Origin of the sequence: Sanguibacter suaedae, assembly GCF_016342785.1 — a bacterium.
Classification (GTDB): Bacteria; Actinomycetota; Actinomycetes; order Actinomycetales; family Cellulomonadaceae; genus Sanguibacter; species Sanguibacter suaedae.
The window spans coordinates 1-113976 of the sequence record NZ_JAEINH010000004.1; the positions used below are offsets into that span (position 1 = coordinate 1).

The window sequence follows — 113976 nt, forward strand, 5'->3', positions numbered from 1 at the left end:
CCCCACCGGGGACGGCCCTCCTGTGCGTCGCTGGTCTCGGCTCAGGGAGTCGTGACGCCGCGCTCCTCGGCGAAGTCGCCGGTGACGAGGTAGACGACGCGGCGGGCGATGGACACGCCGTGGTCCCCGAACCGCTCGTAGTAGCGGGCGACGAGCGTCACGTCGATGGTCTGCTGCGCGGTGCCGTCCCACGTCTCGTTGAGGAGCGCCGCGAAGGTGTCCTGGTGGAGCAGGTCGAGCGTGTCGTCCTCGCGCTCGATGGTGCTCGCGACCGCGAGGTCCCGGGTGGTGAGGAGGGTCGTGGTGCGTTGCGCCACACCCGTGGCGGCCTCGTGCATGCCGGCGAAGGTCGCCTCCGCCGCGGGCGCGATTGCGCGGTGGGGGTATCGGCCGCGCGCCACCTGGGCGATGTGCCGGGCGAGGTCGCCCATCCGCTCGAGGGTGGAGCTCATCCGCAGGGCGCTGACGACCACGCGGAGGTCCGTCGCGACGGGCTGCTGCTGGGCCAGGAGGAGGACGCACCGCTCGTCGAGCTCCCGCTCGAGCTGGTCGATCGCGTGGTCCGCGGCGATGACGGACTGTGCGAGCTGGAGGTCTGCGGTGAGCAGCGCCGTCCCCGCACGACTGATCGCGGACTCGACCAGGCGGCTCATCTCCGCCAGGTCGTCGCCGATCTGCTGGAGCTCGGCTTCGAAGATCTCGCGCATGTGTTCCCTCTCGTGGTGTGGAGCAGCGCTCACCCTCGCAACCCCAGGTGTGGCCCGGGGGGCCGGACGGTGAACACCGGACCGCCGCGAGGTGAACACTTCGTGCCCGGCGCCGCCGGATCGTGGCGCTGGCACCATCATGACGCGTCATGCTGCGCCGCACACGTCGCCACGACCGTAGGCTGACGGTCGTGGATGGTTTCTCGATGATGCTGGCCGGCGTGCTCGGCCTCGCGACGGGGGTGCTCGCGACGCTGGCGTTCCGCATCAGCGAGCGTGAGCAGAAGGGCGTGCCCGCCCGCCGTGTGCCCGACATCGACGCCGGTGTCGTGCGCGTCCTCGCAGTGCTGCGCTCCGCCGCGGTGGTCCTCGGTGCGGACGACACGGTGATCCGTGCGAGCGCGGCGGCGTACGCCCTCGGGGTGGTCCGGGGTGACGTCGTGGCGCACGCCGCCATCCAGGACATGGTCGACGCGGTCCGCCGTGACGGTGTCATCGCCGACGAGGAGCTCGAGCTCCCGAGAGGACCCGTGGGGCGCGGCCGGGTGATGCTCCAGGTGCGGGTCGCGCTCATCGACACCGAGCACGTGGTCGTGCTCGCGGAGGACCGGACCGAGGCGCGCAGGGTCGAGGCGATCCGCCGGGACTTCGCGGTCAACGTCTCCCACGAGCTGAAGACTCCCGTCGGGGCGATCGCGCTCCTCGCGGAGACCATGCAGGACGCGGCGGAGGACCCCGACGCCGTGCGGCACTTCGCGGGGCGGATGCAGCAGGAGTCGACCCGGCTGGCGGCTCTCGTCCACGAGATCATCGAGCTGTCCCGGCTGCAGGTGGCGGGGGCGCTCCAGGAGGTCGAGGTCATCGAGATCGACCGTGTGGTCGACGAGGCCGCCGACCGCGCCCGGGTCGTCGCTCAGGCCAAGGACATCACGCTCACGGTCGGGGGGGAGCGTGGTCTGCGGGTGTTCGGCGACCACTCGCTGCTCGTCACCGCGGTGCGCAACCTCCTCGACAACGCGGTCGCCTACTCGGGCCCGCACACGCGCGTGGGGCTCGGCGTGTCCACCGTCGACGACCTCGTCGAGATCGCCGTCGTCGACCAGGGCATCGGCATCGACGCGGCCCAGCAGGACCGTATCTTCGAGCGCTTCTACCGGGTGGACCCGGCACGCTCGCGCGACACCGGCGGCACGGGTCTCGGCCTGAGCATCGTCAAGCACGTCGCCGCCGACCACGGCGGGGACGTGCGCATCTGGTCGGAGCCCGGGCGCGGCTCCACCTTCACGCTCCGTATCCCTGCCGCCCGCGAGGACGGCGAACCGCAGATGGACCCGATGAAGGAGGTGGATGCGTGACCCGCATCCTGGTGGTCGAGGACGAGGAGTCCTACCGTGAGCCGTTGGCGTACCAGCTCACCCGGGAGGGGTACGAGGTGGTCGCCGTCGCGTCCGGCACCGAGGCGCTCGTCGCGTACGACGAGGCTGGTGCCGACCTCGTGCTCCTCGACCTGATGCTCCCCGGGCTCTCCGGCACCGAGGTGTGCCGCGAGCTGCGTCAGCGCGGGGACGTCCCGGTGATCATGCTCACCGCCAAGGACGGGGAGATCGACAAGGTCGTGGGCCTGGAGCTCGGCGCCGACGACTACGTCACGAAGCCGTACTCCTTCCGTGAGCTGCTCGCCCGGGTGCGGGCGGTGCTGCGGCGGCGGCAGCCTGCGGTGGACCCGGAGGAGGTCGGGACGGAGGACACCCTGGTCGCCGGTCCGGTGCGGATGGACGTCGAGCGGCACGTGGTGACGGTCCGCGACGAGGTGGTGTCGCTGCCGCTCAAGGAGTTCGACCTCCTCGAGCTCTTCCTGCGCAACGCGGGCCGGGTGCTCACCCGCGGCCAGCTCATCGACCGGGTGTGGGGGTCGGACTACGTGGGGGACACCAAGACCCTCGACGTCCACGTCAAGCGGATCCGCGCCAAGGTGGAGCAGGACCCGGGCAGCCCGGAGCTCCTCCTCACCGTCCGCGGCCTGGGGTACAAGTTCGTCGAGTCGGAGTGACGCAGATCTCCTCGACCGGCGGACGGCAGCACCAAATGTCCGTCTCTGCACCTCAGCGCGCGCACGACGGTGGAGAGTCTCCCCAGTGTTCACCTCCCGTTCACCCTCCGAGGGCCGGCAGGTCATCCGGGCTCCTTAGCGTCGTCCTTGTTCGCACCACGTCCCGTGCTGCGACCGAGCTACTTGAGGATGGGTAAGACAGTGAAGCGTGTGAACAACCGCAGCCTCGCCAGCATCGTTCTGGCCGGAGCGCTCGCCGTGTCCCTCGCCGCATGCGGCGAGGACGCCACCACGGACGCCGCGACCGCAGCGGGGGGCGACGAGATGTCGGACCTCTCCGGCAGCATCGCGGGTGCCGGCGCGTCCTCCCAGGAGAAGGCCATGGGCGGCTGGATGGCGACGTTCGCCTCCGTCGCACCCGACGTCACCGTCACGTACGAGTCCATCGGTTCCGGTGGTGGCCGTGAGCAGTTCCTCGCAGGCGGCGTGCAGTTCGCCGGGAGCGACGCTGCGCTCGACGAGGAGGAGCTCGAGGCGGCCGTGGAGCGTTGCTACGGTGGCGAGGCCATCGAGCTGCCGCTCTACATCAGCCCCATCGCCGTGGTCTACAACCTCCCGGGCGTCGACGCGGACAACATCAACATGTCGGCCGAGACGATCGCGAAGATCTTCAACGGCGACATCACCGTGTGGAACGACCCCGCGATCGCCGCCGAGAACGAGGGCGTCGAGCTGCCCGACACGGCGATCGTCCCCGTGAACCGGTCCGACGAGTCCGGCACCACCGAGAACTTCACCGAGTACCTCGAGGCCGCCGCCGGTGGCGCGTGGCCGCACGAGGCGAGCGGTGACTGGCCCATCTCGGGCACGCAGTCCGGGAACGGCACCTCCGGCCTCATCGACACCGTGACCGGCGCCGAGGGCTCCATCGGGTACGCCGACGCCTCGCGTGCCGGCGACCTCGGTACCGTCGCGCTCAAGGTCGGCGAGGAGTACGTCCCGTTCTCCGCCGAGGCCGCAGCCGCGGTCGTCGACGCCTCGCCGCGCGCCGAGGGTGCCACCGACAAGCGTCTCGTCGTCGAGCTCGACCGTGAGACCACGGCCGAGGGCGCCTACCCGCTCGTCCTCATCTCGTACTCCGTCGCGTGCTCGCAGTACGAGGACGAGGCGCAGACCGAGGCCGTCAAGGCGTTCCTCACCTACGTCGCCAGCGAAGAGGGCCAGGAGGTCGCCGAGGCGGCCGACGTGGCAGGCTCCGCACCGATCTCGGACGACCTCCGCACCGAGGTCCAGGCTGCGATCGACTCCATCACCACGGTCGGCTGACCCAGCCGATACGCTGACGACCGCGACGGCGGGTCGGGTCCCGGGTACGCTCCGGGACGCGGCCCGCCGCAGCGGTGTCACAGATGCACCACGCACCACCATCCAGCACCACCCACACACCCAGCTGACGGAGATCTCGTGGCCGTACTGAGCCCCCCCAAGGTCGGCGGACGACCGGACCAGCAAGAGCCTCGCGCCAGGCGCAGCAAGGGCGGCCTCGCGGGCCGGCTCTTCGAGTACCTCTCGGTCGGCGCCGGCCTCCTGATCCTCGTGACGCTCGCCGCAGTCGCCGGCTTCCTCGTGCTCCGCGCGTGGCCCGCGCTGACGGCGTCCCCGGAAGAGCTCCAGGAGATCTCCTGGTTCGGGTCCTCGACGTTCCTCGGGTACGTCGGCCCGCTGATCTTCGGGACCCTCCTGGCGTCGCTGCTCGCGCTGCTCATCGCGGTGCCGCTGGCCGTGGGCATCGCCCTCTTCATCTCGCACTACGCGCCGCGGCGGCTCGCCCAGAGCCTCGGGTACGTCATCGACCTCCTGGCGGCCATCCCCTCCGTGGTCTACGGCCTCTGGGGCGCTCTGTGGCTGGCCCCGACGCTCGACCCTGCGTTCCGGTGGATGACGGACTTCCTCGGGTGGATCCCGCTGTTCGAGGGCTACCAGCCTCCGGCGAAGAACGTCCTCACGGCATCGATCGTGCTCGCGGTGATGATCCTGCCGATCATCACGGCGGTGGCGCGCGAGGTGTTCCTCCAGGCGCCCCGCCTCCACGAGGAGGCGGCGCTCGCGCTCGGCGCGACCCGTTGGGAGATGGTGCGGATGGCCGTCCTGCCCTTCGGGCGCTCCGGCGTCATCAGCGCGTCGATGCTCGGCCTCGGCCGGGCGCTCGGCGAGACCATGGCCGTCCTCATGATCCTGTCGCCCGGGTTCCTCTACTCGTTCTTCCTCCTCAAGCCGGGGCAGCACCAGTCGATCGCCGCGAACATCGCGTCGAAGTTCCCCGAGGCCTCGGGCCTCTCGGTGAGCGCGCTCATCGCGACCGGTCTGGCGCTCTTCGTCATCACCCTCGCCGTCAACATGTTCGCGCGGTGGATCATCTCCCGTCGCAGCGAGTTCTCAGGAGCCAACTGATGACGACCACCACCCCTGAGCTCACGTCGGTCACCCCGGCGCGCACCCGGCTCCCCTCCTGGTCGCCCTGGGCGTTCGCCGCGGGCTCGCTCGTCCTCGCGTTCCTCGTCCTCCTCGTCCTGAGCAGCCCCACGCCCGCGGGGGTGGTCCTGCTCGGAGCCGTGGTCTACGCGGTCGCCCTCACCGTCACCTCCCGCGTCGTCGAGGGCGAGCGGCGGGCCAACGACCGGCTCGCCACGACCCTCGTGACGTTCGCCTTCGCGCTCGCCCTGGTCCCTCTGGTGTCCCTGCTGTGGACCGTGATCACCGAGGGTGCTGCGCGGTTCGGTCCCAGCTTCCTCAACACGAACATGGTCGGTGTCTTCGGCGAGATGACCGAGGGTGGCGTCTACCACGCCATCATGGGGACGCTGTACATCACGTTGGCCGCGGCCGCGATCTCGGTCCCCATCGGCATCCTCACCGCGATCTACCTCGTCGAGTACGGTCGCGGTCACCTCGCGCGCGGCGTGACGTTCCTCGTGGACGTCATGACCGGCATCCCGTCGATCGTCGCAGGTCTCTTCGCGTTCACCCTGTTCACGCTGGTCTTCGGGCCCGCGTACCGGGCCGGCATCATGGGCGCCGCGGCTCTCGCCGTCCTCATGACGCCCGTCGTCATCCGGTCGGTCGAGGAGATGCTCCGGCTGGTCCCCAACGAGCTCCGCGAGGCCGCGTACGCGCTGGGCGTCCCCAAGTGGCTGACGATCATCAAGGTGGTGCTCCGCACGGCCATCGCCGGGATCGTCACGGGGGTCATGCTCGCCGTCGCACGCGTCATCGGCGAGACGGCGCCCCTGCTCCTCACCGTCGGTATCGTTGCTGACGTCAACTGGGACCTCTTCGACGGCCGTATGGCCACCCTCCCCGTGTACGCCTACCGGCAGTACTCGCAAGGAGGCATCGGGGTCGAGCGGGCGTGGGCCGCGGCCCTGACGCTCATCCTCATCGTCATGCTCCTCAACATCGTCGCCCGTCTCGTGAGCAGGTACTTCTCCCCGAAGGCCTCTCGCTGAGCCCGTCCCGCACGACCGTGCCGCCCCGCCCCGGGCGGCGAGAAAAGGAATGGTTCCCGTGTCCAAGCGCATCGACGTCAGCGACCTGAACGTCTACTACAGCGACTTCCTGGCGGTGGCGGACGTCTCGATGACCATCGAGGAGCGCTCGGTGACTGCGCTCATCGGCCCGTCCGGCTGTGGGAAGTCCACCTTTCTGCGGACGCTCAACCGCATGCACGAGGTCATCCCCGGAGCGCGGGTCGAGGGCAAGGCCGTCATGGACGGCCAGGACCTCTACGCGAGCGACGTCGACCCGGTCGAGGTGCGACGCCAGGTGGGGATGGTCTTCCAGCGGCCCAACCCGTTCCCGACGATGTCGATCGCCGAGAACGTCCTCGCCGGAGTCAAGCTCAACAACCGTCGGATCTCCAAGGGCGACGCGAGCGACCTCGTGGAGTCCTCGCTCCAGGGTGCCAACCTCTGGACCGAGGTGAAGGACCGCCTCGACCGTCCCGGATCCTCGCTCTCCGGCGGCCAGCAGCAGCGCCTGTGCATCGCCCGCGCCATCGCGGTGAAGCCCGACGTCCTGCTCATGGACGAGCCCTGCTCGGCCCTCGACCCGATCTCGACCCTGGCCATCGAGGACCTCATGGCGGAGCTCAAGAGCGAGTACACGATCGTCATCGTTACGCACAACATGCAGCAGGCGGCACGCGTGAGCGACCGCACCGCGTTCTTCAACATCGCCGGCACGGGTAAGCCCGGCCGCCTCATCGAGATGGACGAGACGTCCACCATGTTCTCCTCACCGAACGTCCAGGCCACCGAGGACTACATCTCCGGCCGCTTCGGGTGAGACCCCGCTGACCACGACGACGAAGGGCTGGATCCGTGAGGATCCAGCCCTTCGTCGTCGCCGCTCGCCGGCGCGTGGGTCAGAGGGTGTCGTCCGTCGGGACGAGGTCCGTGTACTCGGGGAGCGTGCCGTCGAGGACGGGGACCTGGACGACCGACGTGCGGCCCTCGCCGTCCGTCAGCGTCACCTCGAGGTTGGCGCCCGGGGGGACCGGCACGGACTCGATACGCGTCAGGGACGCGTCCTCGAGCGCGAAGTTCACGGTCTCGCCCGCCTCGATGCTCAGCGGGATGCCGACGGCCCCGTCGGGGGTGCTGATGTCGAGGGTGGTGGCGGCCGACCGTGCCCCGGTCGCGGCGCCGAGCAGCTGACCGGCGGCACCCTCCTCGGAGGTGACCACCATGAGGTTGAGCACCTCGACGTCACCGACGGACGCGCGGATTCCGTCCGACGCCGCGTAGGGCGCGTCGGTGGTGATGGTGGTGCACGCGGACAGGCTCAGGGCGAGGCCCAGCGCCCCCAGCGCGACGACGGGGCGGGGGACGGACGGCTGTGGGATCACGCGAACTCCAGGTGTGGCCACTCGAGACGGTCGAGACAACTGGTGCACAGCCTACGTGGTGGGGCGCGGGCGCAGGAACTCGCGTCGGCGGAGCGCCCGGAATTGCAACGTTCCACCGTGGTAAGATGGCCGTCCGCGAAAGGGGACTTCCACCAATGACGTTCACAGTTGGGGAGACCGTTGTCTACCCGCACCACGGTGCAGCTCTTATCGAAGAGATCAAGACCCGAACAATCCGCGGTGAGGACAAGCTCTACCTCAAGCTCAAGGTCGCGCAGGGCGACCTGACGATCGAGGTCCCGGCGGACAACGTCGATCTCGTCGGCGTCCGCGACGTCGTGGGCCAGGAAGGCCTGGACCGTGTGTTCGAGGTCCTGCGGGCCCCGTACACGGAGGAGCCGACCAACTGGTCGCGCCGTTACAAGGCCAACGTCGAGAAGATCGCGTCGGGCGACGTGATCAAGGTCGCCGAGGTCGTCCGCGACCTGTCGCGTCGCGACGCCGACCGTGGCCTCTCCGCCGGCGAGAAGAGGATGCTCGCCCGCGCCCGCCAGATCCTCGTCTCCGAGCTCGCGCTCGCGGAGCACACCGAGGAGGAGAAGGCCGAGGCCATCCTCGACGAGGTGCTCGCGTCCTGAGCAGCGACAGCCCGTCGGACGGACGACCCGCGCCTCGGGCGCGGGTCGTCGCCGTCCTCACCGCAGCGGGTTCAGGGAGCAGACTCGGTCTCGGGTACCCCAAGGCGCTCGTGGCCGTCCTCGGGCGACCGCTCGTCGCCCACGCGGCACGGCAGCTCGCTCGCACGGAGCTCGTCGAGCGCATCGTCGTCACGGCCCCCGGGTCCCACCTCGACGAGGTCCGCTCGGCCGTCGCCGACGCGGCCATCAGCGTGCCCTGGGAGGTCGTCGCGGGCGGGCGCACCCGCCAGGAGTCCGTCGGCATCGGTCTGGCGGCGCTCGCGGCCGCGTGCCCGGGCGCAGCACCGGACGTGGTCCTCGTCCACGACGCCGCTCGGCCGTTCGCGCCGCCCGCGCTCGTCGCGCGGATCGTCGACGCCGTCCGGCAGGGGTACAGCGCCGTCATCCCGGGCTACGCCGTCACCGACACCATGAAGCTCGTGGCCCCGGCGCTCGACGCGGCAGGGACGGGCCCCGAGCTCGTGGCGGGCACGGCCGACCGCACGTCGCTGCGCGCCGTGCAGACACCCCAGGGGTTCACGTGGGACCTGCTCGTCCGTGCGCACGCCGCCGGCGAGGAGAGGGCCCGCTCCGAGGAGACCGCCGCGACCGACGACGCCAGCCTCGTCGAGGCCGTCGGGGAGACGGTCTGGGTCGTCGAGGGCGACGTCGCGGCCCTGAAGATCACGACGCCCCACGACCTCGCCGTCGCCGAGCTCCTCGCGGCACAGGTGCTCGCTGACGAGGACATCCTCGTCGGGCCCGGCCCGTCAGGGCTCACGGGGCCCGGCGGGCCGGACACTCCGTGACGGCGGTCCCGTCGGAGGGCGCAGGAACCTCCTCAGGTGCTCCGAGCACGCCGCCGCTGCCGCGCGTCGGGGTCGGCACGGACGTGCACGCGTTCGCCGGGCCGGACGAGTCCCGTGAGCTCTGGGTCGCCGGCCTCCTGTGGCCCGGCCAGCCGGGCCTCGCCGGGCACAGCGACGCCGACGTCGTGGCGCACGCCGCCGCCGACGCGATCTTCTCCGCCACCGGCCTCGGGGACCTCGGCTCGAACTTCGGGACGAGCGCCCCCGAGTGGGCCGGTGCGTCCGGTGCCTCCCTCCTCGCCGAGGCCGCGGTACGAGCGCGCGCCGCGGGCTTCGTCATCGGGAACGTCGCCGTCCAGCTCGTCGGCACCAGGCCTCGGCTCGGGCCGCGCCGTGAGGAGGCCCAGGAGGTCCTCTCGCGAGCAGCAGGGGCACCCGTGACGGTCACCGCCACCACCACGGACGGCCTGGGTCTCACGGGTCGTTCGGAGGGCCTGGCCGCGATCGCCACCGCGCTCGTCGTCCCCACGCACCATGCACCCGGGGGGCCGCACCTCCCCGCATGACCTGGACGGGCGACGTCCCCGCGCGACGGGCCGAGGGTCCCGCGCAGGCCGGCCCGGGGCATGATTGGCTGTGCTGGGGGAGCGGCCGAACACCTGAACGAGGAGAAGCACCATGGGATGGACGCTCGAGGAGCGTCGTGACCGCATCGTCGTCGCAGCGCTCCAGCTCGCGGCCGACCAGGGGACGGAGCACGTGAACCTCCGCGCCGCCGCCCACTCGGCCGGGATCTCCTGGGACGGGGCGCGGGAGATCTTCGAGGACCACGCCGACCTGCTCAGGGCGATGAGCCGCACGGTCACGGCGCAGAACATGGACGTCGCGTCGCTGCGGATCGACGGTGAGGGTCCTTTCCCCGAGATCCTCGAAGGGATCCTCCTCCAGCTCTGGGGGGCGCTGTCGGCACGCCGCGACCACCAGATCGTCAGCTACGAGCTCGCGCTCGTCGCGCTGCGCAGGACTTTCCTGAGATCGCTCGCCACCGAGCAGCACGAGCAGGCGCGGGGCACCGCGGGCGAGGTGCTCGTGGCCGTCGCCGAGGCGCACGGCGTCCGCTGGACCACCGGCACGGACGACCTCGCGCGCCTCGCCGCGACGTTCCTCGAGGGGCTGTCGATCACGTGGGTCGTCGACCACGACGACGCCGCTGCCGGCAGGCAGGTCCGCCTGCTCGCCCAGTTCCTCGCGGGCCACGCCCAACCGGACCGTTGACACGGCCCGGCGGGTCGACGCGTCGTCGCACCTGTCCCGCGATTCCCGGCCGGGCGCTCCACCCCGGTAGCCTGGGCCCGTGACCCTCCGACTGTTCGACACCGCGACCCGTGACGTCCGTGACTTCGTCCCCCTCGTCGAGGGACAGGTCGGGCTGTACGTGTGCGGTGCGACGGTCCAGGCGGCCCCGCACATCGGTCACATGCGCTTCGCTGTGGCCTTCGACGTGCTCGCCCGCTGGTTGCGGCGCTCCGGGCACACCGTCACGTACATCCGCAACGTCACCGACATCGACGACAAGATCCTCGCGAAGTCAGCCGCGGCAGGCGTGCCGTGGTGGGCGTGGGCGGCCACGCACGAGCGTGCGTTCAGCGAGGCGTACACGGCGCTGGGCAACGAGCCCGCGACGTACGAGCCGCGTGCCACGGGGCACGTCACCGACATGATCGACCTCATGGAGCGGCTCGTCGCCGCGGGCCACGCGTACCGGTCCGGTGACGGCGACGTGTACTTCGACGTCCGGTCCTGGGACGCCTACGGGTCCCTCACGAACCAGCGCCCCGACGACCTGGCGTCTCCGGCGGACGACTCGTCGGAGGGCGCCAAGAAGGACCCGAGGGACTTCGCCCTGTGGAAGTCCGTCAAGCCCGAAGAGCCGGCGACGGCGTCCTGGCCGACCCCGTTCGGCCGGGGGCGCCCCGGCTGGCACCTCGAGTGCTCCGCGATGGCCCACAGGTACCTCGGGGAGACGTTCGACATCCACGGCGGCGGACTCGACCTCCGGTTCCCGCACCACGAGAACGAGCAGGCCCAGTCCCGCGCTGCCGGGTACGGTTTCGCCCGCTACTGGATGCACTCCGCCTGGGTCACCCAGGGGGGCGCCAAGATGAGCAAGTCCCTCGGGAACGGCCTCCTCGTGAGCGAGGTGCTCACCCGCACCCGCCCGGCGGTCCTGCGCTTCGCCCTCGCGGGAGTCCACTACCGGTCGATGCTCGAGTGGACACCGGAGACGGTCGCCGACGCCGACGCGACCTGGGACCGCTTCGAGGGATTCGTGGTCCGGGCCACCGAGCGGGTCGGTGACGTCCCCCACGCAGAGGTCGACGGCTCGGACCTGCCGGCAGAGTTCGCGGCCGCCATGGACGACGACCTCAACGTCTCCGCCGCGCTCGCCGTCGTCCACGAGCACCTGCGGGCCGGGAACTCGGCGCTCGCCGCCAGGGACGACACCACGACGCGTCGCGAGCTCGTCTCGGTCCGTGCCATGCTGGCCGTGCTGGGTCTCGACCCGGCACGATGGGCGGCGGCCTCCGGGGACGACCGCCACGCCACGGCGCTCGACGCGCTCATCACCTGCGAGCTCGAGGCGCGCGCGGAAGCGCGGGCCGCACGGGACTTCGCCACCTCCGACGCCATCCGGGACCGCCTCGCGCGGGCCGGTGTCGTCGTGGAGGACTCAGCACACGGCGCGCGCTGGACGCTCGCCACCACGACCACGGAGGACCAGGACTGATGGCAGGCAACTCACAGCGCCGCGGAGCGGTGCGCAAGCCCGGTTCGAAGAAGGGCGCCAAGGTCGGATCCGGCGGTTGGGGCAAGCAGGCCCTCGAGGGCCGCGGTCCCACACCGAAGGCCGAGGAGCGTCCCTACCACCCGGCCGCCAAGCGGAAGGCCGAGTCGGACCGCAAGCCGTCGGCCGAGGGGCCGCGCGGAGCACGGCCGGCGTCCGGGTCGCGTCCCTCGGGGCGGGGCAAGCCGGCGAAGAAGTCGGGCTCCGCGACCCACGAGATGGTCTCGGGTCGCAACGCGGTCCTCGAGGGCCTGCGGGCGCGCATCCCGGTGACCACCGTGTACATCGCGACGCGCCTCGAGGCGGACGACCGCACCCGGGAGATCCTCCAGATCGCCTCCGGTCGTGGGTACAACCTCCTCGAGGTCACCAAGCCCGAGCTGGACCGCCTCACCGACGGGTCCGTCCACCAGGGGGTCGCGATCCAGGTCCCGCCCTACGAGTACTCCGACCCGGAGGAGCTCCTCGACGCGGCGGCCGCTGCCGGGACCCCGCCGCTCATCGTGGCGCTCGACGGGGTGACCGACCCCCGCAACCTCGGGGCCGTCCTGCGTTCCGCAGGCGCTTTCGGGGCGCACGGCGTGCTCGTCCCCGAGCGCAGGGCCGCAGGGGTGACCGCGTCCGCATGGAAGGTCTCCGCCGGTGCGGCGGCCCGCGTCCCCGTGGCACGGGCCACCAACCTCACCCGGACGCTGCTCGAGTACAAGGCGGCGGGCTGCTTCGTCGTCGGGCTCGACGGCGGGGGCACCACGACGGTCGGCGACCTGCCGTTCTCCACCGACCCGCTGGTCCTCGTCGTCGGTTCCGAGGGCAAGGGCCTCTCGCGCCTGGTGCGCGAGACGTGCGACGTCATCGCGTCCATCCCCATCGCGTCCGAGGTCGAGTCGCTCAACGCCGGTGTCGCGGCAGGGATCTCGCTCTACGAGGTGGCGCGCACGCGAGCCGCGGAGGGCGTCACCACCCAGGTCTGACCCGCGCCGGCGACGGCGCACCGACGGTGGCGGGGAGCGGGTCGCTCCCCGCCACCGTCATTCCTGCTGGTCTGCGTGCTCCGGAGGGAGGCCGAGAATGGCCATCTCGTCAGGCCGGTCGCGGAGCACGTTGTCCACGTAGCTCGCGACGGCCTCCGGGAGCGGGACGTCCCGCTTCTGCTGCTCCGAGATGTACCACCGGTGGTCGAGGACCTCGTGGAACAGCTGCGCGGGCTCGAGCTTGCGCCGCTGGTCCCGGGGGACGGCCCGCACGGTGGGCTCGAAGACGCCCGACAGCCAGTCGTGGGCGACGAACTCCTCCTCGTCGTTCTGCCGGTCCGTGGCGGCCCGGAACGAGTCGAGGTCGTTGAGGAGGCGCCGCGCCTGGTTCTCCTGGACGTCGAGGCCCGTGAGGCGCAGCAGACGTCGGGAGTGGTGCCCGGCGTCGACGACCTTCGGCTGGATCTGCACGCTCGTGCCGTCGATGTCCGTGGTGATCTCGAGCTCGCCCACGTCGAAGCCCAGGGTGTTGAGGCGGTCGATGCGCGCCGCGACGCGCCAGCGCTCGTCGGAACCGAACGACTCCTCGTCGGTGAGGGCGCTCCACAGCTCGTTGTACCGCTCGAGGAGGGCGTCGCCGATGGCGATCGTGTCGACGTCCTCGTCGAGCAGCTCGCCTGCGGCGAGGTCCATGAGCTCGCCGATGATGTTGGTCCGGGCGAGCTCGACGTCGTAGCTGCGCTGGCCGGGCGAGAGCTTGGCGTGCAGGTCCCCGGTCTCCGCGTCGACGAGGTACGCCGCGAACGTCTCGGCGTCGCGCCGGAAGAGCGTGTTCGACAGCGACACGTCGCCCCAGTAGAAGCCGATGAGGTGGAGGCGCACGAGCAGGACCGCGAGGGCGTCGATGAGCCGGGTCGCGGTGTCGGGCCGCAGCGTCTGGCTGAACAGCGACCGGTACGGCAGGGAGAACTGCAGGTGCTTGGTGATGAGGACCGCCTCGAGGCGTTCGCCGTTCTTGTCCTGGCGGCCGGTGATGACACCCACCGGGTCGACGCTCGGCACGTCGATGCGGCTCAGCTGTCGTAGCAGCTCGTACTCGCGGTACGCGACGGTCTCGCCGATCTCCTTGACCGCGATGACGCCGCCGGACATCTTGACGAAGCGCACCACGTGCCTGGAGATCCCGCGGGGGAGGGCGGCGAGCACGGACGAGGGCCAGTCCGCGAGCGGCACGTCCCACGGGAGGTCGAGGAGCGCCGGGTCAGGCCTGGCCGCGGTGATCTGCAGGTTCTGCGCCACGGGTGCAGTCCTTTCCGAGGGATGGTTCCGGGGGTGACACGACGAAGGGGCGGGAGCGGCCTGAGCCGCGTCCCGCCCCCTCAACCTACGTCAGGCGTTCGAGAGACGGAGACCCGAGCTCGACGAGAAGACGTGCTCCTGGCCTGGGCGGATCGAGACGTGGATGCGCTCGCCCTTCGCGGGAGCGGTGCGCGGGTTGATGCGCACGATGACCTCGTTCTCGCCCGCCTCGGGGGAGGACAGCTCGCCCTGTCCACCCTTGAGTGTGCCGTAGACGTACGCGTCGGAGCCGAGCTCCTCGACGATGTTCACCTCGACGGGGATGGCAGAGGGGTCCGAGGCGCTCACGATGTCGAGCGCTTCGGGCCGGAAGCCGAGGGTGATCTTGTTGTTGTCCTCGGGGGTGAGGCTCGCGAGCGCGTCACGGGACACGGGGATGCGTGCCTGGCCGATGTGGGCGGAACCGTCGGCCACGGAGAACGTCCCGAGGTTCATGGCGGGCGAACCGATGAAGCCGGCGACGAAGACGTTGGCCGGCGCGTCGTACATCTCGCGGGGCGTCCCGACCTGCTGGAGGAGGCCGTCCTTGAGGACCGCGATGCGGTCACCCATGGTGAGCGCCTCCGTCTGGTCGTGCGTGACGTAGACGGTGGTGACACCGAGACGACGCTGGAGCGAAGCGATCTGCGTACGGGTCTGCACGCGGAGCTTCGCGTCGAGGTTCGACAGCGGCTCGTCCATGAGGAAGACCTGCGGCTGGCGGACGATCGCGCGGCCCATGGCGACGCGCTGGCGCTGACCTCCGGAGAGGGCCTTCGGCTTGCGGTCGAGGTACTCCGTGAGGTCGAGGATCTTGGCGGCCTCCTCGACGCGGGAGCGGATCTCCGTCTTCGGGGTGCCCGCGATCTTCAGGGCGAAGCCCATGTTGTCCGCGACGGACATGTGCGGGTACAGCGCGTAGTTCTGGAAGACCATCGCGATGTCGCGGTCCTTGGGCTGCACGTCGGTGACGTCGCGGTCACCGATGAGGATGCGGCCCGCGTTGACGTCCTCGAGGCCTGCGAGCATGCGCAGCGAGGTGGACTTACCGCAGCCGGAGGGGCCGACGAGGACGAGGAACTCGCCGTCCTCCACGTGGAGGTTGAGCTGGTCCACCGCGGGGCGCTCGGTCCCGGGGTAGATGCGGCTCGCGTGGTCGTAGGTGACCGTAGCCATGATGTACATCCCTTCACCGGCAGGTACGTGCCGGACGATCCGTCGTGAATGGGGTGTCCTGCGTTGCGTCCCCGAGGCTCCGGGGTTCGTGTCCGCGCTGACACTCGTCTTCAGTTGTGCGCTCGGACCGTCGGTCCGGGCTCCTTGATCATAGGCGATGGGCCCGCTCTGTCCAGGGGACCTGTGGACCGTGACCCGGGGGAGGGGTCAGCGCTCGAGGTGCTCCGCGAGGACTGCTAGCACCTCGGCCGCGTCGTCCGTGGTGCTCACGCGCACGCGGGCGACCGTCTCGCCCGGTCCCACCTTGATGCCGAGGTCGCCCTCATGGAGGACCGCGAAGGCGCGCTCGTCCGTGACGTCGTCACCGAGGTACACGACGGCGACTGCGCCGAGCTCGGCACGCAAGGCGTCGATCGCCTGTCCCTTCGACGTCTCGACGACGGCGATCTCCACGACGTCCTTGCCCTGCATGGTGTGGACCGGGAGGGACGCGCCGAGCTCGACGGCTGCCTCGACGCTCCGGCGGGCGTCCTCGGGGCTGCACCTCCGGGTGTGCAGCACGGCTGCCGACGGCTTGTGCTCCACCCAGGCGCCGTCGACCGGTCCGGCGATCGCCTCGAGGCCGTCCGAGACCGCGCGCAGGGCGTCGGCCTGGTCGGGCTCGAGCGCGAACGGCAGGGTCTCCACGGCGCCGGACCCGAGGACTGCGCCGCGTTCCGCGCCGTGGCTCCCCACGAGGAGGACGCCGGCGGGCGGGCTGGAGAGCTCGGCGAGCGCCGCGAGGTTGCGACCCGACACGAGGGCGGTCCGCGCCCGCCCGGGTGGGAGTGCGGCGAGCCGGGTGAGGGCCGCGCTCGCCCCCGGCGTCGGGCGGGAGGCCGACGGGTCGTCGACGAGGGGGGCGAGCACCCCGTCGAAGTCGCTCGCCACGAGGACGGGCCCCTCGCCGTCGAGGGCAGCGAGGGCGGCGATCGCGTCGAGCACAGGACGGTCGAGGGGCACGGCGGGTCCTTCCGTCAGACGTGGTGGGTGCGGGAGGGCATCGCGGACAGCACGCCGAGGAACGATGCCGACCACTTCGCGACGTCGTCGGTGAGCACGCGGCGTCGGAGACGTCGCATCCTCTTGCGCTGCTCCCGCGGGTCCATGACGGCGGCCCGGGCGATCGCGTCCTTGGTGCCGTCGATGTCGTGCGGGTTCACGAGGACGGCGCCGACGAGCTCGTCGGCCGCACCCGTGAACTCGGACAGCACGAGGACACCGGCGTCGTCGGACCGCGCGGCGACGTACTCCTTCGCGACGAGGTTCATGCCGTCGCGAAGGGACGTGACGAGCATGACGTCGGCCGCGAGGTAGAGCGCGGCCATCTCCTCGGGCGGGTAGGAGTGGTGCAGGTAGTGGATCGCGCTGTGCCCGATCTCCCCGTACTCACCGTTGATGCGGCCCACGAGGCCCTCGACGTGCTCGCGCAGCTCCTGGTAGGCACCGACGTTCTCGCGGCTGGGGCTGGCCACCTGGACCAGGGTCGACCGTGCCGCGTCGAGGCGGCCGTCCTGGAGGAGCTCGCCGTAGGCCTTGATCCTGTGACGGATGCCCTTGGTGTAGTCGAGGCGGTCGACGCCGAGCATCATGATGTCCGGGTCGCCCAGGTCGGCGCGGATCTCCCGCGCGCGCGCCTGGATCTCGGGCGTGCGTGCGAGCGCGTCGAACTTCTTCGAGTCGATGGAGATCGGGAACGGTGCCGCGCGCACGTGCCGGCCCGGCTTCCCGTCGTCGCCCTCGACCGTGATGATCTGCCCGCGCGTCGTGAGGTCGGTGAGCCGGCGGACGGCGCGGATGAAGTTCGACGCGTCACCACCGCGCTGGAACCCGATGAGGTCGGCGCCGAGGAGGCCCTCGATGACCTGCTTGCGCCACGGCAGCTGCTGGAAGATCTCCAGCGGGGGGAAGGGGATGTGGTTGAAGAACCCGATCCGCAGGTCCGGGCGCAGGTCCCGGAGCATCTTCGGGACGAGCTGGAGCTGGTAGTCCTGCACCCAGACGATCGCACCCTCCGCGGCCTGGGCCGCGGCGGCCTCCGCGAAGCGCTGGTTCACGCGGCGGTACGTGTCCCACCACTGCCGGTGGAACGCCGGCGGGGCGATGACGTCGTGGTAGAGCGGCCAGAGGGTGTCGTTGGAGAAGCCCTCGTAGTAGCGGGCGATCTCGGTCTCGCTGAGCGTCACCGGCACGAGGCGGATGTCGTCCGCGTCGAACGGCTCCGCGACGAGATCCGGTGCACCGGACCAGCCGACCCACGCCCCGTCGGACTCCTGCATGACAGGTTCGAGCGCGGTGACCAGTCCACCGGGGGAGCGGCGCCACTCGACGGTGCCGTCCTCACCCACGGACATGTCGACCGGGAGGCGGTTGGCGACGACGACGAGGCTGTACCCGTCTTTACCCATGCATGATCAACTCCTTGTGACTTGCAGCCAGGGTAGCGACACCCCACGAAAGGCGCCTTGCGGACACCTGTGAGTCTCGTCTCCCCGTACGGTATGCGTCATGGAACGGATCGGGCTGGACCCTGGCACGGAGATCGGCGGCTACCGGATCCTGTCCCCGCTGGGGTCAGGAGCGATGGGCGTCGTGTACCGCGCCGTCGACGGCGGGGGCCACCCGGTCGCCTTCAAGCTCATGCACCCGAACTTCGCCCCGGACGCGGAGATGCGCGCCCGCCTGGGCCGTGAGGTCGCGGCGCTGCAGAAGGTCGACCACCCGGCGGTGGCGCACGTCCTCGACGCGGAGGCCGACTCCTCCGAGATGTTCATCGTCACCCAGCTGGTCAACGGGCCCACCCTCGAGTCGGAGATCGCCGACGGCGGGCCGCTCGACGAGACCGACCTCCACGAGCTCGCCTCGCAGCTCCACGAGGCGCTCGCCGCCGTGCACGCGGCGGGCGTCATCCACCGTGACCTCAAGCCGAGCAACGTGCTGGTCTCCGAGGAGGGCCCGGTCCTCATCGACTTCGGGATCGCCCACGGCATGGAGGACGCCCGCATGACGTCCCCCGGGTTCGTCATGGGCACGCCCGGGTACCTCGCGCCGGAGCTCGTGGACCGTCAGGACCCCTCGCCCGCCACCGACTGGTGGGGCTGGGCGGCGCTCCTCGTGTACGCCGCCACCGGGCGCGCACCGTTCGGGGTCCGGCCACTCGAGGCCGTCCTCGCCCGGGCGCGCTCCGGGGACCCGGACACGGACGGGCTCGGTCCCCGCACCACCGAGGCCCTGCGCGGTGCGCTCGCCGCCGACCCGGCCGACCGTCTCGCCCCCGCGGACGTCGTGGAGGCGCTCCGCGTCGCCGCCGTGGAGGGCGACGCGCCCGTCGTGGTGGACGACGCCCCGCCCACCCTCGTCGTCGCGGCCCCACCGGCGGCGGACGGGGCCGGGCCGGGCGAGGTCGACGCCACCGCCGTCCTGGCCGCGACGGACGCCGATCCCACGGCGGTCCTCCCGCAGGGGGAGGCGACGACGGTCATGCCGGCGGCGGACGCCACCGCGGTGCACGACGGCGGGACCAGGGTTCTCCCCGTGACGCTCTCCGCCCCGGAGGCGGCCTCCGTGCCGTACGACCCGCACGAGGTCGTCGAGCCGCCGCCCTACGCCGCGCCGTACGGGACGGTCCCGTCGCACAGGGCCGAGCCCGACTCCCCGCCCCCGCCGCCGAGCATCGCGCCCGGCCACCACGTGTCCGGGCCGAGCACCCAGGACATCCCGCTCGCGCCGGTGTCCCTGCCGTACTCGGGGCGCCCCGCACGGCGCCGACGCACCGGGACCGTCCTCGCCCTCGCGCTGCCGTTCGTGGCAGCCGGCGCGACGTACCCCGGGTGGGCGCTCGTCGCGCTGCTCGTCGTCGTCCTCGTGTGCCGGGTGGTCGGGACCGCCGAGCACTCCCTGCACGCACGTCGTGAACGTCGCGGCGCACGCCCGAGCGACCCGCTCACCTCCGCGCTCCTCGCCCCGTGGCACCTCCTGCGCGCCCTGGTCGCGAGCGTCCCGTCGACGCTGGTCGCGGCGAGCGCCGTGGTGGTCCTCGGGGGGACGTCCTGGTGGTTGCTCACGACCGACCGTCTCGTGGTGCCGCCGTCCGCGGGGGCGGACGGGACCGCCCCCGGCGGGGGGAACGAGCCGTGGGTGTACTCGACCCTCCTCATGGTCGTCGTCCTCGTGGCGGCGGCGCTCCTGTGGTTCGGGCCCGTGACCCTCCTCGCACGGCAGGGTGCCCGCGTGGCGCTCGGAGCGGTCGCCCCGGGGTGGCTCGGGTCGCTCGTCGCGGTGCTGGTCGCGCTCGTCGTCACCGCGTTCCTCGTGTCCGTGCTGCTCGGGGGAGAGCCCGTCCACTGGGCTCCCCTTCAGGAACCGCCCAGTTTCGCGTCATAGACTCGGACCTCCACCCGCCGACCTCCTCACCGAAGGTTTGATCGCATGGCACCGAACGGACCCCAGCTCAGCAAGGCGGAGCGCCGCGACGCCGCGCGCGCCCAGGCGCTCAGGCTCCAGGAGGAGCAGCTGCGCCGCGAGAAGCGGACGCGGGCGATCATCATCGCGTCGCTCGTCGCCGGCATCGCGATCGTCGGCGTCATCGTCTGGGCGATCCTCCGCAGCGCCGCGCCGGACCTCCAGGGGATCAGCGAGTTCCCCGACGAGATCGAGGTCCCCGCGGTCGCCGACGAGAAGGGCGGCATCAGCTTCGGGGAGAGCGGGGAGGCGGGCTCGGACTCGGGTGACGACGCCGTGACCGTCGACGTGTACCTCGACTACATGTGCCCCAACTGCGGCGGCTTCGAGCAGGTGAACGGCCCCGACCTCGAGGAGCTGCGCGCCGCGGGCGACATCACGCTGGCCCTCCACCCCGTCTCCATCCTCGACGGCACGTCGCAGGGCAGCGAGTTCTCGACGCGCGCCGCGCAGGCGTTCGCGTACGTCGCGGAGAACTCGCCCGAGCACGCGCTCGCGTTCAACACGCTCATGTTCGAGCGCCAGCCGTCGGAGGGCACCTCCGGGCTGAGCGACGAGGAGATCCGGGACATCGCCGTGGAGGCGGGCGTCGCGGAGGACGTGGCGGACGGGATCGCCGAGGGGCAGTACAAGCAGTTCGTCCAGGCACTCACGCAGATTGCGTTCGGCGACCCGACGGTCCTCAGCGCCGAGGGGCGCTTCGGCACCCCGACCGTCGTCATCGACGGCGAGCGCTTCGACGGCAACTGGAGCCAGCCGGGCGCGCTGAGCGCCGCGATCGGCGAGGCGCAGGGCGGCGAGGGCGCGGTCTCCGAGTAGTTCGAGCAGCCAGGGGCACCGCATGACGACGGTGGCGGCACCTGCGGGTGCCGCCACCGTCGTGCTGTCCGGGCAGGACCGGCACCGTCCCGCGCGAGCGGGTAGAGTGTCGGCCGCACGGCACAGCCGTGCACGCCGCCTTAGCTCAGCTGGTAGAGCACTCGCCTTGTAAGCGAAAGGTCGTCGGTTCGAACCCGACAGGCGGCTCCGCTGGCGAGCGTGCCATGAACCTCGGAGAGTTGAAGCATGACTCTCCCGATCGGACGCACCGAGAAGGTCGACATCGGTGGTCGGCGACTGAACGTCTGGCTCGCTGGCGACTCCGGGCCCACCGTCGTGCTCGTGCACGGCATCCCCACGAACCACAGGTTGTGGTGGGACGTGGTGCCCGCGCTGGCGCGGCACGCGCGTGTCGTCGCCGTCGACCAGCTGGGGTACGGCGACTCCGACCATCCTGACGGCTGGGAGACGGACATCGCGTCCCAGGCCGCTTACGTCGTGCGGCTGCTCGACGCGCTCGGGCGCGACCGGGTCGTGGTCATTCGGCCACGACCTCGGCGGTGGCATCGCGCAGATCCTCGCGACGACGAGCAGCGAGCGCGTCCTCGCGCTGGGCGTCGTCGACGGCGTCTGCTTCGACGGGTGGCCCGTGCCGGTGGTCAAGGCCATGAAGCTGGCGTGGCCGCTCGTCCGGCTCCTCCCGGCCTCGGCGGTCGCAGCGGCCCTCGTGCCGGCCCTGCGCCCCCTCTTCGGGCACGGGGAACGCGCCGGGGAGTTCATCGAGCGGTTCGTGGAGCCGTGGCGACGGCGGGGCAGCGGTCGCCTCCTCGCGCAGCACCTGCGCACCCTCGACTCCGTCTACACGCAGGCCGTCGCCCCGTTCCTGCCACAGCTGGCGATCCCCACGGAGGTCGTGTGGGGACGAAAGGACCACCAGATGAAGCAGAGGTACGGGCAGCGGCTCGCGCGGACCGTGCCGGGAGCCCGTCTCACCTGGGTGGAGGACGCGAGCCACTTCGTCCCCGCCGACCGGCCCGACGAGGTGGTGCGGGCCGTCGAGGCGCTCATCAGCCGTCTCGGCGAGCCCACCACGCCGGATCGCTAGGCGATGGGCTTGAGCTCCGGGTACTTCGCGGTGCGTGAGTCGCCGGAGGACTGCCGCCGCAGGCGGCGCGCCGCCCACGGGTAGACGTGCTCCCGGAGCCACTGCGCGTTCTCCCGGGCCCACTCGATGCGCGGGACCGGCGGGAGAGGCGTCAGCGGGTCGTCCCACGCAGCATCGTCGGGCACCTGACCGAGCGCGACGAGCGCTCCCTGCGCCACCCGGCGGTGACCGTCGGTGGTGAGGTGGATGCGGTCCGGTGCCCACATGCGCCAGTCCTTGAGGGACTTCATGCCCCACTGGTCCAGGACGTACGCGCCGTGCCGCCGTGCGATCGACCACAGGTGGGAGTTGAAGATGCCCACCCGGCCCCGAGTCATGCCCACGAGAGGGCTCTCCGCGGCGTCGACGCCCGTGCTCAGCAGCACGTCCGCGCCGGTCCGGCGGATGCGCACCACAGCTGCCTCGAGGTTGCGGGCGATGAGGTCGACGTCCGCGGCAGGGCGGAGGATGTCGTTGCCGCCACCGATGAGGGACACGAGGTCGGGCTTCATCTCGAGGGCTGCGGGCAGCTGCTCGCTGATGATGGGCCGTATGAGACGGCCACGGATGGCGAGGTTCGCGTAGCTCAGCGGTTCTTGACCGGCGGCGATGCGCCGCTGGGAGAGGTTCTTGGCGAGGAGGTCCGCCCACCCGCGGCAGTGGTCCTCGTCGTCCGGGTGGACGTCCCACAGGCCCTCGGTGAAGGAGTCGCCGATCGCGACGTACCGGGACCACGGGCCCGGCGGGGGCAGCGCGTCGTCCGGCGTGGTGCCGCCGGTCGTGGCGGTGCCGGGGTTCTCGGTGCGTGTGGCGGTCTCGGTGCTGTCGGCGTCGGTCACCGTCCCATCTTGGCACCGCGTGAGCCGTCGGTGGGAGCATCCCCCGGGGAGGGCGCCGGCTACCCGAGGTCGAGCGCGCCCTGCTGGGCCTCGGGCCGGGTGAGGCGCCAGTCCACCGGTGCGGCGCCCTGCGCGACGAGGAGCTCGTCGACGCGGGAGAAGGGCCGGGAGCCGAAGAACCCGCGGCGGGCGGACAGCGGGCTCGGGTGTGCGCTCGTCACGACGGGCACGTCGCCCAGGGCGGGCGCGAGGCTCGCCGCGTCGCGGCCCCACAGGACGGCGACGAGCGGCCCGCCCCGTTCGACGAGGGCGGCGATGGCCCGGTCGGTGACGGCCTCCCAGCCGTGTCCGCGGTGCGACCCGGGCTCGCCGGGTCGCACGGTGAGGACCCTGTTGCACAGCAGGACTCCCTGGGCAGCCCACGGGGTGAGGTCCCCGTTCTCGGGTCGTGGGACGCCGAGGTCGTCGTGGAGCTCGGTGAAGACGTTCGCGAGCGACCGGGGCACGGGGCGCACGTGCGGCTGCACGGAGAAGGACAGGCCCATCGCGTGCCCCGGGGTCGGGTACGGGTCCTGCCCCACGACGAGGACGCGGACGTCCGCGAGCGGCTCGCGGAAGGCTCGCAGCACGTCCTCCCGGGCGGGCAGCACGGACCCGGGCGGTGCGTCGCGCAGGAGCTCCGCGTCGAGGGCGTCCACGAGGTGACCGACGGGGGCGAGGGCGTCGGCCCAGTCGGGCGCGACGTCGTCGAGGAGGGACATGCCCCGAGCCTCCCAGACGAATGACACCCGTGTCATTCGCTTGTACGATCGAGGGCGCAGGAGACCGGTCACGTGGGGAGCAGCATGTTCGAGGTAGTCGCAGCACCGCAGGCGGACGACACCGAGGTCGCCGAGCCGGACGCGACACCGGCGCTCAGCGAGCGCGACGCCCAGGTCCTCGCCTTCGAGAAGCAGTGGTGGAAGTACGCCGGGGCCAAGGAGCAGGCGGTCCGCGAGATGTTCGACCTCTCCGCCACGCAGTACTACCAGGTGCTCAACGCCCTCATCGACTCGCCGGCGGCGCTCGAGGCGGAGCCCATGCTCGTCAAGCGACTGCGCCGCATGCGCGCCACCCGTCAGCGGGAGCGCACGACCCGACGCGCCCAGGCGTGACCACGGCACGGACCCTGCAGGGACGAGCGGCGGGACGGTCCACGCTCGTGTCGGCCGACCTGCCCTAGCGGCTAACCTGTCCTCGTGACCAAGACGACCCGCCAGTACCCGCCGGACGAGTTCGACGAGGTGTCCCCGGACGCCGCGCCCGCCGGTGTGCACCGCGCGCCCCGCGGGGCCTGGAGCAAGGTCGCCCCGTTCCTCGCGGTCCTCGTGATCTGCTCCCTGCTCGCGGTGGTCGCCGTCCTGTACTACACGAGGACGCAGGACCCACCCACCGCGCAGACTCCCACCACGTCCGCCGCGCCGGACGCAGGGACCGGTGAGGCGCCCGCCGAGGGGGAGGCCCCCGCGGAGGGCGAGGTACCCGCGGACGACGGCACGGTCGAGGACCCTGCGGTCGAGGAACCGGTGGAGCCCGTCGTCGAGGCGGACGTCACCACCGCCGTCCGGGTCCTCAACGGCACCGGTCGCGCGGGCGTGGCAGGCACGGCCGCGGAGAGCCTCGGTGCCGTCGGCTGGGTGGACGTCACCGCGGACAACTACACGGGTGCCGACCTCGACGCGTCGGTCGTCTACTACAAGACCCCCGACGACCTGGAGGAGGGTCAGGCCGTCGCAGCGGTCCTCGGGATCGACCAGGTGATCGAGGTCCCCGCGCTCGTGGGCCCGGTCTCCGCGGTGCTCGTCGGCGACTACCCGAACTGACCCGGGTGTCCGGCCGCTCCCCGCGAGCGGCCGGACCGCGCCGTGTCTGGCAGTCTGGGGAGGTCGGGACCCGGCAGGTTCCTCCTCCGGCCCGGCGGCGCCGCGCGGACGCGTGGTGCCCGACGAGCGAACCGAGGTCTGCCGAACGTGAGCGTTGCCGAGTGTGATGTCGTCGTCGTGGGGTCCGGGCCCAACGGCCTGGCCGCCGCCGTGACCCTGGCCCGGGCGGGACTCAGCGTCGTCGTGCTCGAGGCGCAGCCCGAACCCGGAGGTGGGTCCCGGACGGCGTCCCTCGGTCTCGCGGACGGCGTCGTGCACGACGTGTGCTCCGCCGTGCACCCCATGGGGGTCGCGTCACCGTTCTTCCAGGAGTTCGACCTCGCGGCGCGCGGCGTGGAGCTGCTGCAGCCGGAGGTGCAGTTCGCGCAGCCCCTCGACGGCGGGCGCGCGGGGCTCGCGTACCGCGACGTCGACCGCACCGCGGACGGCCTCGGCCGGGACGGGAACGCCTGGCGCTCGCTGGTCGGGGCGCTCGCGGACTCTCCCGACGCCGTGATCGCGCTGGCCCTCGGGGACAAGCGGAGCGTCCCGGCACCGGTCCTGCGCGACCTCGTCGGCGCCGCCCGCTTCGGGTTGGCGGTCGCCGAGCAGGGCACGCCGGCGTGGGGGGCGCGCTTCCGGGACGACGTCGCCCCGGCGCTCCTCACCGGTGTCGCCGCGCACGCCATCTCGCCGCTGCCCACCCCCGCCGCGGCCGGGACCGCCCTGCTCCTGGGGTCACTGGCCCACTCCTACGGGTGGCCGTTGCCACGCGGTGGGTCGGGGTCGATCGTCGCGGCGCTCGTCGCGGACCTCGTCGCCCACGGCGGGGAGATCCGGACGTCGACGACGGTGGCGAGCATGCGTGACGTCCCCGAGGCCCGGGCGTACGTCTTCGACACGACACCCCGGGTGGCGGCAGCCGTGCTGGGGGACAGGCTCCCCGCGCGGGCCAGGCGCGCGCTGCTCGCCTTCCGGTACGGCGACGGGGCGGCCAAGGTGGACTTCGTCCTCGACGGTCCTGTGCCGTGGGCGCACCCGGGCGTCCGGCAGGCCGGCACGGTGCACGTCGGGGGCAGCCGCCGCGACATGGCGCAGGCGGAGGCCGAGGTGGCCCGCGGCGTCCATGCCGAGCGGCCCATGGTCCTGGTGAGCGACCCGTCCGTCGTCGACCCCGGTCGGGTGGTGGGTGGTCTACGCCCGCTGTGGACGTACGCGCACGTGCCGGCCGGGTCCACCGTCGATGCGACCGAGGCGATCACCGCCCAGATCGAGCGTTTCGCGCCGGGGTTCCGGGACGTCGTCGTCACGTCCCGCTCCGTCACCGCGGCGCAGATGCACCGTCACAACGCCAACTACATCGGCGGGGACATCGCGTCGGGCGCGGTGAACCTGTGGCAGATGTTCGCTCGGCCGACCGCCCGCCTCGACCCGTACGCGACCGGTGCGGCCGGCGCGTACCTCTGCTCGTCGTCCACGCCGCCCGGACCCGGCGTGCACGGGCTCGGCGGCTGGTACGCGGCCGCGCGGGTGCTCAGGGACCGGTTCGGGATCCGTGAGGTCCCGAGCGTCGCCCCCGGGGCGTGAGGGCGTCCGCGCTCAGGACTGCTGGAGCGCCGGTCGCCAGGACGCCACGCGGCCCGAAGCGCGCAGCCACGCCGTGCGGGCGTGCGGGACGAGGCGCTCCAACGGGAAGAACGTCAGCCAGCAGACGATGGTCGGCAGGAAGTGGATGCCGAGCGCGACGTACGTCATGAGGTGGAAGGCGAAGAACAGGCAGATCATGCCGACCTGCCAGCGTCCCCGGAGCCAGAACACGACCGGGGTGAGGACCTCGAGGAGGAACACGCCCCACTGCCCGACGCGCAGGACGACGGGGACCTGGAGGGTCCAGTCGACGAGGAACGACCCGCGCCGCATGACGGCCCACGAGAAGATCGAGCTGTTCGCCCACGCGGTGAGGCTCGAGTTGTAGATGACCTTGGCGAGCGCCGACCCGGCGTACGTGGCGACCGTGGCCACCTGGATGCACCGGAACACCCAGCCCGCCGACTCGGACGTGGTCGTGTCGTCGAACCGTGCGCGACCGATGGTGGGGAGCAGGATGACGGCGATCATGAGGGCCATGTGGTCGTGCGACACGTAGGCGAAGCCCTGCGTGTTGACCATCCAGCTGGTGTGGGCCACGGCGACGGTCCAGCCGGCGGCCCGCGGCAGGCGCCCTGACGCGGCCACGAAGGAGCCGACGACGATGATCGCGAGCAGGCCGTACGCGACGGGGACCGACGGCTCGGGGAAGGGCAGGACACGACCGAGGAGCGTCGGCTGGTAGAGCTCGGCCGCGTAGCCGTGCCCCACGACGTCGTTGGTGAGGAAGAGCACCGACCAGACGAGGAACACGTAGACGATCGCGCGGAACACCGCGACGCGGGCGAGGGGGACGGGCGAGAACCACCACCGGACGACGCTCACTGGCGGGCCTCCTCGTCGCGCACGGTCCACTCGGTGAGGACCTCGCGCGTGGACTCCCCGGTGGGGGTCCCGTCGCGCATCTCCTGGGACGTGCGGTGCATGGTGATGTGCACGTACCGCGGCTCGTCCGGGTGCAGGCCTGCGTGGCCGCGCGCGATGGCCTCGAGGAGCGACGGGTCGTCGACGATGCGCTGCACCTGGCCCTCGACCTCGGCGCGCTCGACGCCGACGCCGCGCGCGTTGAGCGACACCTCGACCTCCGTGCCGTCGGTCGTGAGCGCCGTCATCCCGGTGGAGCGGACGGGGGCGTCGGGGTCCGTGCCCTTGGCGTACTGCGAGAGCGAGCCGAGCGGGAAGAAGTCGTTGCTCCGCAGGAACTGGGACGTCGTGAGGACGGAGAGCGCCGCGACGACGGCGACGAGCCGCCACGCCTTGGAGGCGGTCCCGAGTGTGCGGGTGGGGGCGACGTCCGGAGCGGACCCCGGCGGTGGTTCGGTTGTCACGCGAGCACAGTAGCGCGCCACGCTCGTCCCTATTCGTCCGACGTGTGCGCCTCGGCGTGTCACACCGGCCCGTCGGTCTTGCACTCTCGGGTCGAGAGTGCCAATAATGGCGTTAGCACTCTCAGTAGGAGAGTGACAGAACGACCGGTCGGCCGGTGAGGTTCCGGACCACGGCGTGACATGAACGCCGCAGCCCAGGACCGTCCGTCGCGGGCGCCGCCCGACCACCCACACGCCACCAGCGGAGGATCACAGCCCAATGGCAAAGATCATTGCCTTCAACGAGGAGGCCCGTCGCGGTATGGAGCGCGGACTCAACGTCCTCGCCGACACCGTGAAGGTCACGCTCGGCCCCAAGGGTCGCAACGTCGTCCTCGACAAGAAGTGGGGCGCGCCCACCATCACGAACGATGGTGTGAGCATCGCCAAGGAGATCGAGCTCGAGGAGCCGTTCGAGAAGATCGGCGCCGAGCTCGTCAAGGAGGTCGCCAAGAAGACGGACGACGTCGCCGGCGACGGAACCACCACCGCCACCGTCCTCGCCCAGGCGCTCGTGCGCGAGGGCCTGCGCAACGTCGCTGCCGGGTCGAACCCGATCGCCCTCAAGCGCGGCATCGAGAAGGCCGTCGAGGCCGTCACGGAGCAGCTGCTCACCGCCGCCAAGGACATCGAGACCAAGGAGGAGATCGCCGCCACCGCCGCCATCTCCGCCGGTGACCCCGCGATCGGCGAGCTCATCGCCGAGGCCCTCGACAAGGTGGGCAAGGAAGGCGTCATCACCGTCGAGGAGTCGAACACCTTCGGCCTCGAGCTCGAGCTCACCGAGGGCATGCGCTTCGACAAGGGCTTCCTCGCCCGTTACTTCGAGACCGACCCCGAGCGTCAGGAAGCGGTCCTCGAGGACCCGTACGTCCTGCTCGTCGAGGGCAAGATCTCGAACGTCAAGGACCTCCTGCCGCTGCTCGACCAGGTCATGAAGGCCGGTCGCTCGCTCCTCATCATCGCCGAGGACGTCGAGGGCGAGGCCCTGGCCACGCTCGTGCTCAACAAGATCCGTGGCACGTTCAAGTCCGTCGCCGTCAAGGCACCGGGCTTCGGCGACCGCCGCAAGGCCATCCTCCAGGACATCGCGATCCTCACCGGTGGCCAGGTCATCTCCGAGACGGTCGGCCTCAAGCTCGAGACCGCCACGCTCGACCTGCTCGGCCAGTCCCGCAAGGTCGTCGTCACCAAGGACGAGACGACCATCGTCGAGGGCTCGGGCGACCAGGACCAGATCGCCGGGCGCGTCAAGCAGATCCGCTCCGAGATCGAGAAGTCGGACTCCGACTACGACCGCGAGAAGCTCCAGGAGCGCCTCGCCAAGCTCGCCGGTGGTGTCGCGGTCATCAAGGCCGGCGCCGCGACCGAGGTGGAGCTCAAGGAGCGCAAGCACCGCATCGAGGACGCCGTCCGCAACGCGAAGGCTGCCGTCGAGGAGGGCATCGTCGCCGGTGGTGGGGTCGCCCTCATCCAGGCCGGCAAGCTCGCCTTCGAGACCTCCGCTCTCACCGACCTCGTCGGTGACGAGGCCACGGGTGCCTCGATCGTGCGTCTCGCGATCGACGCGCCGCTCAAGCAGATCGCGATCAACGCCGGTCTCGAGGGTGGCGTCGTGGCGGAGAAGGTCCGCAACCTCCCGTCGGGCCACGGCCTCAACGCCGCGACCGGCGAGTACGAGGACCTGCTCGCCGCGGGCGTCAACGACCCGGTCAAGGTGACCCGTTCTGCTCTGCAGAACGCCGCCTCGATCGCGGCGCTGTTCCTCACCACCGAGGCAGTCGTCGCGGACAAGCCGGAGAAGGCGCCGGCGATGCCCGGTGGCGACGGCGGCGGCATGGGCGGCATGGACTTCTGATCCACGCTTCCCCGGCGGGATGTGCCTGAGGCACCTCCCCACCACCAGCAGCGGCCCCTTCCTCGTTCCGAGGGAGGGGCCGCTGCTGTCGTTCCCGGCCCGGTGGGCGAGCCGTGGCGGCGCCCGTGCAGCGGTCGCTCGTCCGTGAGAGGTTCGTGTGCATGGCTGAGCAGAGCGTCCCCTCCGTCCCGTTCGCCGACGAGCCGCCCGCGTGGTGGACGCGCGCGGTCGTCTACCAGATCTACCCGAGGAGCTTCGCGGACTCCGACGGGGACGGGATCGGTGACCTCGGCGGGATCCGGTCGAGGCTCGACCACCTCGCGGACCTCGGCGTCGACGTCCTGTGGCTGTCGCCGATCTACCCGTCGCCGCAGCACGACAACGGGTACGACATCAGCGACTACGAGGACATCGACCCGCTCTTCGGGTCGCTCGAGGAGTTCGACGCCTTGCTCGCAGAGGCGCACGACCGCGGCATGAAGCTGGTGATGGACCTCGTGGTCAACCACACGAGCGACGAGCACCCGTGGTTCGTCGAGTCGCGGTCGTCGACCGACAACCCCAAGCGCGACTGGTACTGGTGGCGTGCGCCGCGCGTGGCGGAGGACGGGACCTCCGGACCGCCCAACGACTGGCGCTCGGCGTTCAGCGGCCCCGCGTGGACCCTCGACGAGCGGACCGGGGAGTACTACCTCCACCTCTTCGCGAGGCAGCAGCCCGACCTCAACTGGGAGAACCAGGACGTCCGGGAGGCCGTCTACGCGATGATGAACCGGTGGCTCGACCGTGGGGTCGACGGCTTCCGCATGGACGTCATCAACCTCATCTCCAAGCGGCTCGAGCACATCGACGGCGAGGACGACGAGCGGGGGACGGGGCTCGGTTTCATCATGGGCCCGCGCCTGCACGAGTTCATGCAGGAGATGCACGAGGCGGTGTTCGCCGGTCGTGACCGTGAGCTCCTCACCGTGGGTGAGATGCCCGGGGTCGACGTCGACGAGGCGCGGCTGTTCACGGACCCTGCACGTCGTGAGCTCGACATGGTCTTCCAGTTCGAGCACGTGTCCCTCGACCAGGGGGAGGACAAGTTCGATCCCCAGCCGTTCGACCTCGTCGCCCTCAAGGAGTCCCTCGGTCGGTGGCAGGAGGGCCTCGCGGACGTCGGGTGGAACAGCCTCTACCTGAACAACCACGACCAGCCGCGCCTGGTCTCGCGGTTCGGTGACGACGAGGAGTACCGCTACGAGTCGGCGACCCTCTGGGTCACGGTCCTCCACCTGCACCGCGGCACGCCGTTCGTCTATCAGGGCGAGGAGATCGGCATGACGAACGTGCCGTTCGTGTCCGTGGACGAGTTCCGGGACGTCGAGTCCGTGAACTACTACCGGGAGAAGGTCGAGGAGGAGGGGCGGCCTGCGGCGGAGGTCTTCGAGGGATTGCGACGGATGAGCCGGGACAACGCACGCACCCCGGTGCAGTGGGACGACTCCCCGCACGCCGGCTTCACCACGGGGGAGCCGTGGATCCCGGCGAACCCGAGGTACGTGACGATCAACGCCGAGGCGGACCGTGCGTCGGACCGCAGCGTCTTCGCGCACTACCAGCGGCTCGTGACGATGCGCCACGAGGACCCCGTCGTCGCGCTCGGCGACTTCGAGATGCTCGAGGCAGACCATCCGCGCCTGTACGCGTTCACGCGGACCCTCGACGGACAGCAGCTGCTCGTGGCGGCGAACGTCTCGGGTGAGCCTCTGGACGTCCCTCTGCTGGAGGGTTGGGGGCATCACGAGCTCGTGCTGTCGAACGACGCCTCGCTCGGCGCGGATCACCCGCCGTCGCGCCTCGGCCCGTGGGAGGTCAGGGTGTACCGGAGCGCCTGACGCCACGGGTCCGCGTCGCCCCTCTCAGCGGCCCGGGGTTGACGAGCGCCGCTCCCGGGCCGTGACACGCAGGCCGGAGGCGCGCAGGCGTCGGACGATCTCCCGTCGCTCGACCCGGACCGCGCCGAGGGCGACGAGCTCGGGGTAGCGCTCCTCGGGGACGTCGTAGTGGTCGCGGTCGAACGCGCGCCGGGGGATGCCGGCGGCGTCGGCGAAGGCGTGGAGCTCCTCGACGGAGGTGTCGCTCACGAGGTGGCCCCACAGGCGGTCGTGGCGGGGCCAGAGGGGGGAGTCGAGCAGGACGGTCACCTCCGGATCCTCTCATCCGGGAGGAGGCCGTCCTGCCGGCGCTCGCCTAGAGCGTGAAGTTCGACTTCGCGGCCGTCTCGGCGTCGTCGTAGGTGGTGGCCGTGCGGGACAGGGCCGCCGTGATGGCGTCGAGGCCGCTCTCCACCTGGACCTGAGTGGTCTGCCACTGGGCCACCACCCCGCCGAACGCGAGGGACGCGGAGCCGGTCCAGGAGTTCTGGAGGTCCGTGAGGTGCCGCATCATCGCGGCGACCTCCGTGCGGATGGTCGTGACGGACGTGCTCACCGCCACGCTGGCGTTCGTGACCTGGCTGACGTCCACACCGAACGTGCTCATGCGTTCCTCCTGTCCGGGCACCGCGAGGTGCCGCTGCGCACCTGGCGGTCTGCCCGGTGCTCCGGAGGCCGACGCTAGGTGTCGCGCGGAGGTGGGACGGTGCCCTCCTCGCCGCGGTGTGGAAGGGCGACAGCCTGCCCAGGCTGTGGGCGACTCGCTCTGGCCGACTCGGCCGATCTAGGAGGCGTCGAGCTTCCGGAGCTCCTTGTCGACCCTCGCCGACTCGGCGATGAGGTTCTGCCGGGCGGCCTCCTCCCAGCACGCGGCGAGCGGGCTCGCGTAGAGGTTCTCGCGGCCCAGGAGCTTCGTGACGATGCGCTTGCGTGCTTCGAGGTAGTCGCGCACCGGGATGTGCTCGTACTCCTTGCGGATGTCCGCGAGGTACGCCTTGTACCGCTGCGGCTCGGTCGCGAGGACACCCATGTCGGCGTCGCACAGGACCGCGCAGTCGAAGTCGTTGGGCAGGGACTTGTGCCGCACCAGGGCGCTCACGAGCTCGCTCACCCGGTCGGTGTCGCGCTCCGACACGCCGAGCCCACGGAGCTCCTCGCGGGCCAGGGCCGCGCTCGCCACCTCGTCCTCGCCGCCGTGCGACGCGTACGCGTCCTTGGACGCCGCGCTGAACACGGCACCGTGGTACCAGGCGGCGAGGCGCACGACGTCCGGCTCGTGCGTCTCCTCGGCGAGCTCGTCGACCTTGCTCAGGACGTCAGCGAGGTGACGGACGGTGTGATAGACCCGGCCCGGTCCGCTCCAGCGGTCCAGCAGCGCCCTCCCGACCTCCTGGAGCCCGGCCTCGGTCGCGGTCGCTCCGACCGCCCGACAGCTCCGGACCCAGGAGGACAGGAGCCACTGCGGGGCGTCCGTGTTTCCAGGAAGCATGGACCAGCTTTCGACGGGTGGGAGCGGAGCCCTCACGGGAGGTCGTTGACAGCCCGCAATGGTAGCGCGCGTCCGGAGAGGCCGCGGCCCGTCCGCGGCCGCACCCGGTGGGACGGGACGTCAGTCGTCCCCGACCTGCACCGACGCGGCAGGGAGCTCGATCCGTACGGTGAGACCACCGCCGTCGGTGGCCGAGACGGCGACCTTCCCGCCGTGGGCGCCGACGATCGCGGCGACGATCGCCAGCCCGAGCCCCGAGCCACCCGACGCCCGGTTCCGGGACGAGTCGAGGCGGAAGAACCGCTCGAACACGCGGTCCGCCTGGTCCGCCCGGATGCCCGGGCCGTGGTCCCGCACCTCGAGGACGCCGGTGCGGACGCCACCCGTGGTCGTGTAACCGAGAGCCACCTCGACGGGCGTGCCCTGCGGGGTGTGCCGCGCGGCGTTGCCCACGAGGTTCGCGAGGACCTGTCGCAGCCGGTCGTCGTCGCCGACGACCAGGCACGGACCCGTGCGGTCCTGCGCGTCGAGCGGGACGAGCCGCACCGACCGCGTGGGGTCGAGCGCGTGCAGGTCGCTCATCGCGTCGGCCGCGAGGACCGCGAGGTCCACCGGCTCACGGCGCAGCTCGCGGCCCTCGTCGAGGCGGGCCAGGTGCAGCAGGTCCTCGACGAGCGCGCCCATCCGTGACGCGGAGTCCTCGATGCGGCGCATCGTGTCCGTGATCGACTCCGGGGTGGTGAGCGCCCCCATCCGGTAGAGCTCCCCGTAGCCACGCACGGCCGCGAGCGGGGTGCGCAGCTCGTGGCTCGCGTCGGACACGAAGCGGCGCATCCGCGCCTCCGACGCCTCCCGCTCCGCGAACCCCTGCTCGATCTGGGCGAGCATGACGTTGAGGGAGTGCGCGAGGCTTCCCACCTCCGTCGTGGTGGGCGCCTGCCGGACACGACGGCCCAGGTCCCCGTCGGCGATGGCCGCCGCGGTCCGCTCGATGTCCCGCAGCGGGCGCAACGACCCCCGCACGGCCACGTACCCGACGACCGCCCCGAAGGCCGTGATGAGCACCGCGCTCAGGGCGAGCAGCTGCGTGAGGGTCTTCACGGTCGTCTCGGTCCCCGCCAGAGGGAGGCCGACGTAGAAGGTCCCCAGACGTGCCCCGGTCGGGTCCCGCGGGGTCAGGGCGACGACGCGCCAGTCCCCCCGCGGGTTGCTCCCGAAGACGTCGACGGCGCCGATGCTGAAGGGCCCCTCCGGACGGCTCTCCTCCGTGAAGGTGTACGACGTGAGCTGGGGTTCGCCGTACGCGAGCTGCGTCTCCTTCTGGATCTGCCGCCACGGCTCGTACTGCGGCTCCGACGGGAAGAGTGCGATGTAGAAGTCGCTCGGCAGACCGCCGGGCTCGAGCACGGACAAGGGGTTGTCGGCCAGCGCCTCCGCCGTCTCGGCCAGGCGGGCGTCGACCTGGCCCACGAGGGACCGCGACAGCAGCGTGGTGGCGAGCACCCCCGCGATGCCCAGCCCGGCGAGGAGGACGAGCGTCACGATGCCCACGAGGCGGACCCGCAGCGGCGTCCGCGCCCACAGCGCGGTGAGCGGGCCCACGTGCTTACCGGCGGGAAGGTCCGCCACCGGTCCCGCCGGCGCCCCCGCTCCCGGCCCGGGAGGGGGTGGCACGGGCGGCAGCGTCACGGCGACCTCGACGGCTGGCGCAGGAGGTACCCGACGCCGCGCTTGGTCGCGATGAGGGGTTCCGGCTGCGTCCCGTCGGGCAGGGGCGCGTGGTCGATCTTGCGTCGCAGGTACGAGATGTACGACTCCACGATGTTCGCGTCGCCGCCCCAGTCGTACTGCCACACGTGGTCGAGGATCTGCGTCTTCGACAGCACGCGGCCCGGGTTGAGCATGAGGTACCGCAGGAGCTTGAACTCGGTAGGGGACAGGTCCACGGTGCGGCCGCCGCGCCGGACCTCGTGGGAGTCCTCGTCGAGCTCGAGGTCCGCGAAGCGCAGCACCGCGTCGTCCACCGGGGCCGGCTGGGTGCGGCGCAGCACCGCCCGGATGCGCGCCACGACCTCCTCGAGGCTGAACGGCTTCGTCACGTAGTCGTCGCCGCCCACGGTGAGGCCCGTGACCTTGTCCTGCGTGTCGTCGCGCGCCGTGAGGAACACGACGGGCATGAGCAGGCCGCGGTCACGCATGCGCCGCGTCACCGTGAACCCGTCCATGTCAGGGAGCATGACGTCGAGCACCACGAGGTCCGGCTCGAGGTCGCTCACGAGCTTCAGCGCGCTCGCGCCGTCGTCGGCTGCGTGCACCTCGAAACCGGCGAAGCGCAGCGACGCGGCGAGCAGCTCACGGATGTTCGGCTCGTCGTCGACCACGACCAGCCGTGCCTCGGGTTCTGTCATGCCACCAGTGTGCGACGCCAGTCTGGGAGTCGCCTGTGCGGTGGCTGGACGCAGGGCCGGACCGTACGACGGCCCGGCCCGCGCCGCAGGTCAGAGGTAGCGCAGCGGGTCGAAGTCCTCGATGGGGATGATCCGCACGCGCGGCAGCGGCGTGGTGAACGCACCCACCCGCTCCTCGAGGTCGAAGAACTCGAGCCCACGGCTCGCCAGCTCGCCGAGGCGCCCGTTGACGAACTCCCGGAAGCACAGGATGCCCACCCGGCGCTCGCCGTCGAGCAGTGCCTCGACCTGCGGGAGGAAGTCACCGTCGTGGCTCGCGAGGAGCACGTCGCCGTCGACCTCGGCGATGGCCTCCAGGGTGCGCTGGATACCGATGTCCACGACCTTCTCGTGGCTCGCGCCCGCGAGGGGGATGGGCCGGTACCCCATGGCGAGGAGTGCCTGGACGAACGGCATGGGCATCTGCCCGGACGACGCGTTGAGGAAGAACAGGGGGGTGACGGGCTGGCCCCACAGCGACGCGCCGAACTCCGCGATCCGGTCCCAGCGGGGGCGCTCCTCCGGGTTGGGCCGGTGGCCCAGCACGTTCATCCCGAGGGTTGCGTCGATGTTCTCGCCGTCGACGAGCAGGTACGTGGGGCGCGGGGAGCGCGATTCTGAGCCGGACATGCCACCACTGTATTGCGCCGGGCCGCCGCGCGGACCCCGGACCACGCCGCGGCGGGTGGACAGCCGGTGGACGCCCGGTGACCGGACGGTGACCTCGTCGTTTGGGTCCGCGCGCCCGAAGGGCTACTTTCTCGTCATGAGCTCGCGCGTGGCGTGAGAGCGGTCGCCGTCGTCGCCGGCCGTCGTGCGGGCTTCCCGCCCCCCGGAACGCACCATGGATGACGAGATGACTTCAGCAACGATCACGGTGGTCCAGAGCTCCCACGACGTCCCCCTCGGGTCCTTCGAGACGCACCTCGCGTCCGCAGGGATCGGGGTCCGGGTCGTGCGCGCGTACGACGGTGACGCCCTGCCGGCGCTCGCCGACCTCGGCGCAGGCCTCCTCGTCCTCGGCGGGCGCATGTCCGCCCACGACGACGAGGTCGCCCCCTGGCTGCCCGCCCTGCGCACCCTCCTCCTCGACGCCGCGCACGGCGGCGTGCCCACGCTCGCCGTGTGCCTCGGCGCCCAGCTCCTCGCCGTCGCCGCGGGAGGACGCGTCGAGGTCGACGCACCCCCCGGGCGTGAGGCGGGCGCCGCACGGATCTTCTGGCGTCCCGAGGCCTCCGACGACCCGGTCGTCAGACCGGTCGCACGCGCCGTCGCCGCGGCGGGCGAGCGCGCGAGCGTCTTCCCCGCCATGCACGCCGACGCCGTGAGCGAGCTCCCCGACGACGCCGTGTGGCTCGCGTCGTCGAACATGTACCCGTTCCAGGCCTTCAGGATCGGGTCCGCGCTCGCCGTCCAGTTCCACCCCGAGGCGGACCGGGACCTCGTGGCGCTCTGGGCCCAGGACGACGACGTGGACGCCGCGACGGTCCTGGCCGAGATCGACGAGGCCTCCGAGCGGATCGCACGTGCCGGGTCCGACCTCGCCGCGGCGTTCGCGGCGCACGTCCTCGAGGCCCGCGACCGTACAGGGCACGGCGTGCCCGCCTGAGACCGGCGCCGCTGCGCCGGGGCGGGCGACGCCCGGCGTCAGCGCTGCTCGATCTCCGGCGTCACGGGGGTGGGGCTGATCTGCGGTGCGCCCGCGGTGCTGCCCTGCTTGAGGGCTGCGAGCCGCGCCTCGATCTCGATCTGCGCGCTCGACGCCTCGAGCTCCTCGAACTGGGCGTCGATGGACGACGCGGCGATCTCCGCCTGGCCCATCGCCCTGGCCTCCTCGCGGCGCACCTTCTCCTCGAAGCGCGAGAGCTCGCTCGTCGGGTCGAGGACGTTGATCGAGCTGATGGCACCCTGCACGGACTGCTGCGCCTCGGCGGTGCGCTGGCGTGCGACGAGCGAGTCACGGCGGGACTTGAGCTGACCGAGCTTGTCCTTCATCTGGGCGAGCCCCGACTTGAGCTTCTCGACCGTCTCGCGCTGGGAGGTGATCTGCGGCTCCGCCTGGCGGACCTCGGTCTCCGCCTCGATCTGCTTCTGCAGGGCGATCTTCGCGAGGTTGTCGAACTTGTCCGCGTCGGCCGTGTTGCCGGACTGCCGGTACTGGTCGGCGCGCTGCGACGCCGCGACGGCCTTGCCGCCCCACTCCTGGACGCTCGCGACGTCCTCGTTGTAGTCCTGCTCCGCGAGCCGCAGGTTGCCGATGGTCACGGCCACGGCGTCCTCGGCCTCCGCGATGTTGTTCGTGTAGTCGCGGACCAGCTGGTCCAACATCTTCTGCGGGTCCTCGGCGTTGTCGAGAAGGGAGTTGATGTTCGCCTTCGCCAGCTGGGCGACGCGCCCGAAGATGCTCTGCTTCTGTGCCATGGGAGTACCTCTCGTCGGTGATGCGTTGTCGTGATCGTCCGATGTGCTGCGTGCGACGGGGGCTCGTCAGAAGCGTCCTCCGCGGGACCTGCTCCCGCCGCCGAAGCCCCCACCGCGGCTGCGGCCGCCGCCTCCGCCGAACCCGCCGCCGAACCCTCCGCCGAAGCCACCTCCGCGGCTGCCGGCGGACCCGCGGAGGATGGAGTCGATGAGGATCCCCCCGAGGACCATCCCGCTGAGATCGTTGCCCCCACCGAGGCCACCGCCGCCGCGACGCTGGTCCTCCCAGCGCCCGACGTCGGCCTGGGCGATCTGCTGGGCTGCGTGCACGAGCCGCTCCGCGTGCTGGACCCGGTCGAGCGCCGCGACGGGGTCGTCGCCCTGGAGCGACCGGGCGTCCGCGAGGAGCCGCAACCCTTCGGAGAGGCGTGTGCGTGCCTCGGGCCCCACGGCACCCTTGCGCGTGTCGACGTAGGTGCTCACGGCATGGGCGTGGGACTCGGTGCGTCCCAGGGCGTCCCGGAGCAGCGTGCGCGCGCGGTCCTGCTGCTCGGCGAGTGCGCGCGACGGCGCGAGCGCCGCGTCGAGCACGGCCTCGGCGTCGCCGAGCGCCTGGATGGCGGCGAGGGGGTCGCCGCCTGACCGGGCGGTCCGCGCCTGGGCGACGACGTCCTGGGCGGCGGTCGCGGCGGTCGTGACGGCAGGGTCGTCGGCGCCTACGGTGCGCGCGTCGGCGAGGTCGGCCTGGATGGACGCGAGGGCCGCGTCGAGACGCTGCCCGGCGCTCGCGAGGTCCGCCCCTGCGGAGTCGACGGCGTCGAGGAGCCGGGCGGCCTGACCGACGGCGTGGGTGGCGGCCCGGGAGTGCGCGACCGCTGTGGCGCGATCGCCCTGCTCGACGGCGGCACGGCCGCTCTCGACGGACGCGAGGGCCGCGTCGAGGAGCCGGTCGGCCTGGTCGGGGTTGGGCGTCACCGACGCGAGGGCCGTGGCCGGGTACGTGATGGACAGCGTCCCCAGGGTGCCTCGCGCGGGGGCGATCCGAGAACGTTGGGCGGCGACGCGTTCGGCAGTCTCGGCGAGGACCCGGGGGACGTCGGCCTGGAGGTCGCGGAGGGCGTCCAGCTGCGCGGCGTGCTCACCCAGGTCCTGGGTGACCTCGGCGCACAGGGCGATGATCTCCGCCATGAGGGCACGAGCGCGGGGCTCGGCCTCCGGTGTGGAGTCGTCGAGCTGCTGCCGGAGGGTGAATGCTCTGGTGACGCGCTCCTTCGCCGCCGTGAGGGCTGCGGCGAACGGGTCGGTGGCGTCGTGCCCGAACTGTGCCTGGGCGAACCCGAGCTCCTGCTCGGCGTCGCGGAGCTCGTCGTCGACGGCGACGAGCGCGCTGCTCGCGCGACGGTTGAGCTCGTCGGTCGGGAGGGTGGAGAGCTCGTCGCGGGGCGCCTGCGTGAGCGAGGTCCGCTTGGAGCTGGACCGCCAGGTGAGGAGGAGGACCAGGAGGATCGCACCGATCCCGGCAACGAGGAGGACGGTGAGAAAGCTGCCGCCCGAACCCGCACCCGAACCCGACCCGGTGCCGCCGGCGCCGTCCGCTGCGCGGAGCTCCTCGGCCGCGGTGACGGCGGCGGCGTCCCAGGCGCCCTGGGCGAGGTCCTCCTCGACGGCCCTCGCGACCTCGTCCAGGTCGCTGTCGCTCAGCGGGGAGCGGGTGCTGTCGGTGATGACGTAGCGGCTGTCGTCGACGGCGACGGCGAGGAGGACGTCGCCGGTCCCCATGCCGGAGCGTTCGAAGGTCCGGTCGCCCCACGTCTCGTTGTCGAGCCCGCCGAAGTCGTCGACGAACGCGACGAAGAGCTGGAGGCCGGTGTCGTCGCGGAGTCCGTCGAGGGCGGCCTGCACGGAGTCCGGGTCGTCGAGGACACCGACCTGGTCGGTGACGGCGGAGGGGACGTCGAGGGGGTCCGCGGCGTGTGCTGTGCCGGCCGGTGCCAGGACGGCCCAGACCAGGACGAGCAGGAGCGAGACGACCGTGACGGTGCGTCGCCCGGCGTCCCTGGAGGCGGGGCGGGGGGCAGGGGGCGACGTCGGGAGCACCTTGTGATCTTCGACCACGGGCGGGAGGAGCGCAACGCAGCGCGCCCCCCCCGCGAGTCCGGTGGGCAGGGGGCTACTCGACGATCACCTGGATCTCGGCGACGGGGATGTCGGCCTGGCCGGTGGTGGTCTGGGTGTCGAGGGGGCCTTGGTCGGTGCCGTTGGCGGTCCAGGAGGTGGCCCAGCCGGTGGTGATGGTCAGGGGTGTGGTCCTGGTGGGTCGATTGGCGCTGGAGCGGGCGAAGGCGATGGTGCAGTCGGAGCGTGCGCCGTCGGTCCAGGGGGTGCCGGGGCTGGTGCAGGTGGTGGGGGGTGTGTCGGGTGCGCTGAGGGTCATGGTCTCGAAGCTCGCGGTGACGGTGGCGGAGTTGGTGCCTGCGGTGGCGGTGACGTAGAGCTCGGTGACGGGGTCCTCGAGCCATACCCAGGTGTCGATGCCCACGACGGTGGCGTCGTTGGTCTCGCTGCGCGGGTTCCAGCCCACGACGGGGTCGGGCAGGGTCATCTCGTCCGCCGCGACGTCACGCAGGACCTCCACCGACACCTCCGGCATCGGCGGCTCCGCCCCCGCAGGCACGAAGACCGCGAGGGGGGTCGACTCCGAGATCGCCGTGATGGCGTCCCAGGTCTCCGACGGTGTCTCGTCGCCTCGACTCCGGCTGTCGCAGACGGAGTTGAACCACCGGCCCTCGCCGTCGTCCTTGTGCGCCTCGTACCCGTCGTACCTCGAGAAGTTCTCCTGGTAGATCGCACCCTGCTGCCATCGTCCCCAGAGCTCGCCACCCTCCTGCCACGCGGTGTAGTACTCGGCGCCCGACATGTACGCCTGGTACCAGCACCGCGGCTGGACGGGGACCGTCCTGGTCGTCGTCGTCGTCCCACCGCCGGTCCGTACTCCCGTCCCGGTGACCACGACGGAGATGGACCCTTCGCCGGCGTAGCCCTGCGAGGGGCATGCTCCGGCCTTGCAGCCGCCCGCTTCCGCCGCCTCACCGGGAGGTGCTGCCACCACGGCGGACAGGAGGGCCAGGACTGCGACGGACACGACCCCGACCGTGCGCACGCACGCACGGGACACCACCGAACTCACGAACAGTCCTCGACGGTGATGGTGTGCCCCGACACCTTCCACGTGCCCGACTCCCTCAGGACGGTCGTGTGCGCCACGTACGTCGGGCTGCTCCCGTCCTCGAGCGCGGAGACGGTCCTGTCGGCGAACTCGACGGTGACCTCCCGTCGGTCTGCGCAGGAGGTGACGAGTGCCACGTCGCCGTCGACCGCCTCCACCGTGAGGGAGGAGAAGATCGTGCGTCCTCCGAGGACGGCGGGGTCGCCGCTGGTGAGCGTGGTGATGCGCTCCTGGAAGAACGGCGCGACCGATCCCGTGGTGACCTCGGCGACCGTCTCCGACAGGGAGGCCGTCGTGTTGGTGAACCACACCTCGTGCTCGAACTGCTGGTAGGTGTTGAGGATGTCGGCCTCGTCGCCGCTGACGTCCGGGAGGTCGCTGAAGACCAGCCCGACGCTCTCGTCGGTGTGGTCGACGAGGACGCCTTCCTGGGGTGCTTCCGATGTGGGGGTCTCGGTAGGGGGAACGGGGTCCGCGGTGGCCGAGGTCGGTGAAGGCTCCGGCTGGGTCCCCTGGTCGCTGCATCCGGTCAGGGCGATCGCGCCCACCAGGACGGCGGGAAGCAGCATCGCGCGGATGCGCGCAGGGTCAGGGGACATCGGGAACCTCACGTTCGCGGGTGCAGCGGGGTGCTACTGGACGATGGTCTGGATCTCGGCGACGGGGATGTCGGCCTGGCCGGTGGTGGTCTGGGTGTCGAGGGGGCCTTGGTCGGTGCCGTTGGCGGTCCAGGAGGTGGCCCAGCCGGTGGTGATGGTCAGGGGTGTGGTCCTGGTGGGTCGATTGGCGCTGGAGCGGGCGAAGGCGATGGTGCAGTCGGAGCGTGCGCCGTCGGTCCAGGGGGTGCCGGGGCTGGTGCAGGTGGTGGGGGGTGTGTCGGGTGCGCTGAGGGTCATGGTCTCGAAGCTCGCGGTGACGGTGGCGGAGTTGGTGCCTGCGGTGGCGGTGACGTAGAGCTCGGTGACGGGGTCCTCGAGCCATACCCAGGTGTCGATGCCCACGACGGTGGCGTCGTTGGTCTCGCTGCGCGGGTTCCAGCCCACGACGGGGTCGGGCAGGGTCATCTCGTCCGCCGCGACGTCACGCAGGACCTCCACCGACACCTCCGGCATCGGCGGCTCCGCCCCCGCAGGCACGAAGATCGCGTTCTCGTGGGCGTCCTGGAGGGCGTTGATCTCGCGCGACGCGTCCGACCACTCCTCGCCCGCCCGCGGGGCATGATCGCAGGAGTAGGTGAACCACCGTCCCTCGGCGTCGTCCTTGTAGGCGTCGTGCCCCTCGTGCGGCACGGTGAACTGCTTGAAGCTGCCGCCGTACAGGCGCGCGTTCTCGTGGAGCGGGCCACCCGGCTCCCATGCTGCGAAGTACTCGGCACCCGTCATGTACGCCTGGTACCAGCACCGCGGCTGGACGGAGACCGTCCTGGTCGTCGTCGGTCCGCTGCTCGTCCGCACACCCGTCCCGGTGACCACGACGGAGATGGATCCTTCGCCGGCGTAGCCCTGCGAGGGGCACCCTCCGGCCTTGCAGCTGTTCGTTTCCGCAGCCTTACCGGGAGGTGCGACGACCGCGGCGGACAGGAGGGCGAGGACGGTGACGGACACGACCCCCACGGCGCGGGACACCGCCGCGCTCACGAGCAGTCCTCGACGGTCGCGGGGCATCGGTGGACCTCACGTTCACGGGTCGACGACAGGTGGGCACTCGTGCCGATGGTAGGTCGTGCCTGCCCGGGACGTGGATGGGGACAAGTCCCCGTCGGTCCCGTCAGTCCACGTGGTCCTCGGTCGCCTGGTCGAGGTCCTCCGCGTCGATGATGCGGTACGCGTAGCCCTGCTCCGCGAGGAACCGTTGCCGGTGCGCCGCGAAGTCCTGGTCGACCGTGTCCCGGGAGACGACGGCGTAGAAGTGCGCGGTGCGCCCGTCGGCCTTGGGGCGCATCACGCGACCCAGCCGCTGGGCCTCCTCCTGGCGGGACCCGAACGACCCGGACACCTGGATGGCGACCGACGCCTCGGGCAGGTCGATGGAGAAGTTCGCGACCTTGCTCACCACGAGCTTCGTGATCTCGCCCGTGCGGAACGCGTCGAAGAGCCGCTGACGCTCCTTGACGGTCGTCGCACCCGTGATGACGGGCGCCCCGATGTGCTCGCCGAGCTCCTCGAGCTGGTCGAGGTACTGGCCGATGACGAGCGTCGGGTCGCCCTCGTGCCGCGCCACGAGCTGCTCCACGATCCGGTTCTTGCCCGGGGCGCACGCCGCGAGCCGGTACTTGTCCTCCGGCTCGGCGGTCGCGTAGAGCATGCGGTCCCGCTCGGGCAGGGTGAGGCGCACCTCGACGCAGTCGGCGGGGGCGATGTACCCCTGGGCCTCGATGTCCTTCCACGGGGCGTCGTACCGCTTGGGGCCGATGAGGCTGAACACCTCGTCCTCCCGCCCGTCCTCGCGGACGAGCGTCGCGGTGAGGCCGAGCCGTCGTCGTGCCTGGAGGTCTGCCGTCATGCGGAAGATCGGGGCGGGCAGCAGGTGCACCTCGTCGTAGACGACGAGGCCCCAGTCGCGGGCGTCGAGGAGCTCGAGGTGCGTGTACACGCCCTTCCGCTTGGTGGTGAGCACCTGGTAGGTCGCGATCGTCACCGGGCGCACGTCCTTGCGGGCGCCCGAGTACTCGCCGATCTCGTCGTCGGTGAGGGTGGTGCGGCGCAGCAGCTCGTCGCGCCACTGCCGGGCGCTCACCGTGTTCGTCACGAGGATGAGCGTGGTGGTGCCGGACCGGGCCATCGCCCCGGCGCCCACGATCGTCTTGCCCGCCCCGCAGGGCAGGACCACGACGCCGGAGCCGCCGTGCCAGAACCCGTCGACGGCGTGCTGCTGGTACGGGCGCATCTCCCAGGGGGTGCCGCCCTTCGAGGGGTCCGTGGGGGACAGGTCGATGGCGTGCTTCTCGCCGTCGACGTACCCGGCGAGGTCCTCCGCGGGCCACCCGAGCTTGAGGAGCACCTGCTTGAGGTGGCCGCGCTCGGACGGGTGCACCACGACGGTGTCGTCGTCCACCCGGTCGCCGAGGAGGCCGGCGGTGCGCCGCGACTTCATGACCTCCGCGAGGACGGCGCGGTCGGTGGCCTGGAGGACCAGGCCGTGCACGGGGTGCTGCGCCAGCTGGAGGCGCCCGTACCGGGACATCGTCTCGGCGACGTCCACGAGCAGGGCGTGCGGCACCGTGTACCGGCTGTAGTCGAGGAGGACGTTCACCACCTGCTCCGCGTCGTGCCCCGCGGCGCGGGCGTTCCACAGCCCCAGCGGCGTCAGCCGGTACGTGTGCATGTGCTCAGGGGCGCGCTCCAGCTCGGCGAACGGCGCGATGGCACGGCGGGCGGCGTCCGCCTGCGGGTGCCCCACCTCGAGGAGCAGGGACTTGTCGCTCTGGACGATGAGTGGTCCGTCAGGCATGCGGCGGCTCCTTCGGGTCGTGCGGCGGGTCGGCGGGCGGGACGCTCCCCGACACCTCGGGCGGTGCTGCGGGCCCTTCGGGGGCGATGTGCTCGACGGCCACGATGCGGTGCACCGCGACGGTGAGCTCGGACTCCCGGGCGACATCGACGGCGCGCAGCCGCCCGGCGTCGACCCGGAGCGGGCGGACCCGGCGGCGTTGCGGGACACCGTGCGCCCCCACCATCTCGAGCCAGACCTCCCGCCCGTCGGCGGCGGCCTCGCGCAGCATGCCCAACGCGACGACGGGCTCCGTTGTTCCGGCACCGTGCGCGCCGACGTGGTCGCCGGAGCGACCCGCACGTGGACCGGTCGACCGGTCCGCGGCCGTGCCCTGGTCCGGCGTGCCCCCCACGTCCTCGGCCCCGGGGTCCGGCACGGGGCGGTCCGGGGGTGTGCTGCGCCGCAGGTCGGCGACGAGACCGGCGAGCCGCTCCCGCCGCACCTCGGGCGGGACCGCCGCGACCGGCCGCGCGGCGTGCACGAGCCGTCGAGCACGCCGACCCGTGACCCGGACGCGGGGGGTGCGCCGGTCCGCGTGGACGATCTGCCCGTCGGGGCCCTCCATCGCGGGAGCGACGCCACGCTCGCGCAGCGCGGCGAGGACCTGCCCGATGGGCGCCGCGGCCACGAGGACGGTGGGGGCGACCCGGAACATGCCGAGGGCGTGCAGCCGCGGGTCGTCGACGATCCCGGCGAGGAGGGCCGGGTCCTCGACCCGCACGTAGCTCGCCGCCGCCCCCACGCGGACCTGGCCATGACGGCGGGCCGCGTCGCGCACGAGGTACTCGAGCGGCTGCGGCACGGGTGTCGGGGAGTGCGCGGCCAGCTCGGCGAGGAGCTCCTCGCCGGTGCGGCCCGCGTCGAGCGCACGCGTCACGGAGGCGGGGGAGAACCGCACGGTGAGGGCGGCACCGCGCGACTCGACGTCGGCGGACTCGGCGACGAGCGCCTCGAGCGTCGGCGACGGACGCCCGGGGACGACGCCGGTGAGGTCGCCCTGGAGGAGGAGGTCGTCGACGGCCTCGGGGAGTAGCGCGTCCAGCCGCTCCCCGAGGGCCGTCACCGCGCCGGCGTCCGGGACCGTCTGGGCGGGCACGTCGGCGAGGACGTCGCCCGTGGGGGCCAGTGCGCCCGCCCCGGTGAGACCGAGGAGGTGCGCCTCGTGGAGGATCGCCGCGAGGGTCTCGACGGGCGGCACCGATCGTGGTGTCCGCCACCGCAGGACCGCGAGGACGTCGTGCGCGCTCAGGGGCGCGAGCGGCGCCGACCGCAGCACACCGAGGACCTCACCACGCAGCCGTGGAGCCCAGGACCGGTGGAGCTCGGGGTCGAGCGCGTTGCGCAGGACGCCCTTGTCGTCGCGGGAGCCGACGAGCCAGGGGGCGCGGGCGGACGGCAGCCACGCGGAGGCGAGGGCGGCCCAGCGCTGGGCGACGTCCGCCTCGAGCCAGTCGTCGGCGTCGAGGGTGGGCGAGTACGACGCGGGGTCGTCGCCGTCGTCCGCCACGAGACCGGCCATGGCGGCGAGCTCGACGACGAACGCGGTGGTCGTCTGGTCCGTCTCGAGACGCTGGGCGAGTCGTCGCAGCTCCCGGACGCCGAGGCCGCCCGCCTTGAGGGCGTGCGGCGGGACCTCCTGCCAGTCGAGGAGCACCTCGGTGACGAACCGGACGACCTCCTGGGCGCTGCGCACGGCCTCGGCGTCGACCGTGGGGCGTGCGCGCTGCTCGGCGGGCGGTTCCGGGGGGCGGGGGAGGCCGCGGTGCGTGCGGCCGCCGCGCAGGGCGAGCCCGACGTGTCGCGGCAGCAGGATGTGCTGGGCGTCGGCGTGCCGGACGAGACCGTGCCGCACCAGCCACCTCGTCGGGACGGCCGTGGGGCTGCCCGCGGTGCTCGGCACGCGTCCCACGGGTGGGCCCCACATGAGGGCGGCGAGGATGCTCCGGGCCCCGGGGGGTGCGTCGTCCAGGGCGCCGAGGACGTCCTCGACGTCGTCCGCGTCGACCGGGCCGTCCTCCTGCGGTGCGGTGGCCGGGCGCTCGGGGGAGCGGTCCGGCGGGCCCAGACCCGCCGGGTAGGCGTCCTGGATCTCGTCGACGCCCGGGGCCACGCGCAGCGCGGTCCCGTCGGGGCTCCACACGAGGGCGAGGGACTCGAGGTCGGCGAGCACGGCGAGCACGTCGGCGGCGTGGCCCGGTGCGGGGTCGTCGGGCGCGGTCGCCTCGACGAGACGGTCCGCGGTCACGGTGGTGCCGGCCCCGCCGAGGACGGCGACGGACTCGAGGACCACGAGGTGGGCCGCGTCGAGGGTGCTCGCGGCACGGTGGAGGCTCGCGCGGCTCGTGGCGCGCGCCGCGAGCGACAGCAGGGTGGCGGGCGACGGCGACGCGAGGTCGGGCCTGTGGTCGAGCAGCGCGACGAGCTGCTCGTCGGAGCGAGCGCGTACCCAGTCGCTGAACGTGGCCATCCGCACGATTTTACGGTCCTGCGGCGTGGATCCGCTCCGCGGCGCGCGGCCGACGGGCGGGCGAAGGTCGGAGCAGCACCCGTACCGGTATCGTTGGACCCCTACATCCCGACGAGCACCACGAGGTCCACGTGCCCACCGGCAAGGTCAAGTTCTTCGACGCCGAACGCGGTTTCGGCTTCATCGCCAGCGAGGACGGCGAGCAGGTCTTCCTGCACGCCTCCGCGCTCCCCGATGGCGTCACCGCGCCCAAGCCCGGCACCAGGGTCGACTTCGGGGTCGCGGACGGTCGCAAGGGGCCCCAGGCCCTGTCCGTCAAGCTCCTCGACCCGGTCCCCTCGGTCGCCAAGGCCCAGCGCAAGCCCGCCGACGACATGGCCGTCATCATCGAGGACGTCATCAAGCTCCTCGACGGTGTCGGCAACTCGTTGCGGCGCGGCCGCTACCCCGAGAAGAGCGCTGCCGCCAAGGTCGCCACCGTGCTGCGTGCCGTCGCCGACGACATCGAGGTCTGAGCATGACAGCTGCCACCATGAGCACCACTACCGCCACCCGCCGCACGCGGACGTCGCGCCCCAAGCCCGACGCCGTGCTCCTCGCCGCCGTGGACGTCGCCCTCGAGGCGGCGCGCCAGGACGCCGAGCACCCGTCGGACGTCGGCGAGCACCTCGGTGCGTCGACCGACAGCGACCGCCTGGTGTCCCACAGGTTCGCGTGCACCATGCGCGGCTACCGCGGGTGGCACTGGACGGTCACGCTGGCGCGCGTCCCCCGCGGCAAGGTCGCGACCGTGTGCGAGGTCGAGCTCCTGCCGGGCGACGGGGCCATCCTCGCGCCCGAGTGGCTGCCCTGGTCGGAGCGGCTGCGCCCCGGGGACATCGGTCCCGGCGACGTCCTGCCCTTCCAGGCCGACGACCCGCGTCTGGAGCCGGGCTACGAGCCCACGGGTGACGACGAGCAGGACCGCGTCGCCATCGAGGAGCTCGCGCTCGCCCGGGCACGCGTCCTGTCCTTCGACGGCAGGGCCGAGACCGCGGCCCGCTGGTACGAGGGCCTCCAGGGGCCGACGTCCCCGTCGGCCGTCCAGTCCGCGGAGGGGTGCGGGTCCTGCGGGTTCCTCGTCCCGCTGCAGGGCGCGCTCGGCCAGGTGTTCGGCGTGTGCACCAACGAGTGGTCCGCCGACGACGGCCGCGTCGTCGCCCTCGACCACGGGTGCGGCGCGCACTCCGAGACCGACGTCGCACCGCACCCCACGGACTGGCCGGCGCCCGATCCCGTGATCGACGAGATGCACCTCGAGCTCGTCGAGACGAGGACCCCGGCTGCCGAGGACACCCCGGTCCCGGCTGACGAGACCACCACGGAGCCGGCGCCCGAGCAGTGACCGACCCGTTCGGGACCCGCGAGCTGCGTGCCGCGGTCCTCGACGCGTGGCGGGCGTCGCCCGCACGGTTCCGCGAGGACGCCAACACGGAGGAGGACCACGCCCGCGGTTACTACCGCGACCGCGTGGTCGTCGAGCTCGCCCAGAACGCCGCCGACGCGGCGGCCCGCTCCGGCGCCCCCGGACACCTCCACCTGACCTTCCGCCGACGCGACGACGGGCACCACACCCTCGTCGCGTCGAACACCGGGCAGCCGCTCGACGCCGCCGGGGTCGCGTCCCTGGCCTCCATGCGCGCCTCCGCCAAGCGGGCCGCCCCCGACCACCGGGCACCAGCCACGGTGGGGCGCTTCGGTGTGGGGTTCTCCGCCGTCCGCGCGGTGTCGGACGACGTCACGCTCGCCACGGCGGAAGGAGCCGTGCGGTTCTCCCTCGCCGGCACGCGCGACGCGCTCGCCGGTCTCCTCGGCACCGAGGGCACCGGGGACGCAGAAGTGACCCTTGCCGCCGAGGTCGCCGCCCGTGGCGACTCGCTCCCCGTGCTCCGACTCCCGCACGGCGGTCCGCCGGCCCCCGTGCCCCACGGTTTCGCGACGACCATCGAGCTGGTCCTGCGCGACGACGCCGCGGTCGCATCGGTCCGCGACCAGCTCCGCGCGGTGGACGACGCCCTCCTCCTGGCACTCCCGGCCCTCGCGGAGGTCCGCCTCGACGACGAGGGGGACGTCCGGTCGGTGCGCGACGTCCCGGCCCGCTGGGTGTCGGTGACCCGCACCGGCGACGTCCCGGCAGAGCTCCTCGAGGACCGCCCGGTCGAGGAACGCACCGCCACGCGGTGGTCGGTCACGTGGGCCGTGCCCCGTCCCTCGATGGGCGGCGCCGTCCCGGGCGTCGTGCACGCCCCGACCCCGACGGACGAGCCCCTGACGCTCCCGGCCCTCCTCGTCGCGACGTTCCCGCTGGACCCCTCCCGCAGGCACGTCGCGGACGACGCCCTCGCCCGGTACGTCACCCGCCACGCCGCCTCGGCGTACGCGGACCTCGTGCCCCACGTCCCGGACCCGCTGCACCTCGTGCCCACCGGTCTGCCGTCGGGGCGCCTCGACGCCGCGCTCCACGAGGGGGTCCTCGACGCGCTGGCCGGGGCGCCACTGGTGGGCGGTCGACGGCCCGCGGACGTCGTCGCCGTGCCCGGGGCGTCCCCGGGCCTCGTGGCCGCGCTCGCACCCACGGGCCTCGGGGTGGTCGCACTCGACCGGCGGCACACGGCCGCGGCGCGCGTCCTCGGCATCCGGACCTGGACGCTGCCCGACGTCGTCGACGCGCTGCCCGACGGCCTCGCGCCCGCCTCGTGGCGCGGTGTCTACGCGGCGCTCGCCCCCGACGTCGACTCCTCGCGCGAGCTCCGCGAGGCGCTCGGCGGCGTCCTCGTCCCCCTCGCCGACGGGACTACCGCGCGCGGCCCGCGCGGCCTCGTCCTGCCCGGCGACGCCCTTGCGGGCGCCGAGGACCTCGCCCTGCTGGGCGCCAGGGTGGTCCACCCCGACGCGGCCCACCCCCTCCTGGAGGCGCTCGGGGCGGTCCGCGCCGACGGACCTGCCGTCCTCGACCTGCCCGCGCTCGAGACCGTCGTCCGGGACGCGGACGACCTCCTCGACGCCCGCCCGTCGGACGACGACGCCTGGCCCGAGGAGATCGAGGCGCTGCTGCGCGTCGTCGGACGTGCCCTGCGCGGAGACCCCCTCCGCGACCCCGCGCCCGGCGCGGGGCGCCCCGCCTGGTTCGCCGACATCCCCGTCCCCTGCGACGACGACCGCTGGTCCCCGGTGGGGGAGACCGCGCTCGCGGGGTCGTGGGCCGCGCAGCACCTCGACCTACCCGTCGTCGTCGTGCCCGACGGGTGGTGGGCTCCTGGCGAGCGCCTGCTCGGGGCACTCGGTGCCAGGAGCGACCTCGTCGTCGTGCGCCACGAGCACGTCACCGGCGGACCGGACCTCGACGTCGCGGGGTGGGCCGACTACGACGCGTCCCTGTGCGCGGCGCTCGGCCGTGGCGAGGACGTCGGGGAGGTCGCGCTCGTGGCCGACCTCGACGTCGTCCACGACGACGCGTGGGGCGCGGTCGTGGAGCGGATCGTGGCGGACCCCACGCTGCGCGGGGCGCTCCTGGGACCGGTGCGCCCCGTGGGGCGCGCCGGTCACGAGGCCGTGTCGTACACCGCGTGGTTCCTGCGCGACGTCCTCGGGGCGCCCTTCTCCGACCGGCCCGGGTGGACCGCGCTGCCGGCGGTCCCGCCGGAGCTCCGAGGTGTGGAGGACACCGCGGTCCTCGTGGCGCTCGGCGCGGTCCGCGACGAGACCGGTCTCCGCGACCTCCTGGTGGCCGCGGACCCTGACGTGTGGGATGTGGTGCTCGACGGACTGCCCGACGCGGGGACGGCGCTGCCCCTCGACCTGGCACTGGCCGTGTGGGAGGCGCTGCGGAGCGCCGCCGCGGCAGGCGTCAAGATCGATGCGGGGAGGGTGCCGGCGTTGCGGGCGGGTGGTGCACGGGTCGCGGACCGCGACGAGGCCGTCGTCGCCTGGCAGCCCATGTGGTCGCAGGTCCGGACCGTGGTGCCCGTCCCGGACGCCTCGGCGGCGGACGTCGTGGCCGAGGCCCTCGACGTCCCGAGCACCGAGGACGTCTCGGTGACCCTCCAGGGTGGCGACGTCACGACGGAGCGACAGGTCCCCGAGGCGGTGCGGACCGCCGTCCCCGGGCTCCCCGGGCGCTGGACGGAGCACGACGCGCTCGCCGTCGACGGGACCGAGGTCGACTGGTGGGTCACGGCCGACGGTGGTGCGCACGTGCGCGACGCCTCGCCCGGCGCGCACGGTGCACCGCTGCGGTGCGTCGCCGCGGCCCTCGCGCAGGCGGCGGGCCGCTGGGCGGACCGGTACGTCGTCGAGGTCCTCCTCGGCGACCCGGCACGGGCGCGCGACGTCGCAGCCGGCGAGGCGTGGGACGCCGCACCGGCGGCGCGGCCCGGGACCCCGCAGGGCCCGGGCGACGCCGGGGGCGGTCAGCCGAAGTTCAGCTGACGGACCGTCTCGAGGGCCCACGGCAGGGCCGTGAGGTACGCCTGCGCGACCTGCTCCGGCGTCCAGGCCGTGTCGACGATCGCGTCGGTGTCACCCTGCTCGTGCGCGACGACGGCGCGCAGCGTGGCCCCGAGGTCGCCCTCGAAGTCCGACAGTGCGGAGGCGACCTCGTCGGAGACGAGGGTCTTCTGGACGAGCATGTCGATGGGGATGCCCGTCTCCTCCGCGAACGCGGAGAGCAGACCGACCGTGTACGCGGTGTCGTCGCCCATGAGCTCGCGGCACGCGGCCGCACGAGCGAGGAGGAACCACAGTGCGTCCATGTGCTGCACGCGGGAGCTGATGAGCGACGCCATGACCAGGGTGGTCAGACGGGTCGGACCGAGCATGACGATCGCCCTGTGCAAGGAGTCGACGCGCTGCGGGAGGCCGATCGCCACGGAGTTCACGAGGTGCAGGACGCGCACGGCCATCTCGGGGTCGCTGCCGAGGACCTCGGCGATGCGCCCGGTGTCGACCTCGTCGGCCGACAGCAGGCGCACGACCTCGAGGCACTGGATCTCGCCCGGGGCCAGCGCGCGGGGCACGGCGGCCTCCGTGTGCTGGTAGATGGAGCCCATGATGTAGTCGAAGCCGAGCGCCCAGGCCTTGGCCGGACCGGCCTTGCCGCGGACGTTCTCCGCGACGACGGTGACCCCGGCGTTGTGGGCCGTCTCGACGAGGCCCGACAGGTCGAGCTCGTTGTCGGAGATGTCGATCATCACGTGGCTGACGAACGGCAGGAGGGCCCGCTGGCCGGGCTGGTCGGTGTACTTCACGAGGATCGAGCGGATCTTGCGGCCGGCGAGGCCGACGACGTGCTCGGCACCGTCGGGGCGGCGCGTCACGTCGGGGTGCAGGAGGAGGCCGATCCCGCCCGAGCTGTGCGGCAGGGACTGGGTCCCGTCGAGCATCTCCGGGGTGCCCCAGATGAACGCAGGGCGGTCCGCGATGTACTTCTCGAGGTCGAGGGTGCGGTACGCCTCGTGGAGGGCGGCGGTGATCTCCTCGGGGTCGGTCCCGAGGGACGACGTGAGGGTGAGCGCGTACGCGAGGACGGCGCGCTGGCGGTCGACGATCGCGAGCCTCCCGAAGGACGGCGCCTTCGGTGCTGGGCGCACGACGGCGGGAGCCGTCGCGGCTGCGGGGGAGGCGTCGACGGAGGGCGCCTCGTCCCCCTCGTGGGGCACGGCGGGCGCGTCCGTCTGGTTCGGCGTCAGCGAGCTCGTGTGGTCCATGGTGTTCCTCTTCGGGTTCCGCGCCGGGGCGCGTGGAGCGTGCGGGTCAGGCGGCGACGAGCGGGGCTCGGACGGGCCACGGTGTGCCCTCGAGGATGACCTGGAGCGCGGCTCCGGTCTCGGTGTTGAGCACCACGGGTGCGAGGAGGTTCGCGGTGGTGGTCGACGTGTCGGAGCCGGGGGTGACGATGACGAGGACGGCACGCTTCTGCTCGTCGGCCTCGCCGAGGCCGAGGGCGTCGAGCGCGTCGCGCGCGATGGTGGGCTCGTACTCCGCGAAGTACGGGCCGGGCTGGATGACGAACAGGCGGGTGGAGCCGTCGGTGCCACCACGGAGGCTGAACAGCAGCCCCTGGTCGTCGATCTGCGTGAGGGCGAAGTCCTGGGCGGAGGTGAGCCCGGGGAGCCCTTCGAGGAAGTGGACGTCGGTGATCACTGGAGGTAGTCCATGAGGCTGGGCTGCAGGACGCGGGCGGTGGCACCGAGGGCCGCCTGGTAGGCGACCTCCTGCATCTGGAGCTCGATGATGGTCTGGGCGAGGTCGATGTCCTCGACGCCCGACAGGTCGCTCTTGAGCGACAGGCTCTGGCTGGACAGGGTCGCCTGGGCGCTGGTGAGCTGGTTGGTGCGGGCACCGACGCTCGAGGCGACGCTGAGCATGGAGCGGATCCTGTCGTCGATCTGGCTGAGGGCGTCGGAGACGTTGTCGGCGGGGTCGCGCAGGCGGGCCGCGACGTCGTCGAGGAGGGCGAACACGGAGGTGGCGCCGCTGCCGTAGACGGCGGTGCCGTCGGCGTCGACGCGCACGGTGGTGGCGGCGCCGATGCGGCGCTCGACGGGACCGAAGGTCGGGGTGGCGGTGCCGTCGGCAGCGAAGGCGGGCCCGTTGGAGGACCCGGCGAAGACGGAGCGGCCGATGTACGTGGTGTTCGCCTGGCCGAGGAGGGCGTCGCGGATGCCCTCGAGCTCGACGGCGACCGCTTCGCGTGCCTCCCGGTTGAGCGACCCGGTGTTGGCTCCCTGGACGACGAGGTCGCGGGCGCGCTGCATGAAGTTCACGGAGCTGGTGATGGCGGTGTCCACCGTGGTGAGCCAGCTGAGTCCGTCCTGGGTGTTGCGCGCGTACTGGTCGGCGGCGCGCTGCTCCTTGCGCAGCGCCATGGCCTCCGCGGCCTTGGCCGGGTCGTCGGAGGCCTTGTTGATGACCTTGCCGCTCGAGGCCTGCGCCTGGAGGGTGGACATCTTCGTGAGGTTGGCCTGGAGGTTCGCGAGCGACGTGCGCTGCGCGGACTGGTGGGTGACTCGGGTGATCATCGTCCGACGACTCCTGTCCGGTTGATCAGCTGGTCGAGCATCTCGTCGATGGCGGTCATGACACGGGCTGCGCCCTGGTAGGCGCGCTGGAAGGCGAGCATGTTCACGCTCTCCTCGTCGAGGTCGACGCTCGTCTGGGAGAGCTGCAGGCCCTCCGCGGTGGCGCGGGCGGTCTCGGCGACGGTGGCGCTCTGCGCGGTGGCCTTGGCCTGGACGCCCACGCCCACGACGAAGGACGACCACAGCTTGTCCGGCCCGTCCTTCGCGATGCCGATCTGGGAGATCGCGTCGGCGATGGAGTTGTCGGTCCCGCCGATCCCGGTGACGAGCTGCGCGGGGTCGGTGACGGCGACGGCCATGCGGAGCGCGGCCGGGTCCCCACCGACGGAGAAGAACTCCTGGCCGGTGTGCAGGGCGTTCACGGAGTCCGCGAGGCGGGTCGCGAGGGTGTTGTAGGACGCGGCGGCCTCGGCGAGGAGTCCACCGGTGCCCTGGGCGTTGGTCGGGGCCAGGACGGTGAGGACCCCTGCGAGCTCGCCGCCGCTGAGCGCGGCGTCGGACGCGGGCGTGCGGTCCCACTGGACGCGGAGAGGATCCGTCTGGGACTCGACCATCCCTGTGGCGCCGGTGAGGCGGATCTTCTGCGAGGTGGTCCCGGAGACCAGGGGGTTGCCCCCGATGTTCACGTCCGCGGTGCCGTCGGAGCTCTCCCTGACGGTCGCGCCCGCGAGGGCGGAGAGCGAGGTGGTGAGCACGGTCCGCTGGTCGATGAGCTCGTTGGCGTTCCCGCCGGAGACCGTGATGCTCCGGATCTTCTCGTTGAGCTCGGCGACCGACCGTGCGGCGGTGTTGATGTCGGCGACGAGGGCCTCCGCCTTGCCGCGCGTCTGCTCCCACTGGGTGGTGACGGCGGCGTAGCCGGTGGCGATGGAGCGCTGCGCCGACTTGCCGGCCTCGATGAGGACCTGGCCGGTGGCCGCGCTGTCGGGGCTGTTGCTGACGTCCTGCCAGGTGGCCCAGAAGTCGGAGAGCTGCTGGGCGATGCCGTTGGTGCCGGGCTCCGCGATGGTGGACTCGAGCCGCTTGTAGGCGTCGGTCCGTGCGGAGAGGAAGGCGGCCGACGACGTGGTGGTGCGGACGCGGGCGTCGAGGAAGAGGTCGCCGAGCCGCGAGATGCTCGCGGTCTGGACGCCGTTGCCGATGCCGCTGCCGGAGGAGAACATCGTGGCGCTCTGGCCCGAGCCCACGGACTGGAGCTCAGCCCGCTGGCGGGTGTAGCCGACCGTGTTGGCGTTGGCGATGTTCTGCCCGGAGACCTCGAGGGCCTGACGCTGGGCGGTGAGCGAGGAGAGGGCTGTGGACAGTCCGGAGAATGTGCTCATCAGGGGTTCGGCCTCAGAAGTTCTGGTCGAGGAGGCGTGCGGTGACCTCGTGCCGGTTGGTACCGGTGGAGCCGCTCGCGTCGTACGTGTGGGCGTCGTGCTGGAGGTTCGCGAGCGCTTCCTGCGTGGCGCGGTGCGACGTGGAGAGCAGCTCCCGGTTGCCTGCGGCGAGGGAGTCGATCTGCGCGGTGAGCTCGAGGAAGGCCTGCCGGTGGGCGCGCAGGAGCTCGTCCCACGGCTCGGGGGCACGCTCGGCGAGCTGTTGGAGGCTGGGGCCGGGCTCGAGGCCCAGCTGGGTGGCGACGGTGTCGGACTCGACCGACCGGCCGAGCTCGATCTCCCGGATCTGCTCGAGGACGTTCTCCACCTCACGCGTCGCGTGGCCGAGCCACCGGGTCTTGCCGGCGGTGAGGAGCAGCTGCTCCTCCTCGAGCTTGAAGAGGAGTAGCTCGAGGAGCTGCCGCTCGCGCCACAGGACGCTGGTCAGCGCTTGCAGGCTCATCTAGGTCACAACTCCTGTCTGGTCGGACTCTGGACGAAGGTCCGTGCTCCCCGGAGGGTGTTCTGCAGGGACGTTCTCCGGTCACATCGGACGTCGGGGGGTCTCCATGAGAGTTTTTGACCCGGTCATCCTCGAGCGGGGTGCCCGACCTCAGCATAGGGGGGTCCCCATCACCCGGCACGGGCGTCCGATTCGCGTCGTTGCAGGTGGGAACACCTATCTCTGATACCGATCTCATACCCTCGGTCAGTCTTCGGGTAGGCGCATGGGGACTTCTCCCCATTGCCCGGAAGTGCCGGTCGTGCATCGGGCCGGGTGAAAGGATGCTTGAAGCCTTGAGTTCCGGGGGTATGTGCCCTGATTCTTAAGCCATGCAGCCGATGGATACGGACCAGGCACAGCTGGTCACAGACAACCTCCCGCTGATCGGGTACCACGTCAGCGAGATGCTCATGCGCGTGCCTTCCCACGTGTCTCGCGACGACCTCGCCTCGGCGGGTGCCCTCGCTCTCGTCCAGGCTGCTCGTGCCTACGACGCCACCACCGGGGTGCCGTTCAACCGGTACGCCGCGATCCGCATCAAGGGCGCGATGGTCGACGAGCTCCGCTCGATGGACTGGGTCTCCCGCGGCGCCCGCCAGCGTGCCCGCCAGGTGACCACCGTCGCCGACGACCTCACCTCTGAGCTGGGCCGCACGCCCACCCGTGAGGAGGTCGCCGCCGCCCTCGGTGTCGACGCCTCCCAGGTCGAGGCCGCCCGCGGCCACGCCGCCACCCGCGTCCTGAGCCTCGAGGGCTACGACGGTGCCCTCGCCGACGTGCTCCCCGCCCGGGAGATCGGCCCCGAGGAGTCCCTCCTCGTCGACGAGCGCCTCCGTTACCTCCACGCAGCCGTCGAGACGCTCCCCGAGCGTCTCCGCACCGTCGTCGAGCAGGTCTTCTTCGAGGACCGCTCCGTCACGGACATCGCCAAGGACATGGGTGTCACCCAGTCCCGCGTCAGCCAGCTGCGCGCCGAGGCGATGATCCTCCTGCGCGACGGCCTCAACACCCACCTCGACCCGGCACAGGTCCCCGCGGCCGCCGCACCCGAGGGCGTCGCCCAGCGTCGCCGCGAGAAGTACTTCACGTCGATCGCGGAGCGCGCCGCACGCAACGTGCACAGCGTCGCCATCGCCGGGGCCTCGCTCGCCGGCGCCGCCTCCGTCCCTGTGGTGCACCCGGAGGCAGGGCAGTCGCCCGGCCTCGTCGCCGTGGGTTAACGGTCACAACTCCATCACGCTGCTGCTGTCAGGGCCGCTCCCCACCCCGGGGGAGCGGCCCTGACCGCGTCCCGGGTGCCCCCGGGACGAGCCCCTGCAGAACTCGTCGAAGAAAGTTCTGGAAAAACCTCATGCACACCCGGGGGTACCCGATAGGCACAGTGGCAGCCCACGGACGGGCACCGCACCTCGGCCCCACTCACGGAAGAAGATCATCATGGGTCTCTCGATCAACCAGAACATCGCGGCAGTCAACTCCTACCGCAACCTCTCCAACACGCAGAACGACCTCGGCAAGTCGCTGGAGAAGCTCTCCTCCGGCTTCCGGATCAACCGCGCCGCGGACGACGCAGCCGGTCTGGCGATCTCCGAGGGCCTGCGCTCGCAGGTCGGTGGCCTCAAGGTCGCCGCTCGTAACGCTCAGGACGGCATCTCCGTCGTCCAGACCGCTGAGGGTGCGCTCACCGAGACGCACGCCATCCTCCAGCGTCTGCGTGACCTGGGTGTCCAGGGCGCCAACGACTCCAACAACACGGAGGCGCGTGCCAACATCCAGACCGAGGCCGACGAGCTCGTCAAGGAGCTCGACCGCATCGGTAGCTCCACCAACTTCAACGGCACCAAGCTGCTCGACGGCTCGGCCGGCAGCAACACCGGGAAGCTCAGCTTCCAGGTCGGCGCGGGCTCTGGCACGGACAGCCGTATCGAGGTCGACCTGAACAAGGCCAACGTCGTCAAGGTCGCCGAGGCGCTCACCTCGGGCAGCGGCGCTGTCGTCGGCACGTCCGTCGAGGTCGCCACCCCGACCGCCGTGGAGGGCGAGTACACCTTCGCCTCCGCCGCCGGCGCGAGCGTGACGGTGGACCTCGGTGCTGCGGACAGCCACAAGTCGGTCAACGACGTCGCCGGTGCCCTCAACAAGGACGCCGCGTTCGCCCAGAACTTCACCGCCTCGGTGAACAAGGACAACGAGCTCGTCGTCAAGGCGAAGACGGGCGACGCCGTCACGGTCACCGCCGAGACCGGCGCTGCCGGTATCGACGCCGCGACCGCTGCGGACGTCCTCGGTGGTCTGAGCTTCACGGACCACGCGTCCTCGCAGGCCTCGATCGACCTGATCGACGACCAGATCAAGTCGGTCTCCTCGGCTCGCGCCGAGCTCGGTGCCATGCAGAACCGCTTCGAGCACACCATCAAGAACATCAACGTCTCCGTGGAGAACCTCTCGGCCTCCGAGAGCCGCATCCGCGACACCGACATGGCGTCCGAGATGGTCAGCTTCACCCGTGCGCAGATCCTCTCGCAGGCCGGCACGTCGATGCTCGCTCAGGCCAACCAGATCCCCCAGGGCGTCCTCTCGCTCCTGCGGTGATCCGGTCCCTGACCGGCTCGTAGCACCACCAGCATCACCAGCACGACACGGCACGACCCGCGGACCGGCGGTGGGGAGCACCCCCACCGCCGGTCAGCGGCGTATGCAGGCGCAGCGCACACCGAAGCGGAGAACAGCTCATGGCAGGTATGGGGATCGACGGGCTCGCGAGCGGGCTCGACACCACAGCACTCATCTCCCAGCTCATGCAGGTCGAGGCCATGCCCCAGACCCTGCTCAAGGCGTCCCAGACGAAGACGACCTCGATCGTCGCCGCGCTGCAGTCCCTCAACACCAAGGTCGCCTCCCTCGCCGAGGCCGCCACCAAGGCCACCAAGCCCGCCTCGTGGGACGCATACACCGCAGCCTCCTCCTCCGTCGCGACGACGGCCAAGGCCTCCGCGACGGCACAGCCCGGCAGCGTGAGCTTCACCGTCGACCAGGTCGCCAGCACCCAGATCACCGTGACCGGTGAGGTCAAGGACGATGGCTCACTCGTCACCTCGGTCCCCCCTGCCCTGACGATCAAGAAGCACGACGGCACGCTCGTCTCCGTCAAGCCGACCACAGGGTCCCTCAGCGACATCGCCAAGGCGATCAACGACTCACCCACCGCGGGCGTCAAGGCCAGCGTCGTCCGCGTCTCCGGCGGTGCCGAGCCGACCTACCGTCTGCAGCTCACCGGGACGGAGACCGGCACCACAGGATCCTTCGAGGTCTACGCAGGGTCGTACGCGACGGCGGCCGACCTCCCCGCGGGGGGCCGCCTCGACGCGACCCAGGTCCGCGCATCACAGGACGCGAAGATCACCCTGTGGAAGGGTGTCCCGAACCTCGAGAAGTCCTTCGCCCAGGCCTCCAACACCTTCAGCGGTCTCATGACCGGCGTCGACGTGACCGTCACCAAGGTCACCGCGGAGGGTGAGGACCCCACGACCATCACCGTCGCCCGTGACGACGCCGCCGTGAAGAAGCTCGCGTCGAGCATCGTCGGCACCCTCGGCGTCGTCTTCTCCGACATCGCATCCCGCACCGCCACGACCACCACCACGGGCACCGACGGCCGCACAGTCGTGACCGGTGGCCTCCTGAGCGGCGACAGCGCGGTCCGATCGCTCCAGCAGCGTCTGCAGACAGCCGCCTCGTATCCCGTCGACGGGTCGTCGCCCTCCGAGGTCGGCATCGTGATCGGTCGCGACGGGACGTTCACGTTCGACGAGGCCAAGTTCACCGCCGCGCTCGCGGCCGACCCGGCGAAGACGCAGAAGATCGTCTCGGGGATCGCCAAGAACGTCGCTGAGGTCGCGACGCAGGCGTCGGACAAGGTCGACGGCAGCCTCACCAAGAAGATCACCAACAGCGAGGGCACCGTGAAGACCCTCGGCGACCAGATCTCCGACTGGGACCGCCGGCTCGAGATCCGCCGGACGTCGCTGCAGCGCACCTACTCGGCGCTCGAGGTCGCGATGAGCAGCATGCAGTCCAAGTCGTCGTGGCTCGCGTCGCAGCTCTCCTCGCTGCCCTCCTACTCCTGACCCTTCCCTCACACCCCCGAGGGCCCTGCCGATAGGTCTGGTATGACGACGAACTCTGACGCGCAGCGTTCGCAGTTTCTCAACGACACTGTGCTCAGCGCGAGCCCCGCACGGCTGCTCACCATGCTCTACGACCGGCTGATGCTCGACCTCGACCGGGCCGAGCGTGCCCAGCGGGCCGAGGACCACACCGAGGCCGCCGCGCAGCTCACGCACGCGCAGGACATCGTCAGCGAGCTCATGGTGACGCTCGACGAGGACGTGTGGGACGGCGCCACCGCGCTCATGGCGCTCTACGGGCACATCCTCAACGAGCTCATCCAGGCGAACGTCACGCACGACGCCGACCGCACCGCGTCGGTCCGCGCCACCGTCGACCCCCTGCGCATGGCGTGGCACGAGGCCGCCGCCGAGCTCGCCTCGGCCGCACCCGCCCCGCAGGCCGCCCCTGCCACGACGGGCACCGGCCTCCTCGGTGTCGGCTGACGTGCCGGGCACGGCCGTGGCAGAACCCTGGACCGACGCCTGGTCCCACGCCCTCGACGCGTTCGAGATGGACGTCGCCGAGGCGGAGGCCCTCATCGCCGCCGGGCACCTCATCGACAGCGCACCCGCGTCGACCGCGCTCGCGTGGCAGGCGCCCACCAACCTCGGGCCGCTCCCCGGGTCGCTGCGCGACCGCGCCGCCCGGATCCTCGAGCGTCAGCTCGACATGGCCGCCCGCCTCGCGGACGCCGCCCGCAGCACACGGCAGCAGATGAGGGTCGTCGACGACCTCCGCAAGCAGGCGCCCGTCACCCCGGTGTACATCGACACCATCGGGTGAAAACGCTGTCACCCGGGTTATGCCGGGCGCAGGAAACTCTCATACGTCGCGCATCGCGCCGATAGGGAGGGTGAGCCAGGAAGGCTCGCGCATCAGGCCATGGATCGGCCGCACCACCTACGAAACCCTTGGGGTCGGTCGTGTTCGATTCAGTGACCTTTGTGGCGCTCAACAGCGCCCTCGACGGCCTGGCGCTGCGCCAGCGCGTGATCGCCAACAACGTGGCGAACGTCAACACGCCCAACTACCTCGCCGGCCGCGTCCAGTTCGAGGACGCCCTCGCGTCGGCGGTCTCCCGCGGCACCGGAGCCGCGAGCGCCACGCAGGCCCGCTCCCTCGAGCCCACCCGCCTCGACGGCAACAACGTCAACCTCGACGCGGAGACGCTGCTCAACGTCGACACCAACCTGCGCTACCAGCTGGCCACCCAGGCCGTCGACGGGAGCTTCTCGTCGCTGCGTATCGCCATGAGGACGAGCTGAGGACCCTGAGATGACGACATTCGGAGCCATCGGCATCGCGAGCACCGGGATGACCGTGAGCCGCAAGTGGTTGGACGCCGTGAGCGACAACCTCGCCAACATCAACACCGTGCGCGGGACCGACGAGGACGCGTTCCAGGCGCGCTACGTCGTGGCCACCGCCGTCGGGTACCCCGAGAACGGGCAGGGCGTGCAGGTCGCCGGCATCGAGCTCGGGTCCGCCGAGGGCCGCATGGTCTTCGAGCCCGACCACCCCCTCGCCGACGCCGGCGGGTACGTGAAGTACCCCGAGATCGACATGTCCAGCCAGATGACCCAGATGATCATGGCGCAGCGGGGCTACCAGGCCAACGCCGCCGTCGTCGACCGTGCCAAGGCCACCTACGAGGCCGCCCTCCAGATCGGACGCAGCTGATGATGATCCCCGCCCTCGACGGAATCTCCGCCATCGGCGCCGCCGGCGCCGTCACCCCCACCGGGTACGTCCGGCCGGGGGAAGGTACGGCTCCCACGTCCGACGTCTCCGGCGCGTTCGGGTCGATCCTCTCCGGTGCCGTCGACAACCTCGACGGCCTCCAGCGGACGTCCAACGAGCTCGCGGTCCGCGCAGTCACCGGTGACCTCGACGACGTCCACGACTACACGATCGCCTCCAGCCAGGCGAAGGCCACCCTCGAGCTCACCGCGGCCGTGCGCAACAAGGCCGTCGACGCGTTCACCGAGATCATGAGGATGCAGGCCTGATGCCGCAGCAGATCAGCTCCGCGTTCGGCCGCCTGCTGGCGTCCGTCCGAGAGTTCACCGTCGCCCAGCGCACCCTGGCCCTCATCGGCGCCGCGGTGCTCGTCCTCGGGCTCGTCGCGCTCTCCACATGGATGACCCGCCCCCAGTTCTCCCCGCTGTACACGGACCTCGCGCCGGCCGACGCCAGCGCCATCGTCGACCAGCTCACCACCGAGGGTGTCGTCTACGAGCTCACCAACGGCGGCACGACCGTCATGGTCCCCACCGACCGCGTCTACGACATGCGCCTCAAGGTCGCGGCGAGCGGCGTGTCGCCCACGGCCGACGGCGGGTACTCGCTGCTCGACGACATGGGCATGACCTCCTCGGAGTTCCAGCAGGACGTCACGTACAAGCGGGCCCTCGAGGGCGAGATCGCCGCGACCATCTCCGCCATGAGCGGTGTGGAGCTCGCGACCGTCAAGCTCGCGATGCCCGAGGAGACCGTCTTCGTCGCCGAGACCGCGGACCCCACCGCGTCCGTCTTCGTCCAGACCAAGTCGGGCGTGTCCCTCACCGAGGACCAGGTCCAGTCGATCGTCCACCTCGTGTCCGCGAGCGTCGAGGGCATGGCCACCACGGACGTGGCCGTCATCGACTCCACCGGAACCGTCCTCTCCGCCGTCGGCGGGGCGGGCGCCGCGGGGACGTCGTCCAACAAGCAGACCCTCGCCTACGAGGAGCGCGTCGCGCAGTCCATCCAGTCGATGCTCGACCCGATCGTCGGGCCCGGCAGGGCCGTGGTGTCCGTCACCGCGGACCTCGACTACGACGCCACGGAGCGCACGGAGGAGGTCTTCGAGGCCCCCGAGGACGTGCCCGCCCTCACCGAGCGCAGCACCGTCGAGGAGTACACCGGCAACGGCAACGCCGCGACCGGCGTCCTCGGTCCGGACAACATCGCCGTCCCGGCGAACGGGGCCAACGGCACCGGCGAGTACCGCAACGAGACCAGCGAGTCCAACAACGCCGTGAACAAGGTCACCGAGCACACGGTGACCGCCCCCGGGACGGTGCGCCGCCAGTCGGTGTCCGTCGCCGTCGACCAGGCCGCGGCCGGCGCGGTGAACATGGCCGAGCTCGAGGCGATGGTCGCCGCAGCGGCGGGCATCGACGCCGAGCGCGGTGACGTCGTCACCGTCGCCCGCCTCGCCTTCGACACCGCCGGTGCCGAGGCCGCGCAGACCGCCCTCGAGGAGGCCGCCGCGATCGAGGCCGAGCAGGCTGCCGCCGACCGCATGCGCATGATGATCATCACCGGCGGGGTGCTCCTGGCGCTCATCGTCCTCGCGATCATCATCGCCCGCAGCCGCCGCAAGAAGGAGGACCCGCGCGAGACCCTCGACCTCGGCGAGCTCCAGCTCCTCGAGGAGGCCCGCGCGCTGCAGGCCGCCGAGGCCGCCGCCGACCAGCTCCCCGAGCTGCCGCAGGCCGTCGAGGGCCCCACCGACGAGCAGCTGGCCATCGAGCGCAAGCGCAGCGACGTCGCCGACCTCGTCGACGAGCAGCCGGAGCAGGTCGCCGAGCTCCTCCGCGGCTGGATGGGGGCTGGTTCCCGATGACCACCGCAACCGCGACCCTCACCGGGACCCAGAAGGCCGCCCTGGTCCTCATGCAGATCGGCCGCGACCGCGCCGCCCGCGTCATGTCGCAGCTCGACGAGGTCACCATCGAGGAGCTCACCGCGGAGATCCTCCGCATGGAGCGCGTCGACCGTGCCGTCGCCGACGAGGTCATGGAGGAGTTCCACGCCGTGACCATCGGCGGTGGCTCGGCCGTCAGCAACGGCGGGCTCGGGTACGCCCAGCAGCTCCTCGAGGCGTCCATGGGAGTCGAGCGCGCCCAGAGCATGCTCGACCGCCTCGCCACGAGCATGGCCGGCCAGCCCTTCGAGTTCCTCCAGCAGGCCGACGCCCGACAGGTGCTCGCGCTCCTGTCGGGGGAGCACCCCCAGACGGTCGCACTCGTCCTCGCCCACCTGCGCCCCGAGCACGCGTCGGCCATCATGGCCGGCCTGTCCGGGACCGTGCAGGCCGAGGTCGCCCACCGCATCGCCCTCATGGAGCGCGCCGCCCCCGACGTGGTGAGCGTCGTCGCCGAGTCGCTCCAGCGCAAGGCGTCCACCGTCCTCACCCCGCGCGAGACCTCCGCCATCGGTGGTGTCGACCCCCTCGTCGAGATCATCAACCGCGCCGACCCCGGCACGGAGAAGCTCATCCTCGAGGGCCTCGAGGCCCGCGACAGCGAGCTCGCCGAAGAGGTCCGCAGCCGCATGTTCGTCTTCGGCGACATCGTGCTCCTCGAGGACCGCGCCCTGCAGCTGGTGCTGCGCGGTGTCGAGTCCGCGTCCCTCGCCCTGGCCCTCAAGGGCGCCGGCGTGGGGGAGCGCGACGCCATCATGCGCAACCTCTCCGAGCGTGCCAGCGAGAACCTCACCGAGGAGATCGACATGCTCGGCGCGGTCCGCATGTCTCAGGTGGAGGAGGCCCGCTCGGGCATCGTCCAGGTCATCCGCCGTCTCGAGGAGAGCGGCCAGATCGTCATCCGACGGGACGGGGAGGACGAGTATGTCGACTGACACCTCGACCCAGGGCTCGCACGCGTTCGGTGCGACCCGCCTCACGGTCGTCACCGACGGCCGGGTCCGCGACACCCAGGACCGGGCGCGCGTCGCCGGGTACGCCGAGGGCTTCGCCGCGGGCAGCCGTGCCGCGGCCGAGAGCACCCGGCTCCTCCACGAGCGTCTGCGCTCCGAGGCGGCGGCCGCCCAGGCCGCCCGCACCGCGGAGCTCCGCGGTGCCGTCGCCGCGCTCGAGAGCGCTGCGCAGGCCGCCGCGGCCCGCGTGGTCCCCGTCGTCGACGAGGCCAGGGAGCTCCTCTACTCGCGGGCGTTCGACCTCGCCCGGGCGATCGTCGGCCACGAGCTGTCCGACACCCAGGCGTCCGCCCGCTCCGCCCTGGCGCGCGCCCTCGACGTCCCCCACGAGATCGCGGTCCAGACCGTGCGGCTCAACCCCGCCGACCTCGCCGCGCTCACCACCGCCGGCCCACCCGCCGAGGCACGCGGCGTCGAGCTCGTCGCCGACCCGACCCTCGCACCCGGCGACGCCGTGAGCACCTTCGACGGCGGCTTCCTCGACGCCCGCGTCGAGACCGCCTTCTCGCGGGCCCTCGCCGCCCTCGCCGCCGGCCCCGTCCTCACCCTGAGCCACGGAGGTGCCGCATGACCGCCCTCACCGACGCCTGGACCGGCGTCCTGCGCGCCGCCGCCCCCGAGAGGGTCGGTCAGGTCCGGGCCGCCGTCGGGCTGTCCGTCGACGTCGTGGGCCTCGACTGCGCCCTCGGTGACGTCGTGACCCTCGGCGACCCCCAGCAGGACATGTTCGCCGAGGTCGTCGCCGTCGACGGCGGCACCGCCCGGTGCATGCCCCTCGGCGTCCTCCAGGGCGTGCGACCCGGCCTCGCGGTCCGCGCCACCGGCGGGTCCATGCGCGTCCCGGTGGGGGCCGGCCTCCTCGGCCGCGTCATCGACGGACTCGGCCGTCCCCTCGACGGCAAGGGTCCGCTGGAGGCCACGACGCTCGTCCCGCTCGAGGGCCGCGCGCCGCACCCGCTGGAGCGCCAGCGCGTCGCAGCTCCCCTGAGCCTCGGGGTGCGCACCCTCGACACCCTGACCACCGTCGGCCGCGGGCAGCGCATGGGCCTGTTCGCCGGGTCCGGCGTCGGCAAGTCGACGCTCCTGTCGATGATCGCCCGCGGCACCGAGGCGCAGATCTCCGTCATCGCCCTCGTGGGCGAGCGAGGCCGTGAGGTCCGCGAGTTCCTCGAGGACGACCTCGGCCCCGAGGGTCTCGCCCGGTCCGTCGTCGTCGTCGCCACGTCCGACGAGCCCGCCCTCGTCCGGCTGCGCGCCGCCTTCGTGGCCACGCGCATCGCGGAGCACTTCCGCGAGGCCGCGCAGGACGTCCTCCTCATGATGGACTCCCTCACCCGCGTCGCCATGGCGCAGCGGGAGATCGGCCTGTCCGTCGGAGAGCCCCCCGCGACCCGCGGGTACCCGCCCTCGACGTTCTCCCTGCTCGCCGAGCTCCTCGAGCGGGCCGGCACCTCGGCCCGCGGCTCCGTCACGGGCATCTACACCGTCCTCGTCGACGGTGACGACCACAACGAGCCCATCGCGGACGCGGCGCGGTCCATCCTCGACGGGCACGTGGTCCTCGACCGCAGGCTCGCCGTCGCCGGCCACTTCCCGAGCATCGACGCCCTCGGCTCCATCTCCCGTGTGGCGAGCCGGGTGACCTCACCCGAGCAGCGCCAGGACGCCACGACGCTCCGCAAGGTCATGGCCGCGCGCCGCTCCGTCCAGGACCTCGTGGACGTCGGCGCGTACGTCGCCGGGTCCAACCCCCTCGTCGACGCCGCCCTCGCGAACCAGGGCCGGATCGACGCGTTCCTCCAGCAGGGCGTCGACGAGGCCGCGGCTCCCGAGCAGTCGTGGGCCAGCCTGCGCGCCCTCGTCGGCGGTCTGGGCGTGGCCGCATGAGCCCCACCTTCCCGCTCGGCGGGCTCCTGCGGTTCCGCAAGCTCCAGGAGGAGCAGGCCGCCGCCGACCTGGCCCGCGCCAACGCCGACCGGTGGCGCGCCGAGGCACGGCGCGCGATCGCGACGAACGAGCTGGCCGCCCACGAGCTCGCCACGAACGTCGACGTCGGCACCTGGCGCAAGTCCATCGCGACCCGTTCCGCCCTGCGCGGCATGGTCACGGAGGCCGCCGCGGCCACCGTCACCGCCATGACCGACGTGCAGCGCAGCGAGCTCGCCTGGTCCGACGCCCGCCGACGCTCCGTCCCCCTGGAGAAGCTCGCCGAGAAGCACCTCGTCCGGGAGTCCGTCGAGGACCTCCGCCAGGAGCAGATCGTCCTCGACGAGGTCGCCACCCGCCGCTCGCAGCGCGGGGCGTTCCGCCCGGACGACGTCGCATGACGCCGCACGGCACACCGGCAGCACCGGCCCGCCCAGCACGCCCCACGACCGCCCGACGCCACGGAGACGCAGCATGAGCCAGATGATCGCCGCACCGCGGACGCCCGACGCCACCGGCGTCCAGGGCGCGCCCCGTGCGCAGCGCGCCCCCGGGAAGGACGCCGGCCACGACCAGTTCGCCCGGACCCTCGAGCGCGAGACCACCCCGGGGCGCCCCGCCCGCGACGACGCACGCAGCGACCGCCCCCGGTCCGCGGACGCCCAGCACGCGCGCCCCGTCGAGCGTCCCCGCCACACCGACCGGGGACGGTCCACCGACCGTGCCCCCGAGGGCGCGGCGACGACCCCGGACACCCCCGTGACCGAGCAGTCCGCCCCGGCCGACGGCGCCGCCCTCCAGCAGGGCGCGTTCATCGCGCTCCTGTCCGACGCCCGGGTCGCCGCGGACGCCACCGCCGGTCAGCCGACGGACGTGACCGCCGCACCGGCGGTCACCCAGGCCGACGCCGGTGACACGCTCGTCGCCGGGACGACGGCCGCCCCGGTGGACGGTGCGCTCGCGACGGCCACCGCGGGCGTCGAGGCGGCGACGCTCGCCGCTGGTGCCCCGGCGGCACCCGCCGGCACGTCCGCTCCCGTCGCACCCGCCGCGGCGGGAGAGCTCACGACGCCGGGTGCCCCGAGCACGGTGCGGGCCGACGCGTCCGCACCGGCGACCACCGTCCCGCTCGACGGCCGGTCCGCGCTGCCTGCACCGACCGCCCCGATCGTCGTCGAGGGGTCCACCGTCACGGTGACCTCGACGCGCGACGCGTCACCCGCCGCCGTCGTGCAGACCGCCGCGGCACCTGCGGCGCAGCAGCAGACCGGGGCGGGCGACGGCCAGCAGCTCGGTGCGGGGACACCCGCGCCCGGCGTCGTCCCGACCGCCGCCCCTCAGCCCACCGCCCCCGCGGCGGCGCCGTTCGCCCAGGCACTCGAGGCCGTCGCCGCCCCGGAGCGGACCGCGGCCCCGCAGGCTGCGCCCGCCCCGCAGCAGGCGCCGACGCTCGCCGACCAGGTGCGCGGCCCCCTCGTGGCGCTGCGGACCGCACCCCAGGGCGAGCACACGCTCACCATCCGGGTGGACCCCGAGTCCCTCGGGCCCGTCCAGGTCCGCGCGCACATCGGTGCCGACGGCATCCGCATCGAGCTCCTCGGGGCGACCGACGCCGGGCGCGACGGGCTCCGCGGGCTCCTCACCGACCTGCGCCGTGACCTCGCCGCCACCGGCATGAACGCGTCCCTCACGCTCGGCTCCGACACGCCGGGCCAGCAGGGACGCACCGCGGGCGACGCCGGTGGCGACACCCCGCGCGGCACGGGCCGCAGCACCGGCGGGGGAGCCGACGGCACCCCGGCCGACGAGACACCGGCCACCGGCCCCGACAGCTCACCCCTGACCCACCCCGCCGACGGCGCACGCCGCGTCGACGTGCTCACCTGAGGACGGACCAGAAATGACCGTAGACGCCACGACCGCCACCGGCGGCACCGGCCTGTACACGAGCACGACCGCCACGTCGGACGCCAAGAAGGAGCTCGACAACGAGACGTTCCTGACGCTCCTCGTCGCGCAGCTCAAGTACCAGGACCCCAGCTCGCCCATGGACACCACGCAGATGATGGCGCAGACCACCCAGCTCGCGTCCATGGAGCAGCTCACCACGCTCACCACGACCATGAGCGAGAGCTTCGCCCTGCAGATGCGTGTCGCCGCGGCGAACCTCATCGGCCAGGAGGTCACCTACACGAACGCCGAGGGGGAGACCGTCACCGGTGTCGCGTCCTCGGTGTCCTACAAGAACTCGGTCCCCTCGGTGACCGTCGACGGCGAGGACGTCGTGCTCGACGCCATCTCCACCGTCAAGCAGCCCGCCTCGACCACCACCGCACCCGCCGGCGCCACCGCGCCCACCACAGCCGCCTAGCCCGAACCCCCGAAGGGATCCACCATGCTCCGCTCGCTCTTCGCAGGAATCTCCGGACTCCGCTCGCACCAGACCATGCTCGACGTCACCGGCAACAACATCGCCAACGTCAACACCACCGGGTTCAAGGCCTCCCAGACCCAGTTCAAGGACACCCTCAGCCAGGTCATCACCAACGCCGGTGGTGCCCAGGCCGGCGTCGGTGGCACCAACCCCGCGCAGGTGGGGCTCGGCGTCCAGGTCGGTGGCATCACGACCAACTTCCAGCAGGGCGCCTCCCAGGTGACCAACCGCAGCACCGACATGATGATCTCCGGTGACGGGTTCTTCGTGGTGAGCAAGAACGGCCAGGACTTCTACACCCGCTCCGGCGCGTTCGACTTCGACGCCAACGGCAACCTCGTCACCGGCGAGGGAGCCCTCGTCCAGGGGTGGGCCGCCGTCGACGGTGCGGTGAACCCCAACGGGCCGCTCGTCGACCTCCGCCTGCCCACCACGGTCCTCAACGGGGCCGAGGCGACGAGCTCCGTGACCTTCGGGGGGAACCTGCCGTCCGACGCCGCCAACGGCACGACGCTCAACCGTGACGTCAAGGTCTACGACGCCCTCGGTAACGAGCGGGTCTCCACCCTGAGCTTCACCAAGAACGGCGCCGCGTGGGACCTCACGGTCGACGGCACCGCGTCCGGCCAGGTGACCTTCGGTGCGGACGGCGCCATCGCGACCCCCGCCGGGAACGTCACCGTCGCGGGCATCGCCTACGACCTCTCCGACGTCACCGGGTTCGCCAAGCTCGACAACATCGAGAAGGCCACCTCGAACGGCCAGCAGGCCGGCACGCTCCAGTCGTTCACCATCAACGCCGACGGCACCATCCTCGGGGCGTTCTCCAACGGGCTCAAGACCCCGGTGGGGCGCATCGCGCTGAGCACCTTCGCCAACCCGGTGGGCCTCGAGAAGGCCGGCGGGTCGCTCTACTCGACCACCGTGAACTCCGGCGACGCCCAGATCGGCGCAGCGGGCGCCGGCGGCCGCGGCACCCTCGTCGGCGGGGCCCTCGAGATGTCCAACGTGGACCTCTCCCAGGAGTTCACCAACCTCATCATCGCCCAGCGCGGCTTCCAGGCGAACTCCCGCGTCATCACCACCTCCGACGAGATGCTCCAAGAGCTCGTCAACCTCAAGCGCTGACGTCGCGGCCCCTGCCGCACCCCGAGCGTGACCCAGGGCCACGTGCGCTCCCGCACGTGGCCCTGGGCACGCCCGGGGGCCTCCCGCGCGCCCTCCCCAGGGCGCGCAGGTGGCGCTCTTCACCTGCCGCCACCTGCGGCGAAGCCTCATACCGGGGCCCACCCCGCCGAAGGGTCCCGTGTGGGTTCATGGACGGACCCCGCACCATCCCACGGACGGATTTCCAGTGATAGTCGTGACGCGCCTCAACGGGCCCCCCTTCGCGGTCAACCCCGACCTCGTGCAGCGCATCGACAGCGCCCCCGACACGATCCTCACGCTCGTGGACGGCACCAAGTACATCGTCCAGGAGACGATGCACGAGGTCATCGAGCGCATCAACGAGCACCGCTCGCGGATGATCGCCCGCGCCCAGGAGATCCAGCGCGACGACGAGGACACGGAGCGCCACGAGCGCAGCGGACGCCCGGACCTGCGCGCCGCCCCCACCCTTCCCGACGACGAGCCCGTCGCGCTCCCGGTCCGCCGCGAGCGCCACACCGAGCTCTCGCTCGTCACGCACCTCTCCGAGGAGGACGTCTAGATGGATCCGGCAACTCTCATCGGTGTGCTCGCGGCGCTCGGCGCCATCCTCACGATGATCATCCTCGAGGGCGCGAGCCCCATGGCCGTGCTCCTGCCGGCCCCGATGATCCTCGTGTTCGGCGGCACGTTCTTCGTGGCCGTCGCCGGCGGCACCCTCAAGGACGCGCTCTCGTCGCTCAAGGCGCTGCCCAAGGCGTTCACCAGCAAGCCGAAGTCGTCGACCGAGTCGATCGACACCCTCGTGAGCCTCGCCGACCGCGCTCGCCGCGAGGGCCTGCTCGCCCTCGAGGACGCCGCACGCGACATCGACGACGACTTCCTCAAGGACGGCCTGCGGTCCGCGATCGACGGCACCGACCCCGAGGACCTCCGTGCGCTCCTCGAGGACCGCATCCACTCGAAGAAGGTCTCCGACAAGACCGACTACAAGTTCTTCACCGACATGGGCGGTTACGCGCCGACCATCGGCATCGTCGGGACCGTCATCTCCCTCGTGCACGTCCTCGAGAACCTCTCCAACCCCGAGGAGCTCGGCCACATGATCGCCGCGGCCTTCGTCGCGACCCTCTGGGGCATCCTCTCCGCCAACGTCCTGTGGCTGCCCATCGGCAACAAGCTCCGCCGGCTCTCCGACCTCGAGTGCGCCCAGATGGAGCTCGTCGTCGAGGGCCTGCTGTCCGTCCAGGCCGGGGCCAACCCGCGCCTCGTCGGCGAGCGCCTCCGCAGCCTCCTGCCCCCGGGCGAACAGGTCAAGGAAGCCGCATGAGCAGCGGGGGAGGTGGACGCAAGGGCAAGAAGCAGATCGAGGAGGAGCACGAGAACCACGAACGGTGGCTCGTGAGCTATGCCGACATGATGACCGTCTTCGCGGCCCTCTTCATCGTGCTCTACGCCATCAGCCAGGTCGACGAGGCCAAGTTCGACCAGCTGCGCCAGTCGCTCGCGGCCGGGTTCGGGTCCCCCCAGGTGTCCATCCTCACCGACGGCACCGGGCCCCTGACCGACACGAGCAGCAGCGTCGTGGTCCCGAGCATCTCCGAGATCGTCCCCCAGGTGACCTCCGACACCGCCCAGGAGCTCGGCGAGCCCGCCGACGGCGGGGGCGACGCGACCAACCCGGCGGACCTCGCCGCAGCCCGCGCCGAGTACGGCAGCTTCGAGGACCTGGCGGAGGCCATCAACGCGGCGCTCGCCGCCCAGGGCCTGCCCGGCGTGCTCCAGTTCAAGATCGACGAACGCGGGCTCGTCATCGGCATGGTCACCGACGAGGTCTTCTTCGCGGCCGACAGCGCCCAGCTGACGCCCACCTCCCAGAAGGTGATCGACACCATGTCGCCGTACCTCGTGGCGATCCCCAACGAGATCTCCATCGAGGGGCACGCGAACACGGTGCCCACCTCGCGGTACTCCTCGAACTGGGAGCTGTCCTCCGACCGCGCCACGCAGGTGCTGCGCCGCATGGTCGAGACCGACGGCATGCCCGGCGCCCGCATCGCGGCCACCGGCTACGGACAGTCCCGCCCGCTGCTCCCCAACGACACCGACGCAGGCCTCGAGGCGAACCGCCGCGTGGACCTCGTCGTCCTCAGCAACCAGCCCGAACGGATCAGGGAGCTCCTCCCCATGGTCCCCACACTCGAGAAGGGGTGAGCACATGCCCATCGAACAACGCGTCATGAACGCGCCCGCCCGGCCCACCGCGGCGCCGTCCGGCGGCATCAAGCCCAAGAAGGACGCACCCGCCGCCGAACCCGAGGCACCGGCGAAGAAGAGCAAGAAGCTCCTGTTCATCATCGGCGGCGCTGTCGTCGCCGCAGCCGCCGGGGCGTACTTCTTCCTCTTCGCAGGCTCCGGCGAGGAGAAGGCCGAGCCCGAGCCCGTCCCGGGCGAGGTGCTCACCGTCGAGGCCATGAGCCTCAACCTCGCCGACGGCCACTACCTGCGCCTCGGCCTCGGGCTCCAGCTCATCGCCGACCTCCACCACGACGTCGACGCCGCCAAGGCCCGCGACGCGGCCATCGCCCTGTTCTCCGGGCGTACCGTCGCGGACGTCACCAACCCCGAGACCCGCGACGCCCTCAAGGCTGAGCTCGCCGAGACCCTCATCCACGACTACCACGGAGAGGTGATCGAGGTCTATCTGACGGACTACGTCACGCAGTGATCCCAGCCTTCGCGGAGACCGCGACGACTCACTGATCGAGACCCAGTGACCGGCACGGATGCCGGTGAGTCGGGGCGCCATGGAGGGCGCCGCACGACCCTCGCAGCACGACCTGCGAGGGGCAGGACCCACGGACCCACGGTTCGTCGTCCCACTTTTCCTCATACCTCGACCGAGGGCGCCGATGGTGCTATTCGTGACGGTTCAGGACATGGCGCGCGGCAGTGCGCGTCGACAGCGCTCAGGCTCCCCGGAGACCTACGACTTCCGACGACCCATGACGCTCGCCCGGGAGCACGGCCGGGCGTTCGAGATGGCGTTCGAGACATTCGCGCGGCAGTGGGGCACACAGCTCACGTCGCGCCTGCGGGTCATGGTCGGGGTCACCCTCGACAGCGTCGAGATGGTCTCCTACGACCAGTACGTGCGACGCCTCGACAACCACACCACCATGGTGCTGTGCGGCGTCGAGCAGACCCGCGCCACCGCCGTGCTGCAGATCCCCAGCGACACGACGCTCCTGTGGATCGACTACGTGCTCGGCGGCCCCGGCCTCGTCCGCGAGGAGGCGCCCCGCGAGCTCACCGAGATCGAGACGACCCTCGTCACGGACATGCTCTCCAGCGCCCTCGCCGACCTCCGCTACGCGTTCGCGTCGGTCGTCCCGCTCGACGTGCGCATCCGGTCCATCCAGTACAACCCCCAGTTCGTGCAGGCCGTGCCCGCCTCCGAGGCCGTCATCGTCGCCACCTTCTCCCTCGACGTGGCAGACCGCCCCACGACCACCACCTTCATGGTGCCCGCCGAGGTCCTCCTCGGCCCCATGCGCGAGGGGGAGGGCGTCGTCGTCCACTCCCGCGAGGAGCTCGAGGCCAAGCAGGAAGCCAGCGACCGCCTCCACCGCACCATCCACACCGTCCCCGTGGACGTGTCCGTGCGGCTCGCCCCGCGCACCATCCACCCCCGCGACGTCGTGCACCTCGCCGTCGGCGAGGTCATCCCCATGAACCACCCCGTCTCCCGACCGCTCGACGTGGTCGTCGACGGCCGCGTCCTCGCACGCGGCGTCGCAGGGAACAACGGACGACAACTGGCCTGCAAGATCGTGGACGCTGAGGAGAACGACCGATGAACACCACCCCCGCCACCGCAGGCGAGCTCGCCCAGAAGGCCGCCGACGCGCTCGCGGCCCTCGTGCCCTCCGACGTGCCGCTCGTGGCCGTCGCCCGCCCCCTCACGGACGGCCCGACGCCCGACGAGGTGAGCGTCCGCGCCTCCTACGTCGGCGCACGCAGCGCCGACCTCGTCGTCGTCGCCCGCGCCGCCGTCCAGGAGGCCCTCGCCGGTGCCGGGGCGCTCGTGTCCATCGCCGACGCGCTGCGCCCGGCCCTCGAGGCAGCTGCCGCGGCCCTCGGCGAGGGTGTCCTCGGCGAGGCGCAGATCCGCGACGCGGGCACCGCCTTCGACGCCGACGGCCTCGAGCTGTTCGCCCTCGAGGCCGCCGGGGAGGTCCGCGGCTGGTTCGGCCTCCGGGTCGCCGCCGAGCAGGCCGCCCCCGCGTCGACCGGTTCCCCGGCCCGCGCCGAGAACCTCCGCCTCCTCTACGACGTCGAGATGACGCTCACCGCCGAGATCGGTCGTGCGAAGCTCCCCGTCCGTCAGGTCCTCGACCTCACGCCCGGAACCGTCGTCGAGCTCGACCGCGTGGCCGGCAGCCCCGCCGACCTCATGGTCAACGGCCGCCTCATCGCCCGCGGCGAGGTCGTCGTCGTCGACGAGGACTACGGGCTGCGCATCACGGAGATCCTCGACACCTCCGAGGCCACCGCCTGATGGACACCGCCGTCGTCGTCCTGCGCGCCGCCCTGTCCCTCGCGGCGGTGCTCGGACTCATCTGGTACGCGGGCCGGCGCCTGTCGGACACCTCCGCCTCCGAGCGGGGGGACGGGCCCCTCGGGCGCCTGCTCACGCGCTCGGGGCTGCGCCCCGCCAGCCGCCGCACGGCCCGCGGCCTGCGGACCCCCGGGGTGACGATGGCGGTCGTCGGCCGCCAGGTGCTCGGCCCCCGGGCCAGCGTCGCGGTGCTCGACGTCGGCGACCAGCGGCTCGTGCTCGGCGTCACCGACGCCGGCGTGAACGTCCTCAGCACGCAGGCGGTGCCCGCCGCCGAGGAGGTCCCCGACGAGCTCCCCGCGGGAGAGGTCCGTGAGGAGATCGACGTCACGGCCGCCCTCACCCTCGTCAAGGCTCTGCCCGAGGAGACCGAGGACGCCGGGACCGGCGTCGCGTCGCCCGCCACCGCGGCCCCCGTCCCCGCAGCGGCCCCCGCCGCCGGCGGGGGAGCCCTCGACGGCTCCGTCCTGTCACCCGCGACGTGGCGCCAGGCGCTCACCGTCATGCAGTCACGCACGGTCAGACGGTGAACCCCGCGCCCCGCACACCCCCGGCAGCACGCCGGGCGGTGCAGACGATGCTGCTCGCGCTCGTCGTCCTCCTCCTCGCCGCGGCGGCCACCGTGCTCGCCCCGGCCCACGCCGTGGCCGCACCGGTCGACGTCTCCACCGTCCTGCCCGCCGCCCCCGGCGACCCGGACGAGCCGATCGCACCCGTCGAGGGCGTGGACGGCGTCGGCGTCGCCCCCGTGGAGGGCGTCGAGGGCAGCGACGGCATCCTGTCCGTCGACATCGACGGCACCAACGCCAAGCCGAGCGACTCCATCGTGGTCCTCCTCGGGATCACGCTGCTGTCCGTCGTCCCCTCGCTGCTGCTCATGATGACGAGCTTCACCAAGATCTTCGTGGTGCTCGCCCTCACCCGCAACGCCCTCGGCCTCACCAGCGTCCCGCCCAACCAGGTGCTCGCCGGCCTCGCCCTCTTCCTGTCCCTGTTCATCATGGGACCGGTCCTCTCCGAGGTGAACAGCCTCGGCGTCCAGCCCTACGTGGACGGCGGCCTCGGCTTCACGCAGGCCGTCGAGGCGGGGTCCGCCCCGCTGCGCGAGTTCATGCTCGGGCAGACCCGCGAGGAGGACATCGCCCTCATCACCCGTGCGGCCGAGCAGCCCAACCCCGAGGACCCGGCGTCCGTGCCGATGCTCACCCTCATCCCCGCGTTCATGCTCTCCGAGCTCCGCGCGGCCTTCATCATCGGGTTCGTCATCTTCATCCCGTTCCTCGTCATCGACCTCGTCGTCTCCGCGGCGCTCATGTCGATGGGAATGATGATGCTCCCGCCCGTGATGATCTCCCTGCCCTTCAAGATCCTGCTCTTCGTCCTCGTGGACGGATGGGGCCTGATCATCACCGCCCTCGTCGGCAGCTACGGATAACCGCCATGGACACCTCAGCCGTCCTCGACATCGGGGTCCAGGGCCTCATCATCGCCGCGAAGCTCTGCGCACCGATCCTCGTCACCGCCCTCGTCGTGGGCTTCGCCGTCTCCCTCCTGCAGTCCATCACCCAGGTGCAGGAGGTGACCCTGAGCTTCGTGCCCAAGGCCATCGCGGTGTCGCTCGCCCTCCTCATCTGCGGGCACTGGATGATCGCGGAGATGGTCGGCTTCACCCACGAGATGTTCGCGCGGATCCCCGCGCTCCTCGGCGGGTGACCCGACCATGACCCTCAGCCTCTCGCTCGCCTCCCTCGAGGCCCTCATGCTCGTCGGCGTGCGGATCGTCGCGTTCCTCGTGGTCGCGCCACCGTTCTCCCACAAGGGCATCCCGGGGACCGTCAAGGTGATGCTCGCGCTGGGGCTGGCGCTCGCCATCATGCCGAGGGTCACCACCGAGGCGTCGTCGAGCACGGGCGCCTACGTTCTGAACCTCCTCGGGCAGGCCGTCATCGGCCTCGCCCTCGGGTACCTCGTCGCCCTCGTCTTCGCGGCCGTGCAGTCCGCCGGGGCGATCATCGACCTCATGGGCGGGTTCTCCCTGGCCCAGGGGTTCGACCCCATGACGCAGGTCAACGGCGCGCAGTTCGCGCGGCTCTACCAGCTCACCGCGGTCGTCCTGCTCTTCGTGTCGGACGGCTACCAGCTCGTGATCGGAGGACTCGTGCGGACGTTCGACGCGCTGCCCCTCGGCACGCCCCTGAACCTCGCCGCCGTCGGCGAGTCCGCCGTGCAGGGCGTCACCGGGATGTTCCTCGCCGCCCTGCAGATCGCCGGCCCCCTCGTCGTCGTCCTGTTCCTCGCCGACGTCGGCCTCGGCCTCCTCACCCGTGTGGCACCCGCGCTCAACGCGTTCGCCCTCGGCTTCCCGCTGAAGATCCTCCTCACGGTGAGCCTCGGGTCCATGACCTTCCTCGCGATGCCCCGCATCGTGGAGGCCCTCACCGGGACCGCCGTCGAGACCATGCTGGGGGTGACCCGATGAGCCAGGACTCCGGTGAGAAGACCGAGAAGGCCACCCCCAAGCGGATGAAGCAGGTCCGCAAGGACGGGTCGCTGCAGCGGTCCCAGGACCTCAGCGCGTGGCTCGGCATCGGTTCCGCCGTGATCACCCTGCCCATGGTCCTCGACCGCGGGAAGGCTGCCGCGTCGGAGCAGATGATCGCGGTGCGGCACGTCATCGCCGACCCGGACCCCCAGCAGGTCGTCGAGCTCCTCGGCACCGGGATGGGATCCATCCTCGTGTCGGTGACACCGATGATGATCGCGGTCGTCCTCGCAGCCCTCATCGCCAACGCGGCGCAGGGCGGGGTGCGCATCGCCACCAAGAAGCTCAAGCCCCGCTTCGACCAGTTCAACATCCTCAAGGGCATCAAGAACACCTTCGGGATGCAGTCGCTGTGGCAGGGCGTCAAGGCCCTGCTCAAGACCCTCGTGGTCGGCGGCGTCCTCTACCTGGCCGTCGTCAAGCTCATGCCCGTGCTCCTCACGGCGGGCGGCCTGTCCGTCGCGGCCCTGCTGTCCGCCGCCGGCGGGGGCATCGGCCTGCTCCTGTGGAGCGCGGTCGCGGCAGGTCTCGTGCTTGCCGTGGCGGACATCGTGGTCGTCATGAAGCGCAACATGAAGAAGACCCGCATGTCGATGCACGAGGTCAAGCAGGAGAACAAGCAGTCCGAGGGCGACCCGCTCCTCAAGGGCGCCATCCGCTCCAAGCAGATCGCCATGAGCCGCAACCGCATGATCGCGGAGGTCGCCAACGCCGACGTGGTCCTCGTGAACCCCACCCACGTCGCCGTCGCCCTGCGGTACGAGCCCGGCAAAGGCGCACCCCGGGTGGTCGCGAAGGGCGCCGGGCACGTCGCGGCGCGCATCCGCGAGATCGCCGCCGAGAAGCGCGTGCCCATGGTGGAGGACGTCCCGCTCGCCCGAGCCCTCCACGGGGCGTGCGAGCTCAACCAGGAGATCCCCGCCGACCTGTACACCGCGGTCGCCCAGGTCCTCGCCTTCGTCATGGCGCTCAAGCGCCGCGGCGGCGGCGGAGGAGGCATCCGGACGATGCCGACCGCCACCACCGTCCCGCCCCGGGCACCCGCCGGGCCCACGCAGAGGACCGCAGCCGCATGACCCACCACGCCAGCCCATCGACCAAGGAGAACGGGCCCTCATGAAGAACCGAGAGATCGCCAAGATGGCAGTCCCCGTCGGGATCGTCGGGGTCGTGCTCCTGCTCGTCGTGCCCCTCCCCGCCTGGATGCTCGACTTCCTCATCGTCGTGAACATCGTCGTGTCGCTCGTCATCCTCCTGACGACCATGTACGTCAAGCGGCCCCTCGACTTCTCCGTGTTCCCCTCGCTGCTGCTCGTCGCGACGCTCTTCCGGCTGGGCCTCAACGTGGCCTCCACGCGCCTCGTGCTGCGCGACGGCTACGCGGGCGAGGTCATCGGCGCCTTCGGGCACTTCGTGGTGGGCGGGTCCCTGATCATCGGGCTCGTGATCTTCCTCATCCTCGTCGTCATCCAGTTCGTGGTCATCACCAACGGTGCGGGGCGCGTCGCCGAGGTGGGCGCGCGCTTCACCCTCGACGCGATGCCCGGCAAGCAGATGGCCATCGACGCCGACCTCAACTCGGGCCTCATCACCGAGGACCAGGCGCGCCAGCGCCGTGCCGACGTCGCCGCGGAGGCCGACTTCTACGGCGCGATGGACGGTGGGTCCAAGTTCGTCAAGGGCGACGCGATCGCCGGCATCATCATCACGCTCATCAACCTCGCCGGTGGCTTCGCGATCGGCATGACGCAGCGCGGCATGACGGCGGGGGAGTCGCTCGAGACGTACAGCCTCCTCACCATCGGCGACGGTCTGGTCACGCAGATCCCCGCCCTCCTGCTCTCGGTCTCCACCGGCCTCATCGTCACGCGTGCCACCGCCTCCGCCGACCTCGGGACCTCGGCGAGCAAGCAGCTCTCGCAGTCGCGCACCTCGCTCCTCATCGCCGGCGGTGCGTCCCTCGCGCTCGCCCTGCTCCCCGGGATGCCCAAGCTGCCGTTCGTCATCGTCGGGTCCCTGCTCCTCGTCGCGGCCCAGCGCATCAAGGCGAACGCCGCGAAGGTCGAGAAGGAGGAGCTGCTCGAGCAGGCCGTCGCCACCGCGGGCCCGTCGGCCGACACCCCGGAGAAGCTCATCGAGGAGATGCGGGTCTCTGCCCTGGAGATCCTCCTCGCCCCCGACCTCGTCGACCTCGTGAACAGCGGGTCCGACGACGACCTCCTGGCCCGCATCCGCGGTCTGCGCCGCAAGATCGCCCTCGAGCTCGGCGTCGTGGTCCCGCCGGTGCGGACCCGCGACTCCGTGGAGCTCCCCGCGTCGACCTACGTGCTGCGCATCTCCGGTGTCGAGGCCGCGCGCGGCGAGGTCCCCCCGGGCCGGGTGCTGGCGCTCGGCGACGACCTCGGCTCCCTGCCGGGCGTCGAGGTCCACGAGCCCGTGTTCGGTCTCGCCGGCAAGTGGGTCCCCACGGAGATGCGCTTCGCGGCCGAGATGACCGGGGCCACCGTCGTGGACCGGGTGTCGGTCCTCATCACGCACCTGAGCAGCGTCATCAGCCAGAACGCCGACCGCCTGCTCAGCCGCGAGGACGTCCGCGTCCTCACGGAGGGCGTCAAGCAGGTCAACCCGTCCGTCGTCGACGAGCTCGTGCCCACCCTCCTGTCGCTCGGTGAGGTGCAGCGGGTGCTGCAGCGCATGCTCGGCGAGCAGGTGCCCATCCGCGACCTCGGCCGCATCTACGAGGCGCTCACCCTCCGCGCGAAGGTGAGCACCGACCCGGAGGGCCTCGTCGAGGCCGCTCGGCTCGCCCTCGCCCCGGCCATCACGGCCCAGCACGTGCGCGACGGCGTGCTGCGCGTCATGACCATCGACCCCGTGCTCGAGCAGGCGCTCCTCGAGGGCCTGCGCCCGGGCGACCAGGGCAGCCAGATCCTCCTCGACCCCGTTCGCCTCGACGCCATGCTCCGGTCCTTCGCGACCGGCCGCGGGGCGGCCGAGGGTGCGGGGAGCCCCGTCGTGCTCGTGTGCGCCCCGGCGTTGCGTCCTGCCCTGCACTCGCTCGTCGCCCTCCAGCACGGCGAGGCGCCCGTGCTGTCCTACGCTGAGGTGACGGGTGCAGGTGTGAGGATCGAGGCCGTGGGGGTGGTCCGTGATGCCGAGACGATTGCTGCTTGAGGGAGCCGACCTCGAGACGCTGCTGCTGCGCGTCCGGGCGGAGATGGGCCCGACCGCCCGCGTCGTCAAGGCCGAGCGAGTCCGCTCGGGCGGCGTCGCCGGGTTCTTCGCCAAGGAACGCTACGAGCTGACCGTCGACGTGCCCGACACCGGATCCGCCGGTCCCGTCCGGCCGGGGCCTGCCGGTGCCGTGCGTCCAGGTGCCCCGGGGAGCCCGCAGGCACCGTTGTCCCTGCCCGTGCAGATCGTCACCCCGGCGGCCGGGGCCGGTGCCGCAGGGTCCGGCCCGGCCGCACCGATGGGCATCGAGGCGCTCCTCGACGCCGCCGACGCGGGGGACGGCGCCGTCGCGGAGGACGAGGTGCCCGTGTCCACCGAGCGCGACTCCTTCGCGTCGGTCCTCGACTCCGTGCGCCAGCTCGCCGCGCAGACCCGCTCCGAGGGCGGGGCGGCCGGGCCCGCCGCGCCGGAGGTGCTCGTCGAGGAGGCCACCACGCCTGCGCAGCCGGTGGTGGCGCCGGTGGTCGAGCCCCCGGCCGTCGCCCCTCCCGTGGTCCTCGGCAAGACCGTCCGCCCGGCGGAGTTCGTCAGTGTGCGGACCACGGGGGCGACGCTCCCGGAGCTCGTGGACCTCGGCGTCCCGCGGCGTCTCCTCGCCGACCTCCCGCCGGGCCAGGGCCGGTACACGCTGTCCGAGGTCATGTCGCGGGTGCCCCGCGCACCGCAGGTGGTGCGCGAGCCCGCCTCCGTCGTCGTCGTCGCCGGTCAGGGGGAGTCCGTCGTGGAGGCGGCGCAGGTGGTCGCCCGCCGGCTCGGGGTCCCGGACACGTCGATCGCGCTCGCCGGGCGCCTGTCGCCGCAGACCGGCTTCGGTCCGTGGGTCCTCACGGGCATGTCGGCCCGCCGCCTGCGGGCCGCGACGGTGGAGAGCGAGGAGCCGCTCGTCGTGGCCCTCGGTGTGGGCGCCGACGCCTCCGACTGGTCCCTCGCGTCGGGGCTCGTGGGGGCGTTCGACCCCGACCAGGTGTGGGCGGCCGTCGAGGCCGACCGGTCCGTGCAGGACGTGCGGCGGTGGATGCGCGCCGTGGGGCAGGTGCGGTCCTTCGACGCGGTCGCGGCGTGCCGGGTGGCGACGACGAGCGCCCCCGCGCGGGTCCTCGAGCTCGACGTCCCGGTGGGGCTCATCGACGGGGTGCCCGCCTCCGCGCCCGTGTGGGCGGCGACCCTGAGCGAGCACCTCGCCGACCCGGTGTGGGACTGACCGTCCGCCGCGCCGGTGCGCGCACCGCCCCGCGGTGACGGGTGCTGGGGTAGTCTCGGCAGCATGCTGGTGCTGAGTCGACGCGTGGGGGAGCAGCTCCTCATCGGCGACGACATCGTCGTCACGATCATCGAGACCCGTGGTGACGGGGTCCGGATCGGCATCGACGCGCCGCGGTCCATGCGCGTCAACCGCGCCGAGATCGTCGAGGCCGTCAAGGACTCCAACCGGGCGGCTGTCCAGGCCGACGAGGGAGCCGAGGACGTGCTCCGTCGGCTCGTCACCCCGGCGGCACCGCCCGCCGCGAGGCCCGCGACACCGGAGACCCCCGGGGTCCCCGAGAACTGACGCTTCACATACCGCGGGTATTTCATCCGCGGTGGCCTGCAGATTCCCTCATGAAACGCGGCGGACGTCCGATCTTCTCCTGTGACGGGTAGCCCCACCCGTCGTTACGTGGAGGGAGTCCGTCAGTGGACGACATTGACGACATCGTCAGGGAGTTCCTGGTCGAGAGCTACGAGAACCTGGACCAGCTGGACCAGGACCTGGTCGCGCTCGAGAGCACACCGGACTCGCGAGACCTGCTGTCGAGCGTGTTCCGCACCATCCACACGATCAAGGGCACGAGCGGCTTCCTCGCCTTCTCCGACCTCGAGCGCGTCGCCCACGTGGGTGAGAGCCTCCTCGTCGAGCTGCGCGACGGCCGCCGCCTCATGGACCAGCACACGACCGACGTGCTGCTCCGCATGGTCGACACCATCCGTGAGCTGCTCGGCCGCATCGAGGCCACCGGCGGGGAGAGCGGCGTCGAGGTCGACGTCGTGGTCGCAGCCATCCAGCGGACCCTCGACGGAGCGACGAGCCACGAGGACGCCCCGGCGTCCGTCGAGGCCTCCGTCGCCGACGAGGCCCCCTCCGAGGAGCCTGCCCCCGCAGCCGCTCCCGTCTCGGGCATCAAGGTCGCGGCTCCCGCCGCACCCGCGCCCGCCACCCCAGAACCGACGTCGGCGTCCCTCGCCTCCCCCCCTGCAGGGGCGCCGACGTCTCCCAAGCCCGCGGGCACGCCGGCAGGCAAGCCCGGCGCAGGCCTCGCGCCGGAGGTCTCCGAGGTCACCGCCTCGCGCGCCCCGACGGAGACGTCCATCCGCGTCGACGTCGACCTCCTCGACGCCCTCATGCGGCAGGTCGGCGAGCTCGTGCTCGTCCGCAACCAGATCGCCCAGCTCTCCGGGTCGGACACCGACGCCGAGCTCACGCGGTCCTCGCAGCGCCTCAACCTCATCGCCTCCGAGCTGCAGGAAGGGGTCATGAAGACCCGCATGCAGCCCATCGAGCACATCTGGTCCAAGATGCCGCGCATCGTGCGCGACCTCGCGGCTGCGTGCGGCGTCGAGGTCCGCCTCGAGATGGTCGGCGGCGACACCGAGCTCGACCGCAGCCTCCTGGAGTCCGTCAAGGACCCCCTGACGCACCTCGTGCGCAACGCCATCGACCACGGTATCGAGTCGCCTGCCGAGCGCGTCGCCGCGGGCAAGTCCTCCACCGGTGTCCTCACCCTCCGGGCGTACCACGCCGGCGGTCAGGTCATGGTCGAGGTCCGCGACGACGGCGCCGGCATCGACCCGCACAAGGTCGCCGCGAAGGCTCTCGAGCGTGGTCTGAAGACCACCGAGCAGCTCGACGCCATGTCCACCGGCGACCTCCTCAACCTCCTCTTCCTCCCCGGCTTCTCCACCGCCGCCGTCGTCACCAACGTGTCCGGCCGTGGCGTCGGCATGGACGTGGTGCGCAGCAACATCGAGGCCATCGGTGGCGCCGTGGAGGTCGACAGCGACGTGGGCCGCGGCACCACGTGGCGCCTGCGCATCCCGCTCACCCTCGCGATCATGCCCGCGCTCACCGTGCGCTCGGGCAACGAGATCTACGCGATCCCGCAGGTCAACCTCCAGGAGCTCGTGGCCCTCGACGCGCAGAAGATGCGCGAGTCGATCGAGCACATCGGTGCCGCCGAGGTCTTCCGCCTGCGCGGCTCCCTCCTTCCCCTGGTGCGCCTCAGCGACGTCATGGAGCGCTCCGCCGACGCGGCCGACTCCGCCGTCATCGCCGTGCTCCAGGCCGACAACCAGCGCTTCGGGCTCATCGTCGACCGCGTCCTCAACAACGAGGAGATCGTCGTCAAGCCCCTCACCGCCCAGCTCAAGGCCATCGGCATCTACGCCGGCGCCACGCTCATGGGCGACGGGCAGGTCGCGCTCATCCTCGACGTCCAGGCCATCACCCGCCGGTCGCTGTCCGGCGACCTCGCCGAGCAGGACGGCCGCCTCCTCGAGGAGCGCGCCGCCGGTGGCCGCGAGGCCCAGGAGCTCCTCGTCGTGGGGATCGGGTCCGGGCGTCGCGTGGCGATCCCCCTCGCCGCCGTCACCCGCCTCGAGCAGGTCTCCCCGGACCGCCTCGAGCTCGTCGGCGGTCACGAGGTCATCCAGTACCGGGACGCCATCGTCCCCGTCATGCGCCTGGCCCGCACTCTCGGGTCCTTCCAGGAGGACGGCGACCAGCTGCCCCTCGTGGTCTTCACCCGTGGCGACCGCACGGTCGCCATGGTCGTCAGCGAGATCCTCGAGATCATCAGCGACGAGGGCGCCGAGCGCAGCGCCGTCGACGACATCGGGCTCCTCGGCTCGATCGTCCTGTCGGGCCGCGTCACCGAGGTCCTCGACGTCCCGTCGGCCCTCACCCAGGCCGACCCCCTCTTCTACGCCGGTGACCCCGACGACCACCACGCCGACGGTCACGGGACCGCGCAGGCCCACGCAGAGATGGTAGGTGTGTGATGTCCACCCAGTACGTGACCTTCCGCATCGGCGAGGCCCTCTACGGCGTCGAGGTGATGCGCATCTCGGAGACGCTCGGCCACCACCCCCGCACCCCGGTGCCCCTCGCCCCGGCCGGCATCGCCGGCCTCGTGAACCTCCGCGGCCAGGTCGTCATGACCGTCGACCTCCGGCCGCGGCTCGGCCTCGAGCCGCTCGACCCGCACGCGGAGTCGATGATGGTGGTCGTCGAGATCGAGGACGACTCGATCAGTCTCCTCGTCGACGAGGTCGGCGAGGTCCTCATGCTCGACGACGACCAGTTCGAGACCCCTCCGGACACCCTCAGCCCGGGTGCGCGAGAGCTCATCACCGGGGCGTTCAAGCTCGAGTCCGGGCTGCTCCTCACCCTCGACGTCGACGCGGCGCTCGCCGCCTGACGTGACGCCCGGCCCTGAGTGACGGCCGGTCGACGACCGCACCACCCCCTCGGCGGTCGTCCTGATGCACCCGTGTCCCCCCTCACGGGTGGTACCACCTCGCCGCACCCCCTCGCGGCGCCACGACCCCTCCAGAGGGTCGCCCTCACCCGAAACGAGATCGTCATGCCCGCTTACCCCACGCCCCCGCACGCCTCCGACACGCCCACCGAGGGCTCCGGCATCCGGTTCGGTGTCCGGTCACGCATCCTCGCGATCGTCGCGCTGTTCATCGTCGCCGTCGCCGTCGTGGGCGGGCTGGGCGGTGCGACGGCCAGGAGCGTCGCCGACGACACGGAGATGGTCGCCAAGTCGCAGGCCGCGATCGGCGACCCTCTCAGCGCGGTCCACCAGAACCAGCTCAAGGCGCGGATGATCGTCGCCCAGATCGCTGCCGCCCCGACCGACGAGTCGGAGGAGGAGTGGGTCGCGAAGCAGGCGGAGAACGACGCAGAGCTCCAGGCGAACCTCGCAGAGCTCCAGGCCGTCGTCGCCGGCAAGAGCGCGGCGCTCGAGAGCTTCTACCCGAAGTTCGACGCATGGCTCACGGCCCGCGACGAGGTGGTGGTCCCTGCTGCGCTCGAGGACGACCCGGCCCTCTACCAGGATGCCCTGGCCGAGTCCTCTCAGCCGCTGATCGACGCCTACCTCGTGGACCTCGACCAGGCGCAGGTCGAGCTCAACGCCTACACCGCGGGCATCGCCGCCACCGCCAAGGACGAGGCCAACAGCTCCATGGTGACGATCATCGTCGCGGGCCTCGTCGGGATCGCCGCCGCCCTGGCCCTCGGCCTGTGGGTGGCCGGCTCCATCCGCCGCTCGGTGGCGTCCGTGCAGGCGGCCCTCGAGGCCCTCGCCCGTGGTGACCTCACCGTCACCGCCGCGGTGACGTCGTCCGACGAGATCGGGGCCATGGCCCGTGCCCTCGGTCAGGCTCAGGAGCACCTCGCCGAGACCCTCAGCGGTGTCACCGGTGCGGCCCAGGAGGTCGACACCGCCGCGCAGGAGATGACGGCGGGCGCCGCCCAGGTCGTCCAGAGCTCGGAGGAGTCCGCGGCCCAGATCGGTGTGGTCGCCGCCGCCGCGGAGCAGGTGAGCCGCAACGTGCAGACGGTCGCGGCCGGGGCCGAGCAGATGGGTGCCTCCATCCGCGAGATCGCCACGAACGCCAACGACGCGGCCAAGGTCGCCCAGTCCGCGACGGGTGTCGCCGACGCCACGAACGCCACGGTCCTCAAGCTCGGCACGTCGTCGCAGGAGATCGGGAACGTCGTCAAGGTCATCACGTCCATCGCGGAGCAGACCAACCTCCTGGCCCTCAACGCGACCATCGAGGCCGCCCGCGCCGGCGAGGCCGGCAAGGGCTTCGCGGTCGTGGCGTCCGAGGTGAAGGATCTCGCCCAGGAGACGGCCAAGGCCACCGAGGACATCGCGCGCCGCGTCGAGGCCATCCAGGCCGACACGGGCCACGCCGTGACCGCCATCGGTGAGATCTCCACGATCATCGCGTCCATCAACGACTACCAGCTGACCATCGCGTCCGCGGTCGAGGAGCAGACGGCGACCACCAACGAGATGTCGCGGTCCGTCGCCGAGGCGGCCACCGGTGCCGGTGAGATCGCCATGAACATCGCCGGGGTCGCCCAGGCGGCCGACGAGTCCAGCTCCGTCGTCGGCCAGATGGACACCCGTGTGGTGGGCCTCGCCGGGATCGCCTCCGAGCTCCGTCAGAAGGTCTCGGCCTTCACCTTCTGATAATTCGCCCGGCCGGGTCCGTCGGGCACCTCAAGCACGACGGCCCGGCCGCCGAAGCACTGGGCATGGCCACCCTGACGAACCCCGCCCGACCAGCACAGACGTACCGCGACGACCCGGCCCCCGCCACGGGGGCCGGGTCGTCGTCGTCCGGACGACGGGCGCGGGCGGGATGGGCCGACCGCTCCGTCGTCGTGAAGATCATGGTGGCCGTCGGGGTCATGGCGCTGGCGGCCGTGGCCGCCGGGACCGTGGGCGTGGTGGGTCTCGCCCGCGCCGACGCCCAGGCCGCCGAGCTCTACGAGGACAACGTCCTGCCCATGGAACTCCTCTCGGAGCTCCAGGCGCAGATCCAGGCGGACCGCGCCCGGACCATCCAGTACGGCGTGGCCGACGAGGACACGCGGGAGGTCCTCAGCGCCGAGCTCGAGGAGGGGCTCGCGACGATCGAGGACATCCTCGCGGAGTACGCGCCCTCCGCCGTCGACCCCCAGGAGATCGAGACCCTCACCTACGGGATCCGCTACTACCACTCGAAGGCGCGGTCCGGGCTGTTCCCGCTCGTCGACGCACGCAACGAGGAGAGCTTCGGTCGCTACGTGGAGAACACCATCCAGCCGTTGAGCGACGAGGTCGTCGCGCCCCTGCAGCGGGAGACCGCGGCACAGTCCGGTCGCGTCGACGCGATGGCCCAGCAGATCCACCGGTCCGCATCGACGTCGACGACGCTCATCGTCGTCGCGACGGTCCTCGGTGCGGTCGTCGCGTCCCTCGTGGCGCTCGGCGTCGCGCGATCCGTCAAGGTGCGGCTCACCGCCGTGGAGGCCGCCATGTCCGCCGTGGGCGACGGCGACCTCACCGCGACCACCGGGGTCACGGGGCGCGACGAGGTGGGGCGTGTCGCCGCCTCGCTCGCGGCCATGCAGGAGAATCTCCGCGCCCTCGTGTCCAGGGTGGCGGACGCGTCACGGAGCGTGACCGCCGCGGCCACGGAGCTCGCCGCCTCGACGGGGACCGTGTCCACCGGCGCCGACCGCACGTCCGAGCAGGCCGGGGTCGTCGCCGGCGCCGCCACGGACGTGAGCCGCAACGTCGGCACGGTCGCCGCGGGCGCCGAGCAGATGGCCGCGTCCATCCGGGAGATCGCGCAGAACGCGGAGGCCGCCGCGAGCGTCGCGCGCGGCGCGACGGGCGTCGCCGAGACCGCCCACGCCTCCATGGCCCGTCTCGGTGCGTCCAGCGAGGAGATCGGCGACGTCGTCCGCGCCATCACGAAGATCGCGGCGCAGACCAACCTGCTCGCGCTCAACGCCACCATCGAGGCGGCGCGCGCCGGGGAGGCCGGCAAGGGCTTCGCGGTGGTCGCCGGCGAGGTGAAGGACCTCGCCGCCGCGACCGCGAACGCCACCGAGGAGATCGTCCGCCGCGTCGACGCCATCCGGGCCGACACCGAGCAGGCCGGCGGTGCCATCGCCGAGATCACCCGCATCGTCGAGTCCATCGACGACTTCCAGACGACCATCGCGTCGGCGGTCGAGGAGCAGACCGCGACCACCACCGAGATGACCCGCAGCGTCGCCGACGCAGCCACCGGGTCCGGGGAGATCGCCACGAGCATCACCGGGGTGGCGGCCGCCGCGGCCGCGTCCAGCGCGACCCTCGCGGAGATGGGCTCCACCGTCGAGACCCTCGCCCGCACGGCGGACGAGCTCGACGCCCAGGTGGCCGCCTTCCGCTGCTGAACCCCGCTTTTCACCTTCCGCAGGTCGGTGCCGCCCACCCCCGCCCCTCACACCCGCAGGTCGACGGCCGATAGGACCCTCGACCGGCGCCCCACGAGGTGACGTCGGCAGCAGTGCCCGGGCCCGATCGTGGCCCGGGAAGCCCTCGGACACTGAGGTACCAACGATGCGGTGGTTCTGGAACCTGCCTGTCGGGACCAAGCTCGACGCCCCGCTCGCGGTGGTCACCACCCGACGGGTGCAGCGGGCGCTCGCCGCGCTCCGGGGATCGCTCGACGCCTTCGCCCACGGCGACCTCACCCAGGTCGTCACCGCGAGCGCCTCGCTGCGCGCGGCCGCCCTCGCGACGACGGCCCCCGCCGTGCACGACCTCGCGGACGTGTCCGCCGAGCTCCGCACCCGAGTCTCCCAGTTCAGGATCTGACCGACATGAGGGTACCCACGATGAATCGCAGGACAACGACGTTCCCCGTCGCCATCGCCACCGGACTGGTCGCCGTGCTCGCCCTCGGCGGGTGCGGTGCCGCGGAGGGCTCGGCAGACCGACCGCTCGTCGGCGTGGCCATGCCCACCACCACGTCGTTGCGCTGGATCGCGGACGGCGAGAACGTCAAGGCCCAGCTCGAGGACCTCGGGTACGACGTCGACCTCCGCTACGCGGAGAACGACGTCCCCACCCAGGTGTCCCAGCTCCAGGGGATGATCGACGCGGGTGCCGACCTCCTCATCATCGGGTCCATCGACGGCACGGCGCTCAAGGCGAACCTCGCCGACGCCGCGGCCAAGGACATCCCGGTGATTTCCTACGACCGTCTCATCCGTGACAGCGGGGACGTCGACTTCTACGCGACGTTCGACAACTACCGGGTGGGCGTGCAGCAGGCGACGTCGCTCCTCGAGGGCCTGGGCGTCGTCGACGCCGCCGGGGAGCGCACGTCCGCCGCCGGACCGTTCCGCGTCGAGGTGTTCGCCGGGTCCCCGGACGACAACAACGCGACCGTCTTCTACGAGGGCGCCATGGACGTCCTCGAGCCGTACCTCGCGGACGGAACGATCGTGGTGCCGTCCGGCGAGACCGACTTCGAGACCATCGCCACGGAGGCGTGGGACCCGAAGGTCGGGGCGGAGCGCATGACGCGCCTGCTGTCCTCGTCGCCCGCGGGCGACGAGCCGCTCGACGGCGTCCTCTCGCCCTACGACGGCATCTCCATCGGGATCATCGACGTCCTCAAGGGCGACGGCTACGGGTCGGGCTCCACGCCCCTCCCGGTCGTGTCCGGCCAGGATGCCGAGGTGCCCTCGGTGAAGTCCGTCGTCGCGGGGGAGCAGTACTCGACGATCTACAAGGACACGCGGCAGCTCGCCGAGGTGGCCGTCGCCATGGGCGACGCGCTCCTCAAGGGCGAGGAGCCGGAGACGAACGACGTCACGTCGTACGACAACGGTGTGGAGGTCGTCCCCACGTACCTCCTCGCACCGCAGGTCGTCACGTCGGACAACTACGCCCGCGTCCTCATCGAGGGCGGGTACTACACGGAGGATGAGCTGCGATGAGCGCTGGACGGATCCGCAACGGGTGGTTCTGGGACCGACCTGTCGGGGTGAAGATCTCGGCGTCGCTCCTCGTCATGGGCATCGTGTTCGCCGGCGTCGGTGGCACGGGAGCGGTCGCCCTGTACCGCGCCGGGGAGCACCTCGACGAGGTGAACACCCTCACGGGTGAGCTGCAGTCGAACCTCGGCGACCTGCGCACCGCGCAGGCGACGAGCCACCTCCTCGTGCGCCGCGCCGCAGGTGCGACGGACGCGTCGGTGCGCGAGCAGTTCCTCACGTCGTCGGCGTGGAACGACCGCACGGTCGACGAGCTCATCACCGTCGTCGAGACGTACCCGCAGTCGGGGACCCAGCAGTGGGCCGACTTCGTGACCCGCTGGGAGTCGTGGGTCGCGTTCCGCGACGCCACGCTCATGCCGCTGGTCGCCGAGGGTGACCTCGCCGGCGTCGAGGCGGCCGTGGAGTCCGACGCCGCCGGCGACCCGGACACGGCCGGCCGTGCCCTGCTCCTGGCGCAGGGGCAGATCGACTTCCAGGTGCAGGAGGTGCTCGACGGCGCGAAGGGCGAGGTCAGCCGCACCATCTTCACGCTGCTCGTCGCGTTCCTCGTCGGTGCCACGGCCGCGATCGCCCTCGCGGTTCTCGTCACCCGGCGCATCGTGTCCGACATCGCCCGTGTCAAGGAGTCGGTGACGGCACTGGCCGAGGGCGACCTCACGCACCCGGTCGAGGTGCGCAGCAACGACGAGCTCGGTCAGATGTCGGCGCAGTTCGACGCCGCCCAGGAGAACCTCCGTGACGTCCTCGCCGGCGTCGTGGCCACTGCGGAGACCGTCGCGGCCGCCGCGGAGGAGCTCTCCGCGGCGAACTCGCAGGTCGCCACCGGCAGCGAGGAGACGAGCGCCCAGGCGGGTGTCGTCGCCGCGGCCGCCGAGCAGGTGAGCCGCAACGTGCAGACCGTCGCCGCCGGCGCCGAGGAGATGGGCGCGTCCATCCGGGAGATCGCGACGAACGCGAACGACGCGGCGAAGGTCGCGGGCAACGCGGTGCGGGTGTCACAGACGACGGCCGACACCGTCGGGACCCTCGGTGCGAGCTCCCAGGAGATCGGGAACGTCGTCAAGGTCATCACGTCCATCGCGGAGCAGACCAACCTCCTGGCCCTCAACGCGACCATCGAGGCCGCGCGCGCCGGCGAGGCCGGCAAGGGCTTCGCGGTCGTCGCCTCCGAGGTCAAGGACCTCGCGGCCGAGTCCGGCCGCGCCGCCGAGGACATCGCCCGCCGCATCGGCGACATCCAGGTCCAGACGGGGTCCGCCGTGAGCGCCATCAGCGAGATCACCGACATCATCTCGGCGATCAACGACTACCAGCTGACCATCGCGTCGGCCGTGGAGGAGCAGACCGCCACGACCACCGAGATGAGCCGCGGCGTCGTCGAGGCCGCGACCGGTGCCGGGGAGATCGCCGCCAACATCACCGGCGTGGCGACGTCCGCCGCGACGTCGTCCGAGGTCGTCACCCAGATGGGTGCGTCCGTCGCCGAGCTCGCCACCATGTCCGCAGACCTCCGGGGCCGAGTCGCCCAGTTCAGGATCTGACGTGACCATCACAGAGGGGGGACCCAGATGACGATCCGTGTACTCGTCGTCGACGACTCGGTGGTCATCCGACGGCTCGTCGTCCAGGCGCTCGAGAGCGACCCGGACGTCGAGGTCGTCGCGACCGCCGCCAACGGGCGCATCGCGCTCACCAAGGTCGAGCAGCTCGCGCCCGACGCAGTGACCATGGACATCGAGATGCCCGAGCTCAACGGGGTCGAGGCCGTCCGTGAGCTGCGCAAGCGCGGGCACCGGATGCCCATCGTCATGTTCTCGACGCTCACCGAGCGCGGGGCCACCGCGACGCTCGACGCCCTGTCCGCAGGTGCGTCGGACTACGTGGCCAAGCCCTCCAACGTGGGGAGCATCAACGAGTCGCTCAAGGCCGTCGCCGACCAGCTCATCCCGAAGATCCGGGCGCTGGTGCCGCACACCCGCAGCACGGCCACGACCCGCACCCGCCCCGGTGCGGCGCCGTTGCCGGCCGCGGCGTCGCCCGCCCGGTCCGTGGTGCTGCGCACCGACGCACGCCGTCACCCGGTGCGCGCCGTCGTGCTCGGCTGCTCCACCGGTGGGCCCGAGGCGCTGTCCCGCGTCATCGAGCGCATCACCGAGCCGCTGCCCGTGCCCATGCTCGTCGTCCAGCACATGCCGGCCGTGTTCACGCGGCAGCTCGCCCACCGGCTCGACCGCCTCGGGCCGTCCACCGTCCACGAGGCGGAGGACGGCCAGGAGCTCCTGGCCGGGCACGTGTACATCGCGCCCGGTGACACGCACCTGCAGATCGACGGCAGGGGAGGGCGCTACCGGGCGCGCATCACCCACGGTCCGCCCGTGAACTTCTGCCGCCCCTCGGTGGACGTCATGTTCCGGTCCGTGCTCGACGTCGTCGGCCCCGAGATCCTCGGGGTGATCCTCACGGGCATGGGCGCCGACGGGAAGGCCGGGGCCGGCGCCATCGCCGAGGCCGGCGGCACCGTCGTCGTCCAGGACGAGGAGACGTCCGTCGTGTGGGGCATGCCCGGCGCGACCGCGTCCGCCGGGTACGCCCACCGCGTCCTGCCGGTCCTCGAGATCGGCCACACCATCTCAGCCATCACGCAACCCAGCACCAAGGAGGTGACCCGATGACACTGACCGCCGAGACCTTCACGTTCGTCGCCGATCTCGTCAGGCAGCGCAGCGCCATCCATCTGGCACCGGGCAAGGAGTACCTCGTGGAGAGCCGCCTCGCGCCGCTCGCCCGCAGGGAAGGCGTGACGGTCGACGAGTACGTCCGCGCGCACCGCACCCGTCCCAACCAGATGACGTCCGAGCTCATCGTCGAGGCGCTCACCACGAACGAGACGTCGTGGTTCCGCGACGCCCTGCCGTTCCAGACCCTCGCGGAGCACGTCCTGCCGGACGTGGTCGCGGCCCGCGCGCCGGCGTCACCGCTGCGCATCTGGTCGGCGGCCTGCTCCACGGGCCAGGAGCCGTACTCGATCGCGATGACGCTCCTCGACAACCTCACCGCACCGGCGCCGCGCGTCGAGATCACCGCGACCGACCTGTCGGCCGAGGTGCTCGCCAAGGCAGACCGCGGCGTGTACTCGCAGCTCGAGGTGAACCGCGGGCTCCCCGCGAAGTACCTCGTGAAGCACTTCACCCGGGTCGGTACCGAGTGGCAGATCTCCGAGGAGCTGCGGTCCATGGTGCGCTTCACCAAGAACAACCTCCTCGACTCGCCTCCCGCAGGCGGGCCGTTCGACGTCGTGTTCATGCGCAACGTCCTCATCTACTTCGACGTCGCCGTCAAGCGCGACATCCTCCGTCGGCTGCGCGGCACCATGCGCCCCGGCGGGTACCTGGTCCTCGGCGCCGCCGAGACGACCGTCGGGATCGACGACGCCTGGAGCAGGGTGCACGTCGGTCGCAGCTCGATCTACCAGAACACCCCAGGGAGCAAGGCATGAAGGCCCTCGTCATCGACGACTCACGGACGATGCGGCGCATCGTGTCGAGCGTCCTCAGCGACCTCGGATACGAGACGGTCGAGGCCGGGGACGGCCAGGCCGCCCTCGACGTCCTCGAGTCCGGCACCGAGGTCGACCTCGCGTGCGTCGACTGGAACATGCCCGTGATGGATGGCCTGACCTTCGTCACGGAGGTGCGCAACCGCCGCGAGTGGAAGGACATCACTCTCATGATGGTCACCACGGAGAGCGAGCACGGGCAGATCGTCCGCGCCCTGGCAGCGGGGGCCCACGAGTACGTCATCAAACCGTTCACGCCGGACGCGATCCGGGACAAGCTGGAGCTGCTCGGGCTGCTCCCGACCGAGGAGAGAGTATGAGATCAGGACTTGTGGGAGTCGATCGCACGCAGATGCTGGCGATCACCCAGGACGTCTTCGCCGCCATGGTGGACGGTGGTGAGGTCCTCGTGAGCGCACGCTTCGGGGCCGTGCCCGAGGTCGTGGACCCCGTCGCGGCGTGGGTGGACATGAGCGTGCCGAGCCTCGGCTTCGGGGCGCGCGCCGTCGTGAGGACGGACCGCCCGACGGCGGACGTCCTCACGCGGGCGCTGCTCATGATGGGCGACGACGAGCACGTCGGGCTGGACGACTTCATCGACGCGTTCGGCGAGCTCGCGAACGTGGTCGGTGGGAACGTCAAGTCGTTGCTCTCCGTGCCGGCGGTCCTCAGCCTGCCGACGGTCTCTGGCCAGGCGCCCGTCATGGAGGACAATCAGTTCATCCAGGACATCGCCCTGGACTGGAGAGGCCACGTGTTCGTCATCGAGCTGTGGATGCTGGTGCTGGAGCCGGTCGCGTGATCGTGCCCGCGCGCTGCGCGACCAATGAAGTGTGGAGCTAGGGAGGGAACCCCATGTACGTCCTTGTTGCGGATGACAGCCGAGTCATGCGTCAGATCGTCATCCGGACGCTGCGCCAGGCAGGCTACGAGTGGAACATCATCGAGGCCAACGACGGTCAGGAGGTCTACGACATGGCGCTGTCGGAGAAGCCGGACCTCATCCTGTCCGACTGGAACATGCCCAACGCCACGGGCATCGAGGCGCTGCAGGCGCTCCGCCAGGCGGGGTGCAACATCCCCTTCGGGTTCGTGACGTCGGAGGGCTCGTCGGAGATGCGGGAGCAGGCGGACGCCGCCGGCGCGCTGTTCCTCGTCGCCAAGCCGTTCACCGCGGAGGCCTTCCGCGAGGTCCTGGACCCGGTGCTCGGATGAGCGGCACACCGCTCCCGAGCGCCCTCGAGGTGCGCGAGGTGGTCGAGGGTCTCCTCGGCCGCGAGGTCGACGTCCTCACCGGTGGCCCCATGGTCGATCCGGCAGGGCCGGGCGGCGCCGTGGTCGCCGAGTACATCTCGGACCAGATGCAGCTCGCTGCGATCATCGTGGTCGACGTGCCCTTCGCGGCGCGGGCCGGGGCTGCCATCGCCCTCATGCCGTCGCGCGCCTCGGAGGAGGACGTCGCTGCGGAGGAGATCTCCGACGTCCTCCTGGAGAACGCGAGCGAGATCCTCAACGTCATGGCGTCGCTGTTCAACGTCGAGGGGGCACCGCACCTGAGGCTCAACGCCGTGCACGCCCCGAAGGCCGCGCTGCCCGTCGACGTGGCCCCCTGGGTCATGGCGTACGTGCCGCGACTGGACCTCGAGTGCGACGTGTCCGGCTACGGGACGGGCGGGATGTCGGTGCTCGTCCTGCAGTCCTGACGTCAGCGCGCGACGTCCGGACCTGACGGCCCGACGTCGCGCTGCGCGGTGCCCGAGGGCGCCCCGGTGGCCGGTCCGGTCGCCGGGGCGCCCTCGTCGTCCTCCGGGAGGGCGCCGCCCAGCGCGCGGTAGCGGGTGCGCTGCGTGCGCTCCCACACGAGCCCGAGGAGCCCCAGGCCGAGACCGGCGGCGCAGACCCACACCTGCAGCGTGAGCAGGCTGCTCGAGGTCGCGGAGAGGACGAGGACCACGGCGAGGGCGACGGCCCACGTCGCGATGCCGAGGAGGACCGTGACGCGCAGGTCCACCTGGAGCGGTCGCGCCTCACGGGTGCGCCGTTCGGGGTGCACGGTGAGGGAGATCGTCCTGGGCAGGCGCATGACCCCAGGATAGTGCTGCGCCCGGTCCACGATGTGAGCATTCCGGGGCGTGTGACGCCCCTCTCGTCGCCGGCCCCGTCGAAAAGGGGCTGCGAGAGGCGCGGCCTGGCAATTCTACCGACGGTCATTGAATCCTGACCTACCGTGGTTCGTTGAAATTCGATCGAATAGCAGCGCCGTCCGCCCCGCGCCTTTTCCAGGGATGGCGCTCGCATTTGTGCTGGTCGCGCCCGTTTCTGCCTCTACGCTTCGCGGCGTGGTGACGCGCCGCTCCACGTCGGGCCCGGCGTCTCGCCCGCCGACGACGTGGAGCAGGGAGCTCCGTGCGTGCCGCCACGGCTCGACGACAGGACCTCTCGAGCGGCCACCGTCGGGCCGCTCCAGGGTCCGCGCGTCGATGTGCACGCGACGATCCCTGATATCCCAACGATGGCACCGCTCCCGTGCCGGAGCGTGCGGCCGGGTTCGCGAGGCCGGACGATCGGCCGGCGGACGTCCTTGCGCGTCACCCCTGGTGAGAGCGCCGCCGTGGGGGACGACCGGGCGGTGACGCGGTGCTCCGCCCGCGGCCCGACCGACTTGCGTCGCGCGCAGGGCGAACAATGTCCTCCGACAAACCCGTGGCCCGCACCGCGGCCAGCGCAAATGCTGTCGGTTGCGCTATTCATCCGGATGCCGTGATACTGGGACCGAGCTCAGGGGTGCCTCGTGCATGATGCGTTTTGTTTGGGGGAGAAGCGCCTGGGGGAAGTAGCGGCCGGTCCGCCGGCCCACCACCATCTTTGAGGGGAAATCACATGACTCGTCGAATCACCGCGATCGCTGCCGTCGCAGCGGCTCTCGCGCTCGCGCCGGCTGCCGCCGCCTCCGCCTACGAGGCCGAGGAGTACGTGTCGAGCGTCTCCGCCTCGACGGCCGGCACGGGTGACGCCGTCGCCTACGTCGTCAACGGCCCGGTCTTCAACACGTCCATCACCGTCAACGTCGTCTCCGTCCCGGAGACGATCCCGAGCAGCGCGATCTCCATCGCCGGTGCCGCGAGCCTCACCAAGGCCACGGACGCCAACGGTGCGGCGTCGTTCTCGATCACGCTCGCCGAGGAGGGCGTCTACTCCTTCACGGCTGTCGACTCGCAGGGTGACCTCATCGACTCGCAGACCATCACTGTCGGCGCCCTCGCCGAGGTCCCGGGCGCAGCTGCACCCGGCACGCCGGGTACCGCGGCTCCGGGCACTGCCGCCCCGGGTGCTGCAGGCGCCCCGGGTACGGCGACGGGCAACCGTGCCCTCGCCGTCACCGGCTCGTCCGCAGCCCCGCTCGCCATGGGTGCCGGTGTCCTCGCCGCCGCCGGTGTCGGCGCGGTGCTCCTCGCCAACCGTCGTCGCGAGGGTTCGCGCGCCTGACGCGTTCTCCCCACAGCGACACACCGAGGGCCCTTCCCATCAGGGAAGGGCCCTCGGCCGCGTCACGAGGGCGCGCGGAGCCGGACGGAGCGTCGCCGGCCGACCGTCGTCGGGTGAAAAAATCCCGACCGGTGGAAGAACGAGGTGCGATGCCACATTTGTCCGGCCTGTCGAGGTCGGCTGCGACGGGCGAGGCGATAGCGTGCGAGTGGCGCTGCGTCGACGGGGAGAGGTGGCCACGAGGTGGGGGGATGTGCGTGAGCCGGACCGGCCGGAGCGTGGACAGCGCGCGGCGTGCGCTGTGGCACCTGCGGCACGGTGGCGTCCCGCAGCTCCGCACGTGGTGGGCCCGACGACGCATCGGCTCCGGGCTCCCTGCCACGAGCGGACGGACCGACCGGCACGGTCGCTTGGCGTTCGACGCCTGGCCAGTCCCGGAACGTGACCCGCGTCGGCCGGGCCTGCGCGTCGGTGTGGTCCTCGACGACTTCTCGCGCACGGCGTTCGCCCATGAGTGGGACCAGGTGCTCCTCGACCCGACGACGTGGCGGGAGACCCTCGAGAGCACACCGGTGGACCTGCTGTTCGTGGAGTCCGCGTGGGCCGGGAACGGTGGAGCGTGGAGCTACCACCTCACGGGGACGAGCGCGCCGCGGCCCGCGTTCGTGGAGCTCGTGTCGTGGTGCCGCGAGCACGGGGTCCCCACGGTGTTCTGGAACAAGGAGGACCCGGCGCACTTCGACGACTTCCTCGACGCGGCCCGGCTCTTCGACCAGGTGCTCACGACGGACAGCACCATGCTCCCCGCGTACCGGGACGCGCTGGGGCACGACCGGGTGTCGACCATGAGCTTCGCGGCGCAGCCCGCGATCCACAACCCGGTCCGGGCGCACGGTCGGGGACCGGAGCGTGACGTGGCGTTCGCCGGCATGTACTTCACGCACAGGTACCCGGAGCGCCGTGAGCAGATGGACCTCCTCCTCGGAGCCGCGCACCGGGCGGGCGCCCGCATGTCGACCGGTCTGGAGATCTTCTCCCGGCAGCTCGGCGGCGACCCTCGCTACCAGTTCCCGGAGCCGTTCGCGCAGCACGTGGTGGGGTCCCTCCGCTACGAGCAGATGCTCACCGCGTACAGGGAGTACAAGGTCTTCCTCAACGTGAACTCGGTGGTGGGCTCCCCGAGCATGTGCGCACGCCGCATCTTCGAGATCACCGCGTGCGGGACACCCGTGGTGAGCACACCGAGCGCCGCCATCGACGCCTTCTTCCCACCGGACGAGGTGTTCACCGTGTCCGAGGCGGCCGAGGCCGAGCACACGGTCCGCGCGCTCGTGCGGTCCAAGGAGCTCCGGGACCGTGCCACCCACCGGGCGCAGCGGCGCATCTGGTCGGAGCACACGTACGGACACCGCGTGGGGCAGGTCCTCGCGGCGGCCGGCCTCGACGACCCCGCGCTCGCGCGGCCGAGCATCACGGCGATCGTCTCGACCAACCGTCCGCACCAGGTGGACCACGTCCTGCGGACCGTTGCCGCCCAGGTGGGGGTCCGCCCGCAGCTGGCGATGCTCACCCACGGTTTCGACGTCGACCGTGCGTCGATCCGCGCAGCCGCCCACGACCTGGGCATCGACGACGTCGTCCTGCTCGACGCCGACCAGGACGTCCCGCTGGGAGCGTGCCTCAACCTGCTCGTCGACGCCGCCGACGGCGAGGTCGTCGCCAAGATGGACGACGACGACCTCTACGGCCCCCACTACCTCTCCGACCAGCTCTACGCCATGGACTACAGCGGGGCGGACGTCGTGGGGAAGCAGGCGCACTACGTGCACCTCGGCAGCGCCGACGTCCTCGCGCTCCGATCGGGTGACCGTGAGCACCGGCTCACCGACAGGGTGATGGGACCGACGATCACATGCAGCCGGAACCTTGCGCGTGTGGTGCGCTTTCCTCCGTTGCGCTCCGGAGAGGACACCGGGTTCCTCGTGAGCTCCCTCGCGGCTGGGAGCTCGATCTACTCAGCGGACCGATTCAACTTCGTCCAGGTGCGCAGGCCAGGGAGCTTCGCGCACACGTGGACGGTCAGCGACGCCGAGATCCTAGCCGGCTCCGACGTGCAGGTGGCGGGCCTCGCGCTCGGTCACGTGATGGTGTGAGGAACAGGAGTGATGCCACCGATGGCAAGTGATCAGAGTGCAGTCGTGGCAGTGATCGGTCTGGGTTACATCGGCCTGCCGACCGCTGCTGTCCTCGCGACCCACGGGTTCGACGTGGTCGGGGTCGACATCAACCCGAGCACCGTCGACGCGGTGAATCGCGGAAAAGTACCGTTCGTCGAACCCGACCTCGAGATCTCCGTCGCCGGAGCCGTCGCCCGAGGTCGGCTCCGCGCACAGTCGGCTCCGCCTGACGCTGATGTCTACGTCGTCGCCGTCCCTACGCCGTTCCTGGCGGGACGCTCGGCCGACCTGTCGTTCATCATGGACGCGGCCGACGCGATCGCTCCCATGCTGCGAGGGGGAGAGCTCGTCATCCTCGAGTCCACGTCCCCTCCTGGGACCACGCGACTGCTCGCCGACCGACTCGTGAGCGCACGCCCGGACCTCTCGTTCGATGGCCCGGACCCTGCGGTCGCCATCCACGTGGCTCACTGCCCTGAGAGAGTGCTTCCAGGTCGCATCATGGTGGAGCTCGTGACCAACGACAGGATCGTGGGCGGTCTCACCGCAGAGGCAACCGCGCGTGCAAGCGCCCTCTACGCGGTCTTCTGCAAGGGGAAGATTCTCGAGACCGACGCGGAGACCGCAGAGCTCGCGAAGCTAGTGGAGAACGCGTACCGCGATGTGAACATCGCCTTCGCGAACGAGCTTTCGCTCATCTGCGACAAGCTCGACGTCGATGTGTGGGGGCTCATCCGACTGGCCAACCACCACCCCCGGGTCGACATCCTGGAGCCCGGCCCCGGGGTCGGCGGGCACTGCATCGCGGTGGACCCGTGGTTCCTGGTCTCGGCCGCTCCGGAGGACGCGCGTCTCGTCCGGACCGCGAGAAACGTCAACGACAGCATGCCTGGGCACGTAGCGGAGCGCGTCGTCCGGGCGGTCAAGGAGACCGAGGCGGTCCGGGTGGTGATGCTCGGCCTGAGCTACAAGGCAGACATCGACGACCTGAGGAATTCGCCTGCGGTCGCGGTGGTCGAGCATGTGGCTTCTCGGCTGACGGGCATCGTGATCGACGTCGTCGAGCCGAACGTGGACGCTCTCCCGAGTTCTCTGGCTCTTTGTCCGAACGTCTCTCTCGTGACTTCGGCGGAAGCAGAAAAGGACGACGTCGTCGTGCTCCTCGTGAATCATGCGCAGTTCGCGTCGCTCGGAGCCGAGATCCGGTCCCGGAACATCATCGACATGCGTGGCGCCTGGCGCGCCTCAGCCTGACAGACAGGACTCGTCCTCGTGAGATCACGCATCAGGAGTTCCCTGCCTCTCATCGGCGCTCTCGTCCTCGTCACGATCCTCGCCGCGATCTGGTTCGTGCCGGACATCGGGGTCGAGGTCGGCCTCAGTGCACTTCTCATCGGTGTGACCGCGGTTCTCCTCACGGTTCGTCGAGCCACAGCGAGGCTCCTGACGAGGGTCGGAGCGGTGGACCGCCGCGTCGAGCAGAACCACAAACGCGCGTCGGAGTGGGACTGGCGCATCGGTGAACGTCTCACGGCAGCCGGCATCAGGGCGGTGGAGGTTCCCGTCCCGGCCACATCTGCCAGTACTCCTGAGCGGACCTGGAAGACGCATCCGCTCGTCGGGAGGTTCCTCGAGACGTCGATCCTCGACACGGAGTACTACTCGGCCGTCTCGGGGGCGCGGTTCCAGAGGGACGAGGACGCTGCAGCGCATTACCTGAACATCGGTATGGAGCAGATGCACGCTCCGTCCCTCCTCGTCGACGTGCACTCCCTGCCCGAGAAGCTGCGCGCCTCGATGAAGTTCGGGCGGGCCGAGGACTTCGTGTCCTTCTGGTCAACCGACGAGGCTGCGGCCGGACCGACGAGCGACCTCTTCGACCCACGGTGCGTCGAGGATGCGGCAGCGCGACAACATCCAGGGGGACCGCTCGGATGGTTCCAGTCATCCGCAGATGACGGTACGTGCCTCGCGGTGCAGCCGGAGAACCCACGATCAGGGGCCGTCTACCACCAGCTGCGACAGGAGGCGGTCCTCCACCACGTCTCCGTCCGTGATTCCCGACGGTTGGCGGGGCCTCGCGAGTCGACGAGTTGGGACGAGGCACGAGAGGCCCGATGGAGGGCCGAGGCCTCCGAGGTCGTCCTCCAGGAAGGCCTGACCGTGTCGGTGGTGCTGCCGGTCCGCGACCGGCAGTCCACCATCGCCGCCGCAATCCAGTCGGTCCTGGCGCAGACGTTCGACGGATGGGAGCTGGTCGTCGTCGATGACGGTTCGACTGACGAGACGAGTGAGATCCTGACCGGGTATGCGGAGGCGGATAGCAGGATCGTCATCGTCACCCTCGAACCCAGCGGGGTCAGCAGGGCGCGCAACGTGGGCCTGGAGCGAGCGCGTGGTCGGTACGTCGCGTTCCTCGACTCCGACAACACCTGGCGGGCCGACTATCTCGAGATGATGCTCAAGTGGTTCCGGGGGTCCGGCGGCCGGGCCGCTCACGCCGGGTCGAGGATCGTGCGTGGCCAAGGAGCAGCGGACGTCTTCAGGGCGTTCGAGGGAGGATTCGACCACCTGCGGATCCTCAACCACGTCGACATGAACGTCCTCGTGGTGGAGCGCGATCTCGCGCTCGAGGTGGGTGGGTTCGACGAGTCTTTGCGGAGGTGGGTGGACCACGACTTCGCGATCCGAGTGGCGCGAAGGAGTCCCGTGCCTCTCGTCCCGATCATCGCATGCGACTACACCCACTCCAGCGACCTCTCCGACCGGATCACTGTCCGCGAGTCCGACCACTGGCAGTGGGTCGTCCTGGGCAAGGCATGGGTCGAGTGGCCCGACCCGACCGTGGAACGTGTGCGCGGACGCGTGTCGGTCGTCATCCCGACCTACAACGACGCCGAGATGACCCTCCGAGCCGCGCAGTCGGTACTCCGTGACGACTCGTGGGCGGACACGGAGGTCATCGTCGTCGACAACGGGTCCAACCCGGAGGTCGCTCTGAGGCTCTTCACCGGCTGCCTTGGGGTGGCGAACCTGCATTACCGTCGGCTCCCGAGGAACCTCAACTTCGCGATCGGGAGCAACTTCGGCGCCGCTGCCGCATCAGGGGAGCTCACTCTGTTCCTCAACAACGACACGCTGGTGCGCCGCGGGGGTCTCGGGCCTCTCGTCGACCGTCTGCTCCGTGACGACGTCCTCGGCGTCCAGCCGGTGTTGGCGTATGCCGACGACACGATCCAGACGGCAGGGACGGTGTTCCCGGCGAGCGGGGCTCTCCCCGTCCACTTCCTCGCAGGGCACGCCCTCGAGGACTCGGAGGCCGCCGGAGGCCTCATCTTCAGTGCTGTGACAGCCGCAGCCGTCCTCCTGCGCACCAGGGACGTCGTCGAGCTCGGCGGTTTCGACCCGTTCTACGTCAACGGGATGGAGGACGTCGACCTGTGCTTGCGGATGCTCGCAACGAACCCCGGGAAGGGCTTCGCGGTCGAGCCCGACTCGGTGTTCACCCACCTCGAGAGCAAGACGCCGGGCCGGACGAGGAACCAGACCGAGAACCGTCGGATCTTTCTCGAACGGTGGGCCACGCGGATGCCGCAGCCGGAGTCGGCGCACTTCCACTCGTGCGGCTTCGAGATCGCGAGCATCGGGCATGACGGGTCACCGGTCCTCGCCCCCAAGATCCAGCTGGCGCGGCGGCGTGGAGCTCCGCGCCGCTGGGGGTTGAGAATCGCGGCGAACGCTGGCGGGCGTGGGGATGGGTGGGGGGACACGCACTTCGCGGAGTCGCTCGCGAGCGGACTGAGGTCGCTCGGTCAGCAACCCGTGACCTACCGGCACGGGGCGCATGAGGTCGACGCGAGTCGTTTCGACGACGTCCTGCTGGCTCTCCGAGGACTCGATCGCGTCCGTCCCCACCCCGGGAAGACCAACGTCCTCTGGGTCATCAGCCACCCCGAGCTCGTCACTGCGGAGGAGCTCCTCGAGTACGACATCGTCTGTGCTGCATCCGTGCCCTGGGCGCGCCGAATGGAGGACCTCACGGGGAAGACGGTCCACGTCCTGCTCCAGGCGACGGACTCCGATCGTTTCGGTCCTCCGGACCGGATGCCGCCGCGCACCGGTCGCGGCGTCTTCGTCGGCGGCGTCCATCCCGGGCGTGAGCGACGCACGGTGCAGGACGCGTTGAGCCTGGGCCTTCCGGTGACGGTCTTCGGGCCAGGCTGGGAGGGCCGTGTCCCGGACGACGTCTTCGGTGGGTCCTACGTCGCGAACGACGAGCTCGCCGACGTCTACCGGCGGGCCGACTACGTGCTGGCTGACCACTGGGACGACATGGCGGCCGACGGTTTCATCCAGAACCGGGTCTTCGACGCGGTGGCTGCGGGGGCGCGGGTGGTGTCGGACGAGGTCGAGGGTCTGGAGGCGCTATTCGGAGGTGCGGTGCGCACGTACGACACCCTGCAGACTCTCAGCGAGATCGCCGGCGCGGTCGAGCAGGCCTTCGTCGGTGACGAGGAGCTGCGCGCGATAGCGACGACCGTTGCCGCCGAGCACTCCTTCCTGAGCAGGGCGCGCGACCTTGTCGCCCTCGTCGAGAGTCAGGACCTCCCATGAGCGCCACCGTCCAAGAGACTCCCGACGGCGAGAGCACGGCGTCCCTCGACGTGCTCTACGAGGACCAGGACGTCGGGCGTGAGCTCCCCTCGGGCTGGAAGGTCGTCTCGAGGTCGCGATTGGTCGACGCCGTGTCCGACATCTATGTCGAACCCGGAATCTGGAGGTCCGACGAGTCGTTGACGGTCGGGTTCTACGACCATGAGCGCCAGCTCACGGTCGCCAGCAGGCAGGGCGGGAGCGAGGACTGGTGGTTCACGAGGCTCCCGACCTGGATCGGATGGGACAGCCACAACTACGTCTCCCTGATTGCGGACCGTGCGGGGTGCCTCCACGTGGCGGCGAACATGCACGCGACACCTCTCGACTACTTCCGGTCCACCGACGACTCGATCGGGACCCTGGCGCGCAGGGCCGAGATGGTCTCGAACGACCTCGAGGGCAGGGTGACCTACCCGCGCTTCGTGCCGATCGCGACCGGCGAGGTGACCTTCTGGTTCCGGGACGGGCAGAGCGGGAACGGTGTCCAGCGGGGCTACGTCTACAGTGAGGACGCACAGGCGTGGCGGTCCTTGGTGCACACCCCGATCATCGACGGAGGGGGAACGCGCAGCGCATACCTGGACGGAGACGCTCCCCGGCTCGGGCCCGACGGCCGCTACCACCTCCTCTGGGTCTGGCGCGACTCCCCGGACTCGGAGAGCACGCACACGATCTGCTACGCAGTAAGTGACGAGCTCAAGGAGTGGCGATCTGCCGCCGGGCGCCTGCTGGAGCTGCCGCTGAGGTCGAGTGACGAGCTGGTCGTCGATCCGGTCCCGCCTGGAGCAGGGTTGATCAACAACAATGTCCGTCTCGGCTTCGACTCGGCTGACCGCCCGGTGGTCCTCGCCCACCTGCGGGACCGGGACGGTTATCAGCAGCTGCACCTGTGGAGGTTCGTGGGCGCCGCGTGGACCCGGCGCCCTTTGACCTCCTGGGACGCGGTGTGGGACTTCAGTGGCCGTGGGAGCCTCCCTTTCGACCTGGAGATCGGACAGCTGACGATCACAGGCGGCCGGCTGTCGGTTGACGTGCGGTACAGGGACGGGGTCTCGCGCCTGACGATCGACGAGGAGGACTGCGCCGTGAGTACGGAGCCAGCGTCCCTGCCGTGGTCCGGAGTCCGAGGAGCTCCGGCCCTCGATGACGTCGTGACGTACGGGGCGTGCGCCTTGGCGGACGCGAGGTCCAGGAGTCTCCTACTCTGGAGGGCTGTCCCGCCGCGGCGGGACAGCGCTGACGGCGACACGTTCCCGGAACCGTCACCCATCGTGGTCGTCGACCTGTCTCTCGCACCGTGATGGTGGAGGAGCCAGTGGGGCGACCCCAGAGCAGACGAGACATGCAGGTCGGATTCGTCGAGAGCGTGTCCGAGGACAGGTGCACTCTCACCGGATGGGTCCGTGCACCGGAGGAGAGCAGACTGCCGCGGGTCTCCGTGGTCAGCCGTCGGGGTGAGGCGCTGGGTTCTGTCGTGATCGGCCCTGAGCGAAGGGACGTGGTGCTGGGCATCGGGGTGCGGAATCGGAGGATCCTCGTCCGGTTGGTCGACGCCCTCCCGCCCGGTGCCCTGACGACCGGGGAGTGCGCGGTGGTCCTCGAGGACGCAGAGGGCAGCTCTACGCTGCCTCGCGCCCGTCTGGTCGAGCGGGACGAGGTCGCACGGCTGGTACGGAGCGTCGAGACCGTCGACCCGGCGACCGTCCGGTCGCCAGCGGGTGTCTCGGTCCCGTCAGCGAACGTGCATCCCCAGGATCATCGGCGCCTGAGTTACGTCCCTTTCCCTGTCGGCCTGAAGTCTGGTGACGGATCCGCCGAGCTGGGGCACTCCGGGCACATCTTCCTCACGGGTGGCTCGAACGATCTCGCGTCGCGATACCGGGAACCAGCGGGCGTCGAGGAGGTCCGAGCGCACCACGAGGTGGTGGGCAGGTGGTCATCCCTGTTCGAACGCCGGGCACAGGTCGCCTCGGAGATCGGCACCACCTACGTGCAGCTGGTCATCCCCGAGAAGTCGAGCATCATGCACCAGCTCCTGGACGGGGTGTCGGGAGCCACGCCCGCCCTCCGTGCGCTCGAGATGGAGATGTCACCGCGTGCTTTCTACGTCAGTGCGCTCGACGCCCTATCGTCGTGGAGGCCGGGGCAGGACGACCCATGGCTGCGCCACGACGGTCATCTCTCTGCCTCGGGGGCTCTGACGCTGACCCGCGCACTCCTGCCGAGAATCTCCGTCGACCCGTCGGTCCTCTCGGACGTCGTCCTCGGCAGGCGTACCTTGATCAACGGCGATCTCGGACGACGGTTCTTCGGGATCGACCTGTGGGACCCGCAGCTGGAACCAGACGATGTCGCCGCGTGGCCGAGCCGTGAGATCGCACCGCACGTCGTTGAAGACCCCCCAGGTGGGCGGCACATCGGATCCCGACTCCACTGGCGGAACGACGAGGCGCTCATCGATGCCAGCGTCGTCGTGTTCGGGAACTCGTTCTTCGGCAGCGGTCAGTCGGCAGCGAAGCTGAGCTGGTGGTTCGCCAGGCTCTTCAAGGACTTCGAGTTCGTTTGGGACCCCGCCTTCGACGTGGATCATCTTCGGAGGAGGAAGCCCGACCTCGTGGTGGGCCAGACCATCGAACGGTTCCTCGGGCGTGTGCCGGAGGCTTGAGTGCACATCAGCGGTGGAGGCGCGTCGTCTCGATCTGACGTGCGAGGCGCGCGTACACGGCCTTCGCGTAGTGGAACGGCGCTATCCCCCACGGGTGGTCCGCGGAGGTCTCGGTCAGGTGGTCGTCCATGGTCAGGACGGTCCCCAGACGGCGGGCAGCGTCGACGTACGGCTCGTACGCCACGTTCGCCTGCTCGGCGTGGAGCCCGAAGCTCGACGGTGCAGGGTTCCCCTCGGAGTCGTGCTCGGCCCACGGTGGGGCGACCACGAGGACCTGGGGTCGGCGGGGAAGGTCTGCGACGAGCACGGTGAGCGCGTTGAGCGCGGCGCCCCACAGTCGCAGGTGTTCCGGGGACCCGAGGGGAACCGACCTCGCCTCCTCCCCGAGCCGCTCGTCCACGCCGCACTGGATGCCTTCTACCGACCGCGTGACGTACCTCCCGTCGGGGAGCTCGTACACCCCGAGGCGTTCGTCGGTGAGGTCCCAGAGGAGGAGGTCGATGTCGTTGCCGTGCTCCTGGAGGAAGGTCGGGAGGGAGCTGGCGAAGTCGTCGGCGAGCATGCGGCGTTGGAAGGGCGAGTCGAGGCGTTCGAGCCATTCCGCGGGGACGGGGGAGGGTGGGGAGAAGGCGCTGATGAGGGACTGGCGGGCGATGTACCGCACCAGGGTGAAGCGGTCCTGGTCGAGGTATTCGAAGGTGTCGCGGCTGACGCAGCTCCCGTAGATGGCCGTCCTGATCACGGCGCGCTCGTCGGCCATCAGTGCCTCCTCGCGTGCCGTACGGGCGACCCGCGCTGGGCGGTGGCGGCGAACTTCACGCTGGAGGGGGAGCTCTCGGCGATGGTCTCCTTGAGCAGGGTATCGGCGGCGTCCTGCTCTCCTTTGCTGACCTTCCACGCCCACAGCCGGTAGCGTCGGGCGGTCTCCTCGGCGGGGCCGTCGAGGACCACGCGCCCACGGTCCAGCCAGATGGCGCGTGTGCACATCTCCTCGATGACCTGCGCGGCGTGGTTGACGATGAACACGGTCCCGGCGTTGGCGCGCAGCTCGTCCATGCGTCGCTCGCTGCGTTCCTTGAACGCCGCGTCCCCCGTGGAGAGGGCCTCGTCGATGAGGAGGATCCGCGGGTTCGCGGCGGCAGCGATCGCGAACCGCAACCGCGCCCCCATGCCCGACGAATAGGTCCGCATCGGCAGGTAGACGGCATCGCCGATGCCGGCGAGGTCCACGACGTCCGGGAGGACCTCCTCCGTGCGCTCCGGGGACAGTCCCATCGCGAGACACCCCAGGCGGACGTTCTGCTCGCCCGAGAGGTCGGGCACGAGGGCGGCGTTCACGCCGAGGAGCACCGGGCTCGTCTCGGCGACCACCTCGCCCCGTGACGGGCGTTCGAGGCCGGCGATCACGCGGAGGAGCGTGCTCTTCCCGGAGCCGTTCGTCCCGATGATCCCGATCGACTCGCCCCGGTACGCGGCGAGGGACACCCCCGCCAGGGCCCGGACGAGGACCTTGGGCTGGCTGCCCACCACCTTCCGGACAGCGCGTCCCACTCCTGCCGCGCGGCCCCCGGGCGCCGCCCGCGTCGAGGGGACCCGGTAGTGCATGTGCACGTTGGCCACCGCCACGGTGACGTCCTTCTCCCAGAAGGGCCTACTCCCGTCCATAGGTCTCCTCCCCACGCCAGAAGAAGACGAAGCCGAGGAGCAGGGCCCCGAGCGCCCACGAGGCGAGCACGACCCACGACCCCGCCTCCGGCGTCCGCCCGTAGAGCAGCACGTCGCGCGTCATGTCGAGGACCACGTACATGGGGTTGAGCTTCACGACGGCCAGGACGGTCGGGTCCGACACGAAGCTGTCGAAGGAGAAGAACACCCCCGACCCGTACAACCAGAACCTCGTGAAGAACCCGATGAGGTTCGACAGGTCACGCACCCGCGCCACGAGGCGAGCGGCCAGCAGCGCGATGCCTGCGTTGAAGACGAGCTGGAGCGTGAAGACCCCGGGGAACAGCAGCCACCGCCACGTGACCTCTGCGTGCGGAGGCACCACGACCACGAGCACCAGCATGGAGACGACCACCGGCACCATGCTCAGCGTCTCCCGGAGCACGGCCGCGACCGGCAGCGCGGCGCGGGGGAACAGGAACGACCGGATGAGGGTGCGCCCCCCGCTCACGGAGCTCGCGCCCACGCTCAGGCACCGCGCCGTGAACTGGAACATGAACACCCCGATGAGCAGGTACCCGACGAAGTTGTCGATGCCCCGCCCGGACTTGAGGATCAGCCCGAAGATCGCGAAGTACACGAGCCCGTCGAGCACGGGCTTGAGGACGAGCCACGCGTTCCCGAGGATCATCTGCCGGGTGCCGCTGGCCACCCGCGCCCTGGAGTCGGCGACCACGAAGTGCCGGCGCGCCCACAGCTGGGCCACGTACTCGCGCAGCCCCGGCCGTCGGCCCACGGGGTGCAGCCCCTGGAGGTGCACCACCTCGACCTGCTGCCAGGGCAGTCCGTCGCCGCTCATGAGACCACCCCGCGGGCGGCCCCGTGCAGCACGTCCCGGTACGTCGCCCCCACGGAACGCCATGTCCGCCCGGCGGCGAACGTCCGCCCGCGCGCACCCAGGGCACGGCGGAGGTCCGCGTCCTCGGCGAGACCGGCGATGGTGTCCGCGAGCGCGACGGCGTCGCCGGGTGGGACGAGGTGACCGCTTCCCGGCTCGCGGACGAGCTCGGCGAGGGCGGGCACGTCGCTGGCGACGACGGGGCGCGCGCACGCCATGGCCTCGACGGGTTTGAGGGGTGTGACGAGCCGGCACACGCGGTGGTCCCTGCGCGGCACGACGAACACGTCGAGCGCCTGGTGGTGGAGGGCGGCGGAGTCGCGGGGCACGCGGCCCGTGAAGGTCACGGCCGACGAGATCCCGAGGTGGTGCGCGGCGGCCTCGAGGGAGGGCCGGGACACGCCGTCGCCGACGATGAGCCCACGGACGTCGAGGCCTCGCCCGCGAAGGTGGGCGACGGCCGCGACGAGCGTGTCGAGACCCTCGTAGTCGACGAGGCTGGACACGGTTCCCACCCACAGGCCGTCGGCCGGCAGCCCCAGGACCTGGCGCGCCTCGGCGGGGGAGAGGTGGGTGTCGAGGAGCGCCGCGTCGACGGCGTTGGGCACCAGGGTGATGCGGTCCTCGGGGACGCCGCGGTCCACGAGCTCGGCGCGCAGCGTGCTGCTCAGGGTGAGCACGTGGTCCGCGGCGAGCGTCAGCTCCGTCTCGCGTGCACGGAGCATCCGGTAGCGCTCGCTCGCGGCCGCCGTCTCCCGCTCGGCCCGGCTCGGGCGGCTCGCGACCCACGTCTCCTCGAGGAGTCCGCGGACCTCGTACACCCACGGCACGCCGAGGCGGTGCGCCGCGGCCCGGGCGACGAGCGCGTTCGTGTAGTTGGTCGTGGCGTGCAGGGCGTCCGCGCCATGGTCGCGGGCGATGGGGACCAGCAGGTCCACTCCCTGCCGGACCCGGTCCTCCGCGGTGCGGCCCGCCACGGGTGCGAGGAGCCTCCGGTACGTGATGCCGTCGACGACGTCCGTGTGCCGGGCGCCGAGCCTGCCGACGGACACCGGGTACCCGAGGCGCGTCGTCGCCACGGGGCGCAGGCCCGCGTCTCGTTGGGCGAGGAGCACCGAGTGGCTGCGCTGCGCGTACCCGCTCTGCGTGTGGGGGAGGGAGTTGGTGAGGACGTGCACCACGGACGTGCCACCGGTCCTCGCTGCCGTGCCACTGCCCGCCGTCTCACCGATCAGGTGACCCACGGTCATGACCGCGGCCTCCGACACCAGGCGCGCGTGGAGCGCACGTGTGGACGGCTGCGCGGAGGCGGCACGGACGGCGCCCGAGACGTCCCCGCTCTGCCACCGGGCCCGGACCTCCACCGACGGCGACGACGCCCGCACCGCGGCCGGCGCGTCGTCCGTGACGCCCAGCTGCACCGCGAGCTCCCCCGCGAGCCGTGCGCGGACCGGTCCTGTCGGTGACCGTCGCCCACCCGCGCGGTCGGCGGACCGGGCGAACACCGCCCGCAGCCGGGACCTGGCCTCGTCCGGCCGGTCGAGCAACCAGAGTGCCGTCGCGGCCCGCACCGAGACCTGCCGCCCCCGCGCACCCGCGAGGAGGGCGCCTGCCGCTGCCGCCCCGACCCGTCGTGGTGCCCGGCGCACCACCTGGACCGCCAGGAGCAGAGGGTCCTCGACGAGGTGGCGCAGCACCGTCGTCCAGGCGAGCGTCGCGTTGCTGAGGAGCTCGCCCGGCCGACCGGAGGCGAGACCGCTCATCCTGCGACGCCCTTGAGGAGCCGGACGTAGGCGAGCGCGAGCTCGTCGAAGTTCGCGTTCTCGAGGGCCCACTCGCGGCCCGCCGGTCCCACGGCGAGGGACTCGCGGTGGCGTGCGAGCCGGCCCCACAGCAGCGCCAGGGCGGCCTCGTCCCCGGGGGGCACGACGTCCCCCGCGCCCACGGACGCGATGAGCCGGGCGGTCTCCCCGGCCACGACCGCCGACACGTGGCGCCGCAGGGCGAGCGCCTCGTACGTCTTGGACGGCACCGTCCACTCGAAGGGCGCCCAGTCGCGCAACGACACCAGCACGGTGTCCGCCCACCGGTAGTGGTCGACGATCTCCTCGCACGGCACACGCCCCACGAACGACACCGGCGCCTCGAGCTCCAGGGCGAGCGCCCGCAGCTGCTCCTCGTCGGCCCCGCCACCCACGAACCGCACGTGCACGGGGATGCCGACCGTCCGGGCCGCGGCGGCCGCACGGATCGCGACCTCGAGGCCCTGGCTGCGTCCCATCGTGCCCACGTAGAGCACGTGGAGGGTCGTGCCCTCCACCGACGGTGGTGGCAAGGGGGAGAGGCGGTCGAGGGGGGCGCCGTTGCGGATCACCTCCACGTGGCGGACGTCGCGCGACCGCAGGACGTCCGCGAAGGAGTCCGTCGTGGTGACGACCGCGGCGGCGGAGCGCTGCCACCAGGTGAGCACCCGGTCGGCGACCGCGGTGAGGACGCGACGCTTCCTCGACACCCGGGTCTGGCCGTTGCGGAGCATGCCGCTGGCGTGGATGAGGTCCGGCCAGGCGTCGCGCATCTCGATGACGTGCGGGACGCGCAGGACGAGTCCCAGGAGCCACCCGGCGCCGATGGACGGGAGCCCGGGCGCCGTGGACACGATCACGTCGGGTCGTGCCGCGCGTCGGCGCAGGACGAGGAGCGCCCGCCGGACGGTGTCCGCGGCGGTGACGGCCTGGTCGACGGAGCGGGACCTGAGGTCGAGTCCGTGCTCACGGAACCGGACGCGGTGGACCGTCTCGCCGTGCTCCCCGAGGGACGAGGTCCCTGGGTCGAGGGCCCCCGACGTGTCCTCCGACGTGCCGCTCGGGTAGTGCGGTGGAGGGGTGAACACGACGACGTCCTGTCCCGCGTCCACGATCCGCGGGACGAGCGCGGTCCACCGGCGCTGGGGGGCGTTGTTCTCGGGGGCGTAGTGGTGCGTCACCAGCACGACTCGCACCTGCCACCCCCCTGCCGTCGCTCCGACCTGGTGCGGGCGAAGTCCGTCGAGCCAGACTATCGATCGCCCGCGGGAGCACCGTCCCACGGTGCCCGGTTTGGGGCGCTCGTGCTCGTCGTGCGCCCTTTTTCACCCGGTCGTGCGGATGTGGGTGTCGGTGAGCGGTGTGGTCGCCCACCGGGTGCGCCTCGGCCCCACCGACCAACGGTAGGTGAACCGTAGGATGGCGGCTGTGCCCCCTCACGCCGACCGTCGGCGCGCTCCCGCGCGCCCGGCCCCCGCTCGTCGCGCCCGCGCCGTCCGTGCCCACCGCGACGCCTCCGGACGTGGTCCGCGGCGGCGACCCCTGCTCGTCGTCGCCCTCCTCCTGGGGGGCCTCCTCGTGACCGCCACGGCGGGTGTCGCCGGATTCGTCGCGTGGCTCGACGGGAACGTGGACCGCATCGACGACCCGTTCGCCGCGCTCGACGAGGAGTCCCGGCCCGGCGCGGCCCCCACGGTCCCCGGTCAGGCGGACACCGCCCTCAACGTCCTCGTCCTCGGCGCCGACGGCAGCATCGACACCGACGACCCTGCCGGGTGGCAGCAGGGAGGGCAGCGCACGGACGCGATCATGATCGTCCACGTCGCGGCCGACAGGCGGAGCGCGGTGCTCCTCTCCGTGCCCCGCGACTCGTGGGTGGACATCCCCGGGCACGGGCAGGGGAAGATCAACGCGGCCTTCGCGTACGGCGGTCCGACCCTCATGGTCGAGACCGTCGAGCAGCTCACCGGCATCCGGATCGACCACGTCGCCGTGGCCGACTTCGAGTCGTTCATCACCCTCACCGACGTCCTCGGCGGTGTCGACATCACGGTCCCCGAGGACACCTACCAGCACGACAGGCTCCTGTTCTCCGCGGGCACCCACCACATGGACGGTGCCGCCGCCCTGGCCTACACGCGTCAGCGGTACGGGCTCCCCGGGGGCGACCTCGACCGCGTCAAGCGTCAGCAGAACTGGATGCGGTCCATCCTCACCACGACCCTCTCGGAGGGGACGCTCTCCGACCCCGTGCGGCTCACCCGATTCCTCACGACGGTGACGGGTGCCGTCGCGGTCGACGAGACGCTCGGGCTCGGCGACATGCGACGTCTCGGCGCGAGCCTGTCCGGTCTGCGAGCGGACGACGTCACCTTCCTCACCGTCCCCACGGAGGGCACCGGGCGCAGCCCTGACGGCACCCAGTCGATCGTCGCGCTCGACGCGGAGGCGCTCGCCCCGCTCGCAGCCGCCGTCGCCGACGACACCGTCGCGGACCTCCTCGCCACCGAGGACGGCCTGGACGTCCTCGAGGACAGCGTGTCCTGACCGGTCAGCTCGTCGCTGCGGTCGTCCGGACCGTGAAGTCGTCCGTGCGGGTCCCGACCCCGAGGAGCTCGGCGATCGCAGCGACGGCGCGCCCGCTCGCCCGTCCGTCGCCGTACGGGTTCGTCGCGGTGGCCATCGCCG

109 protein-coding genes, 1 tRNA gene and 1 pseudogene (1 of these 111 only partly in view) are annotated in these 113976 nt (G+C 71.7%); 76 read left to right on the forward strand and 35 right to left on the reverse strand.

Annotation, left to right across the window (positions count from 1 at the left end; all coding sequences use genetic code 11):
• Nucleotides 1-41 precede the first annotated feature (41 nt).
• A complete protein-coding gene (phoU, locus tag JAV76_RS05735; protein ID WP_198733084.1) occupies nt 42-707 on the reverse strand; it encodes a phosphate signaling complex protein PhoU in 666 nt (221 codons plus the stop codon).
• A gap of 206 nt (nt 708-913) precedes the next feature.
• Here phoU and JAV76_RS05740 point away from each other — a divergent pair, with 206 nt between their 5' ends.
• The 6 genes from JAV76_RS05740 (at nt 914) to pstB (ending at nt 7101) form a co-directional block, all read left to right on the forward strand.
• The gene (locus tag JAV76_RS05740) at nt 914-2062 is read left to right on the forward strand and encodes a sensor histidine kinase (RefSeq protein ID WP_230401935.1); all 1149 of its coding nucleotides are present in this window, start codon (nt 914-916) and stop codon (nt 2060-2062) included.
• Entirely contained in the window at nt 2059-2757 is a 699-nt protein-coding gene (locus JAV76_RS05745; RefSeq protein ID WP_198733086.1) for a response regulator transcription factor, read from the forward strand. The genes JAV76_RS05740 and JAV76_RS05745 overlap by 4 nt, the downstream gene beginning before the upstream one ends.
• 189 nt (nt 2758-2946) lie before the next feature.
• Nucleotides 2947-4083, forward strand: coding sequence for a phosphate ABC transporter substrate-binding protein PstS (pstS, locus tag JAV76_RS05750; RefSeq protein ID WP_198733087.1), 1137 nt, complete (start codon nt 2947-2949; stop codon nt 4081-4083).
• Nucleotides 4084-4221: 138 nt separating this feature from the next.
• Nucleotides 4222-5208, forward strand: coding sequence for a phosphate ABC transporter permease subunit PstC (gene pstC / locus JAV76_RS05755; protein ID WP_198733088.1), 987 nt, complete (start codon nt 4222-4224; stop codon nt 5206-5208).
• Nucleotides 5208-6263 (forward strand): phosphate ABC transporter permease PstA, encoded by a 1056-nt coding sequence (gene pstA, locus JAV76_RS05760; protein ID WP_198733089.1) that lies wholly within the window; start codon nt 5208-5210, stop codon nt 6261-6263. Before pstC ends, pstA begins: the two co-directional genes overlap by 1 nt.
• Nucleotides 6264-6321: 58 nt before the next feature.
• Nucleotides 6322-7101, forward strand: coding sequence for a phosphate ABC transporter ATP-binding protein PstB (pstB, locus tag JAV76_RS05765; RefSeq protein WP_198733090.1), 780 nt, complete (start codon nt 6322-6324; stop codon nt 7099-7101).
• 79 nt (nt 7102-7180) lie between these two features.
• On the opposite strand, the gene JAV76_RS05770 is transcribed toward pstB, so the two are convergent.
• Nucleotides 7181-7663, reverse strand: a complete 483-nt coding sequence (locus JAV76_RS05770; RefSeq protein ID WP_198733091.1) for a hypothetical protein — start codon at nt 7661-7663, stop codon at nt 7181-7183.
• Between the two features lie 155 nt (nt 7664-7818).
• Here JAV76_RS05770 and JAV76_RS05775 point away from each other — a divergent pair, with 155 nt between their 5' ends.
• The 6 genes from JAV76_RS05775 (at nt 7819) to rlmB (ending at nt 12965) form a co-directional block, all read left to right on the forward strand.
• A complete protein-coding gene (locus tag JAV76_RS05775) occupies nt 7819-8301 on the forward strand; it encodes a CarD family transcriptional regulator (protein WP_198733092.1) in 483 nt (160 codons plus the stop codon).
• Nucleotides 8298-9149, forward strand: coding sequence for a 2-C-methyl-D-erythritol 4-phosphate cytidylyltransferase (ispD, locus tag JAV76_RS05780; protein WP_198733356.1), 852 nt, complete (start codon nt 8298-8300; stop codon nt 9147-9149). Before JAV76_RS05775 ends, ispD begins: the two co-directional genes overlap by 4 nt.
• Nucleotides 9146-9715: a 2-C-methyl-D-erythritol 2,4-cyclodiphosphate synthase gene (gene ispF / locus JAV76_RS05785; protein ID WP_307844015.1), complete on the forward strand. Its 570-nt coding sequence runs from the start codon at nt 9146-9148 to the stop codon at nt 9713-9715. Before ispD ends, ispF begins: the two co-directional genes overlap by 4 nt.
• Before the next feature lie 112 nt (nt 9716-9827).
• Complete coding sequence (locus tag JAV76_RS05790) at nt 9828-10424, forward strand: TetR/AcrR family transcriptional regulator (protein WP_198733093.1); 597 nt, start codon at nt 9828-9830, stop codon at nt 10422-10424.
• A 79-nt stretch (nt 10425-10503) separates the two neighbouring features.
• Nucleotides 10504-11937, forward strand: coding sequence for a cysteine--tRNA ligase (gene cysS, locus JAV76_RS05795; protein ID WP_198733094.1), 1434 nt, complete (start codon nt 10504-10506; stop codon nt 11935-11937).
• On the forward strand, nt 11937-12965 hold the full coding sequence (gene rlmB / locus JAV76_RS05800; protein WP_198733095.1) for a 23S rRNA (guanosine(2251)-2'-O)-methyltransferase RlmB: 1029 nt from the start codon (nt 11937-11939) through the stop codon (nt 12963-12965). The genes cysS and rlmB overlap by 1 nt, the downstream gene beginning before the upstream one ends.
• Before the next feature lie 57 nt (nt 12966-13022).
• On the opposite strand, the gene JAV76_RS05805 is transcribed toward rlmB, so the two are convergent.
• The 4 genes from JAV76_RS05805 to JAV76_RS05820 all read right to left on the reverse strand — a co-directional run bounded on the left by JAV76_RS05805 (nt 13023) and on the right by JAV76_RS05820 (nt 17926).
• Nucleotides 13023-14264 carry a DUF4032 domain-containing protein gene (locus JAV76_RS05805; protein ID WP_198733096.1) on the reverse strand — a complete coding sequence of 414 codons (1242 nt, stop codon included), beginning with the start codon at nt 14262-14264 and terminating at the stop codon, nt 13023-13025.
• Between the two features lie 90 nt (nt 14265-14354).
• Nucleotides 14355-15479 carry an ABC transporter ATP-binding protein gene (locus JAV76_RS05810; RefSeq protein WP_198733097.1) on the reverse strand — a complete coding sequence of 375 codons (1125 nt, stop codon included), beginning with the start codon at nt 15477-15479 and terminating at the stop codon, nt 14355-14357.
• A 207-nt stretch (nt 15480-15686) separates the two neighbouring features.
• Nucleotides 15687-16481, reverse strand: a complete 795-nt coding sequence (gene otsB / locus JAV76_RS05815) for a trehalose-phosphatase (RefSeq protein WP_307844016.1) — start codon at nt 16479-16481, stop codon at nt 15687-15689.
• A gap of 14 nt (nt 16482-16495) precedes the next feature.
• Nucleotides 16496-17926 (reverse strand): alpha,alpha-trehalose-phosphate synthase (UDP-forming), encoded by a 1431-nt coding sequence (locus JAV76_RS05820; RefSeq protein ID WP_198733098.1) that lies wholly within the window; start codon nt 17924-17926, stop codon nt 16496-16498.
• A gap of 100 nt (nt 17927-18026) precedes the next feature.
• Between JAV76_RS05820 and JAV76_RS05825 the strand changes: the two genes are divergently transcribed.
• The 5 genes and pseudogenes from JAV76_RS05825 to JAV76_RS05840 all read left to right on the forward strand — a co-directional run bounded on the left by JAV76_RS05825 (nt 18027) and on the right by JAV76_RS05840 (nt 21903).
• The gene (locus JAV76_RS05825; protein ID WP_198733099.1) at nt 18027-19901 is read left to right on the forward strand and encodes a serine/threonine-protein kinase; all 1875 of its coding nucleotides are present in this window, start codon (nt 18027-18029) and stop codon (nt 19899-19901) included.
• A gap of 45 nt (nt 19902-19946) precedes the next feature.
• Nucleotides 19947-20798, forward strand: a complete 852-nt coding sequence (locus JAV76_RS05830) for a DsbA family protein (protein WP_198733100.1) — start codon at nt 19947-19949, stop codon at nt 20796-20798.
• Nucleotides 20799-20932: 134 nt separating this feature from the next.
• A tRNA-Thr gene (locus JAV76_RS05835) sits at nt 20933-21005 on the forward strand.
• 39 nt (nt 21006-21044) lie between these two features.
• Nucleotides 21045-21326 (forward strand): annotated as a pseudogene (locus JAV76_RS15350) (alpha/beta fold hydrolase); the annotation flags it as partial.
• Nucleotides 21208-21903 carry an alpha/beta fold hydrolase gene (locus JAV76_RS05840; RefSeq protein ID WP_372403216.1) on the forward strand — a complete coding sequence of 232 codons (696 nt, stop codon included), beginning with the start codon at nt 21208-21210 and terminating at the stop codon, nt 21901-21903. The pseudogene JAV76_RS15350 and the gene JAV76_RS05840, both read left to right, overlap by 119 nt.
• Here the strand turns inward: JAV76_RS05840 and JAV76_RS05845 are convergent.
• Nucleotides 21900-22694, reverse strand: a complete 795-nt coding sequence (locus JAV76_RS05845) for an SGNH/GDSL hydrolase family protein (protein WP_230401958.1) — start codon at nt 22692-22694, stop codon at nt 21900-21902. The genes JAV76_RS05840 and JAV76_RS05845 overlap by 4 nt on opposite strands.
• A gap of 146 nt (nt 22695-22840) precedes the next feature.
• Nucleotides 22841-23542, reverse strand: coding sequence for a uracil-DNA glycosylase (locus JAV76_RS05850; RefSeq protein WP_198733101.1), 702 nt, complete (start codon nt 23540-23542; stop codon nt 22841-22843).
• A gap of 84 nt (nt 23543-23626) precedes the next feature.
• Here JAV76_RS05850 and JAV76_RS05855 point away from each other — a divergent pair, with 84 nt between their 5' ends.
• The 3 genes from JAV76_RS05855 to JAV76_RS05865 all read left to right on the forward strand — a co-directional run bounded on the left by JAV76_RS05855 (nt 23627) and on the right by JAV76_RS05865 (nt 26269).
• Nucleotides 23627-23935 carry a DUF3263 domain-containing protein gene (locus JAV76_RS05855; RefSeq protein WP_198733102.1) on the forward strand — a complete coding sequence of 103 codons (309 nt, stop codon included), beginning with the start codon at nt 23627-23629 and terminating at the stop codon, nt 23933-23935.
• A gap of 84 nt (nt 23936-24019) precedes the next feature.
• Nucleotides 24020-24643, forward strand: a complete 624-nt coding sequence (locus JAV76_RS05860) for a LytR C-terminal domain-containing protein (RefSeq protein ID WP_198733103.1) — start codon at nt 24020-24022, stop codon at nt 24641-24643.
• Nucleotides 24644-24790: 147 nt separating this feature from the next.
• Nucleotides 24791-26269, forward strand: coding sequence for a phytoene desaturase family protein (locus JAV76_RS05865; RefSeq protein WP_198733104.1), 1479 nt, complete (start codon nt 24791-24793; stop codon nt 26267-26269).
• 12 nt (nt 26270-26281) lie between these two features.
• Here the strand turns inward: JAV76_RS05865 and JAV76_RS05870 are convergent, their stop codons facing one another.
• Both JAV76_RS05870 and JAV76_RS05875 read right to left on the reverse strand, forming a co-directional pair.
• Nucleotides 26282-27154: an HTTM domain-containing protein gene (locus tag JAV76_RS05870; protein WP_198733105.1), complete on the reverse strand. Its 873-nt coding sequence runs from the start codon at nt 27152-27154 to the stop codon at nt 26282-26284.
• A complete protein-coding gene (locus tag JAV76_RS05875; RefSeq protein ID WP_198733106.1) occupies nt 27151-27657 on the reverse strand; it encodes a hypothetical protein in 507 nt (168 codons plus the stop codon). Before JAV76_RS05875 ends, JAV76_RS05870 begins: the two co-directional genes overlap by 4 nt.
• 259 nt (nt 27658-27916) lie before the next feature.
• Here JAV76_RS05875 and groL point away from each other — a divergent pair, with 259 nt between their 5' ends.
• Together groL and JAV76_RS05885 are read left to right on the forward strand one after the other, a co-directional pair.
• Nucleotides 27917-29554: a chaperonin GroEL gene (gene groL / locus JAV76_RS05880; RefSeq protein WP_198733107.1), complete on the forward strand. Its 1638-nt coding sequence runs from the start codon at nt 27917-27919 to the stop codon at nt 29552-29554.
• A gap of 161 nt (nt 29555-29715) precedes the next feature.
• Nucleotides 29716-31434, forward strand: a complete 1719-nt coding sequence (locus JAV76_RS05885) for a glycoside hydrolase family 13 protein (RefSeq protein WP_198733108.1) — start codon at nt 29716-29718, stop codon at nt 31432-31434.
• 24 nt (nt 31435-31458) lie between these two features.
• Here JAV76_RS05885 and JAV76_RS05890 read toward each other — a convergent pair whose 3' ends face one another.
• From JAV76_RS05890 to JAV76_RS05915, 6 genes are all read right to left on the reverse strand, one after another.
• Complete coding sequence (locus JAV76_RS05890) at nt 31459-31743, reverse strand: DUF4031 domain-containing protein (RefSeq protein WP_198733109.1); 285 nt, start codon at nt 31741-31743, stop codon at nt 31459-31461.
• A 46-nt stretch (nt 31744-31789) separates the two neighbouring features.
• Entirely contained in the window at nt 31790-32080 is a 291-nt protein-coding gene (locus tag JAV76_RS05895; RefSeq protein WP_198733110.1) for a WXG100 family type VII secretion target, read from the reverse strand.
• A gap of 177 nt (nt 32081-32257) precedes the next feature.
• Nucleotides 32258-32962, reverse strand: coding sequence for an HD domain-containing protein (locus JAV76_RS05900; RefSeq protein ID WP_198733111.1), 705 nt, complete (start codon nt 32960-32962; stop codon nt 32258-32260).
• Nucleotides 32963-33082: 120 nt separating this feature from the next.
• Nucleotides 33083-34636 (reverse strand): sensor histidine kinase, encoded by a 1554-nt coding sequence (locus JAV76_RS05905; protein WP_307844019.1) that lies wholly within the window; start codon nt 34634-34636, stop codon nt 33083-33085.
• Between the two features lie 11 nt (nt 34637-34647).
• Entirely contained in the window at nt 34648-35370 is a 723-nt protein-coding gene (locus JAV76_RS05910; RefSeq protein WP_198733112.1) for a response regulator transcription factor, read from the reverse strand.
• 90 nt (nt 35371-35460) lie between these two features.
• Nucleotides 35461-36039: an NYN domain-containing protein gene (locus tag JAV76_RS05915; protein ID WP_198733113.1), complete on the reverse strand. Its 579-nt coding sequence runs from the start codon at nt 36037-36039 to the stop codon at nt 35461-35463.
• Nucleotides 36040-36265: 226 nt separating this feature from the next.
• Between JAV76_RS05915 and JAV76_RS05920 the strand changes: the two genes are divergently transcribed.
• Entirely contained in the window at nt 36266-37018 is a 753-nt protein-coding gene (locus tag JAV76_RS05920) for a type 1 glutamine amidotransferase (RefSeq protein ID WP_230401937.1), read from the forward strand.
• Nucleotides 37019-37056: 38 nt separating this feature from the next.
• Here the strand turns inward: JAV76_RS05920 and JAV76_RS05925 are convergent, their stop codons facing one another.
• From JAV76_RS05925 to JAV76_RS05955, 7 genes are all read right to left on the reverse strand, one after another.
• Complete coding sequence (locus JAV76_RS05925) at nt 37057-37830, reverse strand: PspA/IM30 family protein (RefSeq protein ID WP_198733115.1); 774 nt, start codon at nt 37828-37830, stop codon at nt 37057-37059.
• Nucleotides 37831-37896: 66 nt separating this feature from the next.
• Nucleotides 37897-39945 carry a TPM domain-containing protein gene (locus JAV76_RS15085; RefSeq protein ID WP_198733116.1) on the reverse strand — a complete coding sequence of 683 codons (2049 nt, stop codon included), beginning with the start codon at nt 39943-39945 and terminating at the stop codon, nt 37897-37899.
• Between the two features lie 55 nt (nt 39946-40000).
• On the reverse strand, nt 40001-40972 hold the full coding sequence (locus JAV76_RS05935; protein ID WP_198733117.1) for a hypothetical protein: 972 nt from the start codon (nt 40970-40972) through the stop codon (nt 40001-40003).
• A 41-nt stretch (nt 40973-41013) separates the two neighbouring features.
• Entirely contained in the window at nt 41014-41655 is a 642-nt protein-coding gene (locus tag JAV76_RS05940) for a hypothetical protein (protein WP_198733118.1), read from the reverse strand.
• Nucleotides 41656-41688: 33 nt separating this feature from the next.
• On the reverse strand, nt 41689-42720 hold the full coding sequence (locus JAV76_RS05945; protein ID WP_198733119.1) for a hypothetical protein: 1032 nt from the start codon (nt 42718-42720) through the stop codon (nt 41689-41691).
• A 103-nt stretch (nt 42721-42823) separates the two neighbouring features.
• Nucleotides 42824-44506, reverse strand: a complete 1683-nt coding sequence (locus JAV76_RS05950; protein WP_198733120.1) for a DNA repair helicase XPB — start codon at nt 44504-44506, stop codon at nt 42824-42826.
• The gene (locus JAV76_RS05955; RefSeq protein ID WP_198733121.1) at nt 44499-47015 is read right to left on the reverse strand and encodes a helicase-associated domain-containing protein; all 2517 of its coding nucleotides are present in this window, start codon (nt 47013-47015) and stop codon (nt 44499-44501) included. The genes JAV76_RS05950 and JAV76_RS05955 overlap by 8 nt, the downstream gene beginning before the upstream one ends.
• 131 nt (nt 47016-47146) lie before the next feature.
• Here JAV76_RS05955 and JAV76_RS05960 point away from each other — a divergent pair, with 131 nt between their 5' ends.
• The 3 genes from JAV76_RS05960 to JAV76_RS05970 are packed head-to-tail and all read left to right on the forward strand — an operon-like array spanning nt 47147 to nt 51482.
• Nucleotides 47147-47530: a cold-shock protein gene (locus JAV76_RS05960; protein ID WP_198733122.1), complete on the forward strand. Its 384-nt coding sequence runs from the start codon at nt 47147-47149 to the stop codon at nt 47528-47530.
• Nucleotides 47531-47532: 2 nt separating this feature from the next.
• Nucleotides 47533-48399, forward strand: a complete 867-nt coding sequence (locus JAV76_RS05965; RefSeq protein ID WP_198733123.1) for a DUF3027 domain-containing protein — start codon at nt 47533-47535, stop codon at nt 48397-48399.
• On the forward strand, nt 48396-51482 hold the full coding sequence (locus JAV76_RS05970; RefSeq protein ID WP_198733124.1) for a sacsin N-terminal ATP-binding-like domain-containing protein: 3087 nt from the start codon (nt 48396-48398) through the stop codon (nt 51480-51482). The genes JAV76_RS05965 and JAV76_RS05970 overlap by 4 nt, the downstream gene beginning before the upstream one ends.
• On the opposite strand, the gene JAV76_RS05975 is transcribed toward JAV76_RS05970, so the two are convergent.
• The 5 genes from JAV76_RS05975 to flgN are packed head-to-tail and all read right to left on the reverse strand — an operon-like array spanning nt 51464 to nt 55957.
• The gene (locus JAV76_RS05975; protein WP_198733125.1) at nt 51464-52759 is read right to left on the reverse strand and encodes an EAL and HDOD domain-containing protein; all 1296 of its coding nucleotides are present in this window, start codon (nt 52757-52759) and stop codon (nt 51464-51466) included. The two genes, JAV76_RS05970 and JAV76_RS05975, sit on opposite strands and share 19 nt — an antisense overlap.
• A gap of 46 nt (nt 52760-52805) precedes the next feature.
• Nucleotides 52806-53195: a flagellar assembly protein FliW gene (locus tag JAV76_RS05980; RefSeq protein ID WP_198733126.1), complete on the reverse strand. Its 390-nt coding sequence runs from the start codon at nt 53193-53195 to the stop codon at nt 52806-52808.
• Nucleotides 53192-54073: a flagellar hook-associated protein FlgL gene (gene flgL, locus JAV76_RS05985; protein WP_198733127.1), complete on the reverse strand. Its 882-nt coding sequence runs from the start codon at nt 54071-54073 to the stop codon at nt 53192-53194. The genes JAV76_RS05980 and flgL overlap by 4 nt, the downstream gene beginning before the upstream one ends.
• Nucleotides 54070-55455 (reverse strand): flagellar hook-associated protein FlgK, encoded by a 1386-nt coding sequence (gene flgK / locus JAV76_RS05990; protein ID WP_198733128.1) that lies wholly within the window; start codon nt 55453-55455, stop codon nt 54070-54072. Before flgK ends, flgL begins: the two co-directional genes overlap by 4 nt.
• A 13-nt stretch (nt 55456-55468) precedes the next feature.
• A complete protein-coding gene (flgN, locus tag JAV76_RS05995; protein ID WP_198733129.1) occupies nt 55469-55957 on the reverse strand; it encodes a flagellar export chaperone FlgN in 489 nt (162 codons plus the stop codon).
• Nucleotides 55958-56328: 371 nt separating this feature from the next.
• Here flgN and JAV76_RS06000 point away from each other — a divergent pair, with 371 nt between their 5' ends.
• The 43 genes from JAV76_RS06000 to JAV76_RS06210 all read left to right on the forward strand — a co-directional run bounded on the left by JAV76_RS06000 (nt 56329) and on the right by JAV76_RS06210 (nt 95642).
• On the forward strand, nt 56329-57219 hold the full coding sequence (locus JAV76_RS06000) for a sigma-70 family RNA polymerase sigma factor (protein WP_230401938.1): 891 nt from the start codon (nt 56329-56331) through the stop codon (nt 57217-57219).
• Nucleotides 57220-57436: 217 nt separating this feature from the next.
• Nucleotides 57437-58591 carry a flagellin N-terminal helical domain-containing protein gene (locus tag JAV76_RS06005; protein ID WP_198733130.1) on the forward strand — a complete coding sequence of 385 codons (1155 nt, stop codon included), beginning with the start codon at nt 57437-57439 and terminating at the stop codon, nt 58589-58591.
• 140 nt (nt 58592-58731) lie between these two features.
• The gene (gene fliD, locus JAV76_RS06010) at nt 58732-60126 is read left to right on the forward strand and encodes a flagellar filament capping protein FliD (RefSeq protein WP_198733131.1); all 1395 of its coding nucleotides are present in this window, start codon (nt 58732-58734) and stop codon (nt 60124-60126) included.
• Nucleotides 60127-60168: 42 nt separating this feature from the next.
• Nucleotides 60169-60612 (forward strand): flagellar export chaperone FliS, encoded by a 444-nt coding sequence (gene fliS / locus JAV76_RS06015; protein ID WP_198733132.1) that lies wholly within the window; start codon nt 60169-60171, stop codon nt 60610-60612.
• A gap of 16 nt (nt 60613-60628) precedes the next feature.
• Complete coding sequence (locus JAV76_RS06020; RefSeq protein WP_198733133.1) at nt 60629-60952, forward strand: hypothetical protein; 324 nt, start codon at nt 60629-60631, stop codon at nt 60950-60952.
• A gap of 140 nt (nt 60953-61092) precedes the next feature.
• Nucleotides 61093-61434 carry a flagellar basal body rod protein FlgB gene (gene flgB / locus JAV76_RS06025; protein ID WP_198733134.1) on the forward strand — a complete coding sequence of 114 codons (342 nt, stop codon included), beginning with the start codon at nt 61093-61095 and terminating at the stop codon, nt 61432-61434.
• A 10-nt stretch (nt 61435-61444) separates the two neighbouring features.
• Nucleotides 61445-61849, forward strand: coding sequence for a flagellar basal body rod protein FlgC (gene flgC, locus JAV76_RS06030; protein ID WP_198733135.1), 405 nt, complete (start codon nt 61445-61447; stop codon nt 61847-61849).
• Nucleotides 61849-62178, forward strand: a complete 330-nt coding sequence (gene fliE / locus JAV76_RS06035) for a flagellar hook-basal body complex protein FliE (RefSeq protein WP_198733136.1) — start codon at nt 61849-61851, stop codon at nt 62176-62178. The genes flgC and fliE overlap by 1 nt, the downstream gene beginning before the upstream one ends.
• On the forward strand, nt 62178-63779 hold the full coding sequence (fliF, locus tag JAV76_RS06040; protein ID WP_198733137.1) for a flagellar basal-body MS-ring/collar protein FliF: 1602 nt from the start codon (nt 62178-62180) through the stop codon (nt 63777-63779). The genes fliE and fliF overlap by 1 nt, the downstream gene beginning before the upstream one ends.
• The gene (gene fliG, locus JAV76_RS06045; protein ID WP_198733138.1) at nt 63776-64795 is read left to right on the forward strand and encodes a flagellar motor switch protein FliG; all 1020 of its coding nucleotides are present in this window, start codon (nt 63776-63778) and stop codon (nt 64793-64795) included. Before fliF ends, fliG begins: the two co-directional genes overlap by 4 nt.
• Nucleotides 64785-65444, forward strand: a complete 660-nt coding sequence (locus JAV76_RS06050) for a FliH/SctL family protein (protein ID WP_198733139.1) — start codon at nt 64785-64787, stop codon at nt 65442-65444. Before fliG ends, JAV76_RS06050 begins: the two co-directional genes overlap by 11 nt.
• Nucleotides 65441-66760, forward strand: coding sequence for a FliI/YscN family ATPase (locus JAV76_RS06055; protein WP_198733140.1), 1320 nt, complete (start codon nt 65441-65443; stop codon nt 66758-66760). The genes JAV76_RS06050 and JAV76_RS06055 overlap by 4 nt, the downstream gene beginning before the upstream one ends.
• Nucleotides 66757-67200, forward strand: a complete 444-nt coding sequence (locus JAV76_RS06060; protein ID WP_198733141.1) for a flagellar FliJ family protein — start codon at nt 66757-66759, stop codon at nt 67198-67200. The genes JAV76_RS06055 and JAV76_RS06060 overlap by 4 nt, the downstream gene beginning before the upstream one ends.
• A 73-nt stretch (nt 67201-67273) precedes the next feature.
• A complete protein-coding gene (locus JAV76_RS06065) occupies nt 67274-68686 on the forward strand; it encodes a flagellar hook-length control protein FliK (protein WP_198733142.1) in 1413 nt (470 codons plus the stop codon).
• A gap of 13 nt (nt 68687-68699) precedes the next feature.
• Nucleotides 68700-69170: a flagellar hook assembly protein FlgD gene (locus JAV76_RS06070; RefSeq protein WP_198733143.1), complete on the forward strand. Its 471-nt coding sequence runs from the start codon at nt 68700-68702 to the stop codon at nt 69168-69170.
• A 24-nt stretch (nt 69171-69194) separates the two neighbouring features.
• The gene (locus tag JAV76_RS06075; RefSeq protein ID WP_198733144.1) at nt 69195-70361 is read left to right on the forward strand and encodes a flagellar hook protein FlgE; all 1167 of its coding nucleotides are present in this window, start codon (nt 69195-69197) and stop codon (nt 70359-70361) included.
• 235 nt (nt 70362-70596) lie between these two features.
• Nucleotides 70597-70944: a flagellar FlbD family protein gene (locus JAV76_RS06080; protein ID WP_307844021.1), complete on the forward strand. Its 348-nt coding sequence runs from the start codon at nt 70597-70599 to the stop codon at nt 70942-70944.
• Nucleotides 70945-71712, forward strand: a complete 768-nt coding sequence (locus tag JAV76_RS06085; protein ID WP_198733146.1) for a motility protein A — start codon at nt 70945-70947, stop codon at nt 71710-71712.
• Nucleotides 71709-72596, forward strand: coding sequence for an OmpA family protein (locus JAV76_RS06090; protein ID WP_198733147.1), 888 nt, complete (start codon nt 71709-71711; stop codon nt 72594-72596). The genes JAV76_RS06085 and JAV76_RS06090 overlap by 4 nt, the downstream gene beginning before the upstream one ends.
• 4 nt (nt 72597-72600) lie before the next feature.
• On the forward strand, nt 72601-73110 hold the full coding sequence (locus JAV76_RS06095) for a flagellar basal body-associated FliL family protein (RefSeq protein ID WP_230401940.1): 510 nt from the start codon (nt 72601-72603) through the stop codon (nt 73108-73110).
• Nucleotides 73111-73306: 196 nt separating this feature from the next.
• Nucleotides 73307-74242, forward strand: a complete 936-nt coding sequence (locus tag JAV76_RS06100; RefSeq protein WP_307844022.1) for a flagellar motor switch protein FliM — start codon at nt 73307-73309, stop codon at nt 74240-74242.
• Complete coding sequence (gene fliN / locus JAV76_RS06105; protein ID WP_198733149.1) at nt 74239-74943, forward strand: flagellar motor switch protein FliN; 705 nt, start codon at nt 74239-74241, stop codon at nt 74941-74943. Before JAV76_RS06100 ends, fliN begins: the two co-directional genes overlap by 4 nt.
• Nucleotides 74943-75533 (forward strand): FliO/MopB family protein, encoded by a 591-nt coding sequence (locus JAV76_RS06110; protein ID WP_198733150.1) that lies wholly within the window; start codon nt 74943-74945, stop codon nt 75531-75533. Before fliN ends, JAV76_RS06110 begins: the two co-directional genes overlap by 1 nt.
• A 47-nt stretch (nt 75534-75580) precedes the next feature.
• A complete protein-coding gene (gene fliP / locus JAV76_RS06115) occupies nt 75581-76438 on the forward strand; it encodes a flagellar type III secretion system pore protein FliP (RefSeq protein WP_230401966.1) in 858 nt (285 codons plus the stop codon).
• A gap of 5 nt (nt 76439-76443) precedes the next feature.
• Nucleotides 76444-76716: a flagellar biosynthesis protein FliQ gene (gene fliQ, locus JAV76_RS06120; RefSeq protein ID WP_198733151.1), complete on the forward strand. Its 273-nt coding sequence runs from the start codon at nt 76444-76446 to the stop codon at nt 76714-76716.
• A gap of 7 nt (nt 76717-76723) precedes the next feature.
• Nucleotides 76724-77482: a flagellar biosynthetic protein FliR gene (locus JAV76_RS06125; RefSeq protein WP_198733152.1), complete on the forward strand. Its 759-nt coding sequence runs from the start codon at nt 76724-76726 to the stop codon at nt 77480-77482.
• Nucleotides 77479-78621, forward strand: coding sequence for an EscU/YscU/HrcU family type III secretion system export apparatus switch protein (locus tag JAV76_RS06130; protein ID WP_198733153.1), 1143 nt, complete (start codon nt 77479-77481; stop codon nt 78619-78621). Before JAV76_RS06125 ends, JAV76_RS06130 begins: the two co-directional genes overlap by 4 nt.
• A gap of 40 nt (nt 78622-78661) precedes the next feature.
• On the forward strand, nt 78662-80719 hold the full coding sequence (locus JAV76_RS06135; protein WP_198733154.1) for a flagellar biosynthesis protein FlhA: 2058 nt from the start codon (nt 78662-78664) through the stop codon (nt 80717-80719).
• Nucleotides 80697-81980, forward strand: coding sequence for a hypothetical protein (locus tag JAV76_RS06140; RefSeq protein ID WP_198733155.1), 1284 nt, complete (start codon nt 80697-80699; stop codon nt 81978-81980). The genes JAV76_RS06135 and JAV76_RS06140 overlap by 23 nt, the downstream gene beginning before the upstream one ends.
• Nucleotides 81981-82043: 63 nt before the next feature.
• The gene (gene csrA / locus JAV76_RS06145) at nt 82044-82328 is read left to right on the forward strand and encodes a carbon storage regulator CsrA (RefSeq protein WP_198733156.1); all 285 of its coding nucleotides are present in this window, start codon (nt 82044-82046) and stop codon (nt 82326-82328) included.
• A gap of 125 nt (nt 82329-82453) precedes the next feature.
• Nucleotides 82454-84814 (forward strand): chemotaxis protein CheA, encoded by a 2361-nt coding sequence (locus JAV76_RS15230; protein ID WP_198733157.1) that lies wholly within the window; start codon nt 82454-82456, stop codon nt 84812-84814.
• Nucleotides 84814-85233: a chemotaxis protein CheW gene (locus tag JAV76_RS06155; protein WP_198733158.1), complete on the forward strand. Its 420-nt coding sequence runs from the start codon at nt 84814-84816 to the stop codon at nt 85231-85233. Before JAV76_RS15230 ends, JAV76_RS06155 begins: the two co-directional genes overlap by 1 nt.
• Before the next feature lie 165 nt (nt 85234-85398).
• Nucleotides 85399-87027, forward strand: coding sequence for a methyl-accepting chemotaxis protein (locus tag JAV76_RS15235; protein ID WP_198733159.1), 1629 nt, complete (start codon nt 85399-85401; stop codon nt 87025-87027).
• Between the two features lie 65 nt (nt 87028-87092).
• Entirely contained in the window at nt 87093-88769 is a 1677-nt protein-coding gene (locus JAV76_RS06165; protein ID WP_198733160.1) for a methyl-accepting chemotaxis protein, read from the forward strand.
• Nucleotides 88770-88935: 166 nt separating this feature from the next.
• On the forward strand, nt 88936-89193 hold the full coding sequence (locus JAV76_RS06170) for a hypothetical protein (protein WP_198733161.1): 258 nt from the start codon (nt 88936-88938) through the stop codon (nt 89191-89193).
• A gap of 20 nt (nt 89194-89213) precedes the next feature.
• Nucleotides 89214-90323, forward strand: a complete 1110-nt coding sequence (gene chvE, locus JAV76_RS06175; protein WP_198733162.1) for a multiple monosaccharide ABC transporter substrate-binding protein — start codon at nt 89214-89216, stop codon at nt 90321-90323.
• Nucleotides 90320-91924, forward strand: a complete 1605-nt coding sequence (locus JAV76_RS06180) for a methyl-accepting chemotaxis protein (RefSeq protein WP_198733163.1) — start codon at nt 90320-90322, stop codon at nt 91922-91924. The genes chvE and JAV76_RS06180 overlap by 4 nt, the downstream gene beginning before the upstream one ends.
• A gap of 27 nt (nt 91925-91951) precedes the next feature.
• Complete coding sequence (locus tag JAV76_RS06185; protein ID WP_198733164.1) at nt 91952-93055, forward strand: protein-glutamate methylesterase/protein-glutamine glutaminase; 1104 nt, start codon at nt 91952-91954, stop codon at nt 93053-93055.
• The gene (locus JAV76_RS06190; protein WP_198733165.1) at nt 93052-93879 is read left to right on the forward strand and encodes a CheR family methyltransferase; all 828 of its coding nucleotides are present in this window, start codon (nt 93052-93054) and stop codon (nt 93877-93879) included. The genes JAV76_RS06185 and JAV76_RS06190 overlap by 4 nt, the downstream gene beginning before the upstream one ends.
• Complete coding sequence (locus JAV76_RS06195) at nt 93876-94259, forward strand: response regulator (RefSeq protein WP_198733166.1); 384 nt, start codon at nt 93876-93878, stop codon at nt 94257-94259. The genes JAV76_RS06190 and JAV76_RS06195 overlap by 4 nt, the downstream gene beginning before the upstream one ends.
• Nucleotides 94256-94741, forward strand: coding sequence for a chemotaxis protein CheX (locus tag JAV76_RS06200; RefSeq protein ID WP_198733167.1), 486 nt, complete (start codon nt 94256-94258; stop codon nt 94739-94741). The genes JAV76_RS06195 and JAV76_RS06200 overlap by 4 nt, the downstream gene beginning before the upstream one ends.
• Nucleotides 94742-94794: 53 nt before the next feature.
• Nucleotides 94795-95154, forward strand: coding sequence for a response regulator (locus JAV76_RS06205; protein WP_198733168.1), 360 nt, complete (start codon nt 94795-94797; stop codon nt 95152-95154).
• Nucleotides 95151-95642, forward strand: a complete 492-nt coding sequence (locus tag JAV76_RS06210) for a hypothetical protein (protein ID WP_198733169.1) — start codon at nt 95151-95153, stop codon at nt 95640-95642. The genes JAV76_RS06205 and JAV76_RS06210 overlap by 4 nt, the downstream gene beginning before the upstream one ends.
• A gap of 2 nt (nt 95643-95644) precedes the next feature.
• Here JAV76_RS06210 and JAV76_RS06215 read toward each other — a convergent pair whose 3' ends face one another.
• Entirely contained in the window at nt 95645-96022 is a 378-nt protein-coding gene (locus JAV76_RS06215; protein ID WP_198733170.1) for a DUF2530 domain-containing protein, read from the reverse strand.
• 797 nt (nt 96023-96819) lie between these two features.
• Between JAV76_RS06215 and JAV76_RS06220 the strand changes: the two genes are divergently transcribed.
• The 6 genes from JAV76_RS06220 (at nt 96820) to JAV76_RS06245 (ending at nt 106923) form a co-directional block, all read left to right on the forward strand.
• Nucleotides 96820-97425, forward strand: a complete 606-nt coding sequence (locus tag JAV76_RS06220) for a hypothetical protein (protein ID WP_198733171.1) — start codon at nt 96820-96822, stop codon at nt 97423-97425.
• Nucleotides 97426-97676: 251 nt separating this feature from the next.
• Nucleotides 97677-99578 carry a glycosyltransferase family protein gene (locus tag JAV76_RS06225; protein WP_198733172.1) on the forward strand — a complete coding sequence of 634 codons (1902 nt, stop codon included), beginning with the start codon at nt 97677-97679 and terminating at the stop codon, nt 99576-99578.
• Between the two features lie 45 nt (nt 99579-99623).
• A complete protein-coding gene (gene wecC / locus JAV76_RS06230) occupies nt 99624-100856 on the forward strand; it encodes a UDP-N-acetyl-D-mannosamine dehydrogenase (protein WP_307844028.1) in 1233 nt (410 codons plus the stop codon).
• A gap of 18 nt (nt 100857-100874) precedes the next feature.
• Complete coding sequence (locus tag JAV76_RS06235; protein WP_198733174.1) at nt 100875-104216, forward strand: glycosyltransferase; 3342 nt, start codon at nt 100875-100877, stop codon at nt 104214-104216.
• Complete coding sequence (locus tag JAV76_RS06240; RefSeq protein ID WP_198733175.1) at nt 104213-105559, forward strand: BNR repeat-containing protein; 1347 nt, start codon at nt 104213-104215, stop codon at nt 105557-105559. The genes JAV76_RS06235 and JAV76_RS06240 overlap by 4 nt, the downstream gene beginning before the upstream one ends.
• Nucleotides 105560-106281: 722 nt before the next feature.
• Nucleotides 106282-106923 carry an alginate O-acetyltransferase AlgX-related protein gene (locus JAV76_RS06245; RefSeq protein WP_198733176.1) on the forward strand — a complete coding sequence of 214 codons (642 nt, stop codon included), beginning with the start codon at nt 106282-106284 and terminating at the stop codon, nt 106921-106923.
• Nucleotides 106924-106930: 7 nt separating this feature from the next.
• On the opposite strand, the gene JAV76_RS06250 is transcribed toward JAV76_RS06245, so the two are convergent.
• The 5 genes from JAV76_RS06250 to JAV76_RS06270 are packed head-to-tail and all read right to left on the reverse strand — an operon-like array spanning nt 106931 to nt 112475.
• Nucleotides 106931-107683 carry a DUF6270 domain-containing protein gene (locus JAV76_RS06250; RefSeq protein ID WP_198733177.1) on the reverse strand — a complete coding sequence of 251 codons (753 nt, stop codon included), beginning with the start codon at nt 107681-107683 and terminating at the stop codon, nt 106931-106933.
• Nucleotides 107683-108588: an ABC transporter ATP-binding protein gene (locus tag JAV76_RS06255; RefSeq protein WP_198733178.1), complete on the reverse strand. Its 906-nt coding sequence runs from the start codon at nt 108586-108588 to the stop codon at nt 107683-107685. Before JAV76_RS06255 ends, JAV76_RS06250 begins: the two co-directional genes overlap by 1 nt.
• The gene (locus tag JAV76_RS06260; protein ID WP_230401941.1) at nt 108575-109447 is read right to left on the reverse strand and encodes an ABC transporter permease; all 873 of its coding nucleotides are present in this window, start codon (nt 109445-109447) and stop codon (nt 108575-108577) included. The genes JAV76_RS06255 and JAV76_RS06260 overlap by 14 nt, the downstream gene beginning before the upstream one ends.
• Entirely contained in the window at nt 109444-111249 is a 1806-nt protein-coding gene (locus tag JAV76_RS06265; protein WP_198733179.1) for a glycosyltransferase family 4 protein, read from the reverse strand. Before JAV76_RS06265 ends, JAV76_RS06260 begins: the two co-directional genes overlap by 4 nt.
• Entirely contained in the window at nt 111246-112475 is a 1230-nt protein-coding gene (locus JAV76_RS06270) for a glycosyltransferase family 4 protein (protein ID WP_198733180.1), read from the reverse strand. Before JAV76_RS06270 ends, JAV76_RS06265 begins: the two co-directional genes overlap by 4 nt.
• A gap of 241 nt (nt 112476-112716) precedes the next feature.
• Here JAV76_RS06270 and JAV76_RS06275 point away from each other — a divergent pair, with 241 nt between their 5' ends.
• A complete protein-coding gene (locus JAV76_RS06275; RefSeq protein ID WP_307844030.1) occupies nt 112717-113835 on the forward strand; it encodes an LCP family protein in 1119 nt (372 codons plus the stop codon).
• A gap of 4 nt (nt 113836-113839) precedes the next feature.
• Here JAV76_RS06275 and wecB read toward each other — a convergent pair whose 3' ends face one another.
• On the reverse strand, nt 113840-113976 hold the final stretch of the coding sequence (gene wecB / locus JAV76_RS06280) for a non-hydrolyzing UDP-N-acetylglucosamine 2-epimerase (RefSeq protein WP_198733181.1). Its footprint extends 1030 nt past the window's final position; the window shows 137 of its 1167 coding nt (coding positions 1031-1167); the start codon falls outside the window, past its right edge; the stop codon is at nt 113840-113842.

Bases quoted from the DNA above. Each gene is read 5' to 3' on its own strand.
- phoU (WP_198733084.1), bottom strand. From the start codon at position 707: ATGCGCGAGATCTTCGAAGCCGAGCTCCAGCAGATCGGCGACGACCTG.
- JAV76_RS05740 (WP_230401935.1), top strand. From the start codon at position 914: ATGATGCTGGCCGGCGTGCTCGGCCTCGCGACGGGGGTGCTCGCGACG.
- pstS (WP_198733087.1), top strand. From the start codon at position 2,947: ATGGGTAAGACAGTGAAGCGTGTGAACAACCGCAGCCTCGCCAGCATC.
- pstA (WP_198733089.1), top strand. From the start codon at position 5,208: ATGACGACCACCACCCCTGAGCTCACGTCGGTCACCCCGGCGCGCACC.
- JAV76_RS05775 (WP_198733092.1), top strand. From the start codon at position 7,819: ATGACGTTCACAGTTGGGGAGACCGTTGTCTACCCGCACCACGGTGCA.
- JAV76_RS05790 (WP_198733093.1), top strand. From the start codon at position 9,828: ATGGGATGGACGCTCGAGGAGCGTCGTGACCGCATCGTCGTCGCAGCG.
- rlmB (WP_198733095.1), top strand. From the start codon at position 11,937: ATGGCAGGCAACTCACAGCGCCGCGGAGCGGTGCGCAAGCCCGGTTCG.
- JAV76_RS05810 (WP_198733097.1), bottom strand. From the start codon at position 15,479: ATGGCTACGGTCACCTACGACCACGCGAGCCGCATCTACCCCGGGACC.
- JAV76_RS05820 (WP_198733098.1), bottom strand. From the start codon at position 17,926: ATGGGTAAAGACGGGTACAGCCTCGTCGTCGTCGCCAACCGCCTCCCG.
- JAV76_RS05825 (WP_198733099.1), top strand. From the start codon at position 18,027: ATGGAACGGATCGGGCTGGACCCTGGCACGGAGATCGGCGGCTACCGG.
- JAV76_RS05830 (WP_198733100.1), top strand. From the start codon at position 19,947: ATGGCACCGAACGGACCCCAGCTCAGCAAGGCGGAGCGCCGCGACGCC.
- JAV76_RS05850 (WP_198733101.1), bottom strand. From the start codon at position 23,542: ATGTCCCTCCTCGACGACGTCGCGCCCGACTGGGCCGACGCCCTCGCC.
- JAV76_RS05855 (WP_198733102.1), top strand. From the start codon at position 23,627: ATGTTCGAGGTAGTCGCAGCACCGCAGGCGGACGACACCGAGGTCGCC.
- groL (WP_198733107.1), top strand. From the start codon at position 27,917: ATGGCAAAGATCATTGCCTTCAACGAGGAGGCCCGTCGCGGTATGGAG.
- JAV76_RS05885 (WP_198733108.1), top strand. From the start codon at position 29,716: ATGGCTGAGCAGAGCGTCCCCTCCGTCCCGTTCGCCGACGAGCCGCCC.
- JAV76_RS05895 (WP_198733110.1), bottom strand. From the start codon at position 32,080: ATGAGCACGTTCGGTGTGGACGTCAGCCAGGTCACGAACGCCAGCGTG.
- JAV76_RS05900 (WP_198733111.1), bottom strand. From the start codon at position 32,962: ATGCTTCCTGGAAACACGGACGCCCCGCAGTGGCTCCTGTCCTCCTGG.
- JAV76_RS05910 (WP_198733112.1), bottom strand. From the start codon at position 35,370: ATGACAGAACCCGAGGCACGGCTGGTCGTGGTCGACGACGAGCCGAAC.
- JAV76_RS05915 (WP_198733113.1), bottom strand. From the start codon at position 36,039: ATGTCCGGCTCAGAATCGCGCTCCCCGCGCCCCACGTACCTGCTCGTC.
- JAV76_RS05920 (WP_230401937.1), top strand. From the start codon at position 36,266: ATGACTTCAGCAACGATCACGGTGGTCCAGAGCTCCCACGACGTCCCC.
- JAV76_RS05925 (WP_198733115.1), bottom strand. From the start codon at position 37,830: ATGGCACAGAAGCAGAGCATCTTCGGGCGCGTCGCCCAGCTGGCGAAG.
- JAV76_RS05940 (WP_198733118.1), bottom strand. From the start codon at position 41,655: ATGTCCCCTGACCCTGCGCGCATCCGCGCGATGCTGCTTCCCGCCGTC.
- JAV76_RS05945 (WP_198733119.1), bottom strand. From the start codon at position 42,720: ATGCCCCGCGACCGTCGAGGACTGCTCGTGAGCGCGGCGGTGTCCCGC.
- JAV76_RS05950 (WP_198733120.1), bottom strand. From the start codon at position 44,506: ATGCCTGACGGACCACTCATCGTCCAGAGCGACAAGTCCCTGCTCCTC.
- JAV76_RS05955 (WP_198733121.1), bottom strand. From the start codon at position 47,015: ATGGCCACGTTCAGCGACTGGGTACGCGCTCGCTCCGACGAGCAGCTC.
- JAV76_RS05965 (WP_198733123.1), top strand. From the start codon at position 47,533: ATGACAGCTGCCACCATGAGCACCACTACCGCCACCCGCCGCACGCGG.
- JAV76_RS05975 (WP_198733125.1), bottom strand. From the start codon at position 52,759: ATGGACCACACGAGCTCGCTGACGCCGAACCAGACGGACGCGCCCGCC.
- flgL (WP_198733127.1), bottom strand. From the start codon at position 54,073: ATGATCACCCGAGTCACCCACCAGTCCGCGCAGCGCACGTCGCTCGCG.
- flgK (WP_198733128.1), bottom strand. From the start codon at position 55,455: ATGAGCACATTCTCCGGACTGTCCACAGCCCTCTCCTCGCTCACCGCC.
- flgN (WP_198733129.1), bottom strand. From the start codon at position 55,957: ATGAGCCTGCAAGCGCTGACCAGCGTCCTGTGGCGCGAGCGGCAGCTC.
- JAV76_RS06000 (WP_230401938.1), top strand. From the start codon at position 56,329: ATGCAGCCGATGGATACGGACCAGGCACAGCTGGTCACAGACAACCTC.
- JAV76_RS06005 (WP_198733130.1), top strand. From the start codon at position 57,437: ATGGGTCTCTCGATCAACCAGAACATCGCGGCAGTCAACTCCTACCGC.
- fliD (WP_198733131.1), top strand. From the start codon at position 58,732: ATGGCAGGTATGGGGATCGACGGGCTCGCGAGCGGGCTCGACACCACA.
- fliS (WP_198733132.1), top strand. From the start codon at position 60,169: ATGACGACGAACTCTGACGCGCAGCGTTCGCAGTTTCTCAACGACACT.
- flgC (WP_198733135.1), top strand. From the start codon at position 61,445: ATGACGACATTCGGAGCCATCGGCATCGCGAGCACCGGGATGACCGTG.
- fliE (WP_198733136.1), top strand. From the start codon at position 61,849: ATGATGATCCCCGCCCTCGACGGAATCTCCGCCATCGGCGCCGCCGGC.
- fliF (WP_198733137.1), top strand. From the start codon at position 62,178: ATGCCGCAGCAGATCAGCTCCGCGTTCGGCCGCCTGCTGGCGTCCGTC.
- fliG (WP_198733138.1), top strand. From the start codon at position 63,776: ATGACCACCGCAACCGCGACCCTCACCGGGACCCAGAAGGCCGCCCTG.
- JAV76_RS06050 (WP_198733139.1), top strand. From the start codon at position 64,785: ATGTCGACTGACACCTCGACCCAGGGCTCGCACGCGTTCGGTGCGACC.
- JAV76_RS06055 (WP_198733140.1), top strand. From the start codon at position 65,441: ATGACCGCCCTCACCGACGCCTGGACCGGCGTCCTGCGCGCCGCCGCC.
- JAV76_RS06060 (WP_198733141.1), top strand. From the start codon at position 66,757: ATGAGCCCCACCTTCCCGCTCGGCGGGCTCCTGCGGTTCCGCAAGCTC.
- JAV76_RS06065 (WP_198733142.1), top strand. From the start codon at position 67,274: ATGAGCCAGATGATCGCCGCACCGCGGACGCCCGACGCCACCGGCGTC.
- JAV76_RS06070 (WP_198733143.1), top strand. From the start codon at position 68,700: ATGACCGTAGACGCCACGACCGCCACCGGCGGCACCGGCCTGTACACG.
- JAV76_RS06075 (WP_198733144.1), top strand. From the start codon at position 69,195: ATGCTCCGCTCGCTCTTCGCAGGAATCTCCGGACTCCGCTCGCACCAG.
- JAV76_RS06085 (WP_198733146.1), top strand. From the start codon at position 70,945: ATGGATCCGGCAACTCTCATCGGTGTGCTCGCGGCGCTCGGCGCCATC.
- JAV76_RS06090 (WP_198733147.1), top strand. From the start codon at position 71,709: ATGAGCAGCGGGGGAGGTGGACGCAAGGGCAAGAAGCAGATCGAGGAG.
- JAV76_RS06095 (WP_230401940.1), top strand. From the start codon at position 72,601: ATGCCCATCGAACAACGCGTCATGAACGCGCCCGCCCGGCCCACCGCG.
- fliN (WP_198733149.1), top strand. From the start codon at position 74,239: ATGAACACCACCCCCGCCACCGCAGGCGAGCTCGCCCAGAAGGCCGCC.
- JAV76_RS06110 (WP_198733150.1), top strand. From the start codon at position 74,943: ATGGACACCGCCGTCGTCGTCCTGCGCGCCGCCCTGTCCCTCGCGGCG.
- fliP (WP_230401966.1), top strand. From the start codon at position 75,581: ATGCTGCTCGCGCTCGTCGTCCTCCTCCTCGCCGCGGCGGCCACCGTG.
- fliQ (WP_198733151.1), top strand. From the start codon at position 76,444: ATGGACACCTCAGCCGTCCTCGACATCGGGGTCCAGGGCCTCATCATC.
- JAV76_RS06125 (WP_198733152.1), top strand. From the start codon at position 76,724: ATGACCCTCAGCCTCTCGCTCGCCTCCCTCGAGGCCCTCATGCTCGTC.
- JAV76_RS06130 (WP_198733153.1), top strand. From the start codon at position 77,479: ATGAGCCAGGACTCCGGTGAGAAGACCGAGAAGGCCACCCCCAAGCGG.
- JAV76_RS06135 (WP_198733154.1), top strand. From the start codon at position 78,662: ATGAAGAACCGAGAGATCGCCAAGATGGCAGTCCCCGTCGGGATCGTC.
- JAV76_RS06140 (WP_198733155.1), top strand. From the start codon at position 80,697: ATGCCGAGACGATTGCTGCTTGAGGGAGCCGACCTCGAGACGCTGCTG.
- csrA (WP_198733156.1), top strand. From the start codon at position 82,044: ATGCTGGTGCTGAGTCGACGCGTGGGGGAGCAGCTCCTCATCGGCGAC.
- JAV76_RS06155 (WP_198733158.1), top strand. From the start codon at position 84,814: ATGTCCACCCAGTACGTGACCTTCCGCATCGGCGAGGCCCTCTACGGC.
- JAV76_RS15235 (WP_198733159.1), top strand. From the start codon at position 85,399: ATGCCCGCTTACCCCACGCCCCCGCACGCCTCCGACACGCCCACCGAG.
- JAV76_RS06165 (WP_198733160.1), top strand. From the start codon at position 87,093: ATGGCCACCCTGACGAACCCCGCCCGACCAGCACAGACGTACCGCGAC.
- JAV76_RS06170 (WP_198733161.1), top strand. From the start codon at position 88,936: ATGCGGTGGTTCTGGAACCTGCCTGTCGGGACCAAGCTCGACGCCCCG.
- chvE (WP_198733162.1), top strand. From the start codon at position 89,214: ATGAATCGCAGGACAACGACGTTCCCCGTCGCCATCGCCACCGGACTG.
- JAV76_RS06180 (WP_198733163.1), top strand. From the start codon at position 90,320: ATGAGCGCTGGACGGATCCGCAACGGGTGGTTCTGGGACCGACCTGTC.
- JAV76_RS06185 (WP_198733164.1), top strand. From the start codon at position 91,952: ATGACGATCCGTGTACTCGTCGTCGACGACTCGGTGGTCATCCGACGG.
- JAV76_RS06190 (WP_198733165.1), top strand. From the start codon at position 93,052: ATGACACTGACCGCCGAGACCTTCACGTTCGTCGCCGATCTCGTCAGG.
- JAV76_RS06195 (WP_198733166.1), top strand. From the start codon at position 93,876: ATGAAGGCCCTCGTCATCGACGACTCACGGACGATGCGGCGCATCGTG.
- JAV76_RS06200 (WP_198733167.1), top strand. From the start codon at position 94,256: ATGAGATCAGGACTTGTGGGAGTCGATCGCACGCAGATGCTGGCGATC.
- JAV76_RS06205 (WP_198733168.1), top strand. From the start codon at position 94,795: ATGTACGTCCTTGTTGCGGATGACAGCCGAGTCATGCGTCAGATCGTC.
- JAV76_RS06210 (WP_198733169.1), top strand. From the start codon at position 95,151: ATGAGCGGCACACCGCTCCCGAGCGCCCTCGAGGTGCGCGAGGTGGTC.
- JAV76_RS06215 (WP_198733170.1), bottom strand. From the start codon at position 96,022: ATGCGCCTGCCCAGGACGATCTCCCTCACCGTGCACCCCGAACGGCGC.
- JAV76_RS06220 (WP_198733171.1), top strand. From the start codon at position 96,820: ATGACTCGTCGAATCACCGCGATCGCTGCCGTCGCAGCGGCTCTCGCG.
- JAV76_RS06225 (WP_198733172.1), top strand. From the start codon at position 97,677: ATGTGCGTGAGCCGGACCGGCCGGAGCGTGGACAGCGCGCGGCGTGCG.
- JAV76_RS06240 (WP_198733175.1), top strand. From the start codon at position 104,213: ATGAGCGCCACCGTCCAAGAGACTCCCGACGGCGAGAGCACGGCGTCC.
- JAV76_RS06245 (WP_198733176.1), top strand. From the start codon at position 106,282: ATGCACCAGCTCCTGGACGGGGTGTCGGGAGCCACGCCCGCCCTCCGT.
- JAV76_RS06250 (WP_198733177.1), bottom strand. From the start codon at position 107,683: ATGGCCGACGAGCGCGCCGTGATCAGGACGGCCATCTACGGGAGCTGC.
- JAV76_RS06255 (WP_198733178.1), bottom strand. From the start codon at position 108,588: ATGGACGGGAGTAGGCCCTTCTGGGAGAAGGACGTCACCGTGGCGGTG.
- JAV76_RS06260 (WP_230401941.1), bottom strand. From the start codon at position 109,447: ATGAGCGGCGACGGACTGCCCTGGCAGCAGGTCGAGGTGGTGCACCTC.
- JAV76_RS06265 (WP_198733179.1), bottom strand. From the start codon at position 111,249: ATGAGCGGTCTCGCCTCCGGTCGGCCGGGCGAGCTCCTCAGCAACGCG.